The organism is Peribacillus sp. V2I11 (assembly GCF_030817135.1).
In the GTDB taxonomy this organism is placed as follows: domain Bacteria; phylum Bacillota; class Bacilli; order Bacillales; family DSM-1321; genus Peribacillus; species Peribacillus simplex.
In genome coordinates this window covers 102501-217843 of sequence record NZ_JAUSYW010000001.1, presented here as the reverse complement: position 1 = coordinate 217843, position 115343 = coordinate 102501, and the positions used below count along the sequence as shown (strand labels likewise).

Sequence of the window (115343 nt, the reverse complement as noted above, 5' to 3'; positions counted from 1 at the left end):
GATCAACTTATCGACCTAATGGTCCAATTTCAAGAACATCACGGTGTGTTCCCTACTGAAGTAGCTGCAGATAAAGGCTATTGGTTTGGAAAAAATCTGCGTTATTTACATGAAAATAATATTATCGGTCACATTAGTTGGATGAAAACTAAGCAACATGTATCTGGTCTTCTTAGTCCGGAGGATTTTCAATTTGATCCAGAAAAAATGGAAGTAACTTGTCCAAATGGAGTTACAACTGACAAATACAGAGATCGTACCAAAGATCGTAAAGGACATGAATTTCGTTTTACTAAATTACAATGTCAAGGCTGTCCACTACGTACACAATGTACGAATAGTAAAACCGTTCGTAATGTTTTCATTAGCGAATATTATTTTGATTTGAAAAGAGGGCGAGAACATTATCATACAAATGAATATAGAGAAGCAGGTAAAAAACGCTGGTTAATCGAACGCAAGCATGCCGATAAAGTAAGAAATCACGGTTTACGTAGGAGTAGATATCGTGGTTTAGAACGAACCGGGATTCATTCATTATTAAGTAGCATGGCGTCGAATATAAAGAGGATGAGTAAGCTAATTTATGAAAAACGACAACGGGATCAGTCTGCCCTTTTACAGACTACATAACGTAAAATAAGCTAAAAAAGACTCTAAGTCTCCCCTTTTATCTCCAATAAATCAACTTCCGCCCTATTAATTACCACAAAATAACAGATAGTGATGGATTACGCATTTTTTAAGGGACTTTTTCAGAGGTCTCCAACGAGGGGTCATTTCTCCGTTACTTGCCAACGTGTATCTGAATGAAATGGATTGGGAATGGGATTTGCATGGAATACGCTTTGTACGTTATGCGGATGACTTTCTGCTTTTTGCCAAATCAGAAGCAGATATCAAAGAAGCAGCTTGTATCACAAAAGAAAAGCTAAAAGAACTAGGGTTAGAAATTTCAAAGGAAAAGACGAAAGTCATCAACTTTCAAAAGGATAACTTTGATTTTCTGGGATTTACGTTTCATCACTGGAGAGAAGGAAGGAAAGACAAAAAGTCGGTTTTTCATGTGACGCCAAGAAAGAATCCATAAAGGATTTTAGATTAAAGATTAAGAACAAAACGAGGAAAACGTTCACTCTAAGTAAAGATGAGTGGATAGACCGTGTGAATCCAATCATAAGAGGCAAGGTCAACTACTATGTGACAGTGGTTGAAGCTATAAAAGCAAATATAGAACTAGGAAGTCCCAACCATTGTCAAACAAGATGGGTTCGAAGAACACTGACTGACATAGATGGATATATAAGGAAGAGGTTGAGGGTGGCTTTTATCCATAAACATCCTTCACAAAGGAAAGAGTTAAAGATGCGTAGTTTATGGAACAACTCGTTCTTCTTGAAGATTCAATTGATTCCTTCTTACTGGCTTTACTTAAATAAAGTCTATGGATACACAAAAGAGCAATACCTAAATGAGATGATAAGTAAATCTAAACGTAAAGTGCAGAATGAAATTAAGCGAATAAAAGTAAAAGGTGAGAAGTATTATACTCCTCACCGACTCCAAAAGATGAAAAATGCCTGGAACGCATGCTCTTGATAAACATTTATAACATATGGGTAAGCCGTATGCCTTAAAGGGCACGTACGGTTTGATAAGGGGGAAGCCACGAGAGTGGTTTCCCTACTTTATCTTGTGGATTATTGGAAACGGCATTAGCGCCTCTGGTACAGATGCCCTACTTGGAATCCTTTTCGGGTATTTTTTTGTATGCTTCGGAGACCGTTTAGGTATAAGGTTTGTTATAATTGGTTGAAGTATGATGGAAAAGTTATAGAGATGAGGAGAATATTTGAAAAAGGCATCACTTGTTTTATTTTCTATTTTATTATTGGGGTTATTGGGTTGTGAAGCATTAAACACGGAGAACAAGAAAGCCAATTCTGAAGATAAAATAGTCAAAGAAGATGAGGAAAAAACAGTCAAAGAAGATGAAGAAGTTAAATCTCTTTATACTGTAGACAGTTATATGAAGTCAGTCGAAGAAAACCTTGAAGCAAAATCGGAAACATTAATCAGTAATATAAAGGAGTTACATAAATACACCATTTACTCTAAAGTGGAATTATTGGATTTTGTAGCATTTGTAGATGATCCTTCCGAGTTTGACTTATCCATTACTATGTTCTCAATGGATAGACAAGCTAATGAAGTCTTTAACGAGGGTAAGGATTCTACTATCTTTGCAGGTAGTCTGAGTATGATTGAAAATGTAAGATACACCCACCTTTTAGGTAATCAAACAGATGACTTTTGGGATTTCTACGAAAAAAATGAAGAAGAACTTAACCTTGCAGAAAAACAAGCGTTTGCTACTTGGGTCGCAGGTTGCTGGAAAAAAGCAGATGGACAAGCAATCACATTGCCAGCCTACTTTTCTCTTCACGATGATTATGAATCCTTTGATTTAAAGAAAAATTTATGAGTAAAGACCTTCAATTGAAGGTTTCAGACTGTAGACAAACTCGATGAAAATCGAGTTTGTCTATTTTTATGGCTTGTACAATTTGGACGTTGATTTCCACTCCAGGCACTCGCTTTCCGCGGGCGGTCGGGGAGCCTCCTCGGCTTTCGCCTGCGGGGTCTCCCCTAGACGCGCTTTTCCCGCAGGAGTCTCGTACCTTCCGTTCCAATCAACTTTGTCTTACCTTTTAGATAGAACACTTTTGCCTGGAGTCATTTTTGTTTTAAAATAGAAGTATTAAAACTTGAGGTGATGAGGATGCTTTCTAAACATGATTCTATTCAGCGAGATCAACTTGAAATGATTACTTTAGATCAACTGGTGCCACCGAACCATTTGGTTCGTAAAATGGAGGCTGCCATTGACTTCACTTTCATTTATGACTTGGTGAAAGATATGTATTCAGAGGTAGGACGCCCAAGTATTGATCCAGTTATTTTAGTTAAACTGACTTTCATTCAATATACCTTCGGTATTCGTTCCATGCGTAAAACGATTGAAGAAGTTGAAACCAATATGGCTTACCGTTGGTTCTTAGGCTATGGTTTCCATGATAAAGTACCTCATTTCTCTACGTTCGGGAAAAATTATGAGCGACGCTTTAAAGATACAGACCTATTTGAACAGATTTTCTATCGCATTTTAATGACAGCTTCTTATAAAAAGTTAATAAGTGCTGAACACGTTTTCGTGGATTCCACACATGTGAAAGCCAGTGCGAATAAACGGAAATTTGAAAAGAAAATCGTTCGTAAAGAAACACGAGCGTATCAAGGACGTCTTCAAGAAGAAATCAATCAAGATCGTGAAAACCATGGAAAAAAGCCTTTTCCACCAGATAAATTTGAGAAAGAAGAGACCAAAGAGATTAAAGAAAGTACAACGGATTCTGAGAGTGGCTACTATGTGAAAGATGAACGAACAAAACAGTTTGCCTATTCATTCCACGCGGCCGCAGACCGCAACGGTTTTGTATTGGGAACGATTGTAACACCTGGAAATACACATGACAGTCAGATCTTAGAGCCACTAGTTGAACAAGTGATTGAGAAAGTTGGAAAACCGGAAGCCGTTGCCGCAGATGCAGCTTATAAAACACCAGCGATTACAAGCTACCTATTTAACAAAGAAATCATACCGGCTTTACCTTATACACGTCCTCGCACCAAAGAAGGATTTTTCCGCAAACAGGACTATGTATACGATGAACATTTTGATTGTTACCTTTGCCCTTCGGGCGAAACTTTAAAGTACTCAACAACAAATAAAGAGGGCTATCGCGAGTACAAATCGCCAAAACAAATTTGTACAACATGCTCATTTTTATCTCGGTGTACAGAAAGCAAAGACTGTCAAAAAGTGGTGACACGGCATATCTGGCAAACACATGTGGAAGAAGCAGATCATCTGCGTCATCATCAAGATGTAAAACCTATATATGCAAAACGTAAAGAAACGATTGAGCGTGTATTCGCAGATGCAAAAGAAAAGCATGGTATGCGTTGGACTACTTTAAGGGGACTTAAAAAATTGTCGATGCAGGCGATGCTTACTTTCGCTGCCATTAATTTAAAGAAGATGGCCAATTGGACATGGCGAGGTCCAAAAATGGCCTAACATAGTGGGCTCGTAGAGCCCCAATCTCTTAACTTTAGGCGAAAATTCAAAGGGAATTTCAAAAGGGGTTCAGAATTTTTTAATTCCGAACCCCTTTTGTCTACAAACTGAGACCTTCAATTGAAGGTTTTTTTTGTTCGTTCATCGGTTACATAGTAAACCTGCAATGGCTAAAGAAATTAAATCTAAAATTGTACATAGTGTGGATTTAAAATAAAGTCACGATGTTTATAAAAAAGATGAGATATTTTGAATAAAGTCGCGATGTTTGCAAAAAAGTTACGATGCTTTGCCCCTTTGAATGGTTATCTAAAGGGGTTTTCTTATAGTGAAAGGAAAGGTACATCTGAATCAAAAGGTGGATTAGGGAATTGTTGAGTAACAATAGAGTTGTTCAGTTAAAGGGCCATTTTCTTGAACAAAAGTTTTAAAGAAAATTGGCTATATAATGGTTCAATCTCTAAAGAAAGATCATTAATTCATAAGTCTGATAAAAATATTTAGGAAATATTTACCTTATAATCCATATTTTTAATCTGTAAACTAATACTTAGTTGATAAAATTATTTTTTAGGGAGGAAAGGAGAAAAAATGAATTTATCCCTCAAGGAACTATAAGAGCTGTTACTGTTTATTTTATGCTCTTCAATGCTTTTTGCATTTTCGCCACAGTCTATGGACCAAAAAGCATCATCCCCTGACACGTTTCATATAAACGGTTGAGGAGCGAAACGGGATTCATTAATTGGTTTACAGGCCGAAAATATATTGGGGTCAAAGATTTATTTGTGTTCGGTAAATTTAAAAAGACAAGGCACTTAAATATTAGGTGTCTTTCTGATTTGATAATTTTTAGAATATTCAGTATTTATATTGTTTGGAATAAATTTCCATTATATACTTTTGATAGGTACTAACTAGTTGCTATTAGAAAATAACACTAGGAGTTGATTTAATGACATTAACTCAAGGATTTTGACAATATTTCTTAGGATGGGAACCATGATATCGTATATAGGTTAAATTAATATTTTTATAGAGGAGATTATCACTTTGAAAAATAAAGTAAAAAGTATGTTGAGTTTTTTATTGATCTTTGCAATGATTTTCGGCGGATCTGGGCAAGCGGTGGTTGCCAAGGGCAATAACCATGCTAATCAAGGAAAATATAAGAATTCTAGTGAGCAAAATGTAAAACAGTGGTTAAGTGAATATGAATTCTATGAGGACACCAGAATTGCAAAAATCTATGATCAGACTGCAATAAATGAATTAAAGCGTTTCGCGACAGTCATAAAAGAAACTAATGCTAAGTTTGATTCTAAACTGATAGCGGAAATTGATGAAATCGGTGACTTTAAACAAAAGGATATTAATGAACTTGAGGTACTTCAACAATTGATTAACCAATATGAACAAGCTGTTCAAGAGGAGTATATACAAGAGTCGGTTCTTAAAAGTGATCGGCTCTTGGAAATCAAACATAAGTTAACCATATGTCTATGGGGGTATGTAACAAAAAACGATTTTAATGAACCAACTGAAGTATTACTTGCAGATATACTCTTTAATTTTTATTTATCGGATAAAATTGTCAATAAAAATGCTATCGGCATCTTAAAGGATATCTCCGATCAAGCAGATCACAAAGGAAATAAACTAAAAGCCCATTTGAATAACGCTGGGAAAATGTCTGAAAAAGGTAATGAGTTCCTAGAAAAAGATCTAGCTATCCCTGCATCAAAATCCTATCAAAATGCATATAAACAAGTGTTATTCGGACTTGAAAAAGCAGGTTATTCATTTAACACAGAATTCTTTGAATCTACCTCTGACACGGATGGTGATACTATAACAGATGGAATAGAATTCCTAGAGGGAATGAATCCATTTAAAAAGGATACAGATGGTGATGGATTGAAGGACAATATTGAATATGAGGTTAAATCAATTATTTCCCCGACAAAATATGATTCAGATCGTAATGGCATAAGTGATGCAGATGAAGATATCGATGAAGACGGCCTGAGTAATAAAGACGAGCAAGCTAATCAAACAAATTTGATTAAGGGAGATTCAGACCAAGATGGTTTAACTGACGGATTTGAAGTACATCAGTTCGATTCATTACCTAATAAGTATGATACAGATAACGATGGGTTAAGTGACGGAGATGAATATGCTTTAAAGACAAATCCGAATGCTGCAGACAGCGACAATGACGGAAGCGAGGATTCACAAGAACTCTATAAACAATCGATTAGTAAATCATTGATTCAGCCTGATAAATCTGAAATTAAAAGCGTAGAAGTTGGGTTTAGAGCAAAGGATAATATTAATAAAACGACTAGAATTAGCAGCACAAACAACATAAATATTAAAACAACTAATTTACACGGTATTATTGGTTCTCCTGTAAGCATCAATACGCAATCGGAATTTGAGAAAGCAAGCATTCAGTTTACTTATGATGAAGAGAAGCTAGGAGACACGTTGGAAGATGATCTAGCCATCATTTGGTACAACGAAGACAAGGAAATGTTTGAAAGCCTTAACGCTGTGTTAGATACAAGTAAAAATACAATAAGTGTGGAAACTACTCACTTTGGTGAATATCTAGTTGTTGATAAGGCAAAATGGTTGGAGCTATGGAATCGGGAAATAGACTACTCAAGGAAGCATGATGTAAATAAAGCTCTGCTTAACAATCTTGCAACGAAGACAGTAGGTGATGTAGAAATTGATATAACAGATTCAGATGGGGATGGCTTATACGACATCTATGAAATTGAAGGAATGAAAACACCATACGGTATAATTTACTCAGATCCTAACAAGAAAGATAGTGACGGAGATGGATTAACCGATGGGCAAGAAATGGGGCAATTAAAATCATTCAAGGTAGAAATTTTTGGAGTTGAAATTCATTTTGAAGGTTTCTTTCCAACCAGTTTCCCTGACCGAAAAGATAGTGATGGAGATGGAAAGTTTGATAATGAGGATTTGAGACCGTTGTACTCTGATTTTACCGATACAGAAATTTATCAATCAGATAGACCAGAAGGCTATGATGAAAATGGAAATGTAGCGAATGATATGAAAACAAATGATTATACAGAAGATGAAATAAAAGACATTAGCTGGATGTTCAGATTCCAATTACTTGAATCTTATTTCCCAAGTATTCTCTTTTATGAGTTCGAGGATATGACAACAAGCTTGTTTTCCATGGGAGATATGGAAGATGTTATTTTAGATATGATTAATCATTTTAGAGAGGGAACTGGCAAGGAGTACAGAAACCAGACTTTAACTAAAGAAGCGAGTGAGCATGAAACAACGAAAGCCTATGTTGAATTTGTCAAAGATGCCTTAGTTGATGAGCTAAAGAAAAATGGAGGTAATTTGGCAGCACTTAAGTTGGATAAAAGTACAAAGAATACAAATGAATTTTATAACTTGATACAGAGAAATGCTAGTTATCCGACGTTTAGCACTTGGAGTGATCGAGTAGGTGGACTTACAATTACAGTAAATGATACTTGGGGGAATACGGTATCCGTAAAAGATTTTTCTGTAGAGAATAATCACTTTAAAGGAGTCATGCGTGTTCGTTTATATGATCATTTTGGGTTGGATCGGCCAGATGTTGAGAAGGAGTATGTCAACTTAGCAGGATTCCGTTCCTGGTTTGTCTTACAGCATTATGATGAATATAATGGGAAATATAAGCCCTTTGTTACTGTAATGGAAATGGATGTACCATTTGAGGGGAAATTGAGTGATTAAAGTTAATTTAAAAATTATAGTTTTAATGATTTGTATATTCTTAATTCCATTAAACTTAATTGGATGTAAAAAGAATGAGGAATCAAGTGGGGAAACAAAGATTTTCGAAATTGACAATACAGAAGAGATCTTTGGTAAAAAGGATGAAGAAGAGGTGACTGTAAAAAAGCATTATATGATTCTAAATCCACCAAAAGATCTAATAGAATTGAAAGAATTAGTTGAAAAATACAGTAAGGAACATCCAGTTGAAGAAGAAATGAAAGTAATTGAAGGCAAAAACAGGATTTTCGATATGTCCTTTTATAGGGAAAGTGAGGATTTGCCAAGAGACTGGCAGCTTGATGAAAGTTACATGAATACAGATCGGCTAGAACATCATAAGAATGATCTAATTGCATATATAATTTGGTCAGATGCTGAACCACAAAAACAATACAATGTTTATGATAAAAATAAGGAAGGAAAGGTAATTAAGAGGATGCATTTTATTGAGGATCAGCTTGTTGAGTGATACACTATCCATACACTAAAAAATAAAGAAATGGAAATTGTTAGAAGCTATAACAGGAACACTACATGATAGACTGTGGATCACTATGAATATTTCCATAGTGGCCCCTAATTACTCGAATCGTTTCCATACCCTATTTTTAAATTAATTTTTTCTTTGTTCCGTTAAAGGGCGCAATTCAGGAGTAAGAATTGCGCTCTTTCTTTATGTATAGGGCCAGATTGTTTAGTAACGTCTAGTAAAAGGGGGGCTTTTCAATTTTTTCATAACGTCACCTTCCAGGGTTGCTAACTTTTTTGCTAAACTAATTTTTATTTTTCATTCCAACGTATACAATCTCCATTCTTAAAAACCAAGTTGATATAAAGGTTTTGCCAACCCATATAAGAGCTAAAAACCACCTCTTAGATGACCATGATGCCGTAATCATTGGCCCAAGTACGAAACCCCCATTTTGATTAAAAGGTTTGATCGGGATATCGGCGATGAGCTATGGTTCATCACTGTTTGTTTAGCAAATTCAAAACAGGACATTGGTCGGAAGGGAAATATAAAATCTGAGGGGAAATGGTAAGGTAGTTCGGATGTACAAAAAAAGAGGGAGATGGAGCTATGAAGAAATTACTTACTAGTTTGATAGTATTAGCAATGGCCTTTGGGATATCCTTTTCCACCGCTTCAGCATCTGCTGGAGGTTTTCACCACCCCGAAAGCTGGGATAAAAACTCAATTTTGCGGAAGGACACACATGGGGTTGAGGTCAGAAATATGCAGTATATCCTGAATGTCATGGGTTTTTATACGGATTCGGCAGTGGTTGACGTTGATGGGATTTTTGGACCAAAAACCGAAGCGGGTGTAAAGAAATATCAAAAAGAAAACAACTTGAAAGTGGATGGTGTGGTTGGCCCCAGGACGTGGGATAGCTTCTCGCAATATATTAAAAAGAATGGCAATGAAACATATGAAGCGGGCGGAAACATGGGACTCAGAATTAAATGGAAGTACGACAATTCTTCCTATACTTCCGGCTCTAAAGCCTATATTTACGGTAATGGGGATACATTAAGCGACCAATATCGCTTGTATGCGAATTAAGATAAAGGAAGGACTAAAAATTTCCTTTAAATGAAAAACGTGTCCACACATGGGCACGTTTTTATTTTGGCTTCCCGAGTTGATTGGTATGTCCTACCTATGATCCGGAACTTCCTTATCATTATGCATTTGAAGTGAATCTCGGATGGAGTTTATTCTTGAAAGTAATCTTATTTGTGGTGACCGGCTTCCGTCTGAAAGAGAATTGGCAAAACTATTAGAAGTAAGCAGATCTTCTGTAAGAGAGGCATTACAATCACTTTCTGAAAAGAAATTATTGAAAAAAGGGTAGGAAAGGGAGTGTATGTAAAGAAAAATTTACAGCTCAATGACAAAGAATTTTCAACCACGTTCGATATATCTGTCAATATAGAAAATTCTCTATGGAAGAACCGCAACATATGTATGTAAAAGGATTCCATTGGTACCCTGGCGCTGCATAGTCGACAACTCTTATGATGATGAAAGAATTAAAGAATTAAAGAATTAAAGAATTAAAGAATTAAAGAATTAAAGAAAACTGGCGTATATGGTGGCTTTTATTTTTTTTATAAAAGTGTGAATTAAACGGCTTGACAATATACCCCTATAGGTATAATATAAACTCACAAGTTAAGACCGCATAAATTCACGAGTAAAACGTGCAAACTCACGAGTAAAGTGGCCAAACTCACAAATAAAACACTCAAATCACGATTAAAACACGCAAACTCACGAGAAAAACGCAAACTATTAAGAAAAGCGCGACTTCATTGGATATAAGGACTTATAATCATAACACAAGAATGCTGCTAAAGAGGTTTTGAATATTCCTTTTGTCTATTTGAGACGTTTTAATGAAGAAATTGGCACATGAAAACATTCATGTCATTGCTTCTGATAAATTGGAAGTGAACTTGGGACTGCGCTTCTTAATGATTAGTATTTGTAAATAGATGGGTGGGCGGATTATGGAGTATGATAAAAATGTCATTAATCGCTTGAAGCGAATTGAAGGACAAATCAAGGGTGTTCTTGGCATGATGGAGCAGGGAAAAGATTGCAGGGAAGTCGTCACTCAGTTGTCTGCTGCACGTAATGCCATCGATAGGACCATGGGTGTTATTGTAAGTGAAAATCTTGAGAAATGCGTTCGGGAAAACATCGAGAAAGGCGAAGGCACTGAACATCTAGTCAAGGAAGCGGTTGAGTTACTGATTAAAAGCAGGTAAAAGAATTTAACCTGACCGTAGAAAAAGGAGTGATATTCATGTCTTATATTTTACAAGTGGATTTTAAAATGGAGGGACCATTTGGTCAAGAAATGATAAAAGAATTTACTGATTTAGCAATAAGCATTAATGATGAAGAAGGCTTGATCTGGAAGATTTGGACAGGAGACAGTGAGGCAAAGGAAGCTGGTGGCATTTATCTGTTTGAAACGAAGGAATCCGCATGTAAGTACTTGACTATGTACGCAGCTCGGTTAAAAGGGTTTGGTATAGAGAAGGTCAATGGAAAAATATTCGAAGTGAATGAAGGTTTGACTTCAATCAATCATGGACCAATTAAATAAATGAATAGGGTTGACGAATTATATTTTTTATCAAATTTTATACCGCCACGGGTATATAAGAAAAGAAAAGGAATATCTATCAGGAGGAAAACATAAATGACTGAAAAGAAAAGAACGACGATCATTTTATTCAGTGGTGATTATGATAAGGCAATGGCTGCTTATATCATTGCAAAATGGGGCGGCGGCTTACGATCATGAAGTGACCATCTTCCATACATTCTGGGGATTGAATGCTTTAAGGAAGCATGAGCCGATTTCATTAAAAAAAGGATTTCTTGAAAAGATGTTTGCAAAAATGATGCCGCGTGGTTCTGATAAAATGGGTCTATCAAACATGAACTTTGCTGGGATGGGGCCTAAAATGATCAAACACGTGATGACAAAACATAACGCCATGTCACTGCCAAATTTAATTGAACTGGCCCAAGAACAGGAAATCAAACTAATAGCCTGTACGATGACAATGGATTTATTGGGCTTGCAGCAAGAGGAGTTATTGGATGGAATTGAGTATGCAGGTGTTGCGGCTTATTTAGCTGAAGCAGAGGATGGAAATGTAAACTTATTTATATAAATTTGGGTTCTGGAGGGATGAGGCTAAATGGGAACTTTATTTAATATCATTATACTAGGTGTCATCGTTTGGTTTTTATATCAGCGATTTGTCCCTGTAAGGGGGATAAAAAATATAAATGCGGCTGAGTTAAAAGCTGAGTTGAATAACAAAGGAAATAAGCAATTCATTGATGTCCGTACTCCTAATGAATATAGGGGCAACCACATTAAGGACTTTAGGAATATACCTATAAGCGAACTTGGCAAAAGGGCACAAGAACTTTCAAAAGATAAAGAAGTAATTGTAATCTGCCAAAGCGGAATGAGGAGCAGTAATGCGAGTAAAGCATTGAAAAAGCTCGGATTTAAAGAAGTAACCAACGTAAAAGGCGGCATGAGTTCCTGGCACTAATAAAAGGAGGATATCAAAACGATGAAGCAAATTTTACCGAATGAAGTGAATGCATTATTGAAGGGAAACTCGCCAGTCCACATTATTGATGTAAGGGAGGCGGATGAAGTAAAGGCAGGGAAAATACCAAATGCTTTGAATATCCCGTTGGGTCTAGTGGAATTTAGAATGCAAGATCTGGATAAATCAAAAGAGTATATCATGGTCTGCCGATCAGGGGGCAGAAGTTCAAGGGCCGTAAAGTTACTTGAGGATCATGGATATAAAGTGCTGAACATGATGGGTGGTATGAATGAATGGGAAGGTCCCACAGAATAATTTTATACCCAAATATACCCCCACCTCTATGAAAATACAAGGAGGAAATAAAATGATTAACACAAATTCCGTTTTGGATGCTAAAGGTTTAGCTTGTCCAATGCCAATCGTAAAAACGAAAAAAGCCATGAATGGTCTTGAAGCGGGGGAAGTACTGGAAGTTCAAGCGACTGATAAAGGATCGACTGCCGATATGAAAGCCTGGGCGGAAAGTACAGGTCATCAATATTTGGGTACAGTTGAAGAAGGAAACACACTAAAACATTATCTTCGGAAAGCAAGCGGAGAAGAAACAGAAGTGAAGAAGCATGAAAAAAACATTTCAAATGAAGAACTTCTGCGAGTAATGGAAGAAAATAGAAATGCGATCATTCTGGATGTACGAGAATCTGCAGAATACGCTTTTAATCATATTCCAGCAGCAAAGTCCCTTCCATTGGGGGAATTGGAACAACGTATGGGTGAACTGGATAAGAAGTCAGATATTTTCGTGATTTGCCGTACTGGCAGCCGAAGTGATCTAGCTGCACAAAAACTGACGGCGGCTGGATTCGAACAGGTATTCAATGTTGTACCCGGCATGAGCCAATGGAGCGGACCTTCACAAAAATCCGTAAATGAATAAAAGTGACTATAAAATGGAGGATTACATCATGACTGACAAAGTAGCTATAATCGCAAGTAACGGTGGATTATTTGATGCATATAAAGTGTTTAACATCGCAACGGCAGCGGCAGCAACAGATCAAGAAGTGGCCATTTTCTTCACTTTTGAAGGTTTGAACTTAATTCATAAAGAAGCGAATGGACAACTTCCACTGCCTGAAGGTAAGGAGCATTTTGCCGAAGGGTTTAAAAAGGCCAATGTTCCTTCCATTCCAGAGTTAGTTATTATGGCACAGGAAATGGACGTCAAGTTTATTGGGTGTCAAATGACCATGGACGTTTTGGGCATAGAAAAAGAAGCTTTCGTTGACGGTATCGAAGTAGGTGGAGCGGTCACATTTTTAGAGTTCGCTAAAGATGCTGATGTTACATTAACCTTTTAATGAAGGTAAAATTTTTTGAATTTTTTAATACTATAGGGGGTATGCGAGATGGCGATAAAGCAAATGACAGCGGCTGAGGTTTCAAAGAAAGTAATCAAAAAAACGGACTTATTTATTTTGGATGTTCGAAATGAAAGTGACTTTAATGATTGGAAAATTGAAGGGCAGAATTTTGAATTCCTTAATATCCCTTACTTTGATTTACTGGATGGCGTGGAAGAAATACTCGATCAAATCCCGGCCAATAAAGAAATCCTGGTAGTATGTGCAAAGGAAGGCTCATCAGTCATGGTAGCTGAAATGCTATCTGAAGCTGGAATGGATGTTTCTTATTTAAAGGGCGGCATGAAAGCATGGAGTGAACACTTGGAACCAGTGAAAATCGGCAAATTGACCAATGGCGGCGAAATTTACCAATTTGTTCGACTAGGTAAAGGCTGTCTATCTTACATGGTCATTTCCAATGGTGAAGCAGCCATTATTGATTCAACAAGAATGATTGATGCCTATCTTGACTTCGCCGATGGTATCGGAGTGAAAATTACACATGTTCTGGATACGCATCTACATGCCGATCATATTTCAGGTGGAAGACGAATCGCCGAAAGAACGAATGCAGCTTACTGGCTGCCGCCAAAAGATGCGGCTGAAGTAAATTTTGAATATCAGCCATTAGAAAGCGGTAAAGTGATAACGTTCGGTCATACAGCGATTGATATCCAAGTATTATACTCCCCGGGGCATACCATTGGATCCACTTCATTTGTGGTCGGTCAAAAATACTTGCTAAGCGGGGATATACTATTCATCGATTCCATTGGCAGACCGGATTTAGCTGGATTGGCTGAGGATTGGGTAGGGGACTTGAGAGAAACACTGTATACCCGTTATAGGGAATTATCAGACGAGTTAATCGTATTGCCATCTCATTTCATGATCATCGATGAATTGAATCAAGACGGAAGTGTCGCCAAAAAGTTGGGTGCGCTGTTTGCTGACAATCATGGATTGAACATTGCAGATGAAACGGAATTCAGAGAGCTGGTAACAGGTAATTTACCGCCTCAACCAAACGCATATCAAGAAATTAGAGAAACCAATATGGGGAAAATCGAGCCTGATGATGAAAAACAACGCGAAATGGAAATTGGACCAAATCGTTGTGCGGTTCGCTAATACTGATAAAAATAGAAGCCAAGAAAATAGGAGAGATATAATATGCATTCAGATAAAGTGTTAGATGCTAAGGGACTTGCATGTCCAATGCCGATTGTTAAAACGAGAAAAGCCATGAATGATTTGCAAACCGGGCAAGTGCTGGAAATACATGTAACCGATAAAGGAGCTAAAGCCGACTTAGCGGCTTGGTCAAGATCCGGCGGCCATGAACTGGTGAAAACGGCAGAAGAAAATGATATACTGAAATTTTGGATCAGAAAAGGCTGATATAGAGAAGGGAACCAATAGGGTTCCCTTCTTTTAAGGGAGGCACTTACAATGGATATCACCTTTATCATTACCATCTTTTTGATTGGTTTTATAGGTTCATACGTTTCTGGAATGCTCGGCATCGGAGGATCGATAATAAATTATCCAATGCTATTGTTTATTCCCCCAATCTTCGGTTTAGCGGCATTCAGTGCACATGATGTGACAGGTATAAGTGCTGTACAAGTCTTATTCGCTTCCATCGGAGGTATATGGAGCTATCGTAAGAGCGGACATTTAAATAAAACGCTTATTCTCTATATGGGGATCAGTGTGTTAATAGGAAGCGTGGTTGGAAGTTTTGGATCACAATCGATGTCGGAAAACGGTGTGAATATCGTCTATGGCGTTTTGGCGTTGATAGCGGCTGTCATGATGTTCATTCCGAAGAAAGGGATAGATGACATTCCTTTGGAACAAGTTACTTTTAACAAATGGCTTGCGGCCATCCTAGCATTAATCGTTGGTTTAGGTGCCGGTATAGTCGGTGCCGGAGGAGGCTTTCTATTAGTTCCAATCATGCTTATCGTTTTAAGAATTCCAACCAGGGTAACGATAGCGTCTTCATTAGCCATCACTTTCATTTCATCAGTCGGTGCAACAGCAGGGAAAATCTCAACGGGACAAGTTGATTACTATCCGGCACTGATCATGGTTGTAGCTAGTTTAATAGCCTCCCCGCTTGGAGCGATGGCCGGTAAAAAAATGAAGGTAAAAGTCCTGCAGGTCATACTGGCTCTATTGATTTTAGCTACTGCTGTGAAAACGTGGGCGGGGATCATGTCTTGAGGCACTATCTGGCTTGACCTTGACAGGGAGGGGAGCGGGGTTCGCATCCCTCACAGGTTGACTAAACTAGGCTCGAATCCTATTGTATCAGGGGTTTGGCCTTTTTCTTTTTTTTATGATATATCCATCCTTAGTTATACATTGAACAGAAACTGCACGAAACTATCTCTTTGTCTTACAGGCATGAGGATTCCATTGTTTGTTTTTATGTGCTTTTTGTCCGTTATATCCAGAAACGATCAACAAAGCGATCAGCTGTTTTCTTTTGCATTTCTTCATTTGTGTGCGAGTAAATATCAAGCGTGATTCCGACTCTTGCCTGTCCTAACCGTTCGCTAACCACTTTTGATTTTCACCCATTCGCATTAAAAGTAACAATGGCAGAAACTGGAACAAGATAATTTGTTAATCTAGGATGTTTAATGGCACTTGTGGCCACACCAACTACTTCCTCATTCGCTATTGCAAAAGAACTTACTCCAAGAAGAATGAGTGAATATGGTGCAAATCAAGCTTTTTACCAATCGTTACTTGACGAAGTTCCAGACTTTAGTGAACTTAATTACGCAGAAGTCTTACAAAAACAGTTAGAAAAACTTATGGATTTTCTTGACCTTACATAATGGCAAAAAGAACGTATAAATTTAGAGACTATAGGGGATATTTTGCAAGCTTCCGGAACTAAACTGCAAGAGGCGCAAAATGTAGGTGAAAAAGGAGCTAGAAGAATTCGTAATGTAGCACTTGCAGCGGTGTACGATTTTTCAGGATGATTTGTTAATCAAAAATTCTCTCCCGAGCACCCCATGTGTTGCCACATACACTCTGGACATGTAGAAGTCGTGACGGATTTGGAATTGAAGATGTCTAATTAAAAACAACATTTGCCAGTCCGACCCCGATTTCGTTAAAAAATACTTTTGCGATTTCGGGGTCTTTTCCCTTTTAACCCCTTGTCAATCCAGTGTTCTTCCAATTTTCTTTTCAGTCTTTTTTAGCAAAACTTTATTTTAACTCGGACAGTGGAATGCTGGTTGATGGGGGTGGATTTCAGCAGGAGATATTTTGGTTGTTGTACAGGGATTGTGAAGTTATAATAAACATTTCCGATACAAACCCCGATTTCGTGAAAATAAACATTTTCGATCAGTTTGATAAAAAGTGTTTAAGCATGGTATAAGTGTAAAAGAAGCAGGTACATTTTGCTTTTTAATTTTGGGATAAGGGGTTGGCCTGGTATCCCATAATGAGAGGATTTGAATTTGAACATGATAGATAATTTTTGGCGTGATTTACCACGACCTTTTTTTATACTGGCACCAATGGAAGATGTGACGGATGTTGTTTTTCGCCATGTAGTGAGTGAAGCAGGCAGACCTGATGTGTTTTTTACAGAGTTTACAAACACGGAGAGTTATTGTCACCCAGAGGGCATCCATAGTGTGCGTGGGCGTTTGACTTTTACAGAGGATGAACAACCAATTGTAGCCCATATTTGGGGGGATAAGCCTGAATACTTTCGGCAAATGAGTATTGGTATGGCGAAACTAGGCTATCGGGGTTTGGATATCAATATGGGCTGTCCTGTACCTAATGTGGCACAGAATGGGAAGGGAAGTGGCCTTATCCGTCGTCCAGAAGTTGCGGCAGATTTAATACAAGCAGCCAAAGCAGGAGGATTGCCCGTAAGTGTAAAGACAAGGATTGGTTACACGGATGTGGACGAATGGCACGACTGGCTTACACACATATTGAATCAAGACATTGTTAATCTTTCCATTCATCTGCGTACAAGAAAGGAAATGAGCAAAGTAGATGCTCATTGGGAACTAATCCCGGAGATTAAGAAACTTCGCGACCAGGTGGCACCAGATACACTCTTGACGATCAATGGGGATATCCCTGACCGTCAAACTGGCTTAAAACTCGCTCATCAATACGGTATTGATGGGATTATGATTGGGCGTGGTATTTTTAATAACCCATTTGCCTTTGAAAAGCAGCCGAAAGATCATAGTAGTAAGGAATTGCTTGATCTCTTAAGGTTGCATCTGGATCTCCATGATAAATATTCAAAATTAGAGCTGCGTCCGTTCAAGGCTCTTCATCGCTTTTTTAAGATATATGTCCGTGGGTTTCGAGGGGCAAGTGAATTAAGAAATCAATTAATGGGCACAGAGTCAACAGATGAAGTGCGTGCATTGCTCGATAACTTTGGGTCAAAGAATCTTGATGGAATGGTGGAACAGTAAGAGTTTCCCAATTCAAGGTAAAAGCGAAGTAGGAAGTTAAACCGGTGTGCACCCAAAAAGTTAGAGTTTATACCAAGCAGTTAATTGGCTGGTGTGAAGGCGGTATTGAACCGGACGCATTCCCGCCAATTTTTGCTTTATATGTTTGTTATTAGTATTCTATATTAGGTTGGACTATAATTGACAACACAAGGGTGTTGGTGATTTTACAAAAAAACTAACGGAACCAGTATCACCTGATTCCGTTAGCAATATTTCATTTAAGAGGCCATTTTAGCTGTGTTTTTTACTTGTAGGCTGATAATTCATCTAAAATAATGGTCTTCCCCATTTGCGTACTTTTAATTTGCAAATTCATATAATTAAATTCTCTTAATTCCATTGTTTCTAGAAATTCTGTACAATTTCTGTGCAATCCTTATCAATAAATATTAATTGAGATGAAAGGTTAGGTTTTTTTATTTTTACTACACTGCGTTGCAAAAGTACTGTATAAAAGATAGTTTAGAAAATTGACAGGGAATGGGTCGTGGTTCGAATCCTCACAGGGCACTATAACAAAGCCTTGGTACCCCTTATGGTATTGTATTAAGTTCTTTTCGTTGTAACAGGATATTTAGTTTGAAGTAATACAGGTGAATTGGTGGCGAAAATCTTAAATTGAAAAAAAGAGGTAGTTGTACTAAGATTCCCAATATTACTTTACTCACATTTTTTCTATTTTATATCTTTATTTCAACAGGTTATCAAAGTGTTCTGCTGCTTTTTCATCAGTACATTTTAGTCATGACATCGGCTATTGCTTTGGACTATCCATATAATTAATAGTTGCCCTTCTGATTAGAGAAGGGCATTTATTTTATTTTTAAAAAGGAAGTCATTATGGTACTTATTTCGAAAAGTAATCCTGGAAGAACTACTTCTTACTAGAAATATTTGAAACCACACACTATTTGTGTATTATACTAACTGCTTCTTCCCAATTAATTCTTTTGGTTATTCTTGATCGAGTAGCTGTAAAAGATTTTTTAATTCTTCATTCTCGATATCCCCTATTGATACTACAATTTTTTCTTCATTAAAAATTTCTTCAGGTAATGCAAATAGTAACAAGAGCTATTGGTCATAAGCATCAAAGAGCCCATTTTACCTTTTGCGTATTCATTCGTAAAACCTCCATAGGTAGTAACCCCAAACATTATCAGATGCAACATCTATTTAGGCTATTTTACTTAAGAGCGGTTTAATTTCATCTCTTTCAAATGGGTATTAAAGAATGCCATGTGAAGAATATGTATTTTTTCTGTTAATGATATCAGCCACCGAGTTTTTCTTTCAAGAGTTAGTTCCTCATCATTATGAAATTGATCAAAAGTCCTTAGTAGCGTTTTTGGAAAGGATCCTGCGGATATTACCTTGCAAACAAGTATACAAGGGCTTATATAATTTACATAAAAGAAATAGCACCACTAATTATAGCTAATACTGTTAAGATTAACGATGTCAAGATGGCCCATTTGTATGCGAATTTCTGATATTCACCAAGGTCTTTATCAACCATGCCAACTAATAGAATCGTTGATGCAACAAGTGGACTCATTAAATGAGCGGGTTGTCCCAATATAGAAGCCCGAGCAATTTCTAACGGGCTAATACCATAGGCTGAAGCTGCTTCTGCAAGAATAGGGAGAACTCCAAAATAATAGGCATCATTCGACAAAACGAAAGTGAATGGCATACTTGTAATGCCAACAATGACAGGAAAAAACTGTCCTAATGAAGCAGGTATTATCGCAACCAGTCCATTAGCAATAGCATCAACCATTTTTGTACCGGAAAAGATTCCTGCAAATACTCCTGCCGCAAAAACTAATAGAACGACAATTAAAGCGTTTCCAGAATGTGCTAATATACGTCTTTTTTGCATTTCCAGATTAGGGTAGTTAATCATTAAAGCAATAGTGAAACCGACCAAAAATAAAATAGGGGAAGGTACCAATCCCATAATAAGAATGACCATAATGCCTACCACAATTAATAAGTTAACCCACAAAAAACGAGGGCGTTTAATGTCAATATGAGGAAATGTTTCAGTGGCTTCATTTTCTACAGTAGCAGCTATTTCATTGTTCAACTCTTCTATGTGTATTACACCCAGTCGTTTACGTTCTTTTTTCCCTAAAATAAATGCGACGAAAATAACCCAAAGAGCACCACCGATCATGGTAGGAATAAGTGGAACAAAAAATTCGGATGCATCAAGTCCCAATACTGCTATTGCTCGGGTAGCAGGTCCACCCCAGGGGGTCATGCCACTCATAACACTTAAAGCTAGCATGGCTACCGTGGCTAAAACCAATGGATTCATACCGATTCGTTTATAAAGTGGATACATAGCTGAAACAGTAATGATATACGTTGTTGTACCGTCTCCATCTAGGGCCACGAGTAATGCAAGAATTGTGGTACCCATCGAAATTTTGACAGGATCTCCCTTGACAACTTCTAATAACTTTTTGATAAGTGGGTCAAATAAGCCCGTGTCTATCATAATACCAAAAAACAATATGGCGAATAATAATAGAGCTGCAGAAGGAGCGACTAGCTTAATGCCTTCCATCATCATAGTGCCAATTTTACTTCCAAAACCACCAACTGCCGCAAAAACGATCGGAACTAATGTTAAAGCAACAATGGGTGATAAACGTTTGGACATGATTAAATAGGTAAAAACGGTAACCATGGAGATGCCTAAAATTGTAAGAAACATTATTAAATCCCCTCCCAAATTTTGAATGCGCTTTCAATTGATCTCTGGATGACTAAGAAATAATTTAGTGACTCTTCAGAAAAATTAACTGGTAGATTAATAAGTTTTACACTATGCCTATGCGCTTTTCTTTATTAAAGGTAATACAGAGAGAACAATAAGTTAAATACATATTTTTTTTGTATTGGTATCAAAATAATTTATTCTTTAAAAAAGAATGGGGAGGAGAGCAAAGAAAGCTAAAGGATAAGTGATTCAATAACGAAATTTTTTTAATATTTAATGCTACTTTTAGTATTTAAAAAGAAGGTCATCATCTAAATATCGTGGATGATAACCTTCTTTTATTTATAAATCAGACTTTTTCAGTGCCCTTGAGCAAAGCTCCCTCCTTTTTTATTTAACATTTAGTTTTACGTTACTGTTCTTGTCTTTTTTTCTTAAACTTAATTTTAATACCAATCTTAGTAATGGAGGCACTGCGGCATAAATAAAAGCCATCCGAAATAGTTGATAGCTGGTAACAGTAGATACATCAGCATTTACTTCTTGTGCAATGATTCCCATTTGATCCATTCCACCAGGGGCTAAACTTAAAAAACCCGTAATAGTCGATAAATCATAATACTGGGTCAGTAGAAAACTAAAAAACATTGTTGCGCAGATCAAAATTAGTCCGTTCAGCAAAGCCAATAATAAGGTTTTCCTTTTGTTGTCAAGTTGTTCCGGTTTTAATAGTAAACCGATATAACCGCCAACCATAAATTGAGATATATCAAGAAGTGAAGGAGGAAGTGGTGGTCCCTGTAAACCAAAAAGGCCTATTGCAGCAGCAACGATTACTGGTCCTAAAAAGTAAGGAGCGGGTAATTTGAATACTTTACCAATTCTTGCTGCGAGAAAACAAATAATCGCGAACAGAAAGATAAGTGGAAATAAATCACTCCACTCTGGAATAACGATATCCATCATTTTAGATGAGTCATTGGTACTTTTCGCTGCAAAAATGGGGCTGAAAATTAAAAGGGAAACTAAGAAAACAACCATTATCACTCTTGTAACATGGAAAAAGGTTACTGTCGTAATATCAATACCTTTCATTTCTTCTGCAAATACAACGATTTGTGACAAACCTCCAGGAATACTACTCGTTAAGGAGGTAGGATAGTCAATTCCGGAATATTTTGACATAACAAAAGCTGAACATACACACACAAGGACAATTAAGGTAGTAAGGATCAACATTGAGGGAAGGTGACTAATCATGTCAGACAGTGAGCTCTTGGTAAAGGAGATGCCAATTGAATAACCTACAATAATTAATCCAGTATTTCTCATCGAAACGGGCCAAATTAATTTAACGTTTTTGAAACGTGATGCAATTAATAGGGCTGCCATTGGACCTAGAAGCCAGGGGATTGGCAACCTGATAAGAGAGAAAAGGCCGCCTCCAATAAAAGCAGTTAGAAGTGCAACTGAAAATTGGATTGTCTTGCTTGCATTATTTAAATCCCACTTTTTCATATTAATTCTCTTCCTTCGTCTTATTTTTATTTCGATTCGTCCTTGTTTCTATTGTTTAGAATCATTAAGAAAATCAATAAATGCTTTTACTTGTGCCAAATCCATAGTTACATCCCGATAAAAAACCCAAGTTTCTCTAAGCAAATAGCTATTATCGGATAATACAATGGGGAAAGTATACAGTGGTTCATCATTTTTAATACAGATTTCTGGTAAAATGGCATATCCTAAACCATTAAGAACCAGTTCTTTACATGTTTCAATCCGATCTACCTCCATTGAAATCTTAGGTGGTACCGCAAATGTTTCCTGCCACCAGTTTTCAATAGTATTTCTTAAGGATTGGTCTGTCTGATAATTAACTCTAGGAAGAAAAGGAAGTTCTTTTAATTCAATTTTTTTACTGGAGGCAATACAAATCTTTTCTTCTTGAAATAACACTTTATTTTCCTGCCATTTGTAAGGACCTCTAACTATCCCGAGGTGTGCTTCTTCTTTTTGAAGCATTTGATGAATTTGAGAACTCCATCCAGTTTTCAAACTAATTTCAACCTCTGGATATAGGGTTAGAAATTCTTTTAATAATACTGGCAGTTTATATCGGGCAAACAAGCCAGATACACCCAATCGCAAAGTCCCTTTTACTTTTTTATCCAAATTTGAAATGTGTTCTTTTGCAACTCCTAATTGCTTACGCATATTTTTCGAATATTGAACGAGGTATTCCCCTTCAACAGTAAACTCGACACCTCTTTTGCCTCTAGAGAGTAAATTTGTTTTGAACTCTTTTTCCAGCTGTTTTATACGATAGGATAATGCTGGTTGAGAAATAAATAGTCGTTGTGCTGCCTTTGTTATATTTCTTTCTTCGTAAAGAGTAATTAAAATAAGCCAGTCTTTTTCATCCATAAAATTTTCCTCCTTTAACCATAAAAAATATTTATGCGTAATTATAAATAATGATAATTTATTTGATTTCTAAAAGTATAATACAACTAATGAATAAAAGAAATCTATCTTTTTTATGTAAATCAATAGACTCACTATAGTTTTCGTTTCCAGCATTTTTTCATAAAATTTTTCTATGGCAATGAATAAAAAAACAATATTATTTTTATTCATTATTTTCACTTATTATTTACCTGAAGAGTCATCACTACTTAACAGGAGGGGTAAAAATGTCAAATACACAAAATTATGATGTAGTTGTAGTAGGGGCAGGAAACGCAGCTTTATGTGCCGCAATCTCAGCAAAAGAGGGAGGTGCTAGAGTTCTTGTTTTAGAACGGGGACCAGTGGAAAAGCGTGGAGGGAACTCTTTCTTCACGGATGGAGCCATTCGTGTTGCATACAATAATTTAGACGCAATCAGAAATATAATACCTGAATTAACAGATGAAGAATCCGAGTTAATTGTAATGCCTGAATACACGGAATCCGATTATTACAATGATCTAATGCGAGTAACAGGTGGACAAAGTAATCCTGAGTTAGCAAAACAGCTGGTTTCTAGATCGTATGAAACAATTGCGTGGATGCGTGATCAGGGAATAAAATTTGAATTGAATTATGAAAATCAATCTTTCGTACAAGATGGCAAGCGCAATTTCTGGGGAGGACTGCCTATCAAAACGGAGGATAAAGGCGTTGGCTTAATGAGACAGCTCTTTAGGCGGACAGAAGAAATTGGCATCGACGTTTGGTACGATTCACGTGCTATGGAGCTTGTATCAGAGCATAACACAATAACCGGTGTCGTTGTTGAGAAGGATCATACAATGGTAACTGTTCAGACATCCGGTGTGATTTTGGCTTGTGGCGGCTTTGAAGGCAATAAGAAAATGAGAAGTGAAAATATTGGTGAAGAATGGGAAGCGGCTATTGTTCGTGGAACCGAGTTCAACACAGGAGACGGCATTTCCATGGCTTTGGCAGTGGGGGCTCAAAAATTTGGGCAGTGGTCTGGATGTCATTCTATTGGGACAGATTATAATGCGCCAAAAGTAGGAGACTTCACGAAGCCGGGAGATATTTTTAAAAAGCATTCTTATCCGTACAGCGTCATGCTTAATAATGAAGGGAAACGCTTTGTTGATGAAGGAGCAGATTTGCGAAATTACACCTATGCCAAATACGGCCGTGAGGTATTAAAACAGCCTGGACATGTGGCATATCAAATTTATGATGCACAGGTACGCCCGATGCTGCGTAAAGAATATGACCTTGAAGAAGCGACTATTTATAAAGCAGATACGCTTGGAGAGTTGGCTAGTTTACTGCCGGTCAATCAAACACAATTCCTTAAAACGATCGAAGAGTATAACAGTGCCGTACAAGATGGCGAGTATAGACCTGCAGAGAAAGATGGCAAAGGAACGAAAGGAATTACCCCTCCTAAAACTAACTGGGCACTTCGAATTGAGCAAGGTCCATTCTACGCTTTCCCTGTAACGTGCGGAATCACCTTCTCGTTCGGTGGCTTGCATGTAGATACAACGGGTCATGTGTTAGACAAAGAAGAACAACCGATAAAAGGTCTCTTTGCGGCTGGTGAAATGATTGGGGGGATTTTTTATGAAAACTATCCTGGTGGATCCGGGTTAATGTCTGGAGCAGTCTTTGGAAAATTAGCTGGTTCATCCGCAGCCCGCTATACTCAAGAAAAGGTTGAAACGATCAATAATCACTGAGTCTTTTCCTTGAATGGTTTATTAGATAAGAATGTGTCCAAAAAATAATAGAGATACGTGAAGTAGAAGAATGAAAAACAGCCAAGGCTTAAAAAAGTCCTTGGCTGTTTGGTATTTTAAAATATAAAAGTCTTTATGCTTTGACTAAAACTCATATCATTTAGGATTATAAAAGGTCAAACTTAGTAACAGTTTATCTATTGCAGTTTTTTCAGTGGAGTGATTGTATAGCTTTATGCCTCCTGATGGCCGGACAATAAGATTCTTCATTACCAGCTTTTCGAGTTTAGCACCAGCTTGAATGGATCAGATGGGCATTATCGTGCATAAAGTCTGGCTTATGAAGAGTTACCAGTTATCAATACTTTGTATGATTTTATTTAAATTGCTGTTTATCCTAAAATAAAGCATGTGAAAAAGGGTAGCGGATTGGTTTATTGATATTTTCCCCTAAACAAGGATGATAGATAGCAATTAGCTTTCTTTTTGTATACTCTAGTTACCATGAAAATCTGGATTCAGTATCCATACCCAAATTTGTATAAGGGTTTTAGCTTTCCTAGGAAAATTTTTTTCTATTCTCAATCCTATTTTATAATTGAATTTTGTAGGCATCGGTTAGTTGGAGATACATTAGAGTCTAGGCTCTATTGAATACTCACTTATACAAAACAAGGATCATTGAAGTAAACAATTTCAGAAAGAATTTTATTGCCTTTAATATTATTGAATATTTCTTTCGCTTCTTTTTCTGTGTCAAATTCAAATATTTTAATATTTCCTTTTAAAAAGACAGTGATGACCCACATTAAAAAGCCTCCAATTAATAAATAGTTTTTTGTGCTGTAAATAAAATGAATTCAAATTAAGCTAATTGATAGGAAAGCTCGTAATTTTTTTTCGTGTACACGTATCCCTCCATAATGATTCTTGCTGTGCGTACCACTTTAATAGCGCGTATGTGTCCTGCCAAGAAATCAACCTTTGTCTCCATTATCCCGGCCGGGTGGGCTAATCGAAAAATTTCGTGTTTAATGTTCACCATTTCAGATAAAACCGTTTCCTGTAAGTAAGCTCCTGCTGTTGCACAGATGGCGCCTGTAATAGCAAGCGCTTGATGGGGCTTTTGCATGGACATCATTCGGATCATCAAATCCATCTCTGACGCTTTTCTTTCCGATCCGTTTAGATCGACGTAATCCATAGGAGGAGCAATTAGGGTCATTTTAGGCACAGCAGGAGATTTGACAGTAGCTGATTTCTTATCGGAAAATTGACACATTTCAGCTGCAATTGACCGGATTTCTTCCAGTTCATTTAATTTTTCCTGTGAATAATCAGTAGGCAATTCGCTTCCGTTTAGACCAATATCCTGTGCCCTTACAAAAACGAGTGGATTGGCAACATCAATAATTGAAACTTGAATAAGTCGATCCTTGGTTTTAATCATGTCAATCGGATTTCCTGTAGGGAAAAGTTTTCCTGTAACTGCTCCTTCTGCACGAGTAAAAGAAAGATAGATAGGTGATCCTTTACCAGGCACCCCAGGAATTGAGCAGCATCCTTCTGATTTTACTTGTCCATTCTCAACCTCTACTTCTGCAATAATCAATTTTTGTGTATTCACGTTAAAAATTTTCACCGTTGTAACAGGTTCTATTGCAGGGACTAATCCTTGCTCAATTGCGTAAGGTCCTACAGCAGATGAAATATTTCCACAATTTCCTTTAAAATCAACCATTTGATTATCGATGCTAATCTGAGCAAATGTATATTCCACATCGAATTCTGATGAATCTGATTTTTTGATAATCGCTGCTTTACTTGTCAATGAATTCGCTCCTCCAAGTCCATCAATCTGTCTCCGATCCGGACTGCCCATCACGTCAAGTAAGAAACCTTCCCAGTGTAAGGGATTCGAAGGCATATGTTCAAAGTTAAGGAACACACCTTTACTTGTCCCGCCGCGCATTACAACTACTGGTACTTTCATTGTATTACCACCTTTTCTCAACCAATATTTATAGCACTACCGGTTCCTTTGAAAATATAGTATGATAAGTTTGTTCATAAGTAAAATACATATTTTTTTAATAAAAATGTTAAAAAAACTTATAATCTAAAAAGTGGGAGATGGTTAAGTGGACGAAAAAGATTGGATTGCGATAAGGGTACTATATGAAGAAAAAAACATTAGCCGCGCCGCAGAGCGTTTATATATATCGCAGCCGGCGTTAACGTATCGGCTTAAAAATTTAGAAAAAGAATTTAGCACGAACTTATTTTTCAAAATAAAAGGAGGCATTGAGTTCACTTCGGAAGGGATACATTTAGCGGGCTATGCGGAAGAAATGGTGAAAAAGTTGCAAAAAACCAAAGATTATATGCTGAATATGAAAAATGAGGTAAGAGGAACGTTAAGGCTTGGCGTTTCCAGCAACTTTGCCCAATATAAACTACCAGAAATATTGAAAAAGTTTTCAACACAATATCCTCATGTACAATTTAATGTGAATACAGGGTGGAGTACTGAAATCATGCATCTTCTGGATTCCTCAAGTGTTCAATTAGGCATCCTGCGTGGAAATTATGAATGGTATGGAATCAAATCGCTACTGCATAAAGAAAGACTTTGTTTAATTTCTAAGAAAGAGGTAGACTTAGATAATTTGCCAGAACTTCCATTCATAAATTATAAAACCGACAGTTCTTTAAAAAACTTAATAAATGGCTGGTGGCATGATAGATTCCCGGAGCCACCATTTGTAACTATGGAAACAGATCGGCAGGAGACGTGCAAAGAGATGGTCAAAAATGATCTTGGTGTTTCTATTCTGCCGGAAATATGCCTGCAGCCTTCAGATAATTTGCATACATACGGGTTATCCTACAAAAATGGGAAGCCGGTGTTAAGAAATACATGGTTAATGTATAACCAGGATTCATTAAAACTCTCTACTGTGAAAAACTTTATTGATTTCTTGAATAAAAATTCCAATCTTTAACGAAAAAGCACAATGATATTATTGACAATTTCATTGTGCTTTTTGATTTCTTAATTTAATATAAAATGGATTATAAGTTTTTTTTTCGAAAAAGTACAAAAAATATGTATTTCACTTATTTAATGATATGAACTATTCTAAAAATGGAAAACAAAGTAACAGGGAAACAGAAAATAATATGTAATATTTTTTAACTATTCAAACTTTTTATCTGATTTGTAAGCGGTTTCTCAAATAGGAGGGGATTCATATTCTAACGTTACTTGGAATTTCAATGGTCGTTGTCTTTACTTATTTAATCATGTCTAAACGGTTATCGCCTGTTAATTCTCTTGTAGTCATTCCAATTATCTTTGCATTAATTGGCGGATTTGGTACAGAGCTCGGAGATATGATGCTGGATGGAATAAAGGTTGTCGCACCTTCAGCCGCTTTGCTATTGTTCGCTATTTTGTTTTTCGGAGTTCTGATTGATGCTGGATTATTTGATCCACTTATTAAAACTATGTTAAAAATCGTAAAAGGGGATCCTGTTAAAATAGCGATAGGAACAGCCGTAATCGCAATGACCGTTGCCTTAGATGGTGATGGTACCACGACTCATATGATTACGATTTCCGCTATGCTGCCCCTTTACTTACGACTTGGTATGAATCCACTTATTCTTGCCACTATTTCTTTGCTGGCTGTCAGTATTATGAGTGGTATGACTCCTTGGGGAGGACCTGCAACAAGAGCAATAGCATCTTTAGGTCTGGATCCAAATGAATTCTTTGTCCCGATAATCCCAACACTATTCGCAGGAATAGCAGCTATTCTTTTTACCGCTTATGTACTTGGGAAAAAAGAGCGCAAAAGGCTTGGCGTTGTTTATATCAAAGCTGCACCTGAAATGAAAGGGGCTCTTGCTGAAGCAGCGGTAGCTTCCGCCATACAAGACGATTTAAAGCGCCCTAAATTAATATGGGTCAATCTTTTGTTGACGCTCACAGTCATGGTCGTTCTTGTAATGGGCTTAGTACCGGTACCAGTGTTGTTTCTAATCGGGTTTGTGCTTGCTTCAATCATTAATTACCCAAATCTAGATCAGCAAAAAGAGCGAATCGTGTCACATGCAGGAAACGCTATAACCGTTGTCACATTAGTATTTGCGGCTGGTATTTTCACAGGGATCTTTTCCGGAACGAAAATGGTAGACGCCATTGCAAATTCATTAGTGGCCATCATTCCGGATTCTTTAGGCTCTTTTTTACCGATGGTCGTTGCATTCACCAGCATGCCATTTACGTTCGTTTTATCCAATGATGCTTACTACTTTGGTGTTTTGCCAATTCTTGCCGAAGCTGGAGAAGCTTATGGGGTGAGTCCTTTAGAAATTGCCAGAGCTTCCGTACTGGGCCAGCCTGTACATTTCTTAAGTCCACTCGTGGCATCGACTCTTTTACTGGTAGGGATGGTAAAGACAGATATCGGGGAACTACAGCGCTATGCATTTAAATGGGCCCTAATTTGTTCATTAGTCCTTATCATTGTTGCTATCTTGACAGGTGCTATTATTTAAGGATAATGTTATCTAATAAATTCTTCGAACTTAAACAAAGAAGGGCTGTGCCAAAACCAACTTTGGCACAGCCCATTCTTTTATTTAATTCCAGAAGTCTCGCCGGTCGCTTGAGTAATGATTTTTACGATTTTATTCGCCAGGTTCATAACCGTGTATAGACGAGTATCATTTAAAAATTGCATCGTTGGCAGCGGATCTATATAATTTACCATTCCTATAATATGATAGTCTCCCACTTCAGGTAATACTTTTTTTAAAGCTTTCCCTGGGACAAGAGGTCCATCCTTCAAGAAAACATAACCGACCTGGTTTTGATCCCCTAAACAAGCATCCACACTAAAAATAAGAGGCTTTTTGAATTGTTTTTTAATTTCTTTCAACGTGTCTTTTAAATTAAATGCATGAACGGGATTTTCCAAAGTACCGTAAACACGATAAGGCACCGTATGTTCTTTAAGCATCGTCCCGACTAAAGGGCCCAATGAATCCCCAACTGATCGGTCTGAACCAATACACAGAAAGATTACATCTTCATTTTGACATCCTGAAGATTGGATAATATCTTTGACTTTTAATGCTAAACTGTTTATTTCTTCGCCTTTTGGTTCCACAGAACAAATCTGCTCCCTCTTTTTGTAAATTAGACTCATTTTGATTCCCCTTTATTCTATTATACGAATTAAAAAGATATCATGCATGTAAATATAAGCATATGCTTGAGAATGATGGATCTTTTTTGATTATTAGTATTTAACACTCTGAAAAATGGCAGTAATTCTTATGTTAACTAACTTTGTATATGGTGTACTTAGTTGAAGTTTAAAACAAAGTCGTTCCGTTAAAAAAGATGTACCGTTTTAAATAAGTTTAATCCTTTATAAAAATGATAAACCGAAATCAATCCTTGATTTTTGTTTTCGGGGCAGGAAAGTGGGAGGTGGAAGAGGGCATTCCAATATATAAATAGAATGAATTTGATATAGAGAACTCTAATGACGGTCGTGGTCTTATTGAAGAAAATTTAAAATAAAATACATATTATAGGTTCAGTTGGTAGTGGAAAAACAACCTTAGCAAGAGAGTTATCCTCTAAGTTGAATATCCCACATTATGAATTGGATAATGTTATTTGGAAAAGGTATGAATCTGGAGATATTAGATGAACTGAAGAAGAAAGAGAAGTACATTTTAATACTATTCATTCTGAAACATGGATTTTAGAGGGGGTTCATAATGAAGAATGGGTGTCTAATAGTTTTCGTAATAGGGAAATAATTATTTTCTTAGATAGAAATTTTTCAGTGAGAACCTATCGAATAATAAAAAGATTTATCTTACAAAAGATTGGATTAGAAAGGTCTAACTATAAACCCACATAGGGCAGCCTTCTCTTTATGCAACTAAACCAGCTAATAGTTAGTCAACATTTTTCAATGAAAACTTAAAATATTTCATGCTATACTAAATTTGTGCATGCCAAATAACCTTCCAATGAACTGTGTTTGGAAAGTTTTGTACTATTTAGTTATACTTTTAAACTAGGCTAGATCTTGGAAAGTCGAATGGTTTTGTAATAGTGCATAAATCCATTGTAGAAGCTTATTGGCACATGCTATCACAGCTACTTTAAAGGGCTTTCCTTCTTCACGTTTCTTATCATAAAACTCTCGTAATCTCTTGTTCCGAGGGATGATTTTATCTGTCGTTTTCTTCTTGCGACAATCACGAATGGCACAACGAACGGCCATATATAAGGCATGTCGTAGTCTACCAGAACCTCTTTTGGTAATCCGATTTACTGTGCCTTTAAATTTACCTGATTCAAAGATACTTGGATCAATTCCGGCAAATGCCACTAGTTTTTTAGGGTGATTAAACCGATCAATCTCTCCAATTTCAGAAATGATCGTTGCAGCGATTTTTTCACCGATTCCAGGGATGGATTGGATAATCTTATATTCTTCAATTTCTTTTGCCAAAGCATCTATCTCGTCTTCAAACCTGGATAGGTGCTTTTGGTATTCTAGAAGCATTTTTATATACATCTCTAGGCTTAAAATGTGACTCTGATATAAAGTTCTCTGAAAAGGATTTCGAGCTGAGGCAGCCATAAGTTTCTCTGCCTTTGTATTCGCCCACTTTCTAGAACGACTTGGACAAAGTTCATTAATCCTATTTGCTACAGTTTCTTCACCGACTACTAATATGTCTTCAGAAGTAGGGAATTCTAATAGAGTAAGCAAAGAAACAACCGAATACAAATCTCCAAAAACCCCTCTATATTCAGGAAATACTTGATCAAGAACAGCCTGAAACTGTAGTTTTGTTTGTACATAGATACCTGTTATATTTGCATGTTGTCTTGAAAGATTACGAAGATTTAAGAGTTGTATCCCTCGTTTTTTATAAGGCTCTAAATCCTCTTTATAGTACAGCTCGCAGAGGTGACGTGCATCGATTAAATCTGTCTTTACTTTCCGTAAACTAGAGCTCTTCGCACGATAAGAAATGAGTGGGTTAACGATAATTAATAAGTAACCTCTCTCCTCAAAATACTGCACAATGGGCGTATGATAATGCCCAGTAGACTCTAAAACGACCGGAGGTCGAATTCCTGTTATGTTTTCTATCTCTCTAAGATATTGGTGTAAGCTCTCTAGTTCTTCAATGGTATGTGCTACTTTAAAACTTCTTTTATAAGGCTTCTTTTTATCCAAGAACGCTTGAACCTGACTTTCACCTTTCGCTACATCCAGACCAACCACTGGATTCATTTTTTATCTCCTCCAAAAACATATTATTGCCGGTAACCCCTAATCCTTCTTGTAGTATCATAGCTTCGCTTGTTATACGAGATCTAGTCTCAACCAGCCTAATCATGTTTCTACAAGTAGGGGGCGAACTGTTTAGTTGACGGGGTCCAAGCCCCACGGGCAGGAACGTTCTACCCCGGCTACCGTTATCATATATCGATATAAAAATTGTTCAACCAGAAATAACTGGCTGACCTTTATAATACGATCGGGGCAGGTTAGTTCGATAAGAAATGGTTCAAAACCAGATGTTATAGATCTCTTTTGAAATAAAAAAGCACTCTTTGAAAGAATGCTTAATGACTCTCAAATCAGAAAATCAGAATAATGCTTATTCTAGAGGTGTAAGTTCTGAAAATTCTATACATCTGTTAAAGAATTTGAAAATTTCGCCTGAAGTTCTTTTAAAAACATATCTGCAGCAGCGGAAAAAACCTGATGCTTTTTCCAAACAATATTTAAGCCAGATTCAAGTCTTGGTTCTAGCGGTCTAAAACAAAGGTTACTATCACTAGACGTATTTACTATTTTATCAAGGGTAATTGCATAACCAATACCCTCTTCAACCATGGTCGCTGCATTATACGCAAGATTGTATGAAGTTACGACGTTTAATTTATCAAAATTTCCACCAAACCAATCTGCAAATTCATTTTTAGACAATGTTTGTTTCATAGCCTGCCGTGAACAGATTAGCGGAACATTTAATAAATCCACTGCTTGAATGGTATCTTTGAAAGCAAGGGGACTGTCTTTCCTCATAACAACGCCCCAAACATCTTTGGTTGGGATATCGAGATAATTGTATTTTGATAAATCTGCTGGTTGAATTAAAATACCAAAGTCAAGCAATCCCTTGTCAAGCCGTTCATTTACATCGTCTGAGTTTCCGCTGTACAGGTGATACCGTATATTTGGATAACGTAATTGTAAATTTTTTACTACCCGTGCAATCTGTCTCATGGCGTCTGTTTCCCCACCACCTATATATACGTCACCACTTATTGTTTCTTCCATAGAACTAAATTCTACACCCAATTTATCGACCATATCAACGATTTCTTCTGCTCTCTTTCGCAGGAGCATTCCTTCATCTGTGAGAATGATACTGTGACTGCTGCGAATAAATAGTTTTTTTCCTAACTCTTGTTCAAGGTCTTTTAATTGTCTTGACAAGGTTGGCTGTGTCACATGCAAAAAATTAGCAGCACCCGTAATGCTTCCTTCTCTTGCAACCGTAAGAAAATATCGCAAAACTCTAAATTCCATATAGCACTCCTCCTTTATAATGTTTTAGTATAACCGTTTGAGAAATGCTTATAAAGCATATCTTGATATGAGATATGAGTATTTGATATATAAAAAAAGCACGCTAGAATAAATAACAAAGGAGGTAATTTATAATGAAAAAAAAATCTATTATCACGGGTGTACTCACAGTGATAGCACTGGGCTTGCTTTTATCCGCGACCATCGTTGCATCCACGACCGGCGTTGGCGCCGCATACACGCCGGACATGTCCAATGGAGCAGACAACTTTTACAAGAGCAGCAAGGTAACCATGAAGAAGGTTGAGTTTAAAAATCAATACAACATGAATGTTGTAGGGAATCTTTTTATTCCCAAAGGTTTGAAGAAGAACACCAAAAATCCCGCGATCATTGTCGGGCATCCTATGGGCGCAGTAAAAGAACAAAGTGCGAATCTGTATGCCACTAAAATGGCTGAACGGGGATTCGTTACTTTGTCCCTGGATTTGTCTTTCTGGGGAGAGAGTGAGGGTCAGCCTCGCAACGCTGTTTCTCCGGATATCTATGCCGAAGGTTTCAGTGCTGCGTTGGATTTCCTAGGAACCCGGCCGCTTGTTGACAGGGATCGGATTGGTGTTCTCGGGATTTGTGGCAGCGGGAGCTTTGCCATCAGCGCTGCCAAGATCGACCCGCGCATGAAAGCCATTGCGACAGTCAGTATGTACGACATGGGTGCCGCCAACCGTAACGGGCTTAAACACTCGCAGACACTCGAGCAGAGAAAGAAGATTCTCGAAGAGGCAGCGGAGCAACGCTATGTGGAGTTCACAGACGGTAAAGCCAAATACACCAGTGGGACAGTACATGAACTAAATGAAAACTCTACCGCCATTGAACGTGAGTTTTATGACTTCTACCGCACTCCAAGAGGTGAATTCACTCCCAAGGACTCGTCACCTGAACTCACGACACACCCTACGCTGACCAGTAACGTCAAGTTCATGAATTTTTACCCGTTCGAAGACATAGAGACGATTTCACCTCGTCCGATGCTTTTCATCACGGGTGAAAACGCTCATTCCAGAGAGTTCAGCGAAGACGCCTTCAAGCTGGCGGCCGAACCGAAGGAACTCTATATTGTTCCGGGCGCAGGTCATGTGGATCTGTACGACCGGGTGAATTTAATCCCCTTTGACAAGCTCGAGTCCTTCTTCAAAGAAAATCTTTAGAAAAAATAAGGATTGTGTTGGAGATTGTATAGAAATTTGTGTGCCAATGGTACTTTGAGTGAAATCCACTGCGTGAATCCCGCTTATCTTGTCGGGATTCACACTTTTTTGTCTGAATAGAATTCCAAACTTAAAAAAGTGAAGGATATCAAATGAATTTTTGGATTGGATTTTCAGTTCAATAAAAGCCTTTTTCGTGTGGCTTCATGGCAGGTATTCTTCTATCTATTTTCGACATTTTTAGGTTACCTAACTTCCCTAAAAGATAATCAACAATTTTAATTGGTTTGTTCAATAATTAACAAATCACGTTCATCTAACCATTGTATGCATCGATTTATTATTTATTATGATAAACAGATGTTGATTAATCAGCCAATGATGTTTTTTCTTTGTTGGGCGAAGTCAATATCCACTATTAAAGTTGCAAAAGAATTATTTTCAATACAAATAAGAAAGGGAGTTTTTAATTATGTCTAATATTCAAGATAAAGTTGTTGTTATTATGGGAGCATCAAGTGGAATTGGTGAAGCAACTACAAAGAAGCTTGCACAAGAAGGAGCAAAATTAGTCATTGCCGCTCGTCGTGAAGATCGATTGAAAGCTCTTGTTGAATCATTCCCAAAAGCTGATATTTCATATGCAGTTGCAGATGTAACGAATAAAGAGGAAGTGCAAGCGGTTGTCGATTTAGCAGTTGAAAAGTATGGTCGTGTAGATGTACTCTACAACAACGCCGGAGTCATGCCAACTGCTCCACTTTCAGAAAAACGCTTTGATGAATGGAGACAAATGTTAGACATCAATATCATGGGTGTATTAAATGGAATGGCTGCTGTATTACCTATTATGAAGCAACAACAGTCTGGCCACATTATTGCTACTGATTCCGTAGCTGGACATGTTGTATATCCAACTTCGGCTGTATATTGCGGGACAAAATTTGCTGTTCGTGCCATTATGGAAGGCTTACGTCAAGAAGAGCGTGAAAACAATATTCGAAGTACAATGATTTCTCCAGGAGCAGTAGATACCGAATTATATAACACAATAAATGATCCTGAAGCACAAGAAATGTTAAGGAAAAATGCACAGACAGAAGGTTATGGTCTCTCATCAGGCGATGTTGCTGACGCAGTGGCATATGCCATTAGTACACCTGAAACAGTTTCTATAAGTGAAATTTTAATTCGTCCTACAAAACAAGTTATCTAATAATAAATGTAACAATATGCTTCTTCTCAGACAATGGTTGTAAAATCTTTTCAATTTAAAATGCCTCATCGTTTTGAGGCGTTTTTTACAAATACTAGGTTCATAATAATCTTTGTAAATGTATCTTAGATGCAAATACACTAGAGGGGAATTTAATGGATAAAACCGTCCAACAGATACTGTTATTACTCACAGTATCTTCAATGTTTTTAACAGCTTGCAATAGCAGAAACAATGAAGAAAACACAAGCAGCGAAGAAAGTTTGACTATCCATCAAAATAGCAAAGAAGGAGTGACAGCTGATGAATCAAACAACGGGGATAGCCAAGATTCTACACTAAATCATGAAGGGTCAGATGAAATGGAAGATATAAGAATAAAATTAACATTTAACAACGAAGAAGTCATTGTCAACATGGATGATAATCCGACAAGTAAGGATTTTTTATCATTACTCCCACTTACATTAACATTTGAAGATTATGCAGGAACGGAAAAAATTAGTTATCCATCCAATGAATTATCTAGTAAAGAGGCACCATCAGGAATTGACCCTACAGTTGGAGACTTCACTTATTATGCCCCGTGGGGTAATTTAGCTATATATTATAAGGATTTTGGATATTCAAATGGGCTTATTAAACTAGGGGAAATTGAATCTGGCATAGAAAATCTTGAAAATCTTAACGGCGATTTTGCAGTGATAATTGAAAAAATGGATTAAATGTATTTCTACTATTCATTCAAAACGAAAAAGTTTTTAGCCATATTTTTGCTGGCAATACCTTTAATTGCGGGCTGTTCTGAGAATGAACAACAAACTGATAAGGGTAAGATAACTCCTTAAATAACTCACCTTTACGCAACTAGAAAATGACACTTTCAAGAAAGAAAGAAGGAAATCTATTTTATGTCTAAACGAAATGATTTACTTATATTTACATTGACCATAGGGGCTTTCGGCATCATAAATACTGAAATGGGGGTTATAGGGATATTACCCTACATTGCTGATCACTTTCATGTCAGTGTATCAAAAGCAGGGTTGCTGGTGAGTCTTTTTGCCCTTGTTGTTGCTGTATCTGGTCCAACTATGCCTTTATTATTTTCGGGGATAAATCGCAAGAAGGCAATGTTACTCGTACTTGGTATTTTCGTTCTAGGTAACATTGTTTCTATATTTACATCTAACTTTGCCATTGCAATAATTGCGCGTGTGATTCCAGCCATATTTCATCCAATCTATTTTTCAGCAGCTTTTACAATGGCTGCTAACTCAGTTAGCAAGGAAGAAGCTCCAAAAGCTGTTTCAAAAGTTTTTATTGGAGTATCTGCGGGTATGGTACTTGGTGTACCAATCGCAAGTTTTCTTGCTAGTACAGTTTCGTTTCAAATATCAATGGCATTTTTCGCCATCGTGAACGCTATAGTATTTATTGCTACATTAGTATTATTCCCTTCTATGCCTGTTAAAGAAAGACTTTCTTACGGAGCTCAATTATCGGTATTAAAAAAACCAATTACATGGCTTTCCATTGTTGCTGTCATTTTACTAAATTCAGCAGTATTTGGGGTGTATAGTTATCTTGCTGAGTATCTTAAAACCGTTACGAATATCTCTGGGAAATCAATTAGTTTAATGTTAGTCATATTCGGGGGGGCAAATATTATTGGAAACATTGTGGCAGGGAAGTTACTTACTAAAGATGCCATCAAATCTGTAGTTTCTTTTCCTTTTGCATTGGGAGCCGTTTACATCATATTATTCTTATTAGGACAATTCACTTTACCTATGGCTATCATTACTTTAGTTTGGGGAATATTGGCTGGTATAGGAACTAATATTAATCAATATTGGATTACGTCTGCAGCTCCAGAAGCTCCTGATTTCGCTAATGGATTATTTTTATCATCCGTTAACTTAGGAACAACAATTGGTACAGCTGTAGGTGGATTATTTATATCAGAAATGGGTACACAATACGTCATACTAGTGGGGGTAATATCGTTAATATTGAGTGTAGTATTTATTTTACTAAGAAACTACATGCATAGTCCTATAAAACAACTTTCTAGATAAGGTATTCATTCAACAATCTATAACATTTTTCTAATCATTATTGATTTATCATCCCTGTCCAATTTTCTTTGACTTAATTTCCAGGTGTTACCTGGATTAAAAAGCCGAAAAATCTAAAAGTTACCCTAGCCTATAGCCAAGGTTATTATTAGGCGAGAAATGGAGGAGTTAAATGTCACACGATAAACAAGTTGCACTTGTCACCGGCGGGAATCGGGGAATTGGATATGAGCTTATCAAGCAATTGGCGATGAATGGTTTTAGAGTCATTTTGGCAAGTCGGGATTTAAAGATGGGTTATGAAGCTACGCAAAAACTTAAGGAGTTAGATCTGGATGTTTCGTGTGTTGAGTTGGATGTCACCAATCAAGAAAGCATCCATCAAGCTGCGGTTGCAATAAATGAGAAGTATGGAAGATTAGACGTATTGATTAATAATGCTGGCGTGTATTTGGATGAGAATAAAAAGTTATTGAATATGGATCAGTCCATTCTAGAGAAAACGATGGCAACTAATTTCTTTGGGGTTTACCATGTGATCCATTCCTTTATTCGACTCATGGAAAAGCAGAATATGGGGCGATGAGTGAAATGTCATATCAAGGAGTAGGCGCTTATAAGTTGTCTAAACTTGCCCTAAATGGATTGACTCGATTGGTAGCTATAGAAATCAATGGTGATATCAAAATAAATGCTGTCGATCCGGGATGGGTAAGCTCAGATATGGGTGGACCATCGGCTCCAAGAACGCCAAAGCAAGCGGCGGAGTCTATCCTTTGGTTAGCGACGATTGGACCTGAAGGACCTTCCGGAGGGTTCTTTAGAGATGGAAAACAAATTCCTTGGTAAACATTAGTGTTGGTCAAGAAATTCCTTTCTGGAAGAACTCGAAATGTACAATATTCATTGAGTACAAAGGTGTATCTGTTAACCTGAAAAATCCACACAAGTTTATAATGGTGCTTAAGTCGAAAATAAGAAAAGCTAATCGGGATTTACCGATTGGTTTTTTTTGTTAAAAATGCAAAATAATGATAGTTAAGTTTGTGAACTTATGTACTTAAACTACAGGGTGCATTAGCTGAAGATCGGAGCTGTCTTTAAGGCAGCTTTTTGTGCGACGGGCAGTCGTATGGGATGCTGACACAGTCAGCGTCCCTCATTTTTCTTTATTCGACAGTGACGTCATTTCGATGGAAACGACTGGCAAAAGAATGAAGCACTTGAATCCCAGATGGTGAAAGTCCATTCCCAAGGAGACTGACCTAGCTTGGGAAGCCTAATCTAGGGCAATACCGTGAGGTATTGTCTGAAGGAGATGCGGAAAGTCGAGAGACCCGTAGGTGAAAAAGCAGACCCTAATGCAAGAAGTGTAAAGCACGGCGGCGGGATAAGTTGGCGACTTTTCGAAAAATGAGGAAGCCCACTTACAGGCATTTTCTTTAGAAGTCAGATCGAGTAAATGTGACTTATCACGTGATGGTACAGGGTATGTTTTGAAGGGAAATACGATAACCCCGTGAGGTCTCCTCCTTACCAAACAGGCAGGGTTCTAGTCTATAAGGGTAATCCTAAGTGACATAGAACGGGTGGAGAAGTCAGACGTACTCATAGTACGGGAGTAGTTCAATGACCAAACATTGAATGAACGGAAGGGGAACGACCTATGGTTCCAGGTCATGGAAGTGATGTAATGCCAACAAATACGTTACCGCGGTAAAACCGTTTGAATGTACATCAAGGAAAGGCGTGGAATATGAAATGAGTCAAGAGTGGAAAATGAAATTACACAGCGTTTATGGACAACTCCTATTCGACCGCAAATTGACGGAAAGGTTCAATAAAAATCTTGGCTATGTTTTTTTCATCCATCTTTTTCTCCTCTTTGAACAAACTCTAACCAATTTCATTCTCCAGTTTATACAAGTTTTCCTTGTTGAACTCCCTCAGTATGATAGCTATATCTCTCAAATGCTCCCTTATTCGCAGGATTTCATAACCCTTGAAGATACATTAACGGTTAAAAGCGATGAGCTTAGATTATTATGACTTCGTGGAGACATAGTTAAATAAAGGAGTAAAAGAAAACTCTATATTTTACCATATAATGCACGTAATCTCCACGCCGCCCCTGGAGGCTTTCCCTCCCATGTCTCAACGGGTCATAAAAAAATATGCCCTCTCATTCCTTCGTCATGCCTATCCAAGGGGTGGAGGCCAGTTATGCTAACCTAATGGGTCAGTGCCCTTTTGTTCAATAAATCTGGTACTCCGTGCATTTTTAAAATCCTACGAATAAGAAAACATTCGACAAAAGATAAGCTGAAAATCAAGTGCTGAAAAAGGTTGTAATTTTTCTGGAGAATACGATTCATTTCGTTTGGCTATGCCTACAAATACTCGAGCCAGTTTACCAACCAATTTCATAATTGATTTCATTTTCTTTATATTTTTCACCTTAACATTATTGGCGTGCAACGCTTTAAACTCAGGGTTATTCATGACAAGGCTCATCGTAGCTAAGTATAAGAAACGCCGCATTCTGGATCTCCCTCGTTTAGAAATGACAATTTGTCCTTTCCATTTACCAGAGCTCGCCTCGGAAAGATGTAACCCTGCATGTCGAAGTAGAGAATTACCGTGGTCGAATCCACTTAAATCTCCAGCTTCCCCTAAAATGCCAGCTAAAGAGATTTCACTGATCCCTTTTATAGTCAGCAGTTTCTTTGCGAAAGGAATTTGTTGAAGCACGTTAGTGACTTCTTGTTCCACTCTTTCGAGTTGCGTTGTAGCTAGATCATACTCTTCCAGTAGTTGTTCTAAATGTAGCTTGTAAGCATCATGTGCTTGGTGCAATCCGATAGAACGCTTAGCTAAATCTATAAGTTGATAAGCTTTTTTCAGCCCAGGCTGACGCTTCATTACCGATTTCCATTTGGCCACAATATCTTGAGGTTCCATCGATCGTAACTCGATTGGTGTCGGAAATAATCGTAGAGTTGCGATAGCCCCTTTGCTTTCACATCTTTAAACACTTGTCGTAGCTCAGGAAAAACAACATCTACCCAACGATTTAATTGGTTGATAGAACTAACGAGACGTTTAACGATTACGTCACGGTTAGACATAAGGACTCGAAGTTTTTCGAAAGACTCTGGAGTTGAACGAACAAAGGCATAGTATCCATTCTTCACCATATCCGCAATCACGAGAGCGTCTTTTTTATCACTTTTGGACTGAGTGTTATCTCGATTTTCTTTATTTCTTTTTACAAGGTGAGGATTGACTGTTACGACATCAATCTTTTCGTTAGATAACCATTTCGATAGGTTAATCCAGTAATGACCTGTAGGTTCCATACCGACTATAGTTGTGTCTAAGCTGTTTTTACCTTTTAGTTTATTGATCCATTCTAGAAATCTGTTAAAGCCTTCTTCGTTATTTTCAAAAGTAAGAGGATCACCTACTACGATCCCTTGATAATTTACGGCTCGAGCAACGTGGAATTGTTGGGCAATATCTACGCCAACAACGAGATGTCGATCAGAAATTCATTCAATGAGTTGATTTTGTTTGTTCTGCATTTTAAAATTCATAGTAGAGCTTCCTCCTTAAGATTTTGAGTTTTAGAGTGGTGTCTTAACTCATATCTTACTGGGGAGCTCTATTTTTTTCAAAGTTGATAATTAACGCTCTACAGGAATGCTAACCTGCCCCGTTAGCCATCCATGAATCGCAAAAATCGGCGATTCACCAAAAGAATGAAAATGGTTAGGAAGTGTAATACTGATACTGACCTTAATCCAGTCAACCCTAATCCATAGACTAATTAATTAACGCTCACCTCTTTTTTAAACGATTGAGCAGGGTCTTCTTAAGTATTGTCATTTTTCATTTTTAAAGAAACTTATTTTCATGGTAGTTCCATAAGAAACTCCTATGGCGGCGCTCCTCGCCGCCACCATCTACTACGAAAATCTAATCTCAAAAATAGAGTCTAACCCATTAACCCCTTGACGATAATGGATGATAACAATACAACCAGGCTGAACCTTTTTTTTGTGGATCTTAAAAAAGATACCCTGTATAAGAAACTGGTTGTGACAGTATGGAAGAACCATTTAGTGTACTGCTAGTACGTATACAAAAATTTTTGTTACAAATCTACTGTCATATGTATGGTTAATCTTTTTTTGAGGTGATTCTCCTATGGAAGCAATGATTGAACGGTGTGCTGGCCTAGATGTACACCAAGAAACAGTAGTAGCCTGTGTATTATTTGGTCCATTAGATAAAAAGCCAAAAACCTCTATTGAAACGTTTTCGACTACAACTACGGGACTCTTGGCTTTAAGTGATTGGCTCTCTACCCTTCAGGTATCCGATGTTGTGATGGAGAGTACCGGAGTTTACTGGAAACCAATTTGGAATATACTTGAAGGTTCTTTTCACCTTGTGCTGGCCAATGCCAGACATGTCAAAAATGTTCCAGGGCGTAAAACTGATGTGAAAGATGCCGAATGGCTTGCCAAGCTTCTAAGATGCGGACTTATTGAAAGCAATTTTGTTCCACCGGAGGACATTCGTGATTTACGAGATCTTACTCGTTATCGAAAAAAATTGATTCATCATCGCACCTCAGAGCAGAATCGCATTCACAAAATTCTTCAAGATGCTAATATCAAGCTAACATCCGTTCTATCAGATATTTTCGGTGTATCGGGACGCCGTATCCTTGAAGCGATTCTAAACGGTGAAAAAATAGAGACCGATGGTCTTCGAAAAATGGTGGATGGGCGAACAAAAGCAAGTATAACTGACATTGCCAATGCAATTAATGGCCGTATTCGCCGTCATCATCGTGATATGTTGCGTTACCATTGGGAGCATATGGGTTATTTAGAACAAACCATAGAAGAATTGGAAAAACAAATCGATCAACTCCTGTCCCCTTATCGTAAGGAAGTAGAATTATTGGATGGTATACCTGGTGTGAACAAAGCTGCCGCTGCTACTTTTATTGCGGAGATGGGTGTAGATATGTCCGTATTTAAGTCAGCTAAACATCTTGCCTCTTGGGCTGGTGTGAGTCCTGGAAATTACGAAAGTGCTGGTAAAAAAAAAACGAGTAAAACCACACAAGGAAATAAAGCTTTAAAAACGATGGCCGTAGAATGTGTATTAGCGACATCAAGGCAAAATAATCGAATAGCTTCACATCGAAAAAGGATTACCAAACGGCAAGGAAAAATGAAAGGACGAATCGCTTCTGCCCATTTACTATTAACGATTGCTTACAACATCTTAAAAACAGGAGAACCTTATCATGAACTAGGCTCAAATTACCTTGAAGAAAAACAAAATAACAAAGAATTAAAAATGATCGAATACCTAAAAAAGAAAGGCTATACAATCGCTCCATCTGAACAACAAACTGCATAGCCAGTTAAAATAACGAAATAGTACATTTACGCCCATCAAAAAAAGAATGAGAATATGGGGGTTTATTTTAGCATGGCTTTTTTACTGTTGTGTTTCCATACAAAAAAGCTGCCTTAGAGACAGCTCCGATCTTCAGCTAACGCACCCTTTTAATGGAATAACATGACTGACATTTTTAAAAACCTTTATTCTGTTTTAAACTACTTTTTTGTAAATTAAAAAACTTTATTTTCACTTAACGTCTGAAATAACTCAAATGGATTTCATAGCGAACATATATGTCGTTGAAATGTGTATCTGCAGATAGAAAAATAATAATTTTAATCACGATGATATGGGCGAAATATAAAATAACCTGCAAGGCACAAGCACTAATTAATTTCGACCAACTAATTTTATACCTATAACCGTTATAAAATCTCCATCTTCGAAGGGTTGCTCTGTTTTGTGCAATAGCGTTGGAGAAATAAACAAAGTTATCAATCGTTTTGATAAATGAATAAATAGAAAAGGCATGTTTTGAAAAAATATTAATCATAACATGCCTTATAATATTTAATTGGTTTCTTGGATTAATTTGATCAAACTTTGTTTAAATTCTATAATAAGATAGATTTTATTAGGTTATTTGACGAATAATGAACAGGGTTTTATGAGGTGAATGGTAACAAATAAAGACTTATTTCAAAGCGCCATGACATGTGTTCAAAAAAGGACGTGTTTTGACATAGATGGTAGAGTTGAATATGCAAAAGAAAACAGTAATTGGGTTATGTATAATGAAAAGTTACGTGTTCTGCTTACATTGTATTGTATTGTATTTTGTTCTTTCATGTAGATTCAATAAGTGATCTAACTCTTGGCTACATTGAATCGTTTTAAGATGATTGAGTCCATGGTGTTCAACTATATTTAATAACTGGGCTTTTTTCTCTCTAATTAAGTTTTCTAGTGTAAAAATATCCATCCATGTCATTGTCAATCTCCTTTTTCATAGAGGTTGATAAAATTAATAAGAGAAAATGAGAGTCAAATCGATGAAGAAAAATTTTTTACTAAAATAAATAAGTAAGCGACCTTGATTATCCATCATCTTTGGAATCACAAGGTCGCTTATATTATTTCGCCTTCCATTTACCTGAAATCCTTTCATAAGATTGTAAGTGTTAAAAGCTTCTTCACGACATTCTATAATTTTCTTTATACCTTCGCCTTACCTAATCGAATGGCCTCACCTCCTTATCATTTCTTGTTATTAATAATACAAAAAAAGTCGAACTTTGTAAATACCGAAAATTATGAATTTTCAAAATTCTTTTAATTTTTTAAAATAATTAGTATAGTTTCATCCTCTTTATAATGAAGTGATCTTCGTAATAGGAGGAAGGTAGTTAGGTTTTAAAGTTAAAGGTGCAAAATATTTAAATATACGTTATTTCTTATTGTTGAATTAAACCAGTTATTAAACAAATTGACGGAATTAATATTGGATTTATCGGTGTGGTCACAAAAGAGACCAACCTGTATGTGGCACCTGAAGGAAGGCAGCAACATTACTAAACTAAGACCAAGAGTTCCCGGGGCAGCTTAGCAGGCCTCTGCCTTATGAATAGACCGAACGAAGGAATGTAAGCGCAAATGACGTTAAGAGACATGGGAGGGTACGTCATCATAAGTTTCGCAGGGATCTATTGTGGATCACATAGTGGAGAAAATAGATAATGGTTTCCATTAGTTTTAGCGAAGTGTATGCTCAATTTGGTAATGAAAACCAGAATTTCAATACTCTGTTTGAAAGTAAAATGAAAAAATAATTCCCCTAATACACCGAGTGGTGCAAACCGTGTTTATAGAGGGAGGTTATTTTGAAAAAAGGGAACTTTTACCTTTTTAGTTCGTATTAAAAGTAGCAGGCAATTAAGTTGTCCTTTGGGGGTGAACAGGTGGATTATGGATTATTGGTTATTGGTATAGCTTTTTTACTTGTGGCGTACTTAGTTGCTGTGAAAAAACAAACCTGGTTGTTAGCAGGATTTAATGAAAAGATGATAAAAAATAAGTCCTTATTAGGTACAGTAACAGGTGGAAATTTTTTTCTACCGGTAGGATTGTTAGTAGTTGTCAATAGTTTTATTGAATATCCTTATGAATTAACGGTTCTCATAATTGCTATGTTGATTTTATTAACAATTGTGTACGTAATTATCAATAGAAGGTTACTTGATTAATTCAACTAAAAGGTATTATAGCTTTGGTGAGCTGTGACGATCACGATCAGCTCTTTTTTTATGGCACTAACGGGGCAGGAAAGTTGAAGAGTGCTAAATGACCTTTTTTCAACAATTGGTCCGTATAGTTGTATTATCACAAGATTGTATTTACGATGTTTGCTTTTATTTTTTCATAAGAGGTATTCCATATTTTTCTTGAATCAATCTGCTCGATTGTTATAATAAGTGCAATAATTCCGAGAGTGGAGTGATAATTATGAATATTGATTTTCTTCCGAATGACTCTTTTATTGAACCAAATGGTCAAAATATTGACGAAGTTAAAAGCTTAATTAGAAAAGTTATGGACTTAGTTATAGAGAATTCTACTAATTCTGAGCAACGTTCATCTACAGCTCAAATAGAAAATTATAATTTTGGTGAGTTTTCCATGCAAGGGACTCCTACTGAAGATATTCTTCTGCAATTACAAGAGATTTTAAGAAATTCATTGAATCCTCTCACCCCTAACTATATTGGTCATATGGACTCAATACCTACTTTAATTTCCTGTTTGGGTGAATTTGTAACAACGGCTATTAATAACAATATGTTGAGTTTTGAAATGTCACCTGTATTCTCTCAAATGGAAGTTCAGGTGCTTCAAAAAATTGCACATATGTTTGGCTTTGACGAAAAGGGTGGGGGAGTAATGACTAGTGGAGGGAGTCTTGCTAACCTTCAAGCCCTTGCAGTTGCTCGGAACCATAAATTACAAGTTAAAGAGGCAGGATTAACTGGATTAATAGGTCAACCAGTTATTTTAGTATCAGAAACGAGCCATACTTCTCTTCATAAAGCAGCAATGTTATTAGGATTAGGTACCTCTAGTGTAATCGCTGTAAAAAGTAATCATAATTCTCAGATGGATATCTTCGACTTAGAGAAACAGATTATTAAATTGTTTGAAGACGGGAAAAAACCTTTTGCAGTTGTGGCAACGGCTGGAACAACTGTAACAGGTAGTATTGATCCCATCTTATCCATTGCGGAAACAGCAAAGAAGTATGGGCTCTGGTTACAATGTAGATGCTGCTTATGGTGGGGCATTAGTATTTTCAGAGAAGTATCGTCAACTACTTTCTGGTATTGAAAGGGCAGATTCTATAACGTTTAACCCTCAAAAATGGATGTATGTCGCAAAAACATGTGCTATGGTATTATTTAAGAATCGTGATTTGTTGGAAACGGATTTCCGTATTTCTGCTCCATATATGAATGATACAAATTTTACAAATTTAGGTGAAGTTAGTGTTCAAGGCACCCGTCATGCTGACATTTTAAAGTTATATTTGTCTCTTCATCACATTGGATTAAAAGGTTATGACCAACTATTGAATGAAAGTTATTTATTAGTTGAGGAATTTGTAATACAAGTTAAAAAACGCTCCTACATAGAGTTAGCAAGTGAACCTGATACAAATTTATGTTGTTTTAGAGGAAGACCGAAATATCTCGATTCGAAACAATGGGACCGATGGAACTTAGAGTTGCAACAGTTTCTGCTTAATGAAGAACGTGTATTTTTCTCCCTGCCAACTTATAGAGGAGAACGTTGGTTAAGAGCAGTTCTATTAAATCCTTATACTCCAATCTCAACTATACATAAAATATTTAGTAAGATAGATGAATTTTATATTAATCACCATAGTAATAAATCTTAACTGGGTGCTAAAGTTCAATAAGTACGATTTGGATTTAATAGTATTTAATTTTCAACAGACGTGCGCAATTCTTTAATAAAAAATGCTTTTAATGAACTCCCTCAGTTTAATAGATAATGCTCACGAATACTCGCTTATTCGCAGGATTTCAAACCACATGGTATAGGTTGCTTTAGATGAACGAAAGAGATAGGACCGTTTTGATAAGATGAGGGCAGATTGAAATAGGGGATCTATTGAGAATCCCATATTATTACATATGTTGCACGCATTTTCCACGCTGCCCCTGGAGGCTTTCCCTCCCATGTCTCAACGGGTCATAATCCTATGCCCTTTCATTCCTTCGTCATGCCTATCCAAGGGGTGGAGGCCGGTTTTGCTAACGGAACGGGTCATTGCCCTTTTGTTCATTACATCCAGTACTTCGTGCTTTCTTTGAAATCCTACGAATAAGCCAACTTTCGTTAAATAACCATGTGAATGTAAATTTACGCTGCTAGTTGTTCAAGTGGGAAGATCATTTCCGGTTTATAGGCAGAGCCATTACGAGCTATCCCTACTAGGACACGGGCGAGTTTTCCACAAAGTTTCATGATGGATTTCATTTTCTTCATCTTCTTCACTTTAACATTATTCAAGTGTAGGGCTTTAAACTCAGGGTTATTCATCACCAGACTCATGGTCGCAAGGAAGAGGTAACGCCGCAGGCGTGATCTTCCACGTTTGGAAAGAACAATTTGGCCTTTCCACTTCCCAGAGCTTGCTTCAGCGAGATGCAATCCTGCATGACGAAGGAGCGCATTCCCGTGAGCGAACCCACTCAGATCTCCAGCTTCTCCTAAGATTCCCGCTAGTGAAATCTCGCTGATTCCTTTAATGGCAAGTATTTGCTTAACGAATGGAATCTGTTCCAAGACGTTTGTGACTTCTTGCGTCACTCTTTCGAGTTGGGATGAAGCGAGATCATATTCCTCTAATAACTGTCCCAAGTGAAGTTTATACGCATCAAGGGCTTGTTTCGTACCAATTGAACGCTTGGCCAATACAAGCAGGGAACGGGCTTTTTTATGCCCGGAATGTCGCTTCATACATGATTTCCAACCGGTTACGATATCTTGAGGTTGTAAGGAACATAATTCAGCTGGGGTAGGAAAGAGGCGTAGGGTTGCGATTGCCCCTTTACATGATACGTCTTTAAACACTTGCCGGAGCTCGGGAAAGACCACATCCACCCAGCGATTAATTTGGTTGATGGAGCTAACAAGACGCTTAACGATCACATCTCGGTTAGCCATAAGGACACGAAGTTTTTCAAATGATTCTGAAGTGGAACGAACGAAGGCATAGTAGCCATTCTTCACCATATCAGCGATAACAAGGGCATCTTTTTTATCACTTTTGGATTGCGTATTATCACGATTTTCTTTGTTTCTTTTGACATGGTGAGATTGACAGTGACGACATCCATGTTTTGTTTGACTAGCCACTTTGAAAGGTTTATCCAATAATGTCCGGTAGGTTCCATTCCGACTATCGTTGTGTCTAGGTTTTTCATGTGTTTTAGTTCCTGGATCCAGTTTAGTAATCGAGTAAAACCCTCTTCGTTATTTTCAAAAGACAAGGGTTTCCCGACCACAATGCCCCTAAAGTTTACAGCACGGGCCACGTGTACGTGTTGGGCAATATCCACACCAACAACTAGATGTTGATCCGTAATTCTCTCAATTAGTTGATTTTGTTTGTTTTGCATTTTAAAATTCATAGTAGGGCTTCCTCCTTAAGACTTTGAGTTAGATTGGTCTCTATACTCGTATCTTACTGAGGGGCTCTATTTTTTTCAAACCTGATATTTAACGATCTACAGGAATGCTAACAGGTGTGTTAGCTGAAGATCAGAGCTGTCTTTTAGGTAGCTCTTTTATGGAACTATCGAGGGAGGTTAGTTCATTGCTTTCGGTCAATATAATACCTACATTGAAAGTAGATGGTACTTTTTAAAGAAAATAATTTTCCGTACCTTTTTTTATATTAACTTTATATCATTCAATAAATCTTCTTCTTAACGGCAAAACAAGCCTCATCTTTTCAGATCCTAAACAAGTCATCGTAGAAGTTAAGGCGACTGGACGAAAAGAAGGCATTGAACCAGACCTTTTTTGTATCTTTAAAGGCTCTCCCTTATGGATCGAAATTCAACGAAATCGGTACTCAGATCAAAAAATGCAGGGCAAGGTCAACCCTATTTGATGAGTTCTTCTTGAGTGGAGATCCTTGCATTGGCAGCCAGAAGATCGGAGACCTTTTTTATAAAAACCCTATTAAGAACTGTAAATTTGCCGGATATTATTGAAATCAATGTTTTCAGTTAATCGGTTGATTTAGCAACCGAAGGGGTAGGGACATCTTGATTTACTCCCTAAGGGTCAGCCCTAGATCTTGTGTAACAGTATAGGCGTTTCATATCGTTCTATAACATCAGAAGGAATAAATCAATAATGATTTATTCCTTTTTGGGTTTTCTACATCTAATCCAGCATCTTTAAATGCAGAAAAATTACATCATCTGCCGGGATTTCTTTTCTCCCTGTTGTTTTAGAAGAACATCCTACAAATAATCTTAAAACTAGAGCTAAGAATAATACTTTTTTCATTATATTTTCCTTTCTCTTTCTATTCACCCCAGTCTATTTTTGAAAATTACTTTATGAAACTCATAAGGGCTATAATTCTTCTATGTACATAACACCTTTGTCTAAGTCGACATTTTTCCATTATAAAGCGAGAATCTCTCCTCTTCTCAAACCTATGGATCTCGTACGGCCAACTTTGAATACCTGCTTTTAGTTTCTATAGCTTCGCGCTTCGTTTAAAAACTTCGTTTCCCAGTTAGATTATCAATCCCGGCATTAATCCGAAATGACCATACTTTACCTGTTCTTTTAACTGACTTGAAAAAACTTACATGTTGAGATGGAGGTAGGGTGTGTTATACAGAATGAGTCTGTAGCACTGTTTTAAAGGTGTGGATATAAAAATTGATTATTAATGAAAAGAAGCAATCCTTGTCATAGTAGAGTAACTAATGTTAAGCATGTCTTTAACTGATTCCTTTCCAAAAATTCATTAGATTTGGGTAGACTTAATCGGGTTAACTAGTTTGTAATAGTGTATCTCTTATATTTACAAACTATTAATAAGCTTTAATATTCTGCATCGGTCTTTTTATGACAAAATCCTTAGTTTTTCCTCCAATTAGGACTTAAACCATCAATTCCCACCTTTTGCATGTTGCCAATATGCTTTTTTTCGATAAAATGTGACTTTCGGTTTATTTTTCATGCAAAGGAATAAAATCACACGGGATTAACAGAGCATTTAAAAAAGTCTGTTAATTTTGAGGGTAGAGTTTGCTATAAGGAATATAGCACCCCTCAAAAAAATTTTGGAGGTAATGTTGATGATGTCTAGCAATAGCGGTTTAAACAGACGTGATTTCTTAAAAGTTGGCGGAATGAGTACTTTAGCATTAACACTTGGTTCAACTGGGGTATTTTCTCTTGCGGGGGCTACAAAAGGATTTGCAGCAGAATCCAGCAATCCAACAAGTGGATTTAGTGGATATGGCCCACTAGTAAAGGATCCAAATGGAGTTCTTGATCTGCCAAGGGGATTTCATTACAAAATGCTTTCACGAACTGGTGATATCATGCCTAATGGTGACCTTGTCCCTTCTGCTCACGATGGAATGGCTGCCTATAAAGTGGAGAAAGGTACAACCATTCTTGTAAGAAACCATGAAAATGGGACAAATTCAGATTACCCTGTAAATGGAAAAAAACCTTGGAGCTCTGGTGCTGCCGGCGGCACAACCACAATAATCGTTGGACAAAATAACAAAGTCATCGATCAGTATGTATCAAGTTCAGGTACAATCCGAAACTGTGCCGGTGGAGCTACGACTTGGGGCACTTGGTTAACAATGGAAGAAACTCGTGATATGGGACATGGCTTTGTATTTGAAGTGAATCCGCTTGATCCTGAAAACGAAATGTCAAGAACACCGATCCGTGATATGGGGTATTTCTCCCATGAAGCTGGGCATGTTGACCCTTCAACAGGAATCTGGTATTTAACGGAAGACGCAAGTCCAAGCTTCTTATACCGTTTTACACCGCATGACCGAAGTCAAAAGCTGGGTTCTCTGCAAAAGGGCGGTATCCTTGAAGCAGCAGCGATTGATGAATTACCAGCTGCAGCTGCAAGTCAATTTAGTACTAGACAAAAATTCGGGATTGTCTGGAAAAAATTAAATCCTGAAATCGCACAGCAAGATGCTAAGGATAAAGGCTGTATTCTGTTTAGCCGCTTAGAAGGTGCTTATTTTTCTGAAGGTACTTTATGGTTTGATGATACAAGTGCAGGTTCCGCACGCCTTGGCCGCGTTTATCGCTACACGCCTGCGACAAACAGCTTAGAACTATTCTATGAGTCTACGGATAAAAATGATTTGGAAGCACCGGATAACATTACAATCACTCCTTGGGGAGATCTTTGGATTGCGGAAGATGGTGGCGGTAATGACCGTATTGTCGGATTGACTCCTGAAGGAAAAATATATACTTTCGCTGAAAATATGATGAACGGTTCTGAATTTGCTGGTCCTACATTTTCTCCAGATGGAAATAATTTCTTTGTAAATATGCAAACACCAGGTATCACCTTTGCGATTTGGGGACCATTTGCACGCAGAAACTCTACCCGTAGACGAGCTATGAACCAGGCTCTACCGCCTGCAAGCCTTGCTCCTGTTGTTTCGGATAAACTTACTGCATTCGCAGAAGAACAAGGCATGTCTATTCTAGAAGCAGCAGCTTTAGAGCGTCATGGTATGCCAATTTTATAAATAAAGATCGCATTTTTTGAGTACTAACAAACCATCATGGTATGGGAGGTGAGACGCTTGTTATCCAGTATCGGCATCCCTGGCCTAATTCTAGTCATTGCGTTAATCATTTTTGGCCCTTCTAAATTACCGGAAATTGGAAGGGCTTTTGGAAACACTTTAATAGAATTTAAAAAAGCAAGCAATGACAAAGAAGAAAAAACTAACTCTGAAGAAAAAAATAAACTAGTAGCTCTTGAGAAATCCGAAAAGACTGGAAACTGAATAACTTTTTTTACAATTTAATAGAGTCATTGATTGGAGGAAATAGTGTGAATAAAATGGGAAAGATTTTTTTGATGGGCTGCTATTCGCTGGCGATGACTGCCGCTATTGTCGCTATGCCCGTTACGGCAGATGCTGAGGAAAAGCTCAAGGAGGGAGAGAAGTTTGAACTTACCATTCTCCAGACGAATGACTTTCATGGCCATTTGGATGACATCGTTACGCTGGATGATGGAACCGTTCATCACAATTCCATTGCCAAGTATGCAACCATCATCGAAAATGTGCGCAATGAAGAGAAGAATGTGCTTCTCGTCGATGGCGGGGACGTCTTCCTGCGCGGTGAGTTTCAGGAGGGTCAAGGAGAGTTGGAGACATCTCTTTTGAAAGCTTTGGACTATGATGCAATGGCTCTCGGAAATAACGACTTCCGCGTTTACCCTGCCGGGGAGGGCACACCTGACAGCCGTTATGAACAGTTAAAGGATTACCACCGCAACGTGAATTTCCCCATCCTTACTGGTAATGTCATTGACAGGGAAACAGGAAAGTACATACAGAATGTCAAGCCTTGGAAGAGTTTTACTTTCACTGGCGTTAAAGTCGGCATGATCGGCCTTACTTCGATGAAGCCGGAAATTCGCGGTTGGAATGATGTTGCAGACCTCGATTTCATCGAACCTGTTGAAGCGTTGAATGCGTTGCTTCCTGAAGTGAGTGAAAAGTCGGACATTAACATTGTCCTTTCGCATGCCGGAAACCCTGAAGACCATAAGCTGGCTCAGGTTCCCGGAGTTTCGGCGGTAATCGGCGCAGATACACACAAGGTCATCGAAACTCCCGAATACGAATTCAACGGAGAGGTGAAGGTGCCAATTACTCAAGCCGGCGGAGAACAAGAACATTATTTGGGCCGCCTGGATTTGACTTTTGAAGTCGTTGACGGCAAAATGACTTTGGCCGAATCCGATGGATTCCTCTACGACGTCACAAATGTTCCGGCAAATCCTGAGATACAAGGGATTATAGACGATTATCGTGCAGAGTTAAATGCGCAATAATCAAGTCTTCCTAATGCTATAAGGTATGGACAAAGCGAGGTTATTCGCTTTGTCGTTTCTTTATTAATGATTAAGTAAGAATGCAAGGGGTTGATCAGAAAGTCGGTGAAAACTAAATGACAGGCGTCCTTTTTATTTTTGCCCATTTCCACCGACGAAGAACGTCGAGCTTAGTGTGGATTTTATCGTGTCGTTTAGCTTAATTCCGCTAAAAAGGATCGTTAGGAAGCTAGGCATTTGTTATGCCTTTGAGATTGCGAAGGATTTTACTTTTACTACCATGAAAATAAACTTCTGTAACTGTTAAAAAAGACAATACCAAAGAAGACCCATCCCATTCCGTAAATAATGGAACCAATAAAAATATCCTTAACTAATGAATCATTAGGCTTTTATTCATCTACAAAAGTTCCTAAATAATAGCAGTGAAAAATAATTTATTCCTTTTCGATTTGTGTAGACGGTGCAGCCTTTTTTATTTGCTGAAAATTGATTGAAAGTGTACTAATGGGTACATTCACCAAGATTCATTCTATAGAGATAACCTGATTTTAAACAATTCTCGATATCCATAAACAACCAATTATATTTTGCCCGCTAATGGTCATTATAAATAAAGAAGAAGGGGCTAGTGATTACGTATGATTCACATCATATAGTAAATGAGGTGTCGGTTAAAGACGTTTAACTTAACTACTGAAAGCTTCATTAAAAAATCGATTCGAGCAAGGAGATGGTTCTCTTGCACGTAAAAGCAGAAAACTCATTCAAAAATTGTCATTTATGCTTTGAAAGTTGATAATACTTTTAAGATATAGGGGATGGTTGCTTTGGATGGTAAACTCTAGTCAGATACCAGTATTTACTCTAATGTAGATGAGGTGTTTATCGCAGAGAATTTATGCTGATTCGAAATGAAGCAAACCCCTTTTTCAGGCAGGGTGCAACTTTCCGTTGCATCCTGTTTTTATGTTTTCTTTTCTTGTTATCACTAGGGTGAGCGATTTTACTTATATCACCTTACACGTATATTTTTTCATTTTACCGTAACCTGTCATGTTATAAATAAAAGAACTCAATTAAGGAAAAGCATAAGTGTAACAAGATGATAAAAAAATAATACACTATTATCGGAGAAGACATAAATCAAACAAGAAGGATGGGATCCTGATGGTTGATGAAAATGAACAAAAAAACAAACGGGAACAATGGAAAAAGCAAGTTATGAATAATCTGAAGAGGGAAGCTGTCAAAAATATCATAGCAAGAATGGGAGACCTAGCAAGATTAGATGCTAAAGTCAATAATACTTACACTGTATACATCAAGGATGGAAGGATGATAAAGCAACCTACAAATGGGAAGTGTGTTGTCATTAATGGAAAAATCCAAGATTAACTGAAGGGTTAGGAAAAATGTTAAGGATTTTTTTGGTAATTTAACTTCAGCTGCTCATTTATTAAAAGATTTCTATAATCCAATTATTAATAAAGAAATAATGACAAATCACTGCGATTTGCCAGGACTGCCACAATTGTTATAGGGCTGATTCCCATTCCATTTGCGATCTTTGCTCCAGATATACGAAGTACGGTCTTCTGCTAGGGCATTAAGAACCACTTTAGCCGTCATTGTTTTTTGATGATTTATTTCCCGCGTTTTAGCAGTGGCCGAGGAGCAGTATTGGGAATGTTCTTTGCAGTAGTTACGAAAACTGTCTGGTATCTTGTCGGTAATCAATTAGGAATAGATAATATCTATGTCGCTGCGGTTACACCCTTAATTGTTATGCTGATTGACCATATCATCGGGAAGAATGATTGTGTTTTGTAAAACGAATAGAGTAGCATAAGCAAATAAGGAAGGTAAGGTCATCAAACTTGTAGCTATTTGGACATAGGGTATATAACAACATATAATATGAGGGGGGATATTCCCTCTTTTTTTAATACATCCAAAAATCTGCGATTGAAATGAATGACATCGTGAGGAACTCTCTATTGGATATGTCTTTAGGGAATAAATTCCTTTTTCAACAACTAGTTTGGGCGAATCGAAAATCTTTTCTTCCTTTTTTATCAAATAATCTTTTAATAACACATTTGATTTCCATGTCAAATGATTTTTTAAAGGATATTTACAGGATAATACATTCATCGATTCTTGTGGTTCCCCCGATTATTCCAACAATTCGGAAACATTCGTATAAACCTATTCAGGGGTATAACCAATTTCTTATAAAACAAATCAGTCATTCATTTTTAATATCTTTTAAATGACCGGAACGTACCACTTTAGTTTTTAAATATTTTTCATTAAACTCGGAAATATCTCCCCATAACGGAACTCTGCCTGCTACGTTGGCACCTGAGTTTTGAAGAGCTTCTAATTTTCTCGGATTGTTGGTGATAAGAGTCACTGGATTAGAGCGCAGGTTTTTTAACACTCGAATGGCGTCATCATAGTTACGTGAATCATCCACAAATCCAAGCTCTAAATTCGCTTCCACCGTATCTAACCCTTTTTCTTGCAGTACATAAGCCATGGCTTTACTAAATAATCCGATGCCTCTTCCTTCGTGATTCGCTAAATAAAATAAAGCACCAGATCCTTGAGTCGCAATCATTTTCATAGCCTGCTTTAATTGAAAGCCACAATCACAGCGTTTGCTGCCAAATATATCCCCAGTATGACAAATACTATGCATCCGGATAAGGGCATCGGAGGAGCTTTGAAAATCTCCATACAGTAACACACTTGATTGTTGCATTTCCGCCAAGTTTGAAGAGGCTAAAGTTTCAATGATCTTTTCTATATTATAAGTGCCGTCTCCACAAAAATGACCTGCCATATTCTCACATCGTAACCAGCAATACCACTGGAATACAATTGTTTCGCCCTCTAAGTTAACGGGTAATTTGATGGGGCCGACTAAATAAATGGATGTTTCATCACTTTTAATAACGTTAATTTTATCTTCTAATATCAAAGCCACTTTTTCATTAATCATTTACTTCCTCCGATACTTCAAAATATTTAGTTTACTGTTTGGCAAAATATTATTTTGGACCATTTATACTTTTTAGTTCTGTTCATATTGTACCCAATCACTCTTTTTATAAATAGAAGAAAAATCTCCAAATTTACTAAAGCAAATGTCAAGAGTAAAAGTCCCTTTTTTGGTGATGGAAAATCCATATCCATATACTGTGAAATTTAACAATAACGGCTACAACAACCTCAATAACGCAGAATTGCAGTTTGTGCCCATTATTTTACATTTTAATTATCTTCAAGGACTAGATAGTGAAATCTTTTTCTGGAAATTTGCATAAAATCGAAGAAGAAAAAGAGTTATTTGGTCGTTGGTGATAGTTGAAATTGGAAAACCTTTCCGGTAACATGGAATGAAAATCATATATTAGGAGGTTGTGCATTGTCTTTACAAATCAAAGAAGTTACGAAAAAATTCGGGGATTTCACTGCTGTCAACCAGCTTGATTTAACTATCCCCGAAAAAGAAATGTTCGGTTTTTTAGGAGGGAACGGAGCGGGTAAAACGACCACGTTCAGGATGATACTCGGACTGCTTGACCCCACTGAAGGGGAAGTGATCTGGAATGGTAAGAAAATCGATTATACGACCAGTTCATTGATTGGCTATCTTCCTGAGGAACGCGGATTATATCCAAAACTGAAGGTCCGCGATCAAATTGTGTATTTGGCTAGATTAAGAGGGATGAACAAGCGGGATGCTTTGGAAGAGTTGGAGTATTGGCTAGACCGCTTTATGGTACCCGAGTATATCCATAAGCGAGTTGAAGAGCTTTCAAAGGGAAATCAGCAAAAAATCCAGCTGATCGCCTCCTTGATCCATAAACCTGAATTACTTATCCTTGACGAACCCTTCAGCGGACTGGATCCCGTGAATGTGGAAATACTGAAGAAAGCTGTCATTGACTTAAGGGACAGCGGCACGACGATCGTTTTCTCGAGCCATCGCATGGAGCATGTTGAGGAGATGTGTGAGCATCTTTGCATCATGCATAAAGGTTCCCCTGTCGTGGCAGGAAGATTAAAAGAAATCAAGCGTTCTTTTGGTAAAAAGAATGTATCAATTAAAGCTGATTTTGACTTATCTTTTTTGGATAATTATTCAGGTGTAACAAATGTTAAGAACACGATGGAAGGGAAAATTCTTCAAGTCACTGGTGAAGATGTGGCTGAGAATATGATTCGTGATCTTGTTCCAAGAGGTTTCGTCCGGAAGTTCGAATTGGAAGAACCATCGCTGACGGATATTTTCATTGAAAAAGTAGGTGCCGGCTATGAATAACTTTTGGATTGTCCTTTCCCATACATATCTATCAAAATTAAAAACGAAATCCTTTATCATTTCTACAATCATTATGCTGGCCCTGATTCTTGTCCTTACGAATATTTCGAATCTTATTGATAAATTCGACAGTGACGATAAGGTAAAGGTTGCCGTCATCGATCAGACTGAAGATAGCTTATTTGATTCTTATAAAAATGCGGTAACAGGTGTGAACGATGACCTATCGATCATTTCAGCCCAGGATGAAAAGGAAGCGGAGAAACTGGTCAGCGCAGAAGAAATCGTTGGGTATCTGTTAATCGAAAAGGATGCCAGCCTCGGCTTCAAGGGAACGTATAAAGCGAATCAAATTTCAGATTCTGCAGTAAGTAATGATTTGCTTTTAGCACTTACCCAATTGAAGGGTCAAATAACTGCGAAAGAATTGAATTTGACAGAGCAGCAAATCGCTCAATTGAATACGCCGCCAGCATTTGATACGATTGCACTTCAGAAAAATGCAAAAACGGAAGAGGATCTCAATCAAGCTCGAGGTCTCGTGTATGTACTCTTATTCGTTATTTACTTCGGTGTGTTGATGTATGCAACGATGATTGCAATGGAAGTGGCTACTGAAAAAACTTCACGTGTCATGGAAATCCTGATCTCAAGTGTCCCGCCAGTCACACAGATGTTTGCCAAAATAATGGGGGTAGCCCTGCTTAGTCTTACGCAAATGATTTTATTTTTTGGAGTGGGTTATTTCTCGATTAAACAAAACTTGACAGGTATGGATGAAGGATTCTTTTCATTTTTCGGTTTCGGCAGCACCGATATCTCAACGATCATATATGCAATCATCTTCGCTTTGCTTGGTTATTTTCTGTACGCGACTCTTGCGGCATGTCTTGGGTCCGTTGTCAGCAAAATTGAAGATGTCCAGCAAATGATTTCACCGATGACCATGTTAGTTGTCATTGCCTTCATGATTGCGATGTTTGGACTGGGGAATCCGTCAGCGAGTTATATTACGATTACATCATTCATTCCATTTTTCACGCCTATGATCATGTTCTTGCGTGTAGGGATGCTTGAAGTTCCATTCTGGGAAATCGCCATCAGCATAGCAGTGTTAATCTTAACCATTGTTTTACTTGGAATAATCGGAGCAAAAATCTATCGTGGTGGAGTCTTGATGTACGGAAGCTCAAAATCATTGAAAAGCATCAAGAATGCCTTGCAATTATCAAAGAAAAATTAACATGAAACCTGGATCCTTCATTCCTGTTGGAGGTATTCAGGTTTTTTAAATAAGCTAATAAAATTCCTTATCATTACCTGGTTATTAAGCACATGTACCCTAAAGTCAGCAGATAAACAAAGTTAATAAATAAAAAATATTATGAGATTAATGAAAAAGGAACGAAAACTAACATAGATATAAGGGAACATAAATATATTCCATTTATGAAACCACGATTAGGAGTGAACTATAATGAGCAATCTGATAACGTTGACGATGGCTTCAGAAGCGTTTCTCATGCTATCCTTCATCATTATTTTTTTATCAACCAGGAATCCGAAAAAGAATGTTCTCTTTGTCATCCTATTCATCATTGGAGCTGCACCGCTTTTATATTTAGCCATAGATCATGTAAAAAACGATTATATGGATGCAAATATAGGATTGGGTCTTGCCTTTATGTATACCTGGATATATAGCGCAGTTGCCTTTATCATTGCCATCATTATTTTAGTGAAAAAGAAAAGGAATAATAATATTTCAAAAGAACAGTAATATTCCCATTATCCAATCAAGTTCCGGTTTTTAATTAGCTTTTTTGGCTTTGAGGATATATGGGTTCCACATTCACGTTCTTAAGAGTGGAGTCCAAACTTCTCGACCATGGTAATGACTTAAAGATATGGCGGTACCCCTTAAAGAAGTATCACCAAGTCAATACGAAAAGGGGTTGCCCCTAAAAGTCATTTTACTGACTTTTGGGGCAATCCCTTTTTTTGTTTTTAAATCCTTTTTAAATCAATGAAAATAAATGTAAAGCAGGTGAGGGTTAATGAACACACTATTGTACGTAACAGATTTATATTATGAAGCAAAAGGAAGAAATTATTATGAGGAGGATTTGTACCTTACTTCGAAGCTTAGAGAAGATTTTCAGTTGGTCGTTTGTCATCCTGAAGAACTGAAACGTTTGAAAAAGATTTTGACTTAATAGTATTTCGAAATGCTGGTCCAGTAGCGAATTTTAAGATAATAATCAAGCTTTCCGAAATAGAGTAGCTTCTGGTTTTTTGAAAACATACAATTCATTTATTGGAAAGGCTGATATGAACGGGAAGGAATACTTAATTGAACTAACGAATGCTCAATTTCCTGTTATTCCAGCTATCGATACTCTTGATTCTTTAGATAAACTCCCTAATGTAGAGACGTATATTGTAAAGCCGAAAGATGGTGCAGATTCAGGTTTGGAATTTGTAACGAAAGATGAATTGAGAGATAAAGTTGATTCAGAATCAAAAAACACATTGGTACAACCATTTATCAACTTGGAGTATGAGGTTTCATTTTATTTTATCGATAAAGAATTTCAGTATGCTCATTATGCATCAGATAAAGTTCAAAGAAGGGAATTAAAAGAATATGCACCTACTGAAGAAGATTTAACTTTTGCTAACAAATTTATTGAATGGAATAATCTTGATTGGGGGATTCAACGAGTTGATGCTTGCCGGAATGAACAAGGTGAACTTTTATTAGTTGAATTAGAAGATTTAAATCCCTATCTTTCCTTGTTAGAATTATCTGATGAAACACGGAAGAACTTTGTAGAGGCAATGAAAAAGTCATTACTGAAAACTCTTCAGCTTAAAATTTAAATTTTCTTATAGAACTATCAGGTGCAGTAGTAAAATAAGGAGCAGTCCCAAAAAAAATTTATAAGGAAAAAAGTCGTTCATGAACAAATCTAAAGATATATAAATGTGATTCTTAGCCATACTAATAAAGATTAAAATATAGTTAGGAGGCAATATTATGGGAAGATCAAACAATCAAAAATCATCTAGCAGAAAAAAATCATTACCTCAAACTCCCAATAACTTAAAAATCGAACCGGATCGTGTGAATGAAGAGTTTTCGCGTGAGCTAGGTGAAAGTGCGAAAATAAGAGCTACAAGACCTAAATGATACTACAAAAAAAGTGAAAGATACGGATTGATTACACTCTTTTTTAAAATTTTAGTAAAACAAATCGCGCTGTTTTTTAATAATTTCTATAGAACCAACCTTGCGTTTGTTGAAGAAGATGTTTCACCAAGGACCCTATTATGAAGTGAACCCAATAAGTTAGACACTTTATTTACTTAGGCAGCCTTGAGGGCATGAACCCGGTAATCTACCGGGCTCATGCCTTTTAATTTTACCTTGATTCGTTGATGATTGTAGTAATGGATATATTCTTCTAGTTCTTGTTTGAAATGCTCCATGCTTTCAAATTCTTGAAGATAGAGTAATTCGGATTTTAATAAGCCAAAGAAGTTTTCAATGACCGCATTATCGAGACAATTTCCTTTGCGGGACATGCTTTGTGTAATGTTATGTTTTTTCAAATCATGCGAGTATTGTTTCATCTGATAATGCCAGCCCTGATCTGAATGGAGAATGGGTGAATCTTTCGATTCCAAGCGATCAAAGGCTTTATCCAGCATTTTGGAAACGAGCGGATAAACAGGACGAGATTCGATATTATAGGCGATGATTTCTCCATTAAACAGGTCTAGAATGGCCGATAAGTATAGTTTCTCCCCAGCTAGATGGAATTCTGTGACGTCTGTCACCCATTTTTCATTGGACTTTGCCGCCTTGAAATCACGTGCTAGAATGTTGGGCGCAATCTTGCCGATGTTCCCTTTGTACGAACGGTATTTCTTCATGCGAACTAATGACTTCAATCCTAGTTCATTCATCAATCGGAGAACTGTTTTATGATTGATGCGAGCACCTCGGTTACGTAATTCTAGGGTGATACGCCGATACCCATAACGCCCTTTATGCGTATGGAATATCTCTTTGATAAGGGATTTAATTTCTGTGTATTTATCCTCACGCCCGAAGGCGTTTACCCAATAATAGTACGTACTCCGTGCCATTTTAGAAATGGATAGAAGCAGATTTAAATCAAATTGTTTCCTTAGTTCATGGACTACTTTCGCTTTTTCTTTCTTTGTAAGGCTTCCTTTTCTTGAACTAAGGCATTCAACTTTTTTAGATAGGCATTCTCTGCACGTAAGTATTCTAATTCGGCAAGAAGTGCTTCTTGAGAGCCATTAGCTGGCGATTTTTTCTTAGTTTCTTTTTTCATGGATAGACGCCCCTTTTTCTTTGGTTTAAGGGCGTCTATACCTCCTTCCTTAAACTGATTTGCCCAATTCAAAAGTGTAGAATCGGAAGGAAGGTTATAGTGTACAGCGGTCTCGTTGATCGATGCCCCATATTCGTTCATATATTTAAGTACTTCTAGTTTAAAGGGCAAAGTGTAATTTGTATAGGATGAAACAAGTCCTTCCATCCCATGTTTTAGATAGCGAGCGACCCTTCTTTTCAGAGGGGATAAACCTACATTTCTTTCTTGAGCAATGGATTTATAGGATTTTTTCCCTTCTAAGTACTCTAAAACTGCATTTGATTTTTCGTCTATCGTATATTTAGTCAAAAAAACTGCACCTCCAATTGTTAGATGTTATCTAACAATTGGGGTGCAGTTCAATTAATATGGTCCTTTTTTCTTTGTGAAAAATCAACAGCATTTAACCAGTGCCTTTAAATAAAAAAATGTGGCAATAGTATAAGATCCGAGCAAAAAACACGGTTTTATGCTTTGAAGCTAGACTTTTTCCCTGATGCACCTAATAAAATTACATAACTCTGAATAGTATTCGTTAAACACGTTTTGCTTTGGGGATAGGTGTCGGAGTCATTTATTAGGCGTTCAAAATATGCTTGAAAATAGCTTGCGTGCAGAAACAGGCGACGTCCTGCATCGACCACTTGGCTCTTCAAAAAAATGGCTGCATTTGGATCCAATTACCTTTATCCCTGCTCAAACGACACCATTACCTATTGATGGTGAAGAAGACGTTGATGTTAAGGTAATCATTGGATTCGAAAACCAAAAAAACCAAATCCCTCTTATGATTAAAGGGATGGCCTATGGTATCGAAACAAGGCGCACTAGCTGGGATGGGTGGAAAAATTTCACCCAAAAATTTAACAGGTCGGGCTAGTGAAGTGGTGGGGCTTAAAGAGAATGAGATGGAGTCTTTTTGAACATTTTTTTGAAAATCAAACATTGAAAGATATTAAAAAACTAGTTAATGACCTTCGGAGCATAACTGGTGGTGTTCCTATTGGTGTGAAAATGGGGGCAGGTGGAAAAATTGAAGAAGATCATTTTTCTCTTTTCTAAATGATTAACAGCCCGGACAACTGCATGCAATGTCGGTATTCCCATGTCATCGGATAAAATGGGTAGTAGTGCACCGTGTGTGCCTGCTTGGCCGCCGTCAATTGTAATGAAATCAACACCGAGTTCAATTAAATGGTCCGGGTCAAATTAGTTTAATTGTCTAAGAAGGGCTAATAGTACCTGGGCACTTTTTAAAAGTACTTGCACTCGGTGCAGATGCTGTTTATGTTGGATCTGCCATATTATTTGCTGTCTCACATAGTCAGGCATTGAATGCTCTTCCCTTTAAACCACCTACACAAGTTGTTTGGAATCAAGGTAAATTCAAGGATCAATTTAAGATAGCAGATGGAGTAAAAGCAGCAGAGAAATTCTTTTCAGCAAGTATAGAAGAAATGAAAATGGCATTAAGAGCGATGGGGGAAACGCTCCTTAAAGGAGTTTTCAAAAAAAGATTTAGTTTTCCTATGAAGAATTGACTGCTAAAATGATTGGAATTCCTTTTTCATTTGAACCTTGGGAAGACAAACCAAAAGAGTAATAAATGAGTGTGTACGCAGCTATCAGTGAATTTACGAAAAACAGGAACAGAATCATATATACAATATAAAATAGTTGAAAAATTAACTAAAGAATGAAAGACCTTGATGGATGGATATCCACCCAACCTGTTTGAGGGAGATGCTAAGTTTACTAATCCCTTGGCGAATCTCGATATGTTTATAATGAAAATCGTAGTTCCTTTAAAAAAGGTTGTTTTAGTCATCAATTATTTACCCTTTACCTAGTCCATATTTGAATTTATCCATGATAAATGTAAGTCTATATTGGTTATTATAATGGAGGTAGCTTTTTTTCCTTTCCAATAAGGTCGTTTATGTAATTACTTTTTTTCTAAGGTTCTGATGATTATAGATTTGCATTTCTTCTTTTTACTAAGGATTTGTAAACGGTGATATATCTACTCAATCTCAATTATAGGTATTTTGTTTTAGTAAACTAAAATATCAAATTAGACCTAAGGTTTATAGCAAAAGCTTGTCTCCATTCATAGGATAAAGAAAGGCTGTAATCAATGTTATTGGATTCAGCTTTCCTAAACGGGTTTTTGTGGATTCCCCTCAATTGTACAAAAAGGGGTGCTTCTGCCCGTTTTAGGGTTAATATGAAGGGAGATGCTAGAATTGCCAAATGTTCAATTAGTACCCTTCCAAGTAGAAGGAATAACAGAAAATACCTTGGAAGTTCCTCGAGGTATTAGAATGATTCGTGCACGCTCTATTTGGAGAGAAGGGTTTAAGGGTAAGAACATAGTAGTAGCCGTAATCGATACAGGATGCCAGTCAGATCACCCTGATTTGATTGGTCAAATTATTGGTGGATATAATTTCACGGACGATTATTATGGTGATCCTGTCAAATTTGCCGATAATAATGGACACGGGACTCATGTTTGCGGAACCATTGCAGCAGCAGAAAATGGTTTTGGAGTTGTAGGTGCAGCACCTAAAGCGAAGTTGCTGGTACTTAAGGTTTTAACTGGATCAGGAGAAGGAACAACAGAAAACATTACGTCAGCTATTAATTACGCTGTCAATTGGACGGGTCCTAATGGCGAAAAAGTACGGGTTATCTCGATGTCATTAGGGGGACCGGATGATGATCCGGCCTTACATTCGTCGATTATAAACGCCGTTCAATCTAATATAATGGTCGTGTGTGCCGCGGGAAATGAAGGCGATGGTAAGGGCGAAACATACGAGTACAGTTATCCAGCTGCATATCCGGAAGTTGTGGCAGTAGGCTCAGTTAACCGGCGCGAACGCATTTCCAGATTTAGTAATTCTAATGGTGAAGTGGATTTAGTAGCCCCTGGGGAGAAAGTTGTATCAACCTTTCCTGGTAACCAATTTGCCGTCTTATCAGGTACATCCATGGCTGCCCCACATGTGTCAGGGGCTGTTGCGCTTTTGATAAATAAATTTGAAACAATACTTGGCCGTAAATTAACTGAGTTAGAAGAATTTAATGAACTCTTAAATAATACAGTTTCGCTGGGCAAACCAAAGACGCAAGAAGGGCATGGAATGCTGAAACTAAATCACCAGAAATTAGAAAATATAAAAAAGGTTTTAAGGGAGTTTAGGTAGCCTTAAGATAGAGAACAGAAAAGTATATGATCCTAATTTCATTGCATATTTTGTTAGGAACCCGGATACAAAGTGATACAAACCCTCTGGGAGTTAACTAAGGTTTTTTTTTGTGAATTTATTGCTTATTAAACTACTATAAAAATAAAACTCTAGGTCTAACAAGCTGAAAAATTATTAAACCTAAAAAGCTTCTTCAAAGTTTGAACCCTGCAGTAGCCGCCTACTTATAACTTTCTATATTTCTCTGACACTCTGGAATCGAATAAAGGAACTTCTTTTCTTATTTGCGGTACTTTCTCTAAATCTAAAGTTGCCTTTAATTCACCAACTTCTTGATCTAATTTCTGAACAACGTCTCCCCAGGGATCTACAATTTGTGAGGAACCTGCGAATTCCACTCCTAACTGTGTTCCCGCAATATTTGATGCAACAACATACATTTGGTTCTCAATTGCACGCGCACGAAGTAATATATTCCAATGTTTATCCCTTGCGAGTGGCCATTCTGCTACGATATGTAACACTTGAATACCCTGTAATCCTAAGTCACGAATAATTTCAGGGAATCGTAAATCGTAACAAATAATAATCCCCATCTTGACACTTTCAAGTTCGAATACTTTAACTTGATTATGACCGCCCGTTAAAAACTTGGGCTCATCTTACATCGGAACAAGGTGCAACTTGTCATATGTGTGAACAATTTCACCCATTCCATTTACAATAACCGCACGATTAAAGATATCTTTACCGTCTAATACGGCAATCGAGTTAAACCTCTTACCCAGTGATTGTAAAAACTCAATTGATTGATTATCATCCACTTTGCAGATTTCTTTTAATTCTTCTAACGCATAACCCGTAGACCACATTTCAGGAAGTACTACAACATCCAAATCATCACAGTAGTTAGCTTCTAACCAGCGTACAATGATTTTCCTATTCTCTTCTGGATTCCCAACTTCTAAATCCATTAGAAATACTAAATATTTCATATTAGGCCTGGCTCCGCATACAGTAGCAGTGGCAGTTAAGTATCTCACCTCATTTGCCAAATTCAGTACAGTTGGCATGATTTATGGTACGTTCAATTCTATCTTCGATGATGAAAAATCGAACATTATCGGAATGAATGTTTGGAAGCTGTTGCTTAGGGGCATGGCTGTCTCCTTGTAAAGTGCTATGATTGTTGGATTATTTGTTTGATAACCAATAAAAAATATATTACTTTTTTGTTTATTAACTAAAAGGTGCGGAGTAAGAACATCCTTTATTTGAAAACAAACATATCTATTAATTTCGGTGTGTTAACTATGCAATTTTAAAACAGATAACCAACTAAAAAATTGAAACCCGTTAAACTTTATCGGGATTATGCCAGCGTAGGGTATTAAGATCCATAAACACTCATTTCTCCGGAGATGAGTGTTTTTATTTACATCCCTAGTAGACTCATGTAGTTCATCCTTTTTTGTTTAGCTTCGCATGGGGAATTTTTTATGTAGTTTTGTTAAACAGACTAAGGAATAGATATACTTAAGAAGCAAAGAATAAAGAAATATTGACACAATGGCTTTTCTCTTTGCATAGGATAGGGAGGTATGGTATATTTATTTTCGAGGAGGGATGAGTAATGGATGAAATGATGAATGGTCAAGATTCTATGAATGAAGAAGAATGCTGTACGACATCTTCCCATGGACGAAAGAGTCATCACTCAGAAGCAGTAAAAAAGAATTTAACGACCCGGTTAAATCGAATCGAAGGTCAAATTCGCGGTATAAAGGGTCTTATTGAAAAAGATACGTACTGTGATGATGTGATTACCCAAATAGCAGCTACACAAAGTGCGATGAATAGTGTGGCCAAGATTTTATTGGAAGGTCACCTAAGGAATTGTGTGGTCGAACGCCTGAATGATGGGGATACAGAGGTTATAGATGAAGTGCTTGTAACGATACAAAAATTAATGAAAAAATAAAGGAGTAGATGTTGAAGTGGAAGCAGTAACTTTGAATGTAAGTGGAATGTCTTGTGGTCATTGTGTGAATGCAGTTGAAGGGAATGTAGGAAAACTTGCAGGTGTTGAAAACGTCAAAGTGCATTTGGATACAGGAAAAGTAGATGTAGCGTTTGATAAGGAAAAAGTAACACTTGAGAAAATAAAAGAAACAATCGATGAACAAGGTTATGATGTAGAGTAAGTCATGAGAGTGCTGTTAAGCACTTCTTTTTTACAAAGAATTATACCCCATAGTGGTATAGAAAGGCGGGATGATGTGAGCAGCCAAATAAAAGAGACAACTATGCAGATTACAGGCATGACTTGCGCTGCCTGTGCTAACCGAATTGAAAAAGGGTTAAACAGAATGGAAGGCGTTGAGGAAGCCACCGTTAATTTGGCTCTTGAGAAATCTATCATTAAATATGATTCGGAAAAATTAAGCAACAAGGACTTTGAAATGAAAATTCAAGATCTTGGTTATGATGTAGTAAAAGAGAAAAAGGAATTTACGATTACGGGCATGACCTGTGCGGCTTGTGCTAACCGAATTGAAAAAGGGTTAAATAAGCTGGATGGAGTGAGCATGGCCAATGTGAATCTTGCGCTTGAAAATGCGACCGTTGAATATGATCCTTCCGAAGCTTCACCAATTGACATCATTCAACGGGTGGAGAAGCTGGGGTATGGGGCGATCATCAAGGAAGATAATACGGAATCCGTGGAGTTCCGACAGAAGGAAATTCAAAAACAAAAGAATACATTCATCTTTTCGGTCATATTATCTTTTCCATTGTTATGGGCAATGGTAAGCCATTTTAGTTATACTTCGTTCATCTATATGCCTGATTTCCTCATGAATCCTTGGGTGCAAATGGCATTCGCCACCCCCGTGCAATTTCTGATTGGAAAGCAGTTTTATGTTGGGGCTTATAAGGCCTTGAAAAATAAAAGTGCCAATATGGATGTATTAGTAGCAATGGGAACATCCGCTGCCTATTTTTATAGTGTTTATCAGGCGATCATATCGATGGGATCCCACCACAATACGGCACAACTTTATTTCGAAACTAGTTCGATGCTTATCACCCTCATTCTTTTAGGGAAGCTTTTTGAAGCAAAAGCAAAAGGACGTTCTTCTGAGGCCATCAAAAAATTGATGGGGCTTCAGGCCAAAACGGCATTGGTTTTAAGGAATGGGGAAGAACGGGAAATACCACTTGAGGAAGTCATCGTGGGAGATACGATATTGGTGAAGCCGGGTGAAAAGATCCCTGTCGATGGAGAGGTAGTCGAAGGGAACTCTGCCGTCGATGAATCCATGTTAACGGGTGAGAGCATTCCGGTGGATAAAACAAACGGGGATACTGTGATCGGTTCAACATTGAATAAGAATGGTTTTCTCAAAATGAAAGCGACAAAGATCGGGAGGGACACAGCTCTTTCTCAAATCATCAAAGTAGTCGAAGATGCTCAAGGTTCCAAAGCGCCGATTCAACGTCTTGCTGACCAAATTTCCGGCGTCTTCGTTCCCGTTGTTGTAGGAATCGCCCTTTTAACTTTCCTGGTTTGGATGATCTGGGTTAACCCAGGAGAATTCACACCAGCTTTTGAAGCGATGATTGCGGTGCTTGTCATAGCCTGTCCTTGTGCTTTAGGTCTGGCCACTCCTACATCCATCATGGCAGGATCAGGGCGAGCCGCCGAATTCGGCATTTTATTTAAAGGCGGGGAACACTTGGAAACCACCCACCATATTGATACAGTCATTTTGGATAAAACGGGAACGGTAACCAATGGTACACCAGTGTTAACCGATGTCCTCATCGAGAATGGAATGGAGGAAGAACAGTTTTTATCTTTAATTGGTGCAGCTGAAAAACAATCTGAACACCCTCTTGCACAATCGATCGTTCAAGGAATTCAGGAAAGACAGATAGCACTTTCTGTGGTTGAGGAATTTGAAGCGATTCCTGGATACGGCGTGAGAGCTGTAGTGGATCAAAAAGTGTTATTCGTCGGAACGCGTAAATTGATGAAGCAAAATAACGTGGATATTACTAAGGCGCTAACAGCGATGGAAGCATTTGAAGAGCAAGGGAAGACCGCAATGCTCGCTAGCATTGAAGGTGAATATGCAGGACTCATTGCGGTTGCTGATACGATAAAAGATTCTTCGCTAACGGCGATTAAAAGGTTAAAAGCGATGGATATCCAGGTCATCATGATAACAGGGGATAATCAAAGGACAGCAAATTCCATCGGCAATCAAGTGAGCATTGACCATGTGATTGCAGAAGTCCTTCCTGAAGGGAAAGCGGAAGAAGTAAAAAAACTGCAGGCCGCCGGTAAAAGGGTGGCAATGGTCGGAGATGGGATAAATGATGCTCCCGCGCTGGCACTAGCCGATATAGGAATGGCTATCGGAACAGGGACAGACGTAGCCATGGAAGCTGCCGATATCACTTTGATCCGGGGGGATTTGAACAGTATTGCAGATGCAATCCTCATGAGCAGGAAAACGATGAGAAATATCAAACAAAACCTATTCTGGGCTTTTGCCTATAATGTAATCGGAATACCAATTGCGGCAATCGGACTGCTAGCCCCGTGGTTAGCGGGTGCTGCCATGGCCTTCAGTTCTGTATCAGTCGTATTAAATGCACTTCGCCTTCAACGGGTAAAGCTCTAAAGATCATGTAACATATAATGAAGGCAGAGGTACTGCCTGAATATAATCATGCCACGAACGTTAGGATTTTCATTCCAAAAAATAAAAGCCGATGATTCCTTGGCAAGAGGATCATCGGCTTTCATCTGGAATGAGCGGCGTTTTAGTTTGTTTACAGCCACTCCTAAATGACATTCCTTCATATTTTCGGTTGCCAAACCGCTTATTTTAAACAGTAAAATACATAATCTGTAGGTGTGCCACGCTCGCCTTGTTGATGGAGCATCGCGGACACATTACCGCGATGATAGGTCCCATGATTTACTACATGATGGATGAGGTCAGCAAGTGTAAACTCACAAACTCCCATTTTGGGATGTTCGGTTACAATGGTCCGTTCAAGGTCAGGCTGAGAAGTAAGAAAATTGTCATAATCTTTTGCAAGTTCATCATAGGAGGATTCAAGTTCATTTATTGAGACTCCGTCCACTTCTTTCCGCCGCTGTTCAACTTTCTTAAAAGTATCTTGAATTGTGCTTCCTTTCATTATCTCCAACCAGGTAATATCTGTTGCGTAAAGGTGAACAAGGACTTCCTTGATGGATGGAAAGACACTTTTTATCGTGTCGCCATAGACTCCGTCCGGTAATTGTTTTAGGTTTTGGAACACTTGCTGATTAGCCCAAACGTGGTAATCATACATTTTCATGGCACGCTTATTTTCCATTTTTTCACTCCTTCAATTGTTACATATCCTTTTCGACATGATTTAAAGAATACCTTTATCAAAGCTGATTGATTCCTAATCTGATAATTTGTCCATGCAAATGCCTCGTTTTATACATACCATGGTAATAGATGCTATCCTACTACTGTTTTTACGTTTGATTACCATCAAAGTTGCGTTAAGGGAGTCTATCCCCTTTTAATAATATTGCAGTAGAGCTAGAGTATATGATTAAGGGTTTCTCAAGTAGGGAATCCACAGACATGAAGTAATAATAAAGGTGATAAAAAATAAAAAAGGAAAAATGGATAGATATGTAACCAATTGTCAATCGGGGATGGAAAGCATAAACAGAGATTAGAAGTACGGTTAATTCTGCAACAACCTGAAAAGCTGGCAAGGTCAAAGAACATGACAGTTCAGAATTTGTGTTACAGATTAAAAAACACAACCTTTTAAACTCATGTGATTCTTGCTACTGTTAGCGAATTAATTTGTTAGAAAAATAGAACCGACATTAATTCCAATCATGGATGGCAAGCTGTTTTATTCTTCAACTGACGGGGCTGATTTTTGGTATTAAAGAGTTTGAAAATTCGCTTTATTTTAAAATATTGTTAATAATAATAATAACTTTTATCGAGAGGTGGAAAAAAATGAAAGCAGATGCCGTTTTTGAAGGTGGGGGGGCCAGGGGAATTGCTTTTATTGGAGCGATTCAAGCAATGGAAGAGGAAAAAGTCGAATGGGAAAGACTTGCTGGGACATCAGCAGGAGCAGTGATAGCTGCTCTTTTGGCTAGTGGCTATAAAAGCCATGAAATTAGAGAACGGTTTAGTGAAATCAATTACTCAAAGATTCGAGGCAGGACAATTCTGAATCGAATACCCATTTTGGGCTTCTTTTTGGAACTTATGGTTCACCTTGGGATTTACAAAAACGATTATTTGGAGACATGGGTGGATTCTCTTCTTTCAGAAAAAGGGATTAAGACATTCGCGGATCTTCCAGATGGAAAGTTGAAGATAATTGCTTCTGATGTTTCGAATGGCCAGATGCTTATCTTGCCAGATGATTTGGAACGCTATGGGATGTCTCCTGCTGATTTAAAAGTTTCAACTGCCGTAATGATGAGTGCCTCCCTACCATTTTTCTTCCGTCCGGTTATTTGGAAATCAAAAGACCGGAAAAAATCCTACATTTTAGATGGCGGTTTACTTAGTAACTTCCCAATATGGATATTTGATACAGAAAATCCTCGTTTTCCAACATTCGGATTCCATTTCGTGAAAGATGAAGTTAACATAGGTGCGGTTATACCAACGCCAATCCACCTTTTCAAAAATATATTTAAAACGATGCTTCAAGCCCATGATTTACGACATATGAACGAAGAAACGATTGAACGCACGATTCAAATTCCTACTGGCGGCATCAACGCCACGGATTTTGAACTGAATGAGGATGAAATCTACTTTCTCTATAAATCAGGCTATACTTCTGCAAAAGAATTTTTGAAGAATTGGGATTTTGAACAATATAAGGTCAAACGCATGCAAAGAGTAAAAAATAAGTAGGAGAAACATTACGCTATCGTTTCAAAAGGGTGAAAGAGGGGGACAAGGAGCTGTTATAACGGCTCTTTTTCTTATTGAACTAACGAATCAATAGTTTAATATGAGGCATAGTTGTTGTCTTGAGCTTCTTAAAAGCAATAAGGGGAATTACGAAATCATAAAAAATTAATATAAGATATTATTTTAGAATTTTTTAAATGAATAAAAGGAAATCAAAGAATAAAAGAAGAAAACAACGTTGGAAGAAAAAAATATACCATCCATGAACTCTCTTACCTGATTCAGGAGGGGATTCAATCGAACAAATCGTTTCAGCTATAAATTATGAAATTCAATGAACAGTTCCTCAAGGAGAAGAGGTAGGAGTAACTCAATGTCACTGTGAGGATCGGACGATGAGCTGCCCTTCATTCCTCTTTTGGAAATACTGTTAAAAAATATAGTTGTAGAAAATGTGCGAAGGGATGGAATCTCCACAACAAATGAAAACAGTATTCCGGGTGCTTATCAGGAAGTAGTGGAAGCTCCGTTAACCATCACGGCTTCCATTAAGATTTAGTAATACCAATAGAAAAGTGGATTCAGCAGCGCCAAGCGAACAATTAATGTCCCACTTATCTAGTAAACTAGATGTTGCTTTATCAGGTACGTCTATGGCCGTCCCACATGTATCAGGAGCTTTTCTTATAGAAAAATAATAAAAAAACTTAACCGCCGGTTTACGTTGCCCGAGATTTTTGAGAGACGAATGGTCTCTCAGCCCTTCCGGTAGCAAAGCTAGACATGGAAATGGATCGTGGGCTAAAGTTTGTTTTGATTTTACTACTCAAAAAAACGGTCTATCAATTTTCCCCACTTGGCATAAAACGTTTACTAGGTATATAATCCTGAAAATAAGAATAAAGATTGACAATAACAAATCCTCATAATACGATACTTTACAGAATAAACAGAATTATCTTTTTATTTTTTTGTCACAAAACAAAAACTGAGTTTTATATTATAAAACAAAAACCTCCTTGTATATACATATTATCCAAGCGTGAACTCTGGCATTTTTCTTATTTTGGAAGCGCTGCCAATTATGGCGTTTTATATAACAAGGGGGGATAAGGTATGGAAGCGAGAATGGAAACAAAGCAAGAAAAGCCATTAAATATTGGCCGGAAATTTCGCTGGACCGTCGTCATCTGGTTATTGATTGGGGGAATAATCAACTATCTTGATCGGGCCAATCTCTCCATTGCAGCTCCCGAAATGATGAAGGAACTCGGACTAAGCGTGACCGAAATCGGGTTGTTGGGAACCTTTTTTTCTTGGAGTTATGCATTAATGCAGCTTCCTTCCGGATGGCTGATCGATCGGTTCGGGACCAAAAAGGTGTATACAATCGCGCTTATTTGGTGGAGTGGTGCGACCATTTTAACGGGAGCCGTTCATAAAATGAGTTCATTCATTGCTGCACGGATTTTACTTGGAGTGGGAGAAGCACCGTGTTTTCCTACGATGGCTAAGATCACATCGTATTGGTTCCCTAAAAAGGAACGAGGCTTGGCAACTGGAATTTGGGATTCTTCGTCCAAATGGGGACCAGCCATTGCACCGCCACTTCTCGTTTTCATTATGGTGACTTTTGGGTGGAGAGCGTTGTTTTATATAACGGGTGTGATCGGCATCATCTTCGCAATCGGTTTTGTTATTTTTTATAAAAATCCTGAAAAAAGCCAAAAACTTTCCAAGGAGGAATTTGAATACATTAAGTCGGAAGGTGGTGGAGTGGAGCAAGGCATTCAATCATCTAAAATAAAATGGGGTTCGTTATTTAAATATCGAAGCGTGTGGGGGATGATTCTGGGCTTCTTCTGTACCATTTGGATCTGGAATATTTTCCTTGTCTTCCTTCCCCTTTATTTGTTTGATGTCCATCATGTCTCACTTAAAGAAATGGGTATATATGCTGGTATTCCTTGGCTTGGCGGAATCTTTGGCAATATTTTCGGAGGATATCTTACTAAAAAATTGGTTGACAAGGAAATTACTACACCAATTAAAGCAAAGCGTGCCTTAATTAGTATATGTGCCATCTCGGCCGCTATTGTTGTATGTGCAGTTCCATTTGTCAAAGGGCTCGCCATTACCTTAATATTACTGACCCTTGCTCTTTGTTTTATTTCTGCCATTACAGGCAGCGCGTGGGCACTTGCCGGTGACATTGCCCCTCCCTCTATGGTTGCTTCCGTAGGTGCAATTCAGAATTTTGGCGGTTATTTTGGTGGAGCCTTTTCCCCTGTTGTGGCAGGCATGATAGTGGATGCAACTGGCTCTTACTCTCTTGCCTTTATATCTGGCGGTTTAATCGCCGGATGCGCCGCAATTTGTTATTGGTTTATTGTAAAACATCCTATTCAAGAATAGTGTAACCGAGGAGGACATAAATTGATGCCAAAAGTGTATATAGCAAGACCAGTACCGGCCGAGGTAGAGGCATTTATTTCGAAGTATTGCCAGTATGAAAAATGGAACGGCCCTGAACCCATTACCAGAAGCCAGCTGTTAAAGCAAATTTCCGATGCGGAGGGACTTCTCATCACCGGAGAAAAAATAGATGATGAACTTCTGGACCATGCACCATGTCTAAAGGCTGTCAGCAATATCTCGGTAGGCTACAACAACTTTGATCTAGAGGCAATGAAAAAGAGAAGCATAATCGGTACAAATACACCTGATGTTCTCGATGAAACCGTGGCCGATTTAGCTTTAGCCTTAATGCTCTCAGCAGCCCGCCGTATACCGGAACTGGACAAACTTGTAAAGGATGGAAAGTGGGGAAATAAAGGCGATGAACCCCTCTTTGGCGTTGATGTTCATGGAAAAACATTGGGCATCATCGGTATGGGGAGGATTGGGGAATCTATTGCAAGACGAGGCAAATTCGGTTTTAACATGGAAGTTTTGTATCATAATCGGCGAAGAAAATCCGAAGTGGAGGAAACGCTCAGTACAAGCTATTCCTCTTTAGAGCACCTTTTACGGGAATCCGATTTCGTTCTTTTAATGGTCCCTTATACTCCGGAGACGAGGCATCTTATGGGACGGGAGCAATTCGCACTGATGAAAAAATCCGCGATCTTTATCAATACTTCCCGCGGACAGACGGTGGACGAAAAGGCCCTCATTGAAGCACTGCGAAATAAGGAAATCCTTGCAGCTGGTTTGGATGTATTTGAACAGGAACCCGTATCGCCTGACAATCCGCTTTTAGCCCTGCCGAACGTGGTTACCCTGCCGCATATAGGTTCAGCTACTCATCAAACACGATTTGATATGGCCATGCTTGCGGCGAAGAACCTCGTTGCAGCGGTTACTGGAAGGGAGATGAGCAATGTTGTCCCTGAATTGAAAGGACTTCAGTCACTAAAATAGCAAAAAATCATTAACACAGCAGAAATATTAGGTTGTCATGACAATTTAAATGAATCGTTGATATTTGAAAACTCACACCATTCATAAACTTAAAAAAGATAGATTGTTTGTTATTAAATGCAGAACATAAAAGAAAGATTCGAAAAAAAAGGCATCCATTCATTTTGGATGCTTTTTAATTGGGGGAAAGAATGTGATCAAAATGACCCTAACAATTTGTTCTACTGCACAATTCCAACAAACAAAATAAAAAGTAGAAAACTAGACTAAGAAGCATTAGGTAAGAAGGGATGATCATTTTCATTAGATATATTACAGAAAAATTAGTCACCAGTACTAGAAAAAAATACGAGGTGATTAAGTACTAGAAATATTCTGCATGAACTATACAGTGATTATTAAGCCACCTAGAAGGTGGCTTTGAATTTCTTAGATTTTTATTCAAGAATAAGAAACTATTATTAACAATCTTTATTCAACAGCAACAGCTTATTCGATTTGGTATAACGGTACTTCATTAATAATCAGTTTTTGTATAAGGGGTTCTCGGTAGTTTTTCACGGAAAATATCCGCTATGCAAATTCCAGAATAAAAAAGTGACATTTATTATACCCTAGGAGCATTATTTGTAAAACAAACCTATTTTTCTTCTGTTCATTATATGAATGTTTTTTTTTGAGTTTTCTATCTTTTTGTGCAAAACTAAACTTAATTATTCCTCAAAAACCTTTTTTCCTAAAACAAACCAGACATTATTGACGCCTTGTCCATTTATATCACCTGCCTGCTTATCTTTCACAAAGTAATAAAGTGGAGGCCCTTTATACGTTGTTTGCTTTTGTCCGTCATCTCTTATGATTGTTTTAAACTCTTTTTTGTCGAAACCTCTAGTGGTGATGATGTTATCTGCATGGAAAGTCGGCCAAATTTCACTACATTGACCTTTGCAATTACTGACGCTAGAATCATCTTTTGTGAAATAATAAAGTGTCATTCCATCTTAGTCTGCTAAATATTTCCCTACTTTGTCTGATCTTAGCGTTTTAAGCTTGTCCTTTTTTGACTCATCCTGAATTATATCCGTGATGGAGAAGGTTTTAACATTCACACGCGCAATAGAGAGATCGCGATTTAATACATAAGCCCGTTCCCCGTCGTGGCTAAAGACAATTGCTTGTCTTGGTTCGTTGAAACCGTCAATTGTTTTAACTACACGGTGGTGATCGGCGATATTGATTACGTCGATCGTATTGTCAGTTTTATTGCTTGCAAAAAGTAGCTTGTTATCAGGCGAAAGAGCAGCACCATATGGCTCACGCCCCACTTTGATTTCACTCTTTATATTGCCGTCTAGGGTATCAACTGCAGAAATGCTGTTACGTCCGCTGTTCGCGGCATACAATGTACTTCCATCAGCGGTGATCGAGATTCCGCGAATCATTGAGAATCCTGATATTTCACGAATAATTTTCTGTGTTGCGGCTTCAACGACGGTTACTTTATCTCCTTGAAAGTTCGTGACAAAGATGTATTTTCCATCTGGAGAGACTTTAATGCCTTGTCTTGGTTGGGCGAAACCGGTAACGACTGCCATCGGCTTTCGTTTTTCCAAATCCACGACAGTGACGGAACTGTGTGCTTGATTGTTCACATACAATGTCTTTCCATCAGGGCTGACAGCAGTCCCGAATGCACCTGGACCAACGACGACTTCATCTTTCAAGGTGAAGTTTTTTGTTCTGTAAAAACGAAGCATGCCGAGCGTGCTGTCTGAGACGACAAACTCTGAGCCTCCATCAATAAACACAATATTTCTCGGTGAAACAAAGCCGTCGATCTTTTTGCGCAACTTGCCCTTGGTAAGATCGTAGACTAGGACGGATTGTTCACGGCTATCTGAGACAACCGCTATTTGCTCATCCGGGCTTACGGCAAGGGAATTGTTGGTGATGTGGCTGTCAAAGCCTGTCTCTGACACTTGGATTTTACCTTTAGTAGAAGAAGCACCAATTACATTTGGTAGAATAGCCATAAATAGTAAGGCGATAATCCATACAATATTAAACTTCATTTTTTTCAACATTTCTTCACCTCGTTAAATATTTTTCTTGTAATTGTTAAAATACATCCATTAAGCCAGATAGATGTACAGGAGATTCGAATACCTGTTAATATGCTGGTTTCTTAACCACCTTCCTTTTGAAATTTTTTTAATCAAATCGGAATTTTACTCCTTTCACTATAAATAAACGTATAGAGGAGAATATTGGTTTGATTATTAATAAAAATTTTGCGGTTCAGTAGAGTGAATTGTATTGTCCCCATTTTAATTCGAATTTGATATGGTGATAAACTCTTTACAAAATTTGACCAAAAATGATAATTGAGTATTGCAACTCTGAAGAAAGTTAATGTCAAGCGAAACAAACAAATACTCGGTATCAGCAAAGAGTGCTGATTATTGGGAAAAATCAGAAAACTAGCCAACTTGTTTAGGGTACGAAAATGATTCGCAGATCAAAGGGAATCAAAATTAAACGATAATCGTATCCTTCGGTTTTTAAATAGCATGATCACATATATATGAAGCATTAATTGCTGCATCCTATTCGAGCTTAAACCCAGTTATTTGTAACGATTAAATAAATGATTCATTAAGAGAAATAGGATGAAAGACTGTCGGTAAATGTAAAAGTTTGTAGGTCTATGTAAATGTATGAGTGGATCGAATCCCTTTTTGTGTTCAATGGGGACCATTAGTCCTGCATGAAAAATCCTAATTGGAAATTTATTGATTTACACTTCTTCATACACCTTTAAAAATGGCCTTCTATACTTGAACCAGATTCAAATAATAGGAGGGAAAGATCAATGAATAATGAAAGAGCAATGGATGATTTAATTAAGAATTGGAGCGAATTGGGTAAGAATATGGACCGCCGAAACTTTATCCAGGGGGCAAGCAAGCTTGCCGGACTTTCATTAGGTCTTGCCCTTGCCCAATCAATGGGCGGGATTGAAGTGAATGCTGCCCCGAAATTCAGTGATTATCCATTTACTCTAGGAGTAGCTTCAGGTGATCCGCTCTCGGATAGTGTAGTTTTATGGACAAGGTTGGCACCTGATCCGTTGAATGGCGGAGGAATGCCAAAAGAAGCCATTTCCGTTAAATGGGAAGTGGCAAAGGATGAGAATTTCAGAATGATTGTCCAGCAAGGCAAGGAAATAGCCAGGCCGGAACTTGGCCACTCCGTTCATGTGGAAGTAAGCGGGTTAAAACCTGATAATGTCTATTTTTACCGTTTTAAAAGTGGTGGGGAAGTAAGTCAGACTGGGAAAACGAAAACACTTCCGCCAGTAGGTTCAAGTGTTTCGAGCTTGTCATTCGCGTTTGTTTCATGCCAGCAATTTGAGCATGGTTATTATACGGCCTATAAACATTTGGCAAAAGAAGATCTGGATATTGTATTTCACCTTGGCGATTATATCTATGAATATGGCCCAAATGAATATGTTGCTTCTACAGGTAATGTCCGTGTACATAGTGGTCCGGAGATCATCACGCTTGGGGATTATCGAAATAGATACGCACAATACCGCTCTGATACCCATTTAAAAGCGGCACACGCAGCTTTCCCATGGGTCGTGACTTGGGATGATCATGAAGTTGAAAACAATTATGCAAATGTCATCCCGGAAAAAGGGCAATCGGTTGAAGCGTTCATCAAGAGAAGGGCAGCGGCTTATCAGGCTTACTATGAGCATATGCCCCTTCGTAAATCGTCTTTGCCTAAGGGAGCGGATATGCGGTTATACCGAAATTTCACTTATGGCGACCTGGCCTCTTTCTTTGTATTGGATTCACGTCAATACCGGGATGATCAGGCAAACGGCGATGTCAGTTCACCGCAAACGCCTGAGTCACTTGATCCGAAGCGGACATTACTAGGTCCAGAGCAGGAACAGTGGCTAACTGACAATCTTTCAAAATCAAAAACGAAGTGGAATGTACTGCCTCAGCAGATTTTCTTTTCACAACGGAATTATGGAACACCTACCGCTCCCAAATTCAGCATGGATTCTTGGGATGGTTACCCGGCTGCACGCGATCGTTTGATTGATGTAATCAAAAGAAACAACCTGGAAAATCTGGTCGTGTTGACCGGTGATGTACATGCAAGCTGGGCAGCCGATTTAAAGTCGGATTTCGATGATCCAAATTCCAAGATTTTCGGTGTGGAGTTTGTCGGCACTTCCATCACATCCGGTGGAAATGGTGCGGATAAGCGTGCGGATACGGATAAAATACTAAGTCAGAATCCACACATAAAGTTCTTTAATGATTACCGGGGATATGTCCGATGCAAAGTAACACCAGAACAATGGAAGGCGGACTACCGTGTAGTCCCATTCGTGACAGAACCAAGTGCGGATATATCGACCAGAGCATCCTTTGTTTTTGATAAGGATCAATCAGGGCTGAGAAAGGTTGCATCAGCAGCGGTTACGGAAGGTGTACAAAAAACGAACGAAGTTGAGGAAGATCGGACACGTGCCCATAATCGCGCACATGAAAAACAAAGAATGAACAGTCGGGGGAAAGTCACTAATTGATAGGGAACTATAATGATGCTTGACAAGGAAATTGTGAAGAAAAATGAGAATATCAAAGGAGTGAATAAGAATGCTTTCAAATATAGGGATACCCGGTCTGGTAATCGTCCTCGTGATTGCACTGATTATTTTTGGACCGTCCAAGCTGCCGGAAATAGGCCGTGCATTTGGCCGGACATTATCCGAATTCAAAAGTGCCACCAAAGGATTGGTGAATGATTCAGAAAAAGAGGATGAAAACGAGAATAAAGCTGCGTTAAGAGCTGTTAAAAAAGAGGGATGAATTAAATGGGATAGAGCGGGCGGAAAGACTCGCCTGCTTCTTTTCATGAGAAGAGTTCGAGGGGAAGCGCTATTTTCAATATGGTAAGGAAATATCTAAAAAGGAGGAGTGAAAGTGGAGAGTAAGGATTTACATGTTATAGAGCATATGGAGGAACTTCGAAGCAGAATCATTAAAACACTGATAGGTTTTCTTGCTTTTTTCATAGTGAGTTTCATATTCGTACAGGATATTTATGAACTGCTCATTAAGGATTTAGAAGGAAAGCTTGCCGTGCTCGGTCCGAGTGAGATCCTGTGGGTATATATGATTATCGCTGCGGTTTGTGCAATAGCTGCAACGATTCCGCTGGCAGCCTATCAGTTATGGCGTTTTGTGGCTCCAGCGTTGAAACCGGAAGAGAGAAAAGTTACATTTCGGTTCATACCAGGGCTGTTCATTCTATTCATCACAGGTATCTCATTTGGATATTTTGTGTTATTTCCAATAGTGCTGGGTTTCCTCACTTCCCTATCGGCTGGGCAGTTCGAGATGATGTTCACCGCGGAAAAGTATTTTCGGTTCATGATTAATTTGATCTTACCTTTCGGGATTTTATTCGAAATGCCGCTTGTGGTCATGTTCCTGACCAGATTAGGAATCATCAATCCAACAGTGTTGAAAAAGTCTCGTAAGATTTCTTATTTCGTCCTGGTCATCATCTCGATCCTGATTACACCTCCAGATATCATTTCGGACATTTTGGTTATCGTCCCTTTGCTTGTGCTTTATGAAGTGAGTGTACAGCTGTCCAATATGGTTTATCGTAAAAGGCTTATGAAAGATGAGTCAGCATTACCTATAACATGAAATGGTAACTGACAATTTTCAGGAAAAACATTTCTTGGGAAATAGTTAAGGGGACACTGAAAAGTTGAGGGGCATACCCCTCAACTTTTTTATTGCGGAATAATACTTGATGGAAATAATTAGGGTGATCACTTACATTTCCCTGCTTACCTAAACCGTTTTCTTCTCTATTTTGTCAGTTTTTTTGATGTCGAACCAAGTCTATTGAAGCGAGCAATAAAAAGCCATCTCCTTTTACTACCCTGTGGGAATTTAGTTCATTCATTCATATAAATCAAAGGTTGTGGATACGTTTCTAGGAAATAATAAGTTACATAAGTTGTAAAAAAATCTGCAATGCCTAAATGGTTATATAGTAAACATGAACCTCCTCAAGTTTAAGGGGGATGTTTTATTTTATTTTTTTAGAAGGAGAGAGGATTCAGGTTAGCGAATATTTTGTAATCACTTGAACAAAAAAATGCATTCTACGTAAAATCATTCAAAAATATCGAAAGGTAAAAGGTCCGAAAAAATTGGAGTAAGAGATGAATGTGGATCGTATGGTTCAAGTATAAATATATATTTAGGGGGGAAAGCATTATCAAAACATCGAAAGGGATGGTGAGGATTTTATGAAGGATTTATTGAAAATTATCGCAGGAAACATTTCCATGACCTTTGCCTATGCTTATTTAATCGTTCCCAATGAAATTATTAATGGCGGGGTAACTAGCTCGGCGTTATTATTGAATGCATTATCGGGTTATAACATTGCCATGCTAGCCAATTTAGTAACAGGATTACTGTTAATCATTTGTTTAGTTTTTCTAGGGAAAGAGTACTTTTTAAAGTCGATTGTAAGTTCCCTTAGCTATATGGTTTTTTTCAATTTTTTTTATTCATTGAATATTAATTTTGATATGAATATTGTATTAGTGATTATCATTTCGTCGATTTTGATAGCGATCGGATATTATTTATGTATAACAGCAAATGCTTCCACTGTTGGTTTTGACGTGATCGCCTTAATTTTACATCATAAAAATGAAAAAATAGATATTGCAGCGACAATCAGGATTATTAATCTTATCGTACTGATATTGGGCCTTCTTGTTTACGGTTATACATCGATTGTTAAGGGAATTGCGTTTACACTTTTATTTTCATACCTTTTAAAGAAAATGCTGGATAGGAAGCAGAAGGCCGTAAAGTCAGCTGTGGAAAGTGTGTTGGATGAAACCTCCAAGTTTAAAGAAGTAAAATGAATAAAATAGCAGACTTAATGGACACCGTTTGTTTATTTGAAAATTTCCATTTTGTTATCTAAATATTCTGATTTTTAAATTGACTTTAAAAAAGTCAGAGTGTATTATACACATAGAAAGTGGTACTAACATCATGACGTAGTGATGTTAAATCTGCTTTGAATTTCAAAATAGCCTTAAGGAAGGAGGACTAGTGATATAGAATCTTAAGTTAATAGCGTCATCTCCTGTGTTGTTTTTAAAATGCCATGTTTCCAAGTTCCCACTATCTTTGTGAAAGTGTAAAGGACAGGCAGCTGAAAAGCCTTGTTTTTACATTCAAGTAGCGATTATCTTAGTTGATTCCCCAAAATATTGAAAGTTGGTGGAGGGTATGAAACATCAACAGGAAGAACTGAAACCAGGTCTGAAACAAAGACATTTAACGATGATATCTTTGAGTGGTGTCATAGGCGCTGGTTTATTCGTAGGAAGCGGTATCATTATTGGTCAAACGGGCCCCGGGGCGATATTATCATATGTTTTGGCAGGCTTGATCGTTGTTTTAGTCATGAGGATGCTTGGGGAAATGGCCACAGTGAATCCCAATACTGGATCTTTTGCCGTTTATGCAAGAGAGGGGATTGGTGAATGGGCCGGTTTTACAACAGGTTGGTTATATTGGTTCTTTTGGGTTATCGTAATTGCTTTGGAAGCAACAGCGGGAGCTGCGATCATACACAGCTGGCTTCCTTCCGTACCCGTTTGGGTCATAAGTCTATCATTGATTATCCTATTGAAACTGACGAATATTTTTTCCGTAAAATCGTTTGGTGAGTTCGAATACTGGTTTTCAATCATTAAAATAATCAGTATCATACTATTTTTGTGCTTGGGTGTGGCAGTGATATTAGGGGTTATTCCAACGATAAAACCACCTGGTGCTTCCAATCTTTTGAATTTCGGCGGGTTTATTCCAAATGGGCTAAGTTCTGTGCTTGTTGGAGTCGCAATTGTTTTTCATGCATTTGTTGGAGTGGAAATTCCAGCTATTGCCGCGGGTGAGACCAGTGATCCGGTTAAGTCAGTTAGAAGTGCATTGAATAGTGTGGTTTGGCGAATCCTGATTTTCTATATTGGGTCCATCGCAATACTAGTGACGCTATTACCCTGGAATTCGGCTTCTTTGCTGAAAAGTCCATTTGTTGCCGCACTTGAAATGATGGGAATCCCTTCTGCTGCCCTGATCATGAATATAGTGATTCTCATTGCATTGCTTTCCTGTTTGAATTCGGGATTATATACGAGTTCACGCATGTTATTCTCACTTGCACAAAAGGGTGACGCTCCAAAGTTATTTTCAAAAGTAAGCAAGAACGGTGTCCCTATAGTAGCTGTAGTCGGCTCTACTTTATTTGCCTTTATCAGCACCATTTTCAGTTATGTTTCACCTGATAAAATCTTTTTCTTTTTAGTCAATTCATCGGGTGGAGTCGGAATTCTTGTTTATCTGGCCATTGCGGTTTCCCATCTGCGATTAAGGAAGAGAATGGAGAAAGAGAATCCCGGAATTTTCAAGATCAAAATGTGGTTATTCCCATATTTGACATATGCAACGATAATTTCCATGGTTTCCGTGTTAATATTAATGGCATTTATCGATTCGCAGCGACCACAGTTTATCTTTACCATGCTATTTAGCTTGATCGTTATCTGTTCATTCTTTTTCATTCGGCGAAAAAAAGCGAAGTATATGGAGAATGAATTAAATATTGTTTCTGGTTCCCCTAATTCTGAAAAGTTATAGCTTTGGCTCTATACCAATGATTTAGTTTAAGGTAATGCTTCGTTTTATTTCTATGGAATTCCTCAGACAAATTCTTCAATCACTAATCAGCTAGAATATGATTTCCCATAGAAAAAGAGAGTTGTGCCAACAAGTGCTTGGTGACATCTGTCTTTTAAATCATGAAGGAGGGATTATGTTGAATGGTTTCCGTGTAATGACTAGTAGGGTTGACCTTGGAGCCATATTGCTGTCAGGCTGCAACAATTCAGCTGAATCGGACGAGGCTCGACAAGAAAAAAGTCCAGTCATGAATGAAAATCCGGATTCAAATACGGGTGAAACCCAAAATGCAGAGGTTATTAAAAAAGGTGTCGGCGATGTGATTCAATCCATAAAAGGGTTGGAATCAGAAATTAGTACGGAGGCGGATTCAGAGCAAATTCAAGAAATGGGAAAAGAGATCAGTTCTACTTGGGATTCGATAGAAAAGCAAGTGGAAGATGAATACCCCGAATGGTATGAAAGGATTGAGAAAAACCTTTACCCATTAATTGGGGAGTCAGGGAATCCGGATAAGGACCTTGAAAAGATTAAACGACTCTCTGAAGCTACTAAAGAAGATTTACAGTTATTTTTGGAAGAAGTAAAATGAATTCTCTTTATACCCGTTATCACCAGGAGGGGATTTATGGGTTTAACAGGTTTAGCAAGTTTGGTGATTTTGGAGGAGGTAAGGATGAGGAGGGGAACTTAGATTGGAAAGTGCAAAAGAATGCAAAGAGGTTCAGGCAGTGATATTTGATTGGGCAGGAACTACGGTGGATTATGGTTGTTTTGCACCGGTCCAAGCATTTGTCGAGATATTCAGGATGAGGGGGATAGATATTACAATTAAGGAAGCAAGGGAACCTATGGGTTTATTGAAAATGGATCATATAATGGAACTCCTGAAAATGAAACGAATCTCCAATTTATGGATTGCTAAATTCGGGAAAGAACCGGACGAAAGAGATCTAAAATCATTATATAAGGACTTTGAGGCTTTGCTTTTTAAGGTTCTTAAGGAGACTGCCAAGCCAATACCAGGCGTAATTGAATTAGTCGGCCGTTTAAGGCAGCAAGGAATAAAAATCGGTTCGACAACAGGGTATACTCGTGAAATGATTGATGTTGTTAGAGAAGAGGCGAAAAAATGGGGATATCAACCAGATTCCATCGTTGCGTCTACCGATGTGCCTACAGGAAGGCCTGCCCCTTGGATGTGCTTTAAGACGGCGATGAATCTCCAAGTGTATCCACTCAGCAAAATCGTTAAAGTCGGCGATACGATCAGTGACATCAAAGAAGGCATATCTGCGGGAATGTGGACTGTTGCCGTATTGAAAGGCGGCAGTGAAATCGGCCTTTCAGAAGCAGAAATCAACGAAATGGACCCATATGATCTGCAAAAACGGATGCAATATGCAGAAAACCGTTTTTTGAATGCAGGTGCCGATTTCGTAATTGATGAAATAGGCGATTTATTGGAGATCATCGATAGGATCAACTACAGATTGACAGAAAAAAAGGATATATTCATTGGTTAAAAAAGATTCAAATACATGGGTTAGTGATTATGATGGTCAGAGATTTTAAATAAATTCAAAATATTCAATTTATTCATTGACTGTTACACCTGATGGTAGTATTATACATCTTATAACTGGTACGGACGTTGCAACGTCATTATCAGAAATAAATATAATTAAGGAGAATGTGCTATGGTCGAAACAAAAATGTTAAGAGGAACGAAAGTTAAAATGACACCAAGTGAAGCCATCGTTGAGACATTAGTGGCCGAGGGAGTTAAACATATCTCGGGAATTCTGGGATCTGCTTTCATGGATATGCTTGATTTATTGCCAACTGCAGGCATTCGTTTCATTGGTGTCCGCCATGAACAAAGTGCAGCACATATGGAAGATGCCTATTGTCGTGTCTCTGGTGTTGCAGGAGTTGTCATCGGGCAAAACGGACCTGGAATGACGAATATGGTCACCTCTGTTGCAGCGGCCAATCAAGCTCATACTCCTATGGTGGTCATATCACCTTCAGCTGGTACACCAACAGTTGGATGGGATGGTTTTCAAGAATGTGATCAGGTTTCCATCTTCAAGGCAATCACGAAAGAAACGGTTAGAGTGACACACCCAGGCCGGGTCGCTGATTGCCTTAGGACAGCATTTCGGATTGCCTATGCCGAGAGGGGACCTGTTTTATTCGATATCCCCCGTGATTACTTCTATGGTGAAGTGGAAGATCAAATACTTCAACCACATCAGTATCGCGTAGATGAAAGGGGCTGCGGATCTTCTGCATCCTTGGATAGAGCGGCTGAAATTTTAGCAGAGGCTGAGTATCCTGTCATCATTTCCGGTAGGGGAACGGTTGATTCAGATGGCATTGAGGAAATTAAGAATATTGCAGAATATTTAACAGCTCCGGTAGCTGTCTCCTATATGCATAATGATGCCTTTCCTGCTGATCACCCATTGTCAGTCGGCCCAATCGGTTACATGGGTTCAAAGGCTGCCATGAATACACTTAAGAAAGCGGACGTCATATTGGCGGTCGGTACAAGATTATCGGTATTTGGAACGTTACCATGCTATGACATTGATTATTTCCCTAAAGATGCGCAAATCATCCAAATAGATATTAACCCAAGGCAAATAGCGAGGACGCACCCTGTGGAAGTCGGGATCATCGGAGATGCCCGTGAAGCGAGTCGTGAAATCTTGAAACGCTTGAAGGCTGGTAAACCTAACCTAAAACAAGAAAAAGGGCGGATAGTCGAAGTAACGAATGAAAAACAAAAATGGGAAGAAGAATTGGTGAAACTTGCGATGATTGATGGAACCCCGATCAATCCGCGGCGAGCCCTACTGGAATTGACTAAAGTGTTGCCTGAAAATGCCATCGTTACTACAGATATCGGTAATGTATCGTCAACTGCAAACGCTTACTTGAAATTCAATCAGAGCCGCAGGCATATCGCTGCGCTTACATTCGGGAATACGGGATTTGCTTACCCATCCGCACTAGGTGCCAAATTAGCTGAGCCGAATACGCCTGTTATAGCCATTGTTGGAGATGGCGCATGGGGCATGAGCTTACATGAAGTGAGTACGGCCGTAGAAGAAAACATACCTGTTATAGCATGTGTCTTCAATAATAATGCATGGTGCGCAGAGAAAAAGAATCAGGTCGATTTTTATAATAACCGTTTTGTAGGGGCTGATATCCAAAATCCTGATTTTGCAGAAGTTGCCCGATCTATGGGTGCTGTTGGTATAAGAGTGGAAAAACCCGAGGAGTTAGGTTCTGTCATTGAAAAAGCAATAAAATCAAACAAACCGACTGTGATTGATATACAAGTGGATGGAACACAATTAGCTCCTCCATTTAGAAAAGATGCATTAAAAATGCCTACTAGATTATTAGAAAAATATTCTCATTTAGATCATAAAAACTGGGATAAATAATGGTGTGAAAAGAGTGATATGACTTGTGCGATGACTTGGTGAACTATTTGGGTCATCGCACCATCACCAATTCGCTCTAAAAGATCTGTAACAGCATGGGAACTTAACTTAATTGCATTCAATGAAAAATAAGGGGGTTTCAATAGTGAAGATGGAAACTGAAACGAAGGACCTTGTTCAAATGGATAAAGACCATTTATGGCATGCGATGCATCGCTATAATGAGAAGGATGCTCCCATGATGGCTACAGAAGGATCCGGCTCATGGTTCACAGATACTAAAGGTGATAAATATTTAGATGGGGTTTCCGGTTTATGGTGCTTGAACCTGGGTCACGGACGAAAAGAGATTGCCCAGGCAGCCTATGAACAAATGATTAACTTATCTTACTTCCCTTTAACGTTAAGCCATAAGCCGGCAATCGAATTATCTGCAAAAATAAGTGAACATTTAAAGGGCTCTTATACAACTTTTTTTACGAACAGCGGCTCTGAGGCGAATGAGACAGCTTTTAAAATAGCCAGGCAATATCATTATCAAAATGGGAATCAGGGTAAATACAAATTCATCTCAAGGTATAGAGCGTATCATGGCAATACTTTTGGCGCGCTTAGCGCAACCGCACAGGCTAACCGGAGAGTGAAATATGATCCGGCGGTTCCAGGTTTCCTGCATGTGCCACCGCCGTACAGTTATCGAAGCCCGTTTGGGGAAAACGTTGAAAATTCCGATTTGCTTGCAGCTGAATATATCGATCAGGTCATTAACTTTGAAGGGGCTGAAACGGTAGCAGGTGTTATTCTTGAACCATTCATCTCTGGTGGCGGGGTCCTTATTCCTTCGAAAGAATACTTAAAGAGGGTTTCGGAAATCTGTAAGAAGCATGATGTTCTTTTAATTGTGGATGAAGTGGTTTCAGGTTTTGGGAGAACCGGAAAAATGTTTGGGTTCATGCACTCGGATGGGGTTCAACCCGATATTGTTACAATGGCAAAGGGTTTGACCAGTGGTTATCTTCCACTTGGAGCAACGGCAGTGAATTCCAGGATTTATGAGAAATTCAAAGAGAACGGAAATTTAAATCATTTCAGGCATGTGTCAACATATGGAGGCCACCCTGCATCTTGCGCAGTTGCGCTAAAGAACATTGAAATCTTAGAAGATGAAAAAATCGTTCAACGGGTATCTGAACTTAGTGACTCGACTTTAAGTGAGCTCTTTGAATTGACAGCCCTGGATAAAGTAGGGGAAGTTCGGGGAGTTGGGTTTTTATATGGCATTGAATTAGTGGAGGATAAAAAGACAAAAACGCCTGTTTCCGATGGATTCATGGGTAAAATAATAGGGGCTTGCAAGGAAAAGGGTCTTATCATCGGCCGTAATGGTGATACAGTTCCTGGATATGGAAATGTTTTGATCATTGCACCGCCTTTATCTTCGACCGTTGAAGATTTACGCTTTGTCATAGAAACGGTTAAATCCGTTTTATATGAATTATGCTAACCATAAAAGGTGATTGGCTTTAGGGTGCTATATTTATAGACGAAATTGAAGATGGGCATGATATGTCTAACCGTTTTGACATCCATGTCCATTTTTTCATATTGGGTCTCACAGTGTGGGAAAACTGGAGAATCCGAAGTAGGAGGAAATATGCAATCACAACAAAGGTTATTGGTGGTTCTTGCTCATCCCGATGATGAATCATTCCTGTGTGGCGGAACCATTGCCAAAATGTCTGAGCAAGGTGTTCATATAACTTTACTATGTGCGACAAAAGGCGAAATGGGCAGGCGCATGGGAAATCCCATTCTTACAACAAGGGAGGCATTGCCTGAACTAAGGGTAGAGGAGTTAAAAAGAGCTTGTGAAGAGTTGGGAATCAGAGACTTGCGATTTTTAAACGTAAGGGATAAAACGATTGAATTTGAAAGCTTCGATTTATTGACGGAGAGAATCGTAAAGGTGATTCGTGAGGTTCAACCGAATGCACTAGTAACATTCCATGAGAAATATGGGGGGCATCCAGATCATTGTGCGATTGGCCGTGCTGCCGAATTTGCTTTTCTAAAATCCGGTGATCCCGATTTTTATCCAGATCCAGTATTTCCAGCTTTTAAGGTTCATAGTCTGTACTTTGTCCTTTGGCATTCTTTTTATGATGAATGGTTAAAGGAAAACGGGCTGAGCAGTATCAGAAGAGTGAATATAGCAGGGACTTTACAAAAAAAGATCCGTGCCTTAAGGTCCCATCGCTCCCAGACTCTAGCCGTTCCTGAATTATGGGGTAATCAAAATCCAAGCTTGCCTTTTTTAAAGGAGTCCGAGTATTTTATCAAAGGGAATTCACCTACTAATATAGAAGAAACCGATTTTTTTCAAACGATTGAAAGGATGGGATGATACGTAATTTGGGCTTTAGTTTATCTGGAAAGGGGGAAGGAATGTATGGAATTGGAAAAATATGTGCCGCTGGAAGAAACACCTCAGGCGCAGCAAAAACCGCTTCAAAATAAGGTGCTTTTGTGGCTGAGCGGTATCGCTTTCACCTTTTTTATTGCCCTCTTAGGCTTGGGGCTGTCCAAGATTTCAGGATTCAATCGAATCGGTCCTCTTGCATGCTCGATCATCATTGCCGTGATTTATCGTCAAATTGCGGGATATCCAGAAAAATTCCGGACGGGAATTGAATTTTCCGCAAAAAAACTTTTGCGTTTTGCCATTATTTTATATGGGTTGAAATTGAATATCGATGTGATTTTCAATCAGGGACTGCCACTGTTAGTACGTGACATAGGGACAGTAACATTTGCCATAGTCGTGATGGTCCTGATTGCAAAGTGGCTTAAGGCAGATGCTTCCATTTCCCTTCTTCTTGCTGTAGGAACCGGGATATGCGGTGCAGCAGCCATTGCGGCAATATCTCCAATCGTGAAAGCGAAGGAAGAGGATACAGCCATAGGCGTCGGGATAATCGCTTTAATGGGAACACTTTTCTCCATTGTTTATACACTTTTACGTCCGATCCTTCCGCTATCTGCTTTGGATTATGGAATCTGGTCTGGGATCAGTCTTCATGAAATCGCCCATGTTGCATTGGCAGGAGCACCGGCTGGTGAAGATGCGCTAGCGATTGCACTCCTCGCAAAATTGGGCCGTGTCTTTTTACTAATCCCTTTATGTTTCATTTTTATGTATTGGATGAAAAAAAGCACATCCGGGAAAATGGGCAATGATGCCAAAATTGATTTTCCATGGTTCCTCGTTGGTTTTATCATCATGAGTCTATTAGGAAGTTATGTATTTGGAACTTATATTACCGTATCGCCTCTCGTAATGGATGGCATATCCAAAACGACTACATTTATATTGACAATGGCCATGATCGGTCTTGGACTGAATGTTAGTCTGCAGGCATTACGGACAAAAGCCATGCGTCCTCTTTTAGCCATGACCATTACCTCTTTGCTGCTTTCCATAATATCGTACTTTATCGTTTAATATATAAGCTTTCCATTGTTTTCCAGTTAGATATGCCTGAAATGTGATGAAGAATGCATATGGTTAAGCCCTGAATATATAGATCTATTCAGGTTTTTTTATTCATCCGAAGAAAACCTTTTTGGAAAAGAAGGGGTGAAATAATGAAAAAATCCTAATTTAAGGAAAAGATAAACGCTGGAATGTTTGAATATTATAACTATTTGGTTTACAATATAAGAACTGATACGAACATTACGATGTCTTTTTCTGTTTGGAGGAAATTTTATGGAGTTAGACTTTAAAAATCCAATCCCATTACATGCTCAATTGAAAACCATATTGGAAGATCAGATTTTGGAAGGTTATTATAAAGACAAAATCCCGAGTGAAAGGGAACTCATGGATATGTATTCTGTCAGCAGGAGTACTGTTAGGGAAGCCGTATCCATCCTGGTTCGTGAGGGGATATTGGAAAAGAGGCATGGAAAGGGAACGTTCGTTTCCCTTAAACCTGTACAGGAATGGCTAAAGATGATTAGTTTCACTGAAACCACTAAAAGTATGGGGATTGAATTACTGGACCATGGCCGTGTAATGACACCTGAAAATATAGCTGATGCAAATGGCTTTGAAGATGAATCATACCATATAAAGAGGCTACGGTTACAGGGGGATGTCCCCATAGCCATTGAATTGCATTATTATTCTTTGGACCTAGGAAAAAAATTGACGAAATTCGATTTAAGTACCACCGTATTGTATGACGCACTCGAAGGTGATCTAAACATTAACTTTTGTGAAGCGGAACAAATTATAACCTGTGGCTTTCCAACTAAAGAAGATGCTGAACATTTAGGTATAACAGAAACGATGTGCTTGCTGATTACAGAACGAATGATTTTTGATTCTGATGGTAACTTAGTAGAATATTATAAAGGGTTATTCCGATCGGATATGTACTCATTCGCAATGAAAATGTCACGGAAGAATTGATTTGGCACATGAAATGACCTAAGCCTTTCTAAGAGAGTTAAGAGGCTTAGGTCATTTTCAAATCTACCCAGTATACACAAAGATACGACTTTTATTGGATAGTCTGTCTATGTTAATAACATAGGCATATATAATCTATTGTTATGATCAAAATATATCTTATTAGAAGATCTAGAATATCAAGGCTTGTCCACTGATTTCAGCCGTTTGGTTTTGAGGGCTTGCCACCCTCCAATTTCGCCGAAATAAGCCCAAGTACAACTCCAAGCAGCGCACCTGCTCTGACTTCCACAGGCTGATGTCCGAGCAGTTCATTCAGTTCTTTCTCACGCTCCACATACTCGAAGCTCGGAAACTCTCCAGAAAATTTCGCCATATTATCTTCAAGATCATTTACAAGCTTAGCAATTTCGCCTGTATGGCGCCGTATCCCCTGAGCATCATACATCACAATCACGCCAAACACTGTCGCCAGCGATGTTTCCGTATGAAGCCATCCTTTATTCGCTGCCACATAGGATGCCAGTGCGGCCACACCAGCAGAGTGCGAACTAGGCATGCCACCTGTTGTGAAAGCCTGCTTCAAGTCCCACTTTCCCGTCAGCTTATTATGGGTTAAAATTTTCAGTCCTTGCGCAATGCCGATCGCCGACAGCGCCGTTAAAATTCCCCGATTCATCTTTTCCATGAGCAACTCCTCCACTCCAGACCAGTCCAACCCAACCCAATCCGGGAATTTATCTTCCCTCTTTTGATACCCCAAAAATAATTTTTATATGCAGTAGTTCCATGACATTTATTAAAAGCCATTTGTGTTAAGTTTCATACATCATAATGACATTTTTAAGGCATAAATTCCGAGCTAGGGGTTTAGGCTTGCTTTTTTACCGGTAAAGGTCACTATTTCATAATAATATTTATAGGATGAGCCCCATAAGGAAAATATATAACGGAAGATTATTAACATGGTGTTAAGGGTGGCAATGGAATGAACAAGATCAAGGAAGTAAATCCTGAAGAGTTAAAAAAGATCATGAAGGTAACCGAGCGAATGTCTTTCACAAAAAACTTCAGGTCTGCTACGGCTGAAGAATGGTTTGTTTTCATTCCCGGCTTTAAAGATCCGGTTACTGGAGGAGCTGCTGGAAAGGCTATAGTGCACTACAATCTATATGGAAACAAAGATATGTTCATTAACACAACAGTCATTCTGGATGACCCTGTTCTATTTGGGGAAGAAAATTTTCAGCTGGTTTACTCTATTTGTGATGAACTCATAAATCGTCTAGTAGGATACGCTGATACTTTACTGTCAGTACACGCAGGTTCAAATTCTTATAATGCTGAATACAAACGATAATGTTCGGAAACGAACAAGGAGGAAAAACAGTGCATCATAATCTGGTTCAGTCAATAATCGAACAATCAGTCAAGCTTACAAGTGAAGCAGATTGGGATAAGCTTGTTCAACAAGTTAATAATTCAAAATTTGTTTTGCTGGGTGAGGCATCACATGGAACATCCGAGTTTTACACGGCGCGAGTTGAAATAACAAAAAAACTGATTCAAGAAAAAGGGTTCACTTTTGTAGCCGTTGAAGGCGATTGGCCCGCATGCCAGGCAATTAATAGGTATGTTAAAGGCTATGACCTAGTGACTGGATCCGCAAAGGATGTGCTGAAAAGTTTTGACCGCTGGCCGACCTGGATGTGGGCAAACGAGGAAATGATCGACCTGATTGAATGGATGAAAGAATACAATGAGTCTGGACAAAATCTAACGAAAGTTGGATTTTATGGGATAGATATCTATAGTCTCTGGGAATCCATGGATGAAGTCATCCATTATTTAAAACAAATTGATTCACCTGACCTCGAAGCTGCCAGACAGGCGTTCACATGTTTTGAGCCATTCAATCGGAATAATGAAGAATACGCAGTTTCTGCAGGCATTTTTTCGGAAGAATGTATAGAGGAAGTAGCCAAATTACTGACAACTATTCAGCGAAAAAAAGAAAAATACCCTCATCATGAAGAAGTGAATTTGAACCTTCAAGTGAATGCTTTGGTAGCGTATAATGCAGAAAATTATTACAGGACAATGGTGGTTCATGATGATAAATCATGGAATATTCGAGATATGCATATGGTGGATGCACTTAATGAAATTATGGATTTTTACGGTTCTAAAGGCAAGGCGATTGTATGGGAACATAATACACATGTTGGCGATGCCAGCGCTACTGATATGAGAGATTCAGGGATGATTAATGTCGGCCAGGTCATTCGTGAGCAAAACGCAACTGAAGATGTATTTATCACAGGTTTCGGAACCTACAGGGGAACGGTAATTGCAGCAGATGAGTGGGGCATGGATTTTGAAATAAAAACAGTACCCCCGGCAATGAATGGAAGTTGGGAGGAGGCAATGCACCTTTCGGGGTCGTATAATAAGTTGCTCATTTTCACTGATGAAAATCGGCACCTATTCCAAGGTAGAATTGGACATGTCGGGCGATTGGGGTTGTATACAGGCCGGAACATGAACAATATGGAAACTATGTACCTTCTGTAATGTCAGATAGATATGATGCTTTTGTTTATCTTGATGAGACTCAAGCCCTTCACCCGATTGTTCATGAAAAAGCACCCGTTGTGTAATAAAAATAAAAGCCCTTTATAACATTTCGTGTTATAAAGGGCTATGCCTTTTTGTTCGTGCTAATTATTTGTTTTACTCACAATTAACACAATTATTCATTAACAAATTCTTTTATCATCAAAAGATGTGGACCGCCATCTTCCATAAAGACATCGGATGAAGTCTGATAGCCGAGTTTTTTATAAAAGCCCTCTGCCTGTGTTTGCCCATGTAATTTAACCTTGGATAATTCCTTTTCCTTTGCAATTTCTTCTAACGTTTTTATTATTATTTTTCCAAGACCAAATTTACGGTAAGGCTCTAAGATGCAAATTCTCTCCAATTTACCTACAACATCAACAACTCTTAACCTTCCAGTTCCAACTGGTTCTTCATTATAATAGACTAATATGTGTTCAGAAAGATCATTAAGTGTATCATATTCATCAAATTCACTTTCCAATTGGAAACCTTGTTCCTCTACAAATACTTCTTTTCGGATATCAAAAGCTATTTTTAAATCATTTTCTGTAGTTATTCTCTTTGAATCCAATGTTCTTCATCCCTTTTCTAGATTTATTTAATTAGACAAGTCATAATAAATGTATATCCTTTTTTAGTATAAATGAAATAATTTTTGTTGTAAATACAACAAAAAAGTCAGGGGCTTTATGAATGAAGGAAATACTCCGTGAAATTGGAATGATAGCAAGGGCATTGGACTCTATAAGTAATATCGAATTTAAAGAATTTGACCTTACAAAAGGGCAGTATTTGTATCTTGTTCGAATATGTGAAAATCCAGGAATCATCCAGGAAAAGTTGGCAGAAATGATAAAGGTTGACCGAACGACAGCAGCTCGTGCCATTAAAAAACTAGAAATACAAGGTTTTATCGAAAAGAAAAATGATGAGGATAACAAAAAGATTAAAAAGTTATATGCTACTGATAAAGGTGAAAAGGTCTATCCCTTTTTGAAAAAAGAAGGAGAGTATACCGACAGGGTTGCATTATCTGGATTTTCTTTTGAAGAAACGGAAACGATGTTCCATCTTCTTCAAAGGGTCAGAAAAAACATTGAGGTAGATTGGGAATTTGTGAAAAAGGGAAATAAAAGGGGGTATTGATACATTATAAAAAAGAGGCTCGATTCCGATTCGAAATTGAGCCTCTTTCTTATTATCCAGCTACATTTTCAGTGAACTGACTATTGTATAGCTCTGCATAGAAACCATTCTCCCTTAAAAGGTCTGAATGCGTTCCCTTCTCTATCACTTTTCCTTGATCCATAACAAGAATCAAATCTGCATCCTTAATCGTTGAGAGACGATGGGCAATGACAAAGCTAGTTCGTCCTTCCATCAGTCGGTTCATGGCCTTTTGGATAAAGACTTCTGTCCGAGTGTCCACACTAGACGTCGCTTCATCCAATATCATGATTGGTGGATCTGCTAGAACAGCCCGGGCGATCGTCAAAAGCTGCTTTTGGCCTTGTGAGATGTTCGAAGCTTCTTCGTTTAAGATTGTTTCATAACCATCTGGAAGTGTCCGAATGAAATGGTCGGCATGTGCCGTGCGAGCAGCTGTAAAAATTTCTTCATCAGTGGCTCCATTTTTGCCATAAGCGATATTTTCTTTAATCGTACCATTAAAGAGCCAGGTATCTTGAAGTACCATACCAAAATTCTTTCGAAGATCATTCCGTGACATATTCCGTGTATCAAGACCATCAATATTAATCTTTCCGCCATTGAGTTCATAAAATCTCATCAAGAGATTTATCATAGTTGTTTTACCAGCACCAGTCGGTCCAACAATAGCGACCGTCTGTCCAGGCAAGACATCGATGTTCATATCTTCAATTAACATTTCTTCCCCATATCCAAAGTCCACATGTTCAAAAGTGACAGCACCATTTGCCCTTTTTATATTTGCTGTGGTTTGTTCTTTCATTTCCTCTTCTTCATCAAGTAGTTCAAAAACACGCTCAGCGGCAGCAACCGTCGACTGAATAATGTTAGCGATGTTAGCCGTTTGTGTGATTGGCTGGGTGAACTGCTTTGAATATGTGATGAATGCTTGAATGTCACCAATTGAAATCGAACGTTGCGTTACCAATATTCCGCCGACAACGCTGATGAGGACATAGCTCAGATTTCCGATAAAGAACATCACGGGCATGATGATACCCGATATAAACTGGGCTTTGCTTCCCGCTTTATACAATTCTTCATTAACCGCAGTAAACTGGGCACTCGCCTTTTTTTCATATCCGAATGCTTTAACGACTTGATGACCGGTATATATCTCTTCAATGTGACCATTTAATTGTCCGAGTTTACTCTGTTGATCGGCAAAATATTTTTGGGATCTTTTTAAAATAGGCCGGATTGCAAATATTGACAAAGGTAAGCTGACTATCGAGATTAATGTCAATAACGGGCTTATCGAAAGCATCATGATGATAATCCCCAAAATCGTTACGATTGATGTGATGAACTGCGTTAAGCTTTGCTGAAGGGTGCTCCCGATTGTATCAATATCATTTGTCATTCGGCTAAGTGTTTCTCCGTTTGGCCGGCCTTCAAAATATTTGAGTGGAAGTTTCTCGAGCTTTTCGTTCACATCTTCTCTAAGATCATATACCGTGTCTTGTGCAACACTTGACATAATGTATTGTTGAACATAGTTGAAAAGGCTGCTTAAAGCATAAAGCCCGGCAAGGAGTAGAAGGATCTGGCCGATTTTATCAAAGTTAATAGCTGCTCCTGGTATTCCCTGGAATTTCCCGTAAGCTCCTTCGAATAATTCCGTAATTGCATTTCCCATGATCTTTGGTCCAACAATCATAAAAATCGTACTCATGATTGCAGCGAAGAACACGGAAATCAATTTGTTGCGCCGCGGTTTTAAATAGGTCAATAGACGTTTTAGTGTTCCTTTAAAATCTTTTGCTTTTTGACCCATCATCATCATGTTACCGCCACCAGGACCATGCCCAACCTGACCGCCACCTTGAGGTTTTTTTTGATTACTCATGCAATTTCCTCCTCTGTGAGCTGTGATAAGGCGATTTCACGGTAAATGTCGTTTGTACTAAGCAACTCTTGGTGTGTTCCCATACCTACAATGTGGCCTTCGTCTAACACGAGGATTCGGTCAGCGTCCACGACCGTACTGACACGCTGTGCAACGAGTAATACCGTCGAATTTTTCGTTTCATCTTTCAGGGCTGCGCGAAGGTTGGCATCCGTCTTGAAGTCAAGTGCAGAAAAACTATCATCGAATATATATATATCCGGTTTTCGAATTAGTGCCCGTGCAATCGAAAGCCGTTGTTTTTGCCCTCCTGATAGGTTTGAACCGCCTTGATCGATTTCTGCCTCATAGCCGCCTTTCATGTTGCTGATAAAATCTTCCGCTTGCGCGATCCGAGCCGCATGCTCAACTTCATCTTGCGTGGCTGTTTGTTTTCCGAAACGAATGTTTTCAGCGATAGTACCTGTAAAGAGGAAGGCCTTTTGTGGTACAAAGCCAATTTTCGAACGAACTTCATCTTGTGATGACTTACGAATATCAACACCATTGACGCGAATCGTTCCACTCGAAATATCATAGAAGCGAGGGATCAAATTGACGAGCGTCGTTTTCCCTGAACCTGTTCCACCGATTATTGCGGTGATTTCACCAGGACTTGCAGAAAAACTAATATCCGATAATGCATGTTCTTCTGCCCCTGGGTAACTGAACGTCACATGTTCAAATTCAAGTGTACCGTGTACACGATCTGCCTTTTCTGTCCCCTCATCTAGGAATGAAGGTTTCATGTCAAGGACCTCGTTTATCCTTGTTGCAGACACGGCCGCTCGCGGAACCATAACGAACATCATGGATGCCATAACGAGAGCGAACATGATTTGCATAACATATTGGATAAATGCCATTAAGTCCCCGATCTGCATACCGCCGTTATCAATACGAACTCCACCAAACCAAATGATACCAACAACCGTCAAGTTCATTACAAGCATCATTACAGGCATCATGAAGGCCATGATTTTATTGACTTTGATCGAGACATCCGTCAATTCTTTATTCGCTTTCTTAAGACGTTCTTTCTCTTGTGTTTCACGATTGAAGGCACGAATGACGCGAATACCAGTTAAATTTTCTCGTAATACAAGGTTCAACCGGTCTAATCGTTTTTGCACCGTTTGAAAGAGAGGCACACCTTTATATAGAATAAGCAAGATCGACCCAATCAATAAAGGCATTGTGACAACTATGACAAGTGATAATTTTGCATCCATGGATACAGCCATGATCACTCCGCCGATTAACATGATAGGCGCACTGATAACCATACGAAGCATCATGATAACCACTTGCTGGACTTGTGTTATATCATTGGTCGTCCTTGTAATCAATGACGCCGTACCGACTTCATCAAATTCTTGTAACGAAAATTTTTCAACATGATTAAAGACTCTCAGGCGGAGATCGCGTCCCATTCCCATTGCAGCTTTGGACGAATAGTAGCTTGCGATTATGGATGCACAAGCGCCAAGTGCGGAAACCAACAGCATCAAACCACCGATTTTCCAAATGTAAGGAGTGTCACCTCGAACGACGCCTTTGTCAATAATATCAGCCATTAGTGTAGGCAAAAAGAGGTCCGACATCGATTGAATAAAAACCAGACCGATAACTGCTGAAATAATCCACTTATAAACGGATAAATTTTTCAGTATTTTTATCATTTTGTACACTCTCCCTGTTCGGTTGCTTGTGCTTCTAAAAAGTTTGTAATTTGAAGATGCGTTTCCAGTAACTCTTCAAACTGTTCTTCGGAAAGCATTTCAATGGCCGTTTGAAAGACTTGGTGAATGCTTCCTTCGTGAAAATGAATCGTTTTTAATAAATTTTTCCCCTGATCGGTGATTGACAACTGAATCTCACGCCGGTTGCCCTCCACTTGCTCGCGATGGAGCATGCCCGATCGAACGAGACCATCGACCGCTTGGCTCAAGGTGCTTTTTGGAAGAAATGTTTTCTCCCCGACCTTTTTTTGAGTGATTTCCTTGTGATGGGTAATGGCCATTAAAATGGAATATTGAGGAACTGTTAACCCATTTTCTGCTGCTGTTTTTTGAACGAACCGCATTATATTTTTCTGCACGTTCCAAAATGAACGGAATAGTTGTACGGAACGTATTAATTGTTTTTCATTCTCCACTCAACATCACCATTCTTTCTCTTTTAAACTGTTCCATATTGAACATTTAATTTTATGAATCATTTTAATTTACTGCTATTTTTCCGTTTAGTCAACAAAAAAACAACATAAACACCCCGGGGTTATCTAGACTTTGGTGTATACATGGAAATGAGTTTTATAGTCAGGCAAGGCTTTCGCATGAAAACAAACCCTACAATGCGAAATTAACTTGAAAATGTGATATGAAAAGTGTTAGGATAATATTGAGTTAGTACCAGGTAATAATACTAGATGATAACGCAAATGAGAATATACGGGTGTTAAATGGCGAGCATGTATACATAAAAGAATTTTTCTTCCGTAAATACATAACAGGATGGGGCTCTGTATCACAAATTACCTATCTTTCTTATTTTCTGTTTGTTTGTCTCGCAAACTTAAATTTTAAATAAGGTGACAGTATGAGGGAAATATTCTGGTTTTAACGGGGAAATGTTTAATTATTAGGTATTAGGAGGGATGATACATATGGATAAAAATCGTCATCTACAGGCAGGTCTGAGTGATGAGCAGGTGCTTGAGATGTATAAAATAATGTTGTTGGCAAGACGGATGGATGAACGGATGTGGCTGTTGAACAGATCTGGAAAAATTCCATTTGTCATTTCTTGTCAAGGACAAGAAGCAGCACAAGTGGGTGCTGCGTTTGCATTGAATCGTGAAACGGATTATGTCCTTCCCTATTATCGGGATCTAGGAGTAGTGCTTGCGTTTGGGATGACCGCCAGGGATTTGATGTTATCAAGTTTTGCAAAAGCTGAAGATCCAAATTCAGGCGGGCGTCAAATGCCTGGGCATTTTGGGCAAAAAAAGAATCGCATCGTGACGGGATCTTCGCCAGTTACCACTCAAGTGCCACATGCAGTGGGGATTGCACTCGCTGCAAAAATGGAAGGAAAAGATATTGTTTCATTCGTTACATTCGGAGAGGGTTCATCAAACCAAGGTGATTTCCATGAAGGAGCAAATTTCGCAGGTGTACATAAACTTCCGGTTATCTTGATGTGCGAGAATAATCAGTATGCCATTTCCGTCCCGATTGAAAAGCAATTGGCTTGCGGGAAAGTTTCGGACCGGGCCATTGGTTACGGCATGCCAGGGGTGACGGTTGATGGAAATGATCCGATTGAAGTATACCGGGTGGTGAAAGAAGCTGCAGAGAGAGGAAGGCGCGGTGAAGGCCCAAGCTTAATCGAAACGGTTTCATACAGGCTTACACCACACTCAAGCGATGATGATGATAGTCAATACAGGTCGCCTGATGAAGTATCGGAGGCAAAAAAAATAGATTCGATCATTACTTTTGGTGCCTATTTAAAAGCAACAGGAATCATGGATGATCAAATGGAAAAACAATTGAACGAGGAAATAATGGAAGTGGTGAACGAAGCGACGGATTATGCGGAAAATGCACCATTTGCGAATGAAGACACGCTCTCAAAATACGTTTACGCAGAAAGGTAAGGAGGAAAGACGATGGCAGTGATATCTTATATAGATGCCGTGATAATGGCGATGCGGGAAGAAATGGAACGTGATTCCCGTGTATTTGTCTTAGGTGAGGATGTAGGGATAAAAGGTGGCGTTTTTAAAGCGACTTCAGGGTTATACGAACAATTCGGTGAACAGCGTGTCATTGATGCTCCGCTTGCTGAATCTGCAATCGCAGGAGTTGGCATCGGCGCGGCCATGTATGGAATGAGGCCGATTGCGGAAATGCAATTCGCTGATTTTATCATGCCTGCAATCAACCAGATCATTTCAGAAGCTGCAAAAATTCGTTATCGCTCCAATAATGACTGGCATTGCCCTATCGTCATCAGAGCTCCATACGGTGGAGGTATACATGGGGCGTTATACCATTCACAATCCGTTGAAGCCATTTTTGCCAATCAACCGGGACTTAAAATTGTCATGCCCTCTACACCCTATGACGTGAAAGGGTTATTGAAAGCAGCCATTCGTGATGAAGACCCAGTCCTTTTCTTTGAACATAAACGAGCTTATCGCCTTATTAAAGAAGAAGTGCCCAATGATGATTATGTTTTACCCATAGGTAAAGCGGATGTAAAACGAGAAGGCGAAGACGTTACAGTGATTACTTACGGCCTTTGTGTTCATTTTGCGCTTCAGGCAGCTGAAAGGCTGGCCAGTGATGGCATATCTGTTCATATACTTGATTTGCGAACCGTTTATCCATTAGATCAAGAAGCCATTATGGAAGCTGCATCTAAAACAGGAAAAGTCCTATTGATTACTGAAGATAATAAGGAAGGGAGCATCATTAGTGAAGTATCGGCGATCATTGCAGAAAACTGCCTCTTCGATCTAGATGCCCCAATCATGAGACTTGCGGGTCCGGATGTTCCAGCAATGCCATATTCACCATCATTAGAGAAATCCTTCATGGTGAATCCTGAAAAAGTGGAAAAGGCACTGCGGGACCTAGTTGCCTATTAGATGATCGGCATGGAGGAACGAACCTTGCGCATCCGTTTAAATTGTTGATTATTTTGGGGTTGATCTTAAAAATGAACTTAAGTCTAGCAACTATAAAAAAGGTTGCCAGGCTTTTTTTGTGCTAAATAAATCATCTTTAGTGAAAAAATAATCTGTTTGATTACGCTAGAGAGGGTATATAAAACTCCACCGAATTCTTTTTAATGAACACTTTATTTAGCAGTGATTTTTGGGGAATTCTCACTTCGTAAATATATATTGAATAAAATGCATGGTATTATATGGTTAAGTGTTTTGTGTAAAGGAGAACTAATGATGAATACTGGACAATTATCCAATAATAAACTATTAGATATGGTGTTTGAAAGTACATATTATGGAATTGTAATTGTCGATAGTCATGCGAAAATTCAATATATTAGCAATAAATATTGTGAATTTTTAAATGTTGAACGCAGTACAGTGATTGGTGAACATGTGACGAATATAATTGAAAATACTAGGCTACACCTAGTCGTGCAAATAGGTAAATCGGAAATTGCGGATATACATTTTCTTCGTGGTGATTTTGTTATCGCTAATCGGATTCCTATCATCGAAAATAAGGAAATAGTCGGTGCGATTGGGACAATAATATTTCGCGATCTTGATGACTGGAACAAAATGAATAGCCACATTAAGGAGATACTGACAAAACATAATTTTTACAAAAATGAAAGAGATGTTACAAATGGAGTAAAGTATTCCTTACACAATTTAATTGGAAATTCACAAGAAATACAACAGTTAAAAGAACGTGTGAAAAGGGTTGCTAGAGGTGATATCTCTGTACTAATTAGAGGAGAAAGCGGTACAGGCAAGGAAATAATAGCACATAGCATTCATCAGTTAAGTGGGAGAAGCGAAAAACCACTTGTGAAAATAAATTGTACTTCAATTCCGGAACACTTGTTAGAATCTGAACTTTTCGGTTATGAAGAAGGTGCCTTTACAGGGGCAAACAAGGGAGGTAAAATAGGAAAGTTTCAATTTGCTGATGGTGGAACTGTTTTCCTTGACGAAATTGGCGATATGCCTCAGCAAATGCAAGTCAAGTTATTAAGAGTTCTTCAGGAGAAGGAATTTGAGCCTGTAGGTTCACTTTATCCAAAAAAACTAAATGTTCGAGTGATTGCTGCAACAAATCGCCCTTTAGAAAAATTGGTTGAAGAAAAGCTATTTCGTGAAGACCTATTTTATAGAATTAATGCTGTCCAATTATTTGTTCCTCCTTTAAGAGATAGAATTGAAGATATCCCTTTACTTGTAGATTATTTTTTAAAAAAAGTCACAGCTCGAATAGGAAAACGAGTAACCTCTATACATCCCGAGGTGCTTTCATTAATTGAGCAATATAACTGGCCAGGGAATATCAGAGAACTAGAGAATGTGATTGATGCAGGTGTTCACCTATCAAATGAAGAGGTAATCGGAAAAGATGCTTTACCTGATTATCTAAAATGTCATAAGGTTAAAATGAAAGAAGGAAGTTTAAAGGATATTGTGGAGGAAACAGAAAAGAAGGCAATCGAAAGAGCGTTAAGGAGGTTTAAGTTTGATAAAAAACGGGTTGCGGAAGCTCTCGGAATAGGAAATTCTACCCTTTACGATAAAATAAAAAAATATCGGATTACTGACCAATAAAAATAAATCCGGGATTTCAGAATTCATTCCGAAATCCCGGATTTATATTTTAATTTCCGTGTTAGTGTAGATATGTTCACATTAAAAGAGGAAAAAGGCTATAGAACAGATTAAATTTTATATAAATTATGAAAATCAATGAATAAAAAAATCAACTGATCTAACTTCAGTTGATTTTTTTTGTTTCTTTTCTGAAAAGTCAGAAAATAAATAAATGAATATTCCTCGATAATCAAAAAAAGTAAGTCAGTAAAGGGGGGTTCCGTTTTGGAATGAATCTTGCATTCAAAATTAGAAGAAAGGAGGAAAGGATTCGTTAAAGACGAGTGGTCAATTTAATGGCATGTAAGAGGCCCTTGTTTAGTAAGAATTACTTTGAACATTATTGAATTTAGCGCTTCGATATCTGTATTTTGAATCTGCTTACATTGAAAAGGAGGAATTTCATTGGATGTCGGTTTTATCACAAGAAAAGTGGCGAATGATTTAAATCATATAAATCCTAGAAAAATAGCAATAAAAGAAGAAGTAGGAAAGTCAATGACGTACATGGATCTCCACCATATATCAAATGCGTATGCAAACAAGCTTTACGAATTAGGAGTTCAAAAAGGGGATCGTGTCGGTATTTTACTTTACAACTGTCTCGAATATTTTAGTCTATATTTTGCCATTGCGAAAATCGGCGCAATTGCCGTTCGACTTAATTTCAGGCTATCAAGTGCTGAGCTTGAGTATGCATTAAATGATTCACAGACAAAAATATTGTGCTTCCATTCCAACTTAGCCAATCAGCTGGAATCAGTTTGTAATCATGTTTCTGTTGAGCGTTATTTTTGTCTTCCCCATAGAAATGGCTCAATCCCAGGTTGGTCTGAGTCATGGAGTGTTTTAGAAAGTGGTTCGGTTGATGAGGTAAAAGTGGATAACATTAAATTAAACGATCCGGTCATGCTGATGTACACATCAGGCACAACGGGAAGACCTAAAGGTGCGATATGGACTCATGATACAACTTTCTGGTTTTCCACGATACAAGCGCTGAAATGGAAATTTACAGGGAGAGAAGTTGCGATGACGACAGGACCACTATACCATGTTGGAGCGATGGAAGATATCGCACTTCCTATTCTTATGATGGGTGGAAGCGTAATAATTACAAAAAGCCAAGAATTCGAGATTGGAAGAATTCTTTCCGTTATTGAACAGGAAAATGTGACCGATGCTTTTCTATTCCCTTTTATGATTTATGAAATGCTGAATTTGCCTGAAATTGAAGAGTATCAGCTAAAATCTTTAAAAACTATTTATACAGGTGGTGATCCGCTAATGCCATGGGCATTAGAACTATTAAAAAAGAGGTTTCCCCAAATTGGAGTTGTTCAAGTTTACGGGTTAACTGAAGGACAACCAATTGCGGCTTCGCTTGAACCACAGGATGCTTTTACAAAAGGCCATACCGTTGGAAAGCCGATGCCACTTACTGAAATTAATATTATCGATGAGGATGGAACGCCCTTGCCTGTTGGTGAAATTGGTGAAATCGCTATTAAAAGTCCAGCGGTTTCTGAGGGTTATTGGAGGAAACCTGATGCCACAATGGAAACATTCGTGAATGGTTGGTGTAAAACAGGAGACATGGGAAAATTCGATCATGATGGGTATCTATCAATTGCAGGCAGAAAAAAGGATATGATTCGTAGCGGTGGTGAAAACATATACTCAGCGGAAATTGAAGATGTCTTATACCGACATGAGGAAGTGAAGGAAGTATCTATAATTGGTATTCCTGATCCGAAATACATTGAGGCTGTATGTGCTGTTATTGTTAAAAAAGAAGGAGCCAAACTTACGGAAGAAGATGTTGTTAATTACTGTAAGGAACATCTTGCTAGCTACAAAAAACCTAGAAAGGTCACATTTGTTGATGAAATTCCACGTACCCCATCCGGTAAGGTTCAAAAGTTTATTCTTCGAAAACAGTTTAGTGGTATGGAATAAATAAGGAATTTCCCAAAGGTTAAAAAGGTACAGGTTTTTTAAACGCATTATTTCAATTTGTTTTAAAAATGCACATAACCACAAAGGATTCTATCAAGATATCTGGGTTTACCCACTGATGCATGTTTTCAACAATGCAAGAATATCCGGAACCCACAAGTACACTTAAGGTTGAGGAGGAAAACCGATGAAGAATAAAAATCAAGTTGTTTCATGGTCAAAACAGGGTAATATTGCAACGATTATTATTGATAATCCACCTGTTAATGTATTAAGCGCAGATGTTATAGAACAATTGAATCTAGTGGTGGATGAAATTGAAAGCGATTACAAGGTTAAGGTCATTATCCTTACAGGTGAAGGCGAAAGAGCTTTTGTTGCTGGTGGAGATATTAAAGAATTTCCAGGATGGATAGGAAAAGGAGTCGAAGAAGGAAAGGGGAAATCACTTTGGCTTCAGGAACCACTTAATAAAATTGAACGTCTATCTCGACCGACCATTGCTGCAATCAACGGATTAGCATTAGGTGGAGGATGTGAACTTGCCTTAAGTTGTGACATTCGAATTGCGGAGGAACAAATTAGGATTGGGCTTCCTGAAATTAAATTGGGTTTGTTTCCAGGGGCAGGGGGAACTCAAAGACTTCCTAGACTGATAGGTAAAGCAAAAGCAAAAGAATTGATCTTTACTGGTGAGCCACTGAATGCAGAAGAGGCCAAACAAATAGGGCTTGTTAATCATGTCGTACCAAAGGGGGAATCCATAAAAAAAGCAATGGAAATCGCAAAATGTATTTGCAATTATTCTTTACAATCATTAACTTTTGCAAAGCATTCTATTGATTACGGTTATGAACAAACACTTGAAGATGGACTCGTGATTGAAGCTGAAAATTTTGGCCATGTTTTTCAGACAAAGGACGTTAAGGAAGGCGTTGAAGCCTTTATTAATAAAAGAGAGCCAAACTTTGTTGATCAGTAATCACTCATGACAAAACCAGAGTCAAGTCCAGTCCAATTTTTGAAAAAAGAAGATTCTGAAGTAACTAATTTTTGTTAATGAACTAAATAGATAAAGTTATATTAAAAAATCAATGCATCTATTAAGGAAATTAATTAGAGTTCTTTACTGCATGTTCACTAGAAAAGTGAACTATGATGCCCAAGAAGTCTAGGGGCAATGCATTCAAAGCAGCAACAAATGATAACATATATTTTGAGAAAAAGGGGGAAATCAATATGGATGTAATGATTATTATTATTTCACTAGGATTACTTATGTTCCTAGCATATCGAGGATTTTCTGTTATACTTTTTGCACCATTGTGCGCTTTGTTTGCTGTATTTTTAACGGATCCTGGACATGTTTTACCTTTCTTCTCTAATATATTTATGGTTAAGTTGGTTGAATTTGTTAAATTATATTTCCCGGTTTTTCTACTAGGTGCTATTTTTGGGAAATTGGTTGAAATAAGCGGTGTTGCAAAGAGCATAGCTAAAATTATTGTCCGTTTTATTGGGGCTAAACAAGCCATTCTAGCCATTGTGATAATGGGCTCAATCCTGACTTATAGCGGAGTTAGTTTGTTTGTTGCAGTATTTGCCATCTATCCATTTGCTGCTCAGCTGTTTCGCGAAGCTAATATTCCAAAGCGTTTAATTCCGGCGACAATTGCAGTTAGTGCTTTTACCTTCTCCATGGATTCACTTCCAGGCTCTCCGCAAATTCAGAATGTCATTCCAACGGGATTCTTTAAAACTGACATCTATGCTGCACCGACATTAGGAATCATTGGGGCAATATTTATCATTTCCTTGAGCCTTTTATACTTAAATCATTGTCGACATAAGGCAGCTAGAAACGGTGAAGGGTATTTTGGAATTGGGGATAAAGCTATTGATAAGGAAGCTGCTGAAGCAGAAATGGCAGCTAGTTCTGCTATATCGATGGAAACGACCAATAAGTTGGGAATGGATTCTGAAAAAGCTATAAGTAGAAAAGACTGGCTTGCTTTTATTCCGTTGGTGTTAGTTGGAGTGATGAATAAGTTCTTTACTGAGTCTTTTCCTCTTTGGTATGCCAAAGGATTTGATTTTGCAACAATTGGGTTAAAAGATTATGGAAATGTTGATATGTCTAAAGTTATTGGTGTTTGGTCTGTAGAGGTGGCTCTTATTCTCGGAATAATAGCAACCGTGTTATTAAACTTAAAAGCTGTCAAATTAAATTTCAATTCGAGTATTAATATAGGGATTAGTGGGGCATTGCTTGCAACCATGAATACGGCAACCGAATATGGTTTTGGGGGTGTGATTGCTGCTTTACCCGGCTTTACTGCGATACAAGATTATCTTACTGGAATGTTTTCGAATCCTTTAATTAATGGGGCGATCATGACAAATGTTTTGTGCGGCATTACTGGTTCAGGATCTGGTGGGATGAGCATTACGCTGAGCCTAATGGCTGATACGTATATACAAACAGCTGCTCATTTTGACATTCCGTTGGAAGTTTTACATCGTGTCATTGCTATGTCAGCAGGTGGATTTGATACTTTGCCACATAACGGAGCCATAATTACTCTTCTGGCTGTTACTGGACTCACACATCGCCAGGCATATAAAGACATTTTTGTTATTACCATTATAAAGACACTTGCTGTATTCTTTGTAATTGGTATATTCAGCTTGTTTGCCATCGTTTAAATATTTGCCGGTGAGCATTGGAAAATGCATTTCGATTTATAGCTTTAAACGCTATTTACATCGAATAGTACGTCTTCGAAAAATATTTTTTATAGGTGTTGATTTTAAAAACTATCACTAAATTATATAGTCTATAGTATTTAATATCTGAATTTTCCAATTCAAACCCAAATAAAAGGGGAGTGGAATAATGTTTAATAAATATTTCCATCAATATGAAATTGGAGAAACATGGGTGTCGAAAGGACGTACTATAACCGAAGCAGATCTAGTAATGTTTTCTGCATTTAGCGGTGACTGGTTTCCCCTCTATACTGATAAGGAGTATGCAGCAAATACACAATTTAAGCAAAGGATAGCACACGGAATGCTTATACTTTCGGCTGCAACCGGCTTATTTCAATTTGAACCAGGAATCGTCGTTGCATTTTATGGTTTGGAGAAAGTTCGATTTACAACCCCTACCTTTATTGGGGACACGATACATGTAGAATTAAAGGTGATTGACCTTTTTGAAAAAGGCTATCAAGGTGTTGTAACAGTCATCCAAGAAATAAAAAAACAAAACGGAGAAACTGTAGCCATCGCTAATATGAAAATAATGGTCAATTCTGATGCCAATGTAAAAAAATAGTAATCACTTGGTTTATTAGGCGACAAACTTAAATATTTGAGCAGATAAAACGTACTTATGACTATATCAATATCATTAATCCAGTCTATCGAATTAGCTTTTGGGTATAAGAGGAAATTAGAATTGAAAGGTATTATCCCAAACTTCAGCACGGAATTTAAACGGGCGTTAGGCGGAAGAAACGAAATAACAAGCTGAGTTTTTTACTTCATTTTTCAGATGAAGGCAAGCCTGCACACTGGCTTGCCTTCTTTGATGAACTCAAGCCTCTTTAGTTTTTAAGACATCTTTGTCTTGCCTTTATAATGTGTTGTTTCGAGTTCGATTTTGGCAGAAAAAAATTTCAAGTTCATCTTATATAGCAAGATTTTATATGAAATCCATAACAATGTTTGTCATAATAAGAAAGTAGGAAGGGGGAACATCATGCTTCGATTATACGGGGCTTTAATCGGCCTTAGTTTGATATGGGGTTTATCATTTGTTTTTATGAAGTGGATGCTCCCGCCAGCGGGCATTTGGGGCATTGTTTTTCTCCGCTGTTTTGCGGGTGCTGTTGTTCTGCTTCCCATTTTATGGTGGAAGCGCAGGGGGATCAACTGGAAATTGCCGTGGAAAGCACTGGTCGTTGTCGGAATCTTCAATTGCGGATTAGCATGGGGATTAATACCTTTAAGTGAAACGGAGATTAACAGCAGCACGGCATCGATTCTAAATGCAACCACTCCCATCTGGACGGGGATCATCGGATTTATCATTTTTTCATACGTTCTGACCGCCCGACAATGGATGGGCATTCTAATTGGTTTTTTCGGAATTCTAGTATTGATGGATTTTCAAATCGGTCAGCTTTTCGGAAAGGAATTCATCGGGATTGGGACAATGCTGCTAGCGTCCATCTGTTATGGTTTTGCCGGTCATTTTACGAAAAGATTTCTTTCCAGTACCAGCATATTGGTCATTACGACGTTTACGCTGCTCACGGGTGCCGTTATCGGTTTGATCGGGATGCTAATAACAGAGCCGATTAAGCCAGTGCTGTTGATGGAACCGCTGACGATTTTCGCCATAGTCGGTCTTGGGTGCTTTGGCTCTGGGCTCGGCCAGCTGATCTATTTCTACATCAATAAAAATGGCAGCCCAGAGTTAGCCGCGTCGGTTACATACCTTATTCCTGCAACCGCTATGGTTTGGGGCTATGTCCTGCTTGGAGAAGCGATTAATCCTAATGTAATTATTGGCCTGCTGATTATTTTCGCAGGAGTTTATCTTTCTTCTAAGAAGTCAAAAGAAAATGATGGCACAAATTCTTCATCCGGAAAACAAGCGGAATTGCATCACGTAAAATAAGAAACCAAAACGAAATAGCCCTCACGTAAAGCATTTGTTTTTTCCTGGGGGCTTTCGTATTGAAACACATTAATAGTTTTTAATTCAAACCTTATTCTTGAACTCAAGTTCGTCTTTTTTAAGAAACTATTTAACTGACAATTGGAGACTTACAACATTTTTCTCCAAAGGGGCTCCAATGGTTAGGCGGTTAGCAAATTTCGTCAATGATAAATATCCCAAAATAACATCACTACTAGACTTAAAAAAAGAAAGAACAAGTCTACAATGGATAAACTATTTGAATAATAGTGGGATACGTACAAGACGTATCATAACTCAAAAAGATACCGGGATGACTTACGAACAAAATACTCCAATAGCCAACTTTTTTAGTATGATGTACGAGGATCTTTTACGATATTCAGATATGCGTGAAGAATGGGAAAAAGACAAATGGGATATAAGAAACTTAAAGACTAAATATGGATTACTATACAATGAATCTAAGGCTAACTATTACTTGGATTTTAGTGTGATAAAAAACGTAACGATAAGAAATGCCTTTAAAGAATACTGCAAACTAAGATTGCTTAGTAGAAATAATTTTACTGTCTCCACTGCTTTGGATTATCTAAGGTATATACGAAGATTCGCAAATTTCATCAATATGATAGAGCCTGAGTGGGATGATTTTAAACACTTGAAACGAAAACATATTATTAAGTATTTAGAATTTATGAATGATTATGCTACCAGTGTTGTTAACCAATCCAGAAAAGCATATCAAACAAGCTGTTAATTTCGTTTCAAAGTTTCTTAGTGACATTCAAATGTATCAGTACGATATCGCTCCTATAAATAGCGTTAGTACACTCATATTCCGGGAAGATAAACCGAAGATAAAGAAAATCTCTCATGAACAAGTAGAATATATTCCAAATTATGTTCTTGAGCAATTGTTCCAGAATATAAACGACTTACACAGCGATGTTCAGCCGATCATTTGGACAGCCTTTAAAACTGGATTAAGAATTTCAGATACACTTTCTCTAACGCAAGATTGTTTAGTAAAATTAAAAGGAAAATATTCATTAGTTACAGATATTGAGAAAACCTACGTTAAAGGGCATTCTATTCCTATTGATGATGAATTAGCGCATATGTTGGCGGTGCTAATAGAACAATCTAAACTTAAAAGCAATCAGGATAATAACCCCAATGGTTATATTTTTGTTAGATATCGCGGTTCTAGAAAAGGAAAACCCTATTACCAATACTAGGTTGCTGAACAATTAAATATATTAGCAAGAGCAAAGAATATTGTGGATGAGAATGGTGATTTATTCAAATTTACAAATCATCAATTCCGTCATACATATGCAGTAAAGATGCTAAACAGTGGAACAGATATTCTCACTGTCCAAGGGCTTCTGGCACACGCATCAGCCGAAATGACAATGAGATATGCTCGTTTGTTAGACGAAACTAAAAGAGAAGCTTTCGAAAATGCTGTAAATAAGGGTGTTTTTTCATTTGACTTAAACGGAAGGATGTATGAAATATCCGAAAAGGAAGAAGTTCCAGAAGATGTACTTGATATGTTGTGGAGAGATCAAAAGCTGACAGACGTTGATTACCCATATGGTTCCTGTAGAGCAAGGTTGAATGGTAATTGTCCTCATGCTGAGGAACCGCCTTGTTTAACCTGTAATGGAGGGAAACCGTGTAAAGATTTAGCTGTCGGTCTTTCGGATATGGATATAGCAAAATACGAAATTCATATTCAATCTATATCAAAAATGATTGAGGTTGCAAAGGAATATAACCGTGAAGAACTTATTACTAAAAATCAAAAGGTACGAAAAGTAGATTGTATCCTGAACTAAAAAAATCTGGATACCTTCGTTGACAAAGGAAAATTTTTTCTTTATGGAACAATCGGGGCAATTTAGTTGAACAAGAGAAATAAAATAACCTTAGTAAAGGAAAACTAATACTGAGGTGAGTTATATGAAAAAGAAATTTTTATTATTAATTATTTTATGCTTTAGTGTATTCTTAGCTCCCAATTCTTCAAAAGCTACAGAAAATACCTGAAGACGTGTTGGAAAAAACATTAATTAAGCTATTACAGGAACCAATTAGCTTGGTAGTGGGGCAGATTGGTTTAGAGGTAATGAGAAAATATTAGAAATAATACAAGATGAAGAAAACATTGATATATTTAACGTTAAAGTTCAAGTAGTAAGTTGGATTTGAGTCAATATTTTGGACACTAAAAAGTTAAATCTTAAGCTGTATTCCTAATTCGATCTTCAATGGCTTGTGGGGTTTGATAGCCCAAGCTGCTGTGAATTCTTTTTCGGTTATACCAACCTTCAATAAATTGGAACATTGCTAATTTTGCTGTTTGATAGTCTAGATATTGTACGTGGTTGACTTCTTCCTTTTTTAATAGGGCATGAAGGGATTCTATACAGGCATTATCGTACGGGCAACCTTTCTGACTAAAGGATTGCTTAATATGATGGTTTTGGATATGTTGAGTAAACTCACTGCTTGTATATTGTGAGCCAAGATCCGTATGAAGAACTAAGCCCTCCGAGGGCTTTTGTGATAAGTGTGCGTTATTGAAAGCTTTTATGACCAGTTCTGTCGTCATTGAACGAGAAAATGAATACCCTACTATTTTCTTAGAATGAAGGTCTAATACCGAAGCTAAATAACACCATCCGTCTTTTAACGTGTGGATATACGTAATATCTGCTACCCATTTCTCATTAATAGTTTGAGTAGTGAAGTCTCGTTTTAACAAATTATCCAATTGAATAACCTTTTCTTTAGATGGGTAGGGACGGTATTTTTTCTTAGTAATAGAACGAATTCTAGCCTTGCTCATTAAACGTTGAACACGCTTAAGACTTAGGGAAAAACCTTTGGTTAATAAGCTTTCATGAATCTTTGGAGCCCCATACCGTCCCTTGCTTTCCAGGTAAATGAGATGAATTTCCTTCGTTAGTTCTTTATTTTCTTGTTCGCGATTTGATACCACTATTTGAAGGGACTGGTAATGGCTGCTTCTTGGGATTTCTAGTATTTCACACATCTTCTGGACGGGATATTGTTTCTTGTGTTCCTCAATAAATTCGGAAAGATCTGTCTCGGTTACTTTTTCGCGAATATGGCCATAGCCTTTTTTAAGATTTCAACTTCTTGCTTTAACCGAAGGTTTTCCTTCTGTATGGCTGCTAATTCATTTGGGGTCATGGAATCTTCCCCTAAACCGATAGGAGTAAATTCCTTAACCCATTTATAAATGGTAACTTCTGATACGCCATATTCGCCGCTTAATTCTTTGACCGAATTACCCGAGTGATAAAGATCTACAATAGTCTTCTTGAATTCATTATTATATTTTTTACCTGTATTCTTACGTTCCAAGACGGACACATCCTCTCAAAAATCATTGTAAGGACTTAACTAAAATGTGTCCATGAAACTATACTAACTCCAAAGTTTCCAAGGTTCACATACCTCACCATATATGGAAGAGATAATAACCTTTAAAATTGTAGGCAATAAAATCAAACCAACCAATTATTTCAACAGAGATATCCCAGAAAAAGAGTGGCATAAATTTCAATTACAATAAATTCTTTATGACGGGTGCGTTAGTTTAAGAAAAAAGGAGAGTACATATTATACATGGCTAATATGTACTCTCCTTTATTTATTAAGGTTTTTTATAATTAGGTCTAGATAACTTCAATTCAGT

97 protein-coding genes and 9 pseudogenes (1 of these 106 only partly in view) are annotated in these 115343 nt (G+C 38.0%); 81 read left to right on the top strand and 25 right to left on the bottom strand.

The genetic code is table 11. The features are described from left to right. The 20 genes and pseudogenes from QFZ73_RS00960 to QFZ73_RS00865 all read left to right on the top strand — a co-directional run. Window positions 1-633 carry the 3' end of an IS1182 family transposase gene (locus tag QFZ73_RS00960; RefSeq protein ID WP_307261978.1) on the top strand. It extends 900 nt beyond the left edge of the window, so only the last 633 of its 1533 coding nucleotides appear in the window; its start codon lies beyond the left edge, outside the window; the stop codon is at window positions 631-633. A 181-nt stretch (window positions 634-814) separates the two neighbouring features. Beyond that, entirely contained in the window at window positions 815-1090 is a 276-nt protein-coding gene (locus tag QFZ73_RS00955; RefSeq protein WP_307261977.1) for a reverse transcriptase domain-containing protein, read from the top strand. A 762-nt stretch (window positions 1091-1852) separates the two neighbouring features. Continuing rightward, window positions 1853-2485, top strand: a complete 633-nt coding sequence (locus QFZ73_RS00950; protein WP_307261975.1) for a hypothetical protein — start codon at window positions 1853-1855, stop codon at window positions 2483-2485. Window positions 2486-2782: 297 nt separating this feature from the next. Further along, a complete protein-coding gene (locus tag QFZ73_RS00945) occupies window positions 2783-4141 on the top strand; it encodes an IS1182 family transposase (protein ID WP_307261973.1) in 1359 nt (452 codons plus the stop codon). A 1053-nt stretch (window positions 4142-5194) separates the two neighbouring features. After that, window positions 5195-7930 carry a DUF3289 family protein gene (locus tag QFZ73_RS00940; RefSeq protein ID WP_307261970.1) on the top strand — a complete coding sequence of 912 codons (2736 nt, stop codon included), beginning with the start codon at window positions 5195-5197 and terminating at the stop codon, window positions 7928-7930. Then, complete coding sequence (locus QFZ73_RS00935) at window positions 7923-8444, top strand: hypothetical protein (RefSeq protein ID WP_307261968.1); 522 nt, start codon at window positions 7923-7925, stop codon at window positions 8442-8444. The genes QFZ73_RS00940 and QFZ73_RS00935 overlap by 8 nt, the downstream gene beginning before the upstream one ends. Before the next feature lie 612 nt (window positions 8445-9056). Further along, window positions 9057-9542: a peptidoglycan-binding domain-containing protein gene (locus tag QFZ73_RS00930; protein WP_307261967.1), complete on the top strand. Its 486-nt coding sequence runs from the start codon at window positions 9057-9059 to the stop codon at window positions 9540-9542. Between the two features lie 145 nt (window positions 9543-9687). Further along, window positions 9688-9834: a FadR/GntR family transcriptional regulator gene (locus QFZ73_RS00925; RefSeq protein WP_373458896.1), complete on the top strand. Its 147-nt coding sequence runs from the start codon at window positions 9688-9690 to the stop codon at window positions 9832-9834. A 658-nt stretch (window positions 9835-10492) separates the two neighbouring features. Further along, the gene (locus QFZ73_RS00920) at window positions 10493-10753 is read left to right on the top strand and encodes a metal-sensitive transcriptional regulator (RefSeq protein WP_251434034.1); all 261 of its coding nucleotides are present in this window, start codon (window positions 10493-10495) and stop codon (window positions 10751-10753) included. 38 nt (window positions 10754-10791) lie between these two features. Then, on the top strand, window positions 10792-11097 hold the full coding sequence (locus tag QFZ73_RS00915; protein WP_307261964.1) for a monooxygenase: 306 nt from the start codon (window positions 10792-10794) through the stop codon (window positions 11095-11097). Between the two features lie 96 nt (window positions 11098-11193). Then, a pseudogene (locus QFZ73_RS00910) lies at window positions 11194-11674 on the top strand (DsrE/DsrF/DrsH-like family protein). A 27-nt stretch (window positions 11675-11701) separates the two neighbouring features. Further along, the gene (locus QFZ73_RS00905; protein ID WP_251434045.1) at window positions 11702-12067 is read left to right on the top strand and encodes a rhodanese-like domain-containing protein; all 366 of its coding nucleotides are present in this window, start codon (window positions 11702-11704) and stop codon (window positions 12065-12067) included. Between the two features lie 21 nt (window positions 12068-12088). Next, complete coding sequence (locus tag QFZ73_RS00900; protein WP_251434047.1) at window positions 12089-12385, top strand: rhodanese-like domain-containing protein; 297 nt, start codon at window positions 12089-12091, stop codon at window positions 12383-12385. 52 nt (window positions 12386-12437) lie between these two features. Further along, window positions 12438-13010, top strand: coding sequence for a sulfurtransferase TusA family protein (locus QFZ73_RS00895; RefSeq protein WP_307261959.1), 573 nt, complete (start codon window positions 12438-12440; stop codon window positions 13008-13010). 28 nt (window positions 13011-13038) lie between these two features. Beyond that, window positions 13039-13434 carry a DsrE/DsrF/DrsH-like family protein gene (locus QFZ73_RS00890; protein ID WP_307261957.1) on the top strand — a complete coding sequence of 132 codons (396 nt, stop codon included), beginning with the start codon at window positions 13039-13041 and terminating at the stop codon, window positions 13432-13434. 48 nt (window positions 13435-13482) lie between these two features. Next, window positions 13483-14610 (top strand): MBL fold metallo-hydrolase, encoded by a 1128-nt coding sequence (locus tag QFZ73_RS00885; RefSeq protein ID WP_307261955.1) that lies wholly within the window; start codon window positions 13483-13485, stop codon window positions 14608-14610. A 42-nt stretch (window positions 14611-14652) separates the two neighbouring features. Next, window positions 14653-14880, top strand: coding sequence for a sulfurtransferase TusA family protein (locus tag QFZ73_RS00880; protein WP_307261953.1), 228 nt, complete (start codon window positions 14653-14655; stop codon window positions 14878-14880). Window positions 14881-14931: 51 nt separating this feature from the next. Beyond that, window positions 14932-15711: a sulfite exporter TauE/SafE family protein gene (locus QFZ73_RS00875; protein ID WP_307261951.1), complete on the top strand. Its 780-nt coding sequence runs from the start codon at window positions 14932-14934 to the stop codon at window positions 15709-15711. A gap of 422 nt (window positions 15712-16133) precedes the next feature. After that, window positions 16134-16334, top strand: coding sequence for a hypothetical protein (locus QFZ73_RS00870; protein ID WP_251434065.1), 201 nt, complete (start codon window positions 16134-16136; stop codon window positions 16332-16334). Window positions 16335-16979: 645 nt separating this feature from the next. Further along, window positions 16980-17963 carry a tRNA dihydrouridine synthase gene (locus QFZ73_RS00865; protein ID WP_251434153.1) on the top strand — a complete coding sequence of 328 codons (984 nt, stop codon included), beginning with the start codon at window positions 16980-16982 and terminating at the stop codon, window positions 17961-17963. A 1447-nt stretch (window positions 17964-19410) separates the two neighbouring features. Here QFZ73_RS00865 and QFZ73_RS00860 read toward each other — a convergent pair. The 3 genes from QFZ73_RS00860 to QFZ73_RS00850 form a co-directional block, all read right to left on the bottom strand. Further along, window positions 19411-20733 (bottom strand): CitMHS family transporter, encoded by a 1323-nt coding sequence (locus tag QFZ73_RS00860; protein WP_251434068.1) that lies wholly within the window; start codon window positions 20731-20733, stop codon window positions 19411-19413. Window positions 20734-21129: 396 nt separating this feature from the next. Continuing rightward, on the bottom strand, window positions 21130-22257 hold the full coding sequence (locus QFZ73_RS00855; protein ID WP_307261947.1) for an AbrB family transcriptional regulator: 1128 nt from the start codon (window positions 22255-22257) through the stop codon (window positions 21130-21132). 48 nt (window positions 22258-22305) lie between these two features. Further along, window positions 22306-23166, bottom strand: coding sequence for a LysR family transcriptional regulator (locus tag QFZ73_RS00850; protein ID WP_307261945.1), 861 nt, complete (start codon window positions 23164-23166; stop codon window positions 22306-22308). A 233-nt stretch (window positions 23167-23399) separates the two neighbouring features. Between QFZ73_RS00850 and tcuA the strand changes: the two genes are divergently transcribed. Further along, complete coding sequence (tcuA, locus tag QFZ73_RS00845) at window positions 23400-24947, top strand: FAD-dependent tricarballylate dehydrogenase TcuA (protein ID WP_373458984.1); 1548 nt, start codon at window positions 23400-23402, stop codon at window positions 24945-24947. A 662-nt stretch (window positions 24948-25609) separates the two neighbouring features. Here tcuA and QFZ73_RS00840 read toward each other — a convergent pair. Both QFZ73_RS00840 and QFZ73_RS00835 read right to left on the bottom strand, forming a co-directional pair. Further along, window positions 25610-25756, bottom strand: coding sequence for a hypothetical protein (locus QFZ73_RS00840; RefSeq protein WP_251434078.1), 147 nt, complete (start codon window positions 25754-25756; stop codon window positions 25610-25612). 56 nt (window positions 25757-25812) lie between these two features. Beyond that, window positions 25813-26940 (bottom strand): 2-methylaconitate cis-trans isomerase PrpF family protein, encoded by a 1128-nt coding sequence (locus QFZ73_RS00835; RefSeq protein WP_251434080.1) that lies wholly within the window; start codon window positions 26938-26940, stop codon window positions 25813-25815. A 148-nt stretch (window positions 26941-27088) separates the two neighbouring features. On the opposite strand from QFZ73_RS00835, the gene QFZ73_RS00830 reads away from it, so the two are divergent. Together QFZ73_RS00830 and QFZ73_RS00825 are read left to right on the top strand one after the other, a co-directional pair. Then, window positions 27089-27952 (top strand): LysR family transcriptional regulator, encoded by an 864-nt coding sequence (locus QFZ73_RS00830; RefSeq protein ID WP_034313052.1) that lies wholly within the window; start codon window positions 27089-27091, stop codon window positions 27950-27952. A gap of 250 nt (window positions 27953-28202) precedes the next feature. Beyond that, on the top strand, window positions 28203-29513 hold the full coding sequence (locus QFZ73_RS00825) for a CitMHS family transporter (protein ID WP_307272512.1): 1311 nt from the start codon (window positions 28203-28205) through the stop codon (window positions 29511-29513). A gap of 80 nt (window positions 29514-29593) precedes the next feature. Here QFZ73_RS00825 and yyaC read toward each other — a convergent pair whose 3' ends face one another. Beyond that, the gene (gene yyaC, locus QFZ73_RS00820; RefSeq protein WP_307261935.1) at window positions 29594-30166 is read right to left on the bottom strand and encodes a spore protease YyaC; all 573 of its coding nucleotides are present in this window, start codon (window positions 30164-30166) and stop codon (window positions 29594-29596) included. Between the two features lie 381 nt (window positions 30167-30547). On the opposite strand from yyaC, the pseudogene QFZ73_RS00815 reads away from it, so the two are divergent. Then, a pseudogene (locus tag QFZ73_RS00815) lies at window positions 30548-30892 on the top strand (shikimate kinase); the annotation flags it as partial. Window positions 30893-31054: 162 nt separating this feature from the next. Here the strand turns inward: QFZ73_RS00815 and QFZ73_RS00810 are convergent. Continuing rightward, on the bottom strand, window positions 31055-32290 hold the full coding sequence (locus tag QFZ73_RS00810; protein ID WP_307261933.1) for an IS110 family RNA-guided transposase: 1236 nt from the start codon (window positions 32288-32290) through the stop codon (window positions 31055-31057). Between the two features lie 399 nt (window positions 32291-32689). Beyond that, a complete protein-coding gene (locus QFZ73_RS00805; RefSeq protein WP_307261931.1) occupies window positions 32690-33598 on the bottom strand; it encodes a LysR family transcriptional regulator in 909 nt (302 codons plus the stop codon). Between the two features lie 134 nt (window positions 33599-33732). Here QFZ73_RS00805 and QFZ73_RS00800 point away from each other — a divergent pair, with 134 nt between their 5' ends. The 6 genes and pseudogenes from QFZ73_RS00800 to QFZ73_RS00775 all read left to right on the top strand — a co-directional run bounded on the left by QFZ73_RS00800 (window position 33733) and on the right by QFZ73_RS00775 (window position 40155). Then, window positions 33733-34809: an alpha/beta hydrolase gene (locus tag QFZ73_RS00800; protein ID WP_307261929.1), complete on the top strand. Its 1077-nt coding sequence runs from the start codon at window positions 33733-33735 to the stop codon at window positions 34807-34809. A 472-nt stretch (window positions 34810-35281) separates the two neighbouring features. After that, the gene (locus tag QFZ73_RS00795) at window positions 35282-36025 is read left to right on the top strand and encodes an SDR family oxidoreductase (protein ID WP_307261926.1); all 744 of its coding nucleotides are present in this window, start codon (window positions 35282-35284) and stop codon (window positions 36023-36025) included. Window positions 36026-36180: 155 nt separating this feature from the next. Continuing rightward, on the top strand, window positions 36181-36750 hold the full coding sequence (locus QFZ73_RS00790) for a cyclophilin-like fold protein (RefSeq protein WP_307261924.1): 570 nt from the start codon (window positions 36181-36183) through the stop codon (window positions 36748-36750). A gap of 186 nt (window positions 36751-36936) precedes the next feature. Next, window positions 36937-38106 carry an MFS transporter gene (locus QFZ73_RS00785; RefSeq protein ID WP_307261922.1) on the top strand — a complete coding sequence of 390 codons (1170 nt, stop codon included), beginning with the start codon at window positions 36937-36939 and terminating at the stop codon, window positions 38104-38106. Between the two features lie 172 nt (window positions 38107-38278). Beyond that, window positions 38279-38955, top strand: a pseudogene (locus tag QFZ73_RS00780) (SDR family NAD(P)-dependent oxidoreductase). A 912-nt stretch (window positions 38956-39867) separates the two neighbouring features. Beyond that, entirely contained in the window at window positions 39868-40155 is a 288-nt protein-coding gene (locus tag QFZ73_RS00775) for a hypothetical protein (RefSeq protein ID WP_307261920.1), read from the top strand. A 240-nt stretch (window positions 40156-40395) separates the two neighbouring features. On the opposite strand, the pseudogene QFZ73_RS00770 reads toward QFZ73_RS00775, so the two are convergent. Then, window positions 40396-41657 (bottom strand): annotated as a pseudogene (locus QFZ73_RS00770) (IS110 family RNA-guided transposase). Window positions 41658-42315: 658 nt separating this feature from the next. Here QFZ73_RS00770 and QFZ73_RS00765 point away from each other — a divergent pair. Next, window positions 42316-43548 carry an IS110 family RNA-guided transposase gene (locus tag QFZ73_RS00765; RefSeq protein WP_307261918.1) on the top strand — a complete coding sequence of 411 codons (1233 nt, stop codon included), beginning with the start codon at window positions 42316-42318 and terminating at the stop codon, window positions 43546-43548. A gap of 787 nt (window positions 43549-44335) precedes the next feature. On the opposite strand, the gene QFZ73_RS00760 is transcribed toward QFZ73_RS00765, so the two are convergent. Continuing rightward, a complete protein-coding gene (locus QFZ73_RS00760) occupies window positions 44336-44515 on the bottom strand; it encodes an aspartyl-phosphate phosphatase Spo0E family protein (RefSeq protein ID WP_251434160.1) in 180 nt (59 codons plus the stop codon). A 976-nt stretch (window positions 44516-45491) separates the two neighbouring features. On the opposite strand from QFZ73_RS00760, the gene QFZ73_RS00755 reads away from it, so the two are divergent. The 3 genes from QFZ73_RS00755 (at window position 45492) to QFZ73_RS00745 (ending at window position 47482) form a co-directional block, all read left to right on the top strand. Then, a complete protein-coding gene (locus tag QFZ73_RS00755) occupies window positions 45492-45776 on the top strand; it encodes a DUF3784 domain-containing protein (protein ID WP_307261916.1) in 285 nt (94 codons plus the stop codon). Between the two features lie 259 nt (window positions 45777-46035). Beyond that, a complete protein-coding gene (locus QFZ73_RS00750; RefSeq protein WP_307261914.1) occupies window positions 46036-46911 on the top strand; it encodes a pyridoxal phosphate-dependent decarboxylase family protein in 876 nt (291 codons plus the stop codon). Then, a complete protein-coding gene (locus tag QFZ73_RS00745; RefSeq protein ID WP_307261911.1) occupies window positions 46826-47482 on the top strand; it encodes a pyridoxal phosphate-dependent decarboxylase family protein in 657 nt (218 codons plus the stop codon). Before QFZ73_RS00750 ends, QFZ73_RS00745 begins: the two co-directional genes overlap by 86 nt. A gap of 488 nt (window positions 47483-47970) precedes the next feature. On the opposite strand, the pseudogene QFZ73_RS00740 reads toward QFZ73_RS00745, so the two are convergent. Next, window positions 47971-49232: pseudogene (locus QFZ73_RS00740) on the bottom strand (IS110 family RNA-guided transposase). Window positions 49233-50007: 775 nt separating this feature from the next. After that, complete coding sequence (locus tag QFZ73_RS00735; RefSeq protein ID WP_285847300.1) at window positions 50008-50133, bottom strand: putative periplasmic lipoprotein; 126 nt, start codon at window positions 50131-50133, stop codon at window positions 50008-50010. An 806-nt stretch (window positions 50134-50939) separates the two neighbouring features. Between QFZ73_RS00735 and QFZ73_RS00730 the strand changes: the two genes are divergently transcribed. The 4 genes from QFZ73_RS00730 (at window position 50940) to QFZ73_RS00715 (ending at window position 55108) form a co-directional block, all read left to right on the top strand. Continuing rightward, entirely contained in the window at window positions 50940-52385 is a 1446-nt protein-coding gene (locus QFZ73_RS00730) for an alkaline phosphatase PhoX (protein WP_307261908.1), read from the top strand. A gap of 57 nt (window positions 52386-52442) precedes the next feature. After that, window positions 52443-52649: a twin-arginine translocase TatA/TatE family subunit gene (locus QFZ73_RS00725; protein ID WP_307261906.1), complete on the top strand. Its 207-nt coding sequence runs from the start codon at window positions 52443-52445 to the stop codon at window positions 52647-52649. 56 nt (window positions 52650-52705) lie between these two features. Beyond that, window positions 52706-53710: a bifunctional metallophosphatase/5'-nucleotidase gene (locus QFZ73_RS00720; RefSeq protein WP_307272508.1), complete on the top strand. Its 1005-nt coding sequence runs from the start codon at window positions 52706-52708 to the stop codon at window positions 53708-53710. Between the two features lie 1170 nt (window positions 53711-54880). Next, window positions 54881-55108, top strand: a complete 228-nt coding sequence (locus QFZ73_RS00715) for a hypothetical protein (protein WP_251434111.1) — start codon at window positions 54881-54883, stop codon at window positions 55106-55108. Window positions 55109-55961: 853 nt separating this feature from the next. Here QFZ73_RS00715 and QFZ73_RS00710 read toward each other — a convergent pair. After that, on the bottom strand, window positions 55962-56720 hold the full coding sequence (locus QFZ73_RS00710; RefSeq protein ID WP_307261904.1) for a GTP cyclohydrolase II: 759 nt from the start codon (window positions 56718-56720) through the stop codon (window positions 55962-55964). A gap of 426 nt (window positions 56721-57146) precedes the next feature. On the opposite strand from QFZ73_RS00710, the gene QFZ73_RS00705 reads away from it, so the two are divergent. The 6 genes from QFZ73_RS00705 to QFZ73_RS00680 all read left to right on the top strand — a co-directional run bounded on the left by QFZ73_RS00705 (window position 57147) and on the right by QFZ73_RS00680 (window position 61239). Next, window positions 57147-58046, top strand: a complete 900-nt coding sequence (locus tag QFZ73_RS00705) for an ABC transporter ATP-binding protein (protein ID WP_307261902.1) — start codon at window positions 57147-57149, stop codon at window positions 58044-58046. Beyond that, window positions 58039-59289 carry an ABC transporter permease gene (locus QFZ73_RS00700; RefSeq protein ID WP_307261900.1) on the top strand — a complete coding sequence of 417 codons (1251 nt, stop codon included), beginning with the start codon at window positions 58039-58041 and terminating at the stop codon, window positions 59287-59289. Before QFZ73_RS00705 ends, QFZ73_RS00700 begins: the two co-directional genes overlap by 8 nt. Before the next feature lie 234 nt (window positions 59290-59523). Next, window positions 59524-59826 (top strand): hypothetical protein, encoded by a 303-nt coding sequence (locus tag QFZ73_RS00695; RefSeq protein WP_307261898.1) that lies wholly within the window; start codon window positions 59524-59526, stop codon window positions 59824-59826. A gap of 277 nt (window positions 59827-60103) precedes the next feature. Then, entirely contained in the window at window positions 60104-60262 is a 159-nt protein-coding gene (locus QFZ73_RS00690) for a hypothetical protein (RefSeq protein ID WP_307261895.1), read from the top strand. A 115-nt stretch (window positions 60263-60377) separates the two neighbouring features. After that, entirely contained in the window at window positions 60378-60929 is a 552-nt protein-coding gene (locus QFZ73_RS00685; RefSeq protein WP_307261893.1) for an ATP-grasp domain-containing protein, read from the top strand. Between the two features lie 157 nt (window positions 60930-61086). Then, the gene (locus QFZ73_RS00680; RefSeq protein WP_251434133.1) at window positions 61087-61239 is read left to right on the top strand and encodes a YfhD family protein; all 153 of its coding nucleotides are present in this window, start codon (window positions 61087-61089) and stop codon (window positions 61237-61239) included. A gap of 176 nt (window positions 61240-61415) precedes the next feature. Here the strand turns inward: QFZ73_RS00680 and QFZ73_RS00675 are convergent. Next, window positions 61416-62764, bottom strand: a protein-coding gene (locus tag QFZ73_RS00675; RefSeq protein WP_307261889.1) for an IS3 family transposase whose coding sequence is annotated in 2 segments (ribosomal slippage) — window positions 61416-62320 and window positions 62320-62764 — 1350 coding nt in all. Because the reading frame shifts where the segments join, the coding sequence is not laid out codon by codon here. A 283-nt stretch (window positions 62765-63047) separates the two neighbouring features. Here QFZ73_RS00675 and QFZ73_RS28820 point away from each other — a divergent pair. Continuing rightward, window positions 63048-63335, top strand: coding sequence for a hypothetical protein (locus QFZ73_RS28820; protein WP_373458895.1), 288 nt, complete (start codon window positions 63048-63050; stop codon window positions 63333-63335). A gap of 23 nt (window positions 63336-63358) precedes the next feature. Further along, complete coding sequence (locus QFZ73_RS28815; RefSeq protein WP_373458894.1) at window positions 63359-63517, top strand: hypothetical protein; 159 nt, start codon at window positions 63359-63361, stop codon at window positions 63515-63517. A gap of 45 nt (window positions 63518-63562) precedes the next feature. Here the strand turns inward: QFZ73_RS28815 and QFZ73_RS28810 are convergent. Further along, window positions 63563-63619, bottom strand: a pseudogene (locus QFZ73_RS28810) (hypothetical protein); the annotation flags it as partial. A gap of 167 nt (window positions 63620-63786) precedes the next feature. Here QFZ73_RS28810 and QFZ73_RS28805 point away from each other — a divergent pair. Together QFZ73_RS28805 and QFZ73_RS00655 are read left to right on the top strand one after the other, a co-directional pair. Then, window positions 63787-63996, top strand: coding sequence for a hypothetical protein (locus QFZ73_RS28805; RefSeq protein WP_373458893.1), 210 nt, complete (start codon window positions 63787-63789; stop codon window positions 63994-63996). A gap of 705 nt (window positions 63997-64701) precedes the next feature. Further along, window positions 64702-65667, top strand: a complete 966-nt coding sequence (locus tag QFZ73_RS00655; RefSeq protein ID WP_307261887.1) for a S8 family peptidase — start codon at window positions 64702-64704, stop codon at window positions 65665-65667. A gap of 227 nt (window positions 65668-65894) precedes the next feature. Here QFZ73_RS00655 and QFZ73_RS00650 read toward each other — a convergent pair. Then, window positions 65895-66644: pseudogene (locus QFZ73_RS00650) on the bottom strand (carbon-nitrogen family hydrolase). Between the two features lie 28 nt (window positions 66645-66672). Here QFZ73_RS00650 and QFZ73_RS00645 point away from each other — a divergent pair. From QFZ73_RS00645 to QFZ73_RS00630, 4 genes and pseudogenes are all read left to right on the top strand, one after another. Next, window positions 66673-66846 (top strand): annotated as a pseudogene (locus QFZ73_RS00645) (nucleoside transporter C-terminal domain-containing protein); the annotation flags it as partial. A 466-nt stretch (window positions 66847-67312) separates the two neighbouring features. Further along, a complete protein-coding gene (locus QFZ73_RS00640) occupies window positions 67313-67651 on the top strand; it encodes a metal-sensitive transcriptional regulator (RefSeq protein WP_285847308.1) in 339 nt (112 codons plus the stop codon). 16 nt (window positions 67652-67667) lie between these two features. Then, on the top strand, window positions 67668-67874 hold the full coding sequence (gene copZ, locus QFZ73_RS00635) for a copper chaperone CopZ (RefSeq protein WP_307261884.1): 207 nt from the start codon (window positions 67668-67670) through the stop codon (window positions 67872-67874). A 75-nt stretch (window positions 67875-67949) separates the two neighbouring features. Next, window positions 67950-70364 carry a heavy metal translocating P-type ATPase gene (locus QFZ73_RS00630; RefSeq protein ID WP_307261881.1) on the top strand — a complete coding sequence of 805 codons (2415 nt, stop codon included), beginning with the start codon at window positions 67950-67952 and terminating at the stop codon, window positions 70362-70364. Window positions 70365-70566: 202 nt separating this feature from the next. Here the strand turns inward: QFZ73_RS00630 and QFZ73_RS00625 are convergent, their stop codons facing one another. Next, window positions 70567-71070 (bottom strand): DinB family protein, encoded by a 504-nt coding sequence (locus QFZ73_RS00625; RefSeq protein WP_307261879.1) that lies wholly within the window; start codon window positions 71068-71070, stop codon window positions 70567-70569. A gap of 656 nt (window positions 71071-71726) precedes the next feature. On the opposite strand from QFZ73_RS00625, the gene QFZ73_RS00620 reads away from it, so the two are divergent. From QFZ73_RS00620 to QFZ73_RS00610, 3 genes are all read left to right on the top strand, one after another. Further along, window positions 71727-72647: a patatin-like phospholipase family protein gene (locus QFZ73_RS00620; RefSeq protein ID WP_251434145.1), complete on the top strand. Its 921-nt coding sequence runs from the start codon at window positions 71727-71729 to the stop codon at window positions 72645-72647. A 1116-nt stretch (window positions 72648-73763) separates the two neighbouring features. After that, entirely contained in the window at window positions 73764-75062 is a 1299-nt protein-coding gene (locus tag QFZ73_RS00615; protein ID WP_307261876.1) for an MFS transporter, read from the top strand. 24 nt (window positions 75063-75086) lie between these two features. Beyond that, complete coding sequence (locus QFZ73_RS00610; RefSeq protein ID WP_373458892.1) at window positions 75087-76070, top strand: 2-hydroxyacid dehydrogenase; 984 nt, start codon at window positions 75087-75089, stop codon at window positions 76068-76070. A gap of 713 nt (window positions 76071-76783) precedes the next feature. Here QFZ73_RS00610 and QFZ73_RS00605 read toward each other — a convergent pair. Beyond that, entirely contained in the window at window positions 76784-77065 is a 282-nt protein-coding gene (locus tag QFZ73_RS00605; protein ID WP_307261872.1) for a COG4315 family predicted lipoprotein, read from the bottom strand. A gap of 6 nt (window positions 77066-77071) precedes the next feature. Beyond that, a complete protein-coding gene (locus QFZ73_RS00600) occupies window positions 77072-78154 on the bottom strand; it encodes a beta-propeller fold lactonase family protein (protein ID WP_307261870.1) in 1083 nt (360 codons plus the stop codon). Between the two features lie 788 nt (window positions 78155-78942). Here QFZ73_RS00600 and QFZ73_RS00595 point away from each other — a divergent pair. The 12 genes from QFZ73_RS00595 to QFZ73_RS00540 all read left to right on the top strand — a co-directional run bounded on the left by QFZ73_RS00595 (window position 78943) and on the right by QFZ73_RS00540 (window position 92833). After that, window positions 78943-80685, top strand: coding sequence for an alkaline phosphatase D family protein (locus QFZ73_RS00595; protein ID WP_307261868.1), 1743 nt, complete (start codon window positions 78943-78945; stop codon window positions 80683-80685). Between the two features lie 70 nt (window positions 80686-80755). Next, window positions 80756-80968 carry a twin-arginine translocase TatA/TatE family subunit gene (locus QFZ73_RS00590; protein ID WP_063233420.1) on the top strand — a complete coding sequence of 71 codons (213 nt, stop codon included), beginning with the start codon at window positions 80756-80758 and terminating at the stop codon, window positions 80966-80968. Between the two features lie 147 nt (window positions 80969-81115). After that, window positions 81116-81817, top strand: coding sequence for a twin-arginine translocase subunit TatC (tatC, locus tag QFZ73_RS00585; protein WP_285847424.1), 702 nt, complete (start codon window positions 81116-81118; stop codon window positions 81815-81817). Between the two features lie 614 nt (window positions 81818-82431). Then, window positions 82432-83064 carry a YitT family protein gene (locus QFZ73_RS00580; protein WP_307261862.1) on the top strand — a complete coding sequence of 211 codons (633 nt, stop codon included), beginning with the start codon at window positions 82432-82434 and terminating at the stop codon, window positions 83062-83064. A 373-nt stretch (window positions 83065-83437) separates the two neighbouring features. Then, a complete protein-coding gene (locus QFZ73_RS00575) occupies window positions 83438-84850 on the top strand; it encodes an amino acid permease (RefSeq protein ID WP_251437304.1) in 1413 nt (470 codons plus the stop codon). Window positions 84851-85028: 178 nt separating this feature from the next. Beyond that, entirely contained in the window at window positions 85029-85484 is a 456-nt protein-coding gene (locus tag QFZ73_RS00570; RefSeq protein ID WP_307261860.1) for a hypothetical protein, read from the top strand. A 103-nt stretch (window positions 85485-85587) separates the two neighbouring features. Continuing rightward, complete coding sequence (gene phnX, locus QFZ73_RS00565; protein WP_307261858.1) at window positions 85588-86418, top strand: phosphonoacetaldehyde hydrolase; 831 nt, start codon at window positions 85588-85590, stop codon at window positions 86416-86418. Between the two features lie 174 nt (window positions 86419-86592). Beyond that, entirely contained in the window at window positions 86593-88356 is a 1764-nt protein-coding gene (gene xsc, locus QFZ73_RS00560; protein WP_307261856.1) for a sulfoacetaldehyde acetyltransferase, read from the top strand. Window positions 88357-88507: 151 nt separating this feature from the next. Beyond that, a complete protein-coding gene (locus QFZ73_RS00555; RefSeq protein WP_307272506.1) occupies window positions 88508-89860 on the top strand; it encodes an aminotransferase in 1353 nt (450 codons plus the stop codon). A gap of 150 nt (window positions 89861-90010) precedes the next feature. After that, entirely contained in the window at window positions 90011-90760 is a 750-nt protein-coding gene (locus QFZ73_RS00550; protein WP_307261854.1) for a PIG-L deacetylase family protein, read from the top strand. Window positions 90761-90805: 45 nt separating this feature from the next. Beyond that, a complete protein-coding gene (locus QFZ73_RS00545) occupies window positions 90806-91858 on the top strand; it encodes a YeiH family protein (protein WP_307261853.1) in 1053 nt (350 codons plus the stop codon). 267 nt (window positions 91859-92125) lie between these two features. Then, a complete protein-coding gene (locus QFZ73_RS00540; protein WP_063233428.1) occupies window positions 92126-92833 on the top strand; it encodes a GntR family transcriptional regulator in 708 nt (235 codons plus the stop codon). Between the two features lie 199 nt (window positions 92834-93032). On the opposite strand, the gene QFZ73_RS00535 is transcribed toward QFZ73_RS00540, so the two are convergent. Next, window positions 93033-93521 carry a divergent PAP2 family protein gene (locus QFZ73_RS00535; RefSeq protein ID WP_307261851.1) on the bottom strand — a complete coding sequence of 163 codons (489 nt, stop codon included), beginning with the start codon at window positions 93519-93521 and terminating at the stop codon, window positions 93033-93035. A 300-nt stretch (window positions 93522-93821) separates the two neighbouring features. Between QFZ73_RS00535 and QFZ73_RS00530 the strand changes: the two genes are divergently transcribed. The 3 genes from QFZ73_RS00530 to QFZ73_RS00520 are packed head-to-tail and all read left to right on the top strand — an operon-like array spanning window position 93822 to window position 95493. Further along, window positions 93822-94193, top strand: a complete 372-nt coding sequence (locus QFZ73_RS00530) for a hypothetical protein (protein ID WP_373458891.1) — start codon at window positions 93822-93824, stop codon at window positions 94191-94193. 29 nt (window positions 94194-94222) lie between these two features. Then, complete coding sequence (locus QFZ73_RS00525) at window positions 94223-95407, top strand: erythromycin esterase family protein (protein ID WP_307261849.1); 1185 nt, start codon at window positions 94223-94225, stop codon at window positions 95405-95407. Beyond that, window positions 95350-95493: an erythromycin esterase family protein gene (locus QFZ73_RS00520; RefSeq protein WP_307272502.1), complete on the top strand. Its 144-nt coding sequence runs from the start codon at window positions 95350-95352 to the stop codon at window positions 95491-95493. The genes QFZ73_RS00525 and QFZ73_RS00520 overlap by 58 nt, the downstream gene beginning before the upstream one ends. 92 nt (window positions 95494-95585) lie before the next feature. Here QFZ73_RS00520 and QFZ73_RS00515 read toward each other — a convergent pair whose 3' ends face one another. Then, complete coding sequence (locus QFZ73_RS00515) at window positions 95586-96026, bottom strand: GNAT family N-acetyltransferase (RefSeq protein ID WP_307261847.1); 441 nt, start codon at window positions 96024-96026, stop codon at window positions 95586-95588. 122 nt (window positions 96027-96148) lie between these two features. Here QFZ73_RS00515 and QFZ73_RS00510 point away from each other — a divergent pair, with 122 nt between their 5' ends. Beyond that, a complete protein-coding gene (locus QFZ73_RS00510; protein WP_307261846.1) occupies window positions 96149-96601 on the top strand; it encodes a MarR family winged helix-turn-helix transcriptional regulator in 453 nt (150 codons plus the stop codon). A 52-nt stretch (window positions 96602-96653) separates the two neighbouring features. Here QFZ73_RS00510 and QFZ73_RS00505 read toward each other — a convergent pair whose 3' ends face one another. From QFZ73_RS00505 to QFZ73_RS00495, 3 genes are read right to left on the bottom strand one after another with little or no spacing between them, the layout of a single operon-like run. Further along, complete coding sequence (locus QFZ73_RS00505; RefSeq protein ID WP_251437324.1) at window positions 96654-98513, bottom strand: ABC transporter ATP-binding protein; 1860 nt, start codon at window positions 98511-98513, stop codon at window positions 96654-96656. After that, window positions 98510-100234, bottom strand: coding sequence for an ABC transporter ATP-binding protein (locus tag QFZ73_RS00500; RefSeq protein WP_251437326.1), 1725 nt, complete (start codon window positions 100232-100234; stop codon window positions 98510-98512). The genes QFZ73_RS00505 and QFZ73_RS00500 overlap by 4 nt, the downstream gene beginning before the upstream one ends. Next, window positions 100231-100710 (bottom strand): MarR family winged helix-turn-helix transcriptional regulator, encoded by a 480-nt coding sequence (locus QFZ73_RS00495; RefSeq protein ID WP_307261843.1) that lies wholly within the window; start codon window positions 100708-100710, stop codon window positions 100231-100233. Before QFZ73_RS00495 ends, QFZ73_RS00500 begins: the two co-directional genes overlap by 4 nt. Before the next feature lie 501 nt (window positions 100711-101211). Between QFZ73_RS00495 and QFZ73_RS00490 the strand changes: the two genes are divergently transcribed. From QFZ73_RS00490 to QFZ73_RS00445, 10 genes and pseudogenes are all read left to right on the top strand, one after another. Next, window positions 101212-102216, top strand: a complete 1005-nt coding sequence (locus QFZ73_RS00490) for a thiamine pyrophosphate-dependent dehydrogenase E1 component subunit alpha (RefSeq protein ID WP_373458890.1) — start codon at window positions 101212-101214, stop codon at window positions 102214-102216. 12 nt (window positions 102217-102228) lie between these two features. Then, on the top strand, window positions 102229-103212 hold the full coding sequence (locus QFZ73_RS00485; RefSeq protein ID WP_251437331.1) for an alpha-ketoacid dehydrogenase subunit beta: 984 nt from the start codon (window positions 102229-102231) through the stop codon (window positions 103210-103212). 312 nt (window positions 103213-103524) lie between these two features. Next, on the top strand, window positions 103525-104895 hold the full coding sequence (locus QFZ73_RS00480) for a sigma-54 interaction domain-containing protein (protein WP_373458889.1): 1371 nt from the start codon (window positions 103525-103527) through the stop codon (window positions 104893-104895). 447 nt (window positions 104896-105342) lie between these two features. Then, entirely contained in the window at window positions 105343-106896 is a 1554-nt protein-coding gene (locus QFZ73_RS00475; RefSeq protein WP_307261837.1) for an acyl-CoA synthetase, read from the top strand. A gap of 187 nt (window positions 106897-107083) precedes the next feature. Then, the gene (locus QFZ73_RS00470; RefSeq protein WP_307261835.1) at window positions 107084-107878 is read left to right on the top strand and encodes an enoyl-CoA hydratase/isomerase family protein; all 795 of its coding nucleotides are present in this window, start codon (window positions 107084-107086) and stop codon (window positions 107876-107878) included. Window positions 107879-108135: 257 nt separating this feature from the next. Beyond that, window positions 108136-109602 (top strand): GntP family permease, encoded by a 1467-nt coding sequence (locus tag QFZ73_RS00465; RefSeq protein ID WP_251437339.1) that lies wholly within the window; start codon window positions 108136-108138, stop codon window positions 109600-109602. A gap of 190 nt (window positions 109603-109792) precedes the next feature. Continuing rightward, entirely contained in the window at window positions 109793-110236 is a 444-nt protein-coding gene (locus QFZ73_RS00460) for a MaoC/PaaZ C-terminal domain-containing protein (protein WP_373458888.1), read from the top strand. A gap of 426 nt (window positions 110237-110662) precedes the next feature. Next, window positions 110663-111586, top strand: coding sequence for a DMT family transporter (locus QFZ73_RS00455; RefSeq protein WP_307261832.1), 924 nt, complete (start codon window positions 110663-110665; stop codon window positions 111584-111586). 178 nt (window positions 111587-111764) lie between these two features. Continuing rightward, complete coding sequence (locus QFZ73_RS00450; protein ID WP_307261830.1) at window positions 111765-112367, top strand: hypothetical protein; 603 nt, start codon at window positions 111765-111767, stop codon at window positions 112365-112367. Beyond that, window positions 112309-113454, top strand: a pseudogene (locus QFZ73_RS00445) (tyrosine-type recombinase/integrase). The gene QFZ73_RS00450 and the pseudogene QFZ73_RS00445 overlap by 59 nt, the downstream one beginning before the upstream one ends. A gap of 404 nt (window positions 113455-113858) precedes the next feature. On the opposite strand, the gene QFZ73_RS00440 reads toward QFZ73_RS00445, so the two are convergent. Beyond that, window positions 113859-115009, bottom strand: a protein-coding gene (locus QFZ73_RS00440) for an IS3 family transposase (protein WP_373458887.1) whose coding sequence is annotated in 2 segments (ribosomal slippage) — window positions 113859-114760 and window positions 114760-115009 — 1152 coding nt in all. Because the reading frame shifts where the segments join, the coding sequence is not laid out codon by codon here. Window positions 115010-115343 lie beyond the last annotated feature (334 nt).

Coding starts and splice junctions, on each gene's coding strand:
- QFZ73_RS00955 (WP_307261977.1), top strand. CDS start 815: ATGGATTGGGAATGGGATTTGCATGGAATACGCTTTGTACGTTATGCG.
- QFZ73_RS00945 (WP_307261973.1), top strand. CDS start 2,783: ATGCTTTCTAAACATGATTCTATTCAGCGAGATCAACTTGAAATGATT.
- QFZ73_RS00930 (WP_307261967.1), top strand. CDS start 9,057: ATGAAGAAATTACTTACTAGTTTGATAGTATTAGCAATGGCCTTTGGG.
- QFZ73_RS00925 (WP_373458896.1), top strand. CDS start 9,688: ATGGAGTTTATTCTTGAAAGTAATCTTATTTGTGGTGACCGGCTTCCG.
- QFZ73_RS00920 (WP_251434034.1), top strand. CDS start 10,493: ATGGAGTATGATAAAAATGTCATTAATCGCTTGAAGCGAATTGAAGGA.
- QFZ73_RS00915 (WP_307261964.1), top strand. CDS start 10,792: ATGTCTTATATTTTACAAGTGGATTTTAAAATGGAGGGACCATTTGGT.
- QFZ73_RS00905 (WP_251434045.1), top strand. CDS start 11,702: ATGGGAACTTTATTTAATATCATTATACTAGGTGTCATCGTTTGGTTT.
- QFZ73_RS00900 (WP_251434047.1), top strand. CDS start 12,089: ATGAAGCAAATTTTACCGAATGAAGTGAATGCATTATTGAAGGGAAAC.
- QFZ73_RS00895 (WP_307261959.1), top strand. CDS start 12,438: ATGATTAACACAAATTCCGTTTTGGATGCTAAAGGTTTAGCTTGTCCA.
- QFZ73_RS00890 (WP_307261957.1), top strand. CDS start 13,039: ATGACTGACAAAGTAGCTATAATCGCAAGTAACGGTGGATTATTTGAT.
- QFZ73_RS00885 (WP_307261955.1), top strand. CDS start 13,483: ATGGCGATAAAGCAAATGACAGCGGCTGAGGTTTCAAAGAAAGTAATC.
- QFZ73_RS00880 (WP_307261953.1), top strand. CDS start 14,653: ATGCATTCAGATAAAGTGTTAGATGCTAAGGGACTTGCATGTCCAATG.
- QFZ73_RS00875 (WP_307261951.1), top strand. CDS start 14,932: ATGGATATCACCTTTATCATTACCATCTTTTTGATTGGTTTTATAGGT.
- QFZ73_RS00870 (WP_251434065.1), top strand. CDS start 16,134: ATGGCACTTGTGGCCACACCAACTACTTCCTCATTCGCTATTGCAAAA.
- QFZ73_RS00865 (WP_251434153.1), top strand. CDS start 16,980: ATGATAGATAATTTTTGGCGTGATTTACCACGACCTTTTTTTATACTG.
- QFZ73_RS00860 (WP_251434068.1), bottom strand. CDS start 20,733: ATGTTTCTTACAATTTTAGGCATCTCCATGGTTACCGTTTTTACCTAT.
- QFZ73_RS00855 (WP_307261947.1), bottom strand. CDS start 22,257: ATGAAAAAGTGGGATTTAAATAATGCAAGCAAGACAATCCAATTTTCA.
- QFZ73_RS00850 (WP_307261945.1), bottom strand. CDS start 23,166: ATGGATGAAAAAGACTGGCTTATTTTAATTACTCTTTACGAAGAAAGA.
- QFZ73_RS00840 (WP_251434078.1), bottom strand. CDS start 25,756: ATGTGGGTCATCACTGTCTTTTTAAAAGGAAATATTAAAATATTTGAA.
- QFZ73_RS00835 (WP_251434080.1), bottom strand. CDS start 26,940: ATGAAAGTACCAGTAGTTGTAATGCGCGGCGGGACAAGTAAAGGTGTG.
- yyaC (WP_307261935.1), bottom strand. CDS start 30,166: ATGAGTCTAATTTACAAAAAGAGGGAGCAGATTTGTTCTGTGGAACCA.
- QFZ73_RS00810 (WP_307261933.1), bottom strand. CDS start 32,290: ATGAATCCAGTGGTTGGTCTGGATGTAGCGAAAGGTGAAAGTCAGGTT.
- QFZ73_RS00805 (WP_307261931.1), bottom strand. CDS start 33,598: ATGGAATTTAGAGTTTTGCGATATTTTCTTACGGTTGCAAGAGAAGGA.
- QFZ73_RS00800 (WP_307261929.1), top strand. CDS start 33,733: ATGAAAAAAAAATCTATTATCACGGGTGTACTCACAGTGATAGCACTG.
- QFZ73_RS00795 (WP_307261926.1), top strand. CDS start 35,282: ATGTCTAATATTCAAGATAAAGTTGTTGTTATTATGGGAGCATCAAGT.
- QFZ73_RS00790 (WP_307261924.1), top strand. CDS start 36,181: ATGGATAAAACCGTCCAACAGATACTGTTATTACTCACAGTATCTTCA.
- QFZ73_RS00785 (WP_307261922.1), top strand. CDS start 36,937: ATGTCTAAACGAAATGATTTACTTATATTTACATTGACCATAGGGGCT.
- QFZ73_RS00775 (WP_307261920.1), top strand. CDS start 39,868: ATGAGTCAAGAGTGGAAAATGAAATTACACAGCGTTTATGGACAACTC.
- QFZ73_RS00765 (WP_307261918.1), top strand. CDS start 42,316: ATGGAAGCAATGATTGAACGGTGTGCTGGCCTAGATGTACACCAAGAA.
- QFZ73_RS00760 (WP_251434160.1), bottom strand. CDS start 44,515: ATGGATATTTTTACACTAGAAAACTTAATTAGAGAGAAAAAAGCCCAG.
- QFZ73_RS00750 (WP_307261914.1), top strand. CDS start 46,036: ATGAATATTGATTTTCTTCCGAATGACTCTTTTATTGAACCAAATGGT.
- QFZ73_RS00745 (WP_307261911.1), top strand. CDS start 46,826: ATGGGCTCTGGTTACAATGTAGATGCTGCTTATGGTGGGGCATTAGTA.
- QFZ73_RS00735 (WP_285847300.1), bottom strand. CDS start 50,133: ATGAAAAAAGTATTATTCTTAGCTCTAGTTTTAAGATTATTTGTAGGA.
- QFZ73_RS00730 (WP_307261908.1), top strand. CDS start 50,940: ATGATGTCTAGCAATAGCGGTTTAAACAGACGTGATTTCTTAAAAGTT.
- QFZ73_RS00720 (WP_307272508.1), top strand. CDS start 52,706: ATGGGAAAGATTTTTTTGATGGGCTGCTATTCGCTGGCGATGACTGCC.
- QFZ73_RS00715 (WP_251434111.1), top strand. CDS start 54,881: ATGGTTGATGAAAATGAACAAAAAAACAAACGGGAACAATGGAAAAAG.
- QFZ73_RS00710 (WP_307261904.1), bottom strand. CDS start 56,720: ATGATTAATGAAAAAGTGGCTTTGATATTAGAAGATAAAATTAACGTT.
- QFZ73_RS00700 (WP_307261900.1), top strand. CDS start 58,039: ATGAATAACTTTTGGATTGTCCTTTCCCATACATATCTATCAAAATTA.
- QFZ73_RS00695 (WP_307261898.1), top strand. CDS start 59,524: ATGAGCAATCTGATAACGTTGACGATGGCTTCAGAAGCGTTTCTCATG.
- QFZ73_RS00690 (WP_307261895.1), top strand. CDS start 60,104: ATGAACACACTATTGTACGTAACAGATTTATATTATGAAGCAAAAGGA.
- QFZ73_RS00685 (WP_307261893.1), top strand. CDS start 60,378: ATGAACGGGAAGGAATACTTAATTGAACTAACGAATGCTCAATTTCCT.
- QFZ73_RS00680 (WP_251434133.1), top strand. CDS start 61,087: ATGGGAAGATCAAACAATCAAAAATCATCTAGCAGAAAAAAATCATTA.
- QFZ73_RS28820 (WP_373458895.1), top strand. CDS start 63,048: ATGCTTGAAAATAGCTTGCGTGCAGAAACAGGCGACGTCCTGCATCGA.
- QFZ73_RS28815 (WP_373458894.1), top strand. CDS start 63,359: ATGAGATGGAGTCTTTTTGAACATTTTTTTGAAAATCAAACATTGAAA.
- QFZ73_RS00640 (WP_285847308.1), top strand. CDS start 67,313: ATGATGAATGGTCAAGATTCTATGAATGAAGAAGAATGCTGTACGACA.
- QFZ73_RS00625 (WP_307261879.1), bottom strand. CDS start 71,070: ATGGAAAATAAGCGTGCCATGAAAATGTATGATTACCACGTTTGGGCT.
- QFZ73_RS00620 (WP_251434145.1), top strand. CDS start 71,727: ATGAAAGCAGATGCCGTTTTTGAAGGTGGGGGGGCCAGGGGAATTGCT.
- QFZ73_RS00615 (WP_307261876.1), top strand. CDS start 73,764: ATGGAAGCGAGAATGGAAACAAAGCAAGAAAAGCCATTAAATATTGGC.
- QFZ73_RS00610 (WP_373458892.1), top strand. CDS start 75,087: ATGCCAAAAGTGTATATAGCAAGACCAGTACCGGCCGAGGTAGAGGCA.
- QFZ73_RS00605 (WP_307261872.1), bottom strand. CDS start 77,065: ATGACACTTTATTATTTCACAAAAGATGATTCTAGCGTCAGTAATTGC.
- QFZ73_RS00600 (WP_307261870.1), bottom strand. CDS start 78,154: ATGTTGAAAAAAATGAAGTTTAATATTGTATGGATTATCGCCTTACTA.
- QFZ73_RS00595 (WP_307261868.1), top strand. CDS start 78,943: ATGAATAATGAAAGAGCAATGGATGATTTAATTAAGAATTGGAGCGAA.
- QFZ73_RS00590 (WP_063233420.1), top strand. CDS start 80,756: ATGCTTTCAAATATAGGGATACCCGGTCTGGTAATCGTCCTCGTGATT.
- tatC (WP_285847424.1), top strand. CDS start 81,116: ATGGAGGAACTTCGAAGCAGAATCATTAAAACACTGATAGGTTTTCTT.
- QFZ73_RS00580 (WP_307261862.1), top strand. CDS start 82,432: ATGAAGGATTTATTGAAAATTATCGCAGGAAACATTTCCATGACCTTT.
- QFZ73_RS00575 (WP_251437304.1), top strand. CDS start 83,438: ATGAAACATCAACAGGAAGAACTGAAACCAGGTCTGAAACAAAGACAT.
- xsc (WP_307261856.1), top strand. CDS start 86,593: ATGGTCGAAACAAAAATGTTAAGAGGAACGAAAGTTAAAATGACACCA.
- QFZ73_RS00555 (WP_307272506.1), top strand. CDS start 88,508: ATGGAAACTGAAACGAAGGACCTTGTTCAAATGGATAAAGACCATTTA.
- QFZ73_RS00550 (WP_307261854.1), top strand. CDS start 90,011: ATGCAATCACAACAAAGGTTATTGGTGGTTCTTGCTCATCCCGATGAT.
- QFZ73_RS00545 (WP_307261853.1), top strand. CDS start 90,806: ATGGAATTGGAAAAATATGTGCCGCTGGAAGAAACACCTCAGGCGCAG.
- QFZ73_RS00540 (WP_063233428.1), top strand. CDS start 92,126: ATGGAGTTAGACTTTAAAAATCCAATCCCATTACATGCTCAATTGAAA.
- QFZ73_RS00535 (WP_307261851.1), bottom strand. CDS start 93,521: ATGGAAAAGATGAATCGGGGAATTTTAACGGCGCTGTCGGCGATCGGC.
- QFZ73_RS00530 (WP_373458891.1), top strand. CDS start 93,822: ATGAACAAGATCAAGGAAGTAAATCCTGAAGAGTTAAAAAAGATCATG.
- QFZ73_RS00510 (WP_307261846.1), top strand. CDS start 96,149: ATGAAGGAAATACTCCGTGAAATTGGAATGATAGCAAGGGCATTGGAC.
- QFZ73_RS00505 (WP_251437324.1), bottom strand. CDS start 98,513: ATGAGTAATCAAAAAAAACCTCAAGGTGGCGGTCAGGTTGGGCATGGT.
- QFZ73_RS00500 (WP_251437326.1), bottom strand. CDS start 100,234: ATGATAAAAATACTGAAAAATTTATCCGTTTATAAGTGGATTATTTCA.
- QFZ73_RS00490 (WP_373458890.1), top strand. CDS start 101,212: ATGATACATATGGATAAAAATCGTCATCTACAGGCAGGTCTGAGTGAT.
- QFZ73_RS00485 (WP_251437331.1), top strand. CDS start 102,229: ATGGCAGTGATATCTTATATAGATGCCGTGATAATGGCGATGCGGGAA.
- QFZ73_RS00480 (WP_373458889.1), top strand. CDS start 103,525: ATGATGAATACTGGACAATTATCCAATAATAAACTATTAGATATGGTG.
- QFZ73_RS00470 (WP_307261835.1), top strand. CDS start 107,084: ATGAAGAATAAAAATCAAGTTGTTTCATGGTCAAAACAGGGTAATATT.
- QFZ73_RS00465 (WP_251437339.1), top strand. CDS start 108,136: ATGGATGTAATGATTATTATTATTTCACTAGGATTACTTATGTTCCTA.
- QFZ73_RS00460 (WP_373458888.1), top strand. CDS start 109,793: ATGTTTAATAAATATTTCCATCAATATGAAATTGGAGAAACATGGGTG.
- QFZ73_RS00455 (WP_307261832.1), top strand. CDS start 110,663: ATGCTTCGATTATACGGGGCTTTAATCGGCCTTAGTTTGATATGGGGT.
- QFZ73_RS00450 (WP_307261830.1), top strand. CDS start 111,765: ATGGTTAGGCGGTTAGCAAATTTCGTCAATGATAAATATCCCAAAATA.